General features: G+C 65.5%; 114 protein-coding genes and 3 pseudogenes (1 of these 117 cut by a window edge). 49 read left to right on the forward strand and 68 right to left on the reverse strand.

Annotated elements, in window-relative coordinates:
- The first annotated feature begins 29 nt into the window (after positions 1–29).
- Entirely contained in the window at positions 30–2315 is a 2286-nt protein-coding gene (gene clpA / locus ACT6SE_RS09910; protein ID WP_032961881.1) for an ATP-dependent Clp protease ATP-binding subunit ClpA, read from the forward strand.
- A 72-nt stretch (positions 2316–2387) separates the two neighbouring features.
- Here the strand turns inward: clpA and ACT6SE_RS09915 are convergent, their stop codons facing one another.
- Positions 2388–2762, reverse strand: coding sequence for a hypothetical protein (locus tag ACT6SE_RS09915; protein ID WP_141098667.1), 375 nt, complete (start codon positions 2760–2762; stop codon positions 2388–2390).
- Between ACT6SE_RS09915 and ACT6SE_RS09920 the strand changes: the two genes are divergently transcribed.
- Positions 2755–2916, forward strand: coding sequence for a hypothetical protein (locus tag ACT6SE_RS09920; protein WP_153643327.1), 162 nt, complete (start codon positions 2755–2757; stop codon positions 2914–2916). The genes ACT6SE_RS09915 and ACT6SE_RS09920 overlap by 8 nt on opposite strands.
- A gap of 55 nt (positions 2917–2971) precedes the next feature.
- Here the strand turns inward: ACT6SE_RS09920 and infA are convergent, their stop codons facing one another.
- Both infA and aat read right to left on the reverse strand, forming a co-directional pair.
- A complete protein-coding gene (gene infA / locus ACT6SE_RS09925) occupies positions 2972–3190 on the reverse strand; it encodes a translation initiation factor IF-1 (protein ID WP_005409596.1) in 219 nt (72 codons plus the stop codon).
- Positions 3191–3276: 86 nt separating this feature from the next.
- Entirely contained in the window at positions 3277–4017 is a 741-nt protein-coding gene (aat, locus tag ACT6SE_RS09930; protein WP_014647084.1) for a leucyl/phenylalanyl-tRNA--protein transferase, read from the reverse strand.
- Positions 4018–4215: 198 nt separating this feature from the next.
- Between aat and ACT6SE_RS09935 the strand changes: the two genes are divergently transcribed.
- Positions 4216–5475 (forward strand): hypothetical protein, encoded by a 1260-nt coding sequence (locus tag ACT6SE_RS09935; RefSeq protein WP_235319606.1) that lies wholly within the window; start codon positions 4216–4218, stop codon positions 5473–5475.
- Positions 5476–5496: 21 nt separating this feature from the next.
- Here the strand turns inward: ACT6SE_RS09935 and ACT6SE_RS09940 are convergent, their stop codons facing one another.
- Positions 5497–6621 carry a GNAT family N-acetyltransferase gene (locus ACT6SE_RS09940; protein WP_088375552.1) on the reverse strand — a complete coding sequence of 375 codons (1125 nt, stop codon included), beginning with the start codon at positions 6619–6621 and terminating at the stop codon, positions 5497–5499.
- Positions 6622–6812: 191 nt separating this feature from the next.
- Between ACT6SE_RS09940 and ACT6SE_RS09945 the strand changes: the two genes are divergently transcribed.
- Complete coding sequence (locus tag ACT6SE_RS09945; RefSeq protein WP_049420338.1) at positions 6813–8375, forward strand: N-acetylmuramoyl-L-alanine amidase family protein; 1563 nt, start codon at positions 6813–6815, stop codon at positions 8373–8375.
- 78 nt (positions 8376–8453) lie between these two features.
- On the opposite strand, the gene trxB is transcribed toward ACT6SE_RS09945, so the two are convergent.
- Positions 8454–9425 (reverse strand): thioredoxin-disulfide reductase, encoded by a 972-nt coding sequence (trxB, locus tag ACT6SE_RS09950; RefSeq protein ID WP_014647087.1) that lies wholly within the window; start codon positions 9423–9425, stop codon positions 8454–8456.
- A 233-nt stretch (positions 9426–9658) separates the two neighbouring features.
- On the opposite strand from trxB, the gene ACT6SE_RS09955 reads away from it, so the two are divergent.
- The 5 genes from ACT6SE_RS09955 to ACT6SE_RS09975 all read left to right on the forward strand — a co-directional run bounded on the left by ACT6SE_RS09955 (position 9659) and on the right by ACT6SE_RS09975 (position 17117).
- Positions 9659–12019 carry a DNA translocase FtsK gene (locus tag ACT6SE_RS09955; RefSeq protein ID WP_014647088.1) on the forward strand — a complete coding sequence of 787 codons (2361 nt, stop codon included), beginning with the start codon at positions 9659–9661 and terminating at the stop codon, positions 12017–12019.
- A 39-nt stretch (positions 12020–12058) separates the two neighbouring features.
- The gene (locus ACT6SE_RS09960) at positions 12059–14002 is read left to right on the forward strand and encodes a DUF3857 domain-containing protein (RefSeq protein WP_014647089.1); all 1944 of its coding nucleotides are present in this window, start codon (positions 12059–12061) and stop codon (positions 14000–14002) included.
- A gap of 111 nt (positions 14003–14113) precedes the next feature.
- Positions 14114–14752 (forward strand): outer membrane lipoprotein chaperone LolA, encoded by a 639-nt coding sequence (lolA, locus tag ACT6SE_RS09965; RefSeq protein WP_005413289.1) that lies wholly within the window; start codon positions 14114–14116, stop codon positions 14750–14752.
- 490 nt (positions 14753–15242) lie between these two features.
- Positions 15243–16520 (forward strand): replication-associated recombination protein A, encoded by a 1278-nt coding sequence (locus tag ACT6SE_RS09970; protein WP_014037159.1) that lies wholly within the window; start codon positions 15243–15245, stop codon positions 16518–16520.
- Between the two features lie 225 nt (positions 16521–16745).
- Positions 16746–17117, forward strand: a complete 372-nt coding sequence (locus ACT6SE_RS09975; RefSeq protein WP_014647091.1) for a DUF805 domain-containing protein — start codon at positions 16746–16748, stop codon at positions 17115–17117.
- Between the two features lie 74 nt (positions 17118–17191).
- Here ACT6SE_RS09975 and ACT6SE_RS09980 read toward each other — a convergent pair whose 3' ends face one another.
- Complete coding sequence (locus tag ACT6SE_RS09980) at positions 17192–17566, reverse strand: hypothetical protein (RefSeq protein ID WP_014647092.1); 375 nt, start codon at positions 17564–17566, stop codon at positions 17192–17194.
- 281 nt (positions 17567–17847) lie between these two features.
- Between ACT6SE_RS09980 and ACT6SE_RS09985 the strand changes: the two genes are divergently transcribed.
- The 9 genes from ACT6SE_RS09985 (at position 17848) to ACT6SE_RS10025 (ending at position 27968) form a co-directional block, all read left to right on the forward strand.
- The gene (locus ACT6SE_RS09985) at positions 17848–18876 is read left to right on the forward strand and encodes an alpha/beta hydrolase (protein ID WP_046430481.1); all 1029 of its coding nucleotides are present in this window, start codon (positions 17848–17850) and stop codon (positions 18874–18876) included.
- Positions 18877–18998: 122 nt separating this feature from the next.
- Positions 18999–20375, forward strand: coding sequence for a YncE family protein (locus tag ACT6SE_RS09990; RefSeq protein WP_046430484.1), 1377 nt, complete (start codon positions 18999–19001; stop codon positions 20373–20375).
- 51 nt (positions 20376–20426) lie between these two features.
- Positions 20427–21473: a heme/hemin ABC transporter substrate-binding protein gene (locus ACT6SE_RS09995; RefSeq protein WP_032961051.1), complete on the forward strand. Its 1047-nt coding sequence runs from the start codon at positions 20427–20429 to the stop codon at positions 21471–21473.
- Positions 21470–22513, forward strand: coding sequence for a FecCD family ABC transporter permease (locus tag ACT6SE_RS10000; protein WP_046430486.1), 1044 nt, complete (start codon positions 21470–21472; stop codon positions 22511–22513). The genes ACT6SE_RS09995 and ACT6SE_RS10000 overlap by 4 nt, the downstream gene beginning before the upstream one ends.
- Positions 22510–23271: a heme ABC transporter ATP-binding protein gene (locus ACT6SE_RS10005; RefSeq protein WP_046430487.1), complete on the forward strand. Its 762-nt coding sequence runs from the start codon at positions 22510–22512 to the stop codon at positions 23269–23271. Before ACT6SE_RS10000 ends, ACT6SE_RS10005 begins: the two co-directional genes overlap by 4 nt.
- A 63-nt stretch (positions 23272–23334) precedes the next feature.
- Positions 23335–24084 (forward strand): hypothetical protein, encoded by a 750-nt coding sequence (locus ACT6SE_RS10010; protein ID WP_046430489.1) that lies wholly within the window; start codon positions 23335–23337, stop codon positions 24082–24084.
- Positions 24085–24540: 456 nt separating this feature from the next.
- Positions 24541–26577 carry an elongation factor G gene (gene fusA, locus ACT6SE_RS10015; RefSeq protein WP_444811150.1) on the forward strand — a complete coding sequence of 679 codons (2037 nt, stop codon included), beginning with the start codon at positions 24541–24543 and terminating at the stop codon, positions 26575–26577.
- A gap of 252 nt (positions 26578–26829) precedes the next feature.
- Positions 26830–27102: a hypothetical protein gene (locus ACT6SE_RS10020; RefSeq protein ID WP_005409616.1), complete on the forward strand. Its 273-nt coding sequence runs from the start codon at positions 26830–26832 to the stop codon at positions 27100–27102.
- Positions 27103–27212: 110 nt separating this feature from the next.
- Positions 27213–27968, forward strand: coding sequence for a SapC family protein (locus tag ACT6SE_RS10025; RefSeq protein WP_032961063.1), 756 nt, complete (start codon positions 27213–27215; stop codon positions 27966–27968).
- Here the strand turns inward: ACT6SE_RS10025 and ACT6SE_RS10030 are convergent, their stop codons facing one another.
- From ACT6SE_RS10030 to ACT6SE_RS10085, 12 genes are all read right to left on the reverse strand, one after another.
- A complete protein-coding gene (locus ACT6SE_RS10030) occupies positions 27969–30296 on the reverse strand; it encodes an ATP-binding protein (protein WP_080342742.1) in 2328 nt (775 codons plus the stop codon). It abuts the gene before it with no gap.
- Entirely contained in the window at positions 30293–30919 is a 627-nt protein-coding gene (locus ACT6SE_RS10035) for a response regulator transcription factor (RefSeq protein WP_046430494.1), read from the reverse strand. Before ACT6SE_RS10035 ends, ACT6SE_RS10030 begins: the two co-directional genes overlap by 4 nt.
- 266 nt (positions 30920–31185) lie before the next feature.
- Complete coding sequence (locus ACT6SE_RS10040) at positions 31186–34659, reverse strand: DEAD/DEAH box helicase (protein ID WP_444811151.1); 3474 nt, start codon at positions 34657–34659, stop codon at positions 31186–31188.
- A 306-nt stretch (positions 34660–34965) separates the two neighbouring features.
- The gene (locus tag ACT6SE_RS10045; RefSeq protein ID WP_049420343.1) at positions 34966–35499 is read right to left on the reverse strand and encodes a lipocalin family protein; all 534 of its coding nucleotides are present in this window, start codon (positions 35497–35499) and stop codon (positions 34966–34968) included.
- 8 nt (positions 35500–35507) lie between these two features.
- A complete protein-coding gene (locus ACT6SE_RS10050; protein WP_046430502.1) occupies positions 35508–36581 on the reverse strand; it encodes an SAM-dependent methyltransferase in 1074 nt (357 codons plus the stop codon).
- Entirely contained in the window at positions 36578–37363 is a 786-nt protein-coding gene (locus tag ACT6SE_RS10055) for a DUF1295 domain-containing protein (protein WP_046430504.1), read from the reverse strand. Before ACT6SE_RS10055 ends, ACT6SE_RS10050 begins: the two co-directional genes overlap by 4 nt.
- Positions 37360–37905, reverse strand: coding sequence for a DUF2878 domain-containing protein (locus ACT6SE_RS10060; protein ID WP_046430505.1), 546 nt, complete (start codon positions 37903–37905; stop codon positions 37360–37362). The genes ACT6SE_RS10055 and ACT6SE_RS10060 overlap by 4 nt, the downstream gene beginning before the upstream one ends.
- A gap of 1 nt (position 37906) precedes the next feature.
- The gene (locus tag ACT6SE_RS10065; RefSeq protein ID WP_046430506.1) at positions 37907–39166 is read right to left on the reverse strand and encodes an SAM-dependent methyltransferase; all 1260 of its coding nucleotides are present in this window, start codon (positions 39164–39166) and stop codon (positions 37907–37909) included.
- Positions 39163–39930 (reverse strand): DUF1365 domain-containing protein, encoded by a 768-nt coding sequence (locus tag ACT6SE_RS10070; protein WP_046430507.1) that lies wholly within the window; start codon positions 39928–39930, stop codon positions 39163–39165. Before ACT6SE_RS10070 ends, ACT6SE_RS10065 begins: the two co-directional genes overlap by 4 nt.
- Entirely contained in the window at positions 39927–41204 is a 1278-nt protein-coding gene (locus tag ACT6SE_RS10075) for an NAD(P)/FAD-dependent oxidoreductase (RefSeq protein WP_069116850.1), read from the reverse strand. Before ACT6SE_RS10075 ends, ACT6SE_RS10070 begins: the two co-directional genes overlap by 4 nt.
- A 1-nt stretch (position 41205) precedes the next feature.
- Entirely contained in the window at positions 41206–42156 is a 951-nt protein-coding gene (locus tag ACT6SE_RS10080) for an acyl-CoA desaturase (RefSeq protein ID WP_046430510.1), read from the reverse strand.
- Positions 42157–42237: 81 nt separating this feature from the next.
- Positions 42238–43005, reverse strand: coding sequence for a hypothetical protein (locus ACT6SE_RS10085; protein WP_046430512.1), 768 nt, complete (start codon positions 43003–43005; stop codon positions 42238–42240).
- A 134-nt stretch (positions 43006–43139) separates the two neighbouring features.
- On the opposite strand from ACT6SE_RS10085, the gene ACT6SE_RS10090 reads away from it, so the two are divergent.
- From ACT6SE_RS10090 to ACT6SE_RS10100, 3 genes are read left to right on the forward strand one after another with little or no spacing between them, the layout of a single operon-like run.
- Positions 43140–43763 carry a sigma-70 family RNA polymerase sigma factor gene (locus ACT6SE_RS10090; RefSeq protein ID WP_014647131.1) on the forward strand — a complete coding sequence of 208 codons (624 nt, stop codon included), beginning with the start codon at positions 43140–43142 and terminating at the stop codon, positions 43761–43763.
- Positions 43760–44434 (forward strand): ChrR family anti-sigma-E factor, encoded by a 675-nt coding sequence (locus ACT6SE_RS10095; protein ID WP_046430513.1) that lies wholly within the window; start codon positions 43760–43762, stop codon positions 44432–44434. Before ACT6SE_RS10090 ends, ACT6SE_RS10095 begins: the two co-directional genes overlap by 4 nt.
- 13 nt (positions 44435–44447) lie before the next feature.
- On the forward strand, positions 44448–45140 hold the full coding sequence (locus ACT6SE_RS10100; RefSeq protein ID WP_046430514.1) for an oxidoreductase: 693 nt from the start codon (positions 44448–44450) through the stop codon (positions 45138–45140).
- A gap of 2 nt (positions 45141–45142) precedes the next feature.
- On the opposite strand, the pseudogene ACT6SE_RS10105 reads toward ACT6SE_RS10100, so the two are convergent.
- From ACT6SE_RS10105 to ACT6SE_RS10115, 3 genes and pseudogenes are all read right to left on the reverse strand, one after another.
- Positions 45143–47542: pseudogene (locus ACT6SE_RS10105) on the reverse strand (response regulator).
- On the reverse strand, positions 47535–48002 hold the full coding sequence (locus tag ACT6SE_RS10110) for a response regulator (RefSeq protein ID WP_046430516.1): 468 nt from the start codon (positions 48000–48002) through the stop codon (positions 47535–47537). Before ACT6SE_RS10110 ends, ACT6SE_RS10105 begins: the two are co-directional and overlap by 8 nt.
- On the reverse strand, positions 47999–50236 hold the full coding sequence (locus ACT6SE_RS10115) for an ATP-binding protein (protein WP_046430517.1): 2238 nt from the start codon (positions 50234–50236) through the stop codon (positions 47999–48001). The genes ACT6SE_RS10110 and ACT6SE_RS10115 overlap by 4 nt, the downstream gene beginning before the upstream one ends.
- 263 nt (positions 50237–50499) lie before the next feature.
- Between ACT6SE_RS10115 and ACT6SE_RS10120 the strand changes: the two genes are divergently transcribed.
- Positions 50500–50793, forward strand: a complete 294-nt coding sequence (locus ACT6SE_RS10120) for a hypothetical protein (RefSeq protein WP_014647137.1) — start codon at positions 50500–50502, stop codon at positions 50791–50793.
- A gap of 16 nt (positions 50794–50809) precedes the next feature.
- On the opposite strand, the gene ACT6SE_RS10125 is transcribed toward ACT6SE_RS10120, so the two are convergent.
- Positions 50810–51295: a TspO/MBR family protein gene (locus ACT6SE_RS10125; RefSeq protein ID WP_046430520.1), complete on the reverse strand. Its 486-nt coding sequence runs from the start codon at positions 51293–51295 to the stop codon at positions 50810–50812.
- Between the two features lie 71 nt (positions 51296–51366).
- Entirely contained in the window at positions 51367–53562 is a 2196-nt protein-coding gene (locus ACT6SE_RS10130) for a hypothetical protein (RefSeq protein ID WP_444811152.1), read from the reverse strand.
- A 133-nt stretch (positions 53563–53695) separates the two neighbouring features.
- Between ACT6SE_RS10130 and ACT6SE_RS10135 the strand changes: the two genes are divergently transcribed.
- Complete coding sequence (locus tag ACT6SE_RS10135) at positions 53696–54175, forward strand: GNAT family N-acetyltransferase (protein ID WP_046430525.1); 480 nt, start codon at positions 53696–53698, stop codon at positions 54173–54175.
- A 22-nt stretch (positions 54176–54197) separates the two neighbouring features.
- Here ACT6SE_RS10135 and ACT6SE_RS10140 read toward each other — a convergent pair whose 3' ends face one another.
- A complete protein-coding gene (locus tag ACT6SE_RS10140; protein WP_046430527.1) occupies positions 54198–55316 on the reverse strand; it encodes a sensor histidine kinase in 1119 nt (372 codons plus the stop codon).
- Positions 55317–55486: 170 nt separating this feature from the next.
- A complete protein-coding gene (locus ACT6SE_RS10145; protein ID WP_088375551.1) occupies positions 55487–55873 on the reverse strand; it encodes a DUF3693 domain-containing protein in 387 nt (128 codons plus the stop codon).
- 140 nt (positions 55874–56013) lie between these two features.
- Between ACT6SE_RS10145 and ACT6SE_RS10150 the strand changes: the two genes are divergently transcribed.
- The 9 genes from ACT6SE_RS10150 (at position 56014) to ACT6SE_RS10190 (ending at position 60788) form a co-directional block, all read left to right on the forward strand.
- On the forward strand, positions 56014–56241 hold the full coding sequence (locus ACT6SE_RS10150) for a hypothetical protein (RefSeq protein WP_088375550.1): 228 nt from the start codon (positions 56014–56016) through the stop codon (positions 56239–56241).
- Complete coding sequence (locus ACT6SE_RS10155) at positions 56238–56414, forward strand: hypothetical protein (RefSeq protein ID WP_164072163.1); 177 nt, start codon at positions 56238–56240, stop codon at positions 56412–56414. Before ACT6SE_RS10150 ends, ACT6SE_RS10155 begins: the two co-directional genes overlap by 4 nt.
- Positions 56404–57510 (forward strand): replication initiation factor domain-containing protein, encoded by a 1107-nt coding sequence (locus ACT6SE_RS10160; protein ID WP_164072162.1) that lies wholly within the window; start codon positions 56404–56406, stop codon positions 57508–57510. The genes ACT6SE_RS10155 and ACT6SE_RS10160 overlap by 11 nt, the downstream gene beginning before the upstream one ends.
- Before the next feature lie 4 nt (positions 57511–57514).
- Positions 57515–57814, forward strand: coding sequence for a single-stranded DNA-binding protein (locus tag ACT6SE_RS10165; protein ID WP_164072161.1), 300 nt, complete (start codon positions 57515–57517; stop codon positions 57812–57814).
- Positions 57815–57817: 3 nt separating this feature from the next.
- On the forward strand, positions 57818–58009 hold the full coding sequence (locus tag ACT6SE_RS10170) for a hypothetical protein (RefSeq protein ID WP_016044714.1): 192 nt from the start codon (positions 57818–57820) through the stop codon (positions 58007–58009).
- 16 nt (positions 58010–58025) lie between these two features.
- Complete coding sequence (locus ACT6SE_RS10175; protein WP_185752904.1) at positions 58026–58163, forward strand: major capsid protein; 138 nt, start codon at positions 58026–58028, stop codon at positions 58161–58163.
- A gap of 119 nt (positions 58164–58282) precedes the next feature.
- A complete protein-coding gene (locus tag ACT6SE_RS10180; RefSeq protein WP_279934097.1) occupies positions 58283–59293 on the forward strand; it encodes a virulence factor TspB C-terminal domain-related protein in 1011 nt (336 codons plus the stop codon).
- On the forward strand, positions 59293–59577 hold the full coding sequence (locus ACT6SE_RS10185; RefSeq protein WP_016044717.1) for a DUF2523 domain-containing protein: 285 nt from the start codon (positions 59293–59295) through the stop codon (positions 59575–59577). Before ACT6SE_RS10180 ends, ACT6SE_RS10185 begins: the two co-directional genes overlap by 1 nt.
- A complete protein-coding gene (locus ACT6SE_RS10190; protein WP_099562428.1) occupies positions 59574–60788 on the forward strand; it encodes a zonular occludens toxin domain-containing protein in 1215 nt (404 codons plus the stop codon). The genes ACT6SE_RS10185 and ACT6SE_RS10190 overlap by 4 nt, the downstream gene beginning before the upstream one ends.
- Before the next feature lie 123 nt (positions 60789–60911).
- On the opposite strand, the gene ACT6SE_RS10195 is transcribed toward ACT6SE_RS10190, so the two are convergent.
- Both ACT6SE_RS10195 and ACT6SE_RS10200 read right to left on the reverse strand, forming a co-directional pair.
- A complete protein-coding gene (locus ACT6SE_RS10195) occupies positions 60912–61286 on the reverse strand; it encodes a hypothetical protein (RefSeq protein WP_164072196.1) in 375 nt (124 codons plus the stop codon).
- Between the two features lie 67 nt (positions 61287–61353).
- Positions 61354–61761 (reverse strand): DUF3653 domain-containing protein, encoded by a 408-nt coding sequence (locus ACT6SE_RS10200; protein ID WP_318317897.1) that lies wholly within the window; start codon positions 61759–61761, stop codon positions 61354–61356.
- A gap of 146 nt (positions 61762–61907) precedes the next feature.
- Between ACT6SE_RS10200 and ACT6SE_RS10205 the strand changes: the two genes are divergently transcribed.
- Positions 61908–62288, forward strand: coding sequence for a DUF3653 domain-containing protein (locus ACT6SE_RS10205; RefSeq protein ID WP_046430529.1), 381 nt, complete (start codon positions 61908–61910; stop codon positions 62286–62288).
- A 69-nt stretch (positions 62289–62357) separates the two neighbouring features.
- Positions 62358–62810, forward strand: a complete 453-nt coding sequence (locus tag ACT6SE_RS10210) for a hypothetical protein (RefSeq protein ID WP_235319607.1) — start codon at positions 62358–62360, stop codon at positions 62808–62810.
- On the opposite strand, the gene ACT6SE_RS10215 is transcribed toward ACT6SE_RS10210, so the two are convergent.
- From ACT6SE_RS10215 to ACT6SE_RS10255, 9 genes and pseudogenes are all read right to left on the reverse strand, one after another.
- Positions 62807–63436 (reverse strand): TraX family protein, encoded by a 630-nt coding sequence (locus ACT6SE_RS10215; protein WP_046430530.1) that lies wholly within the window; start codon positions 63434–63436, stop codon positions 62807–62809. The genes ACT6SE_RS10210 and ACT6SE_RS10215 overlap by 4 nt on opposite strands.
- Entirely contained in the window at positions 63433–64629 is a 1197-nt protein-coding gene (locus ACT6SE_RS10220) for a zonular occludens toxin domain-containing protein (RefSeq protein WP_046430533.1), read from the reverse strand. The genes ACT6SE_RS10215 and ACT6SE_RS10220 overlap by 4 nt, the downstream gene beginning before the upstream one ends.
- The gene (locus ACT6SE_RS10225; RefSeq protein ID WP_046430535.1) at positions 64626–64943 is read right to left on the reverse strand and encodes a DUF2523 family protein; all 318 of its coding nucleotides are present in this window, start codon (positions 64941–64943) and stop codon (positions 64626–64628) included. The genes ACT6SE_RS10220 and ACT6SE_RS10225 overlap by 4 nt, the downstream gene beginning before the upstream one ends.
- Before the next feature lie 2 nt (positions 64944–64945).
- Complete coding sequence (locus ACT6SE_RS10230) at positions 64946–66295, reverse strand: virulence factor TspB C-terminal domain-related protein (protein WP_141098604.1); 1350 nt, start codon at positions 66293–66295, stop codon at positions 64946–64948.
- A 130-nt stretch (positions 66296–66425) separates the two neighbouring features.
- Entirely contained in the window at positions 66426–66665 is a 240-nt protein-coding gene (locus ACT6SE_RS10235) for a hypothetical protein (RefSeq protein WP_046430540.1), read from the reverse strand.
- Between the two features lie 240 nt (positions 66666–66905).
- Positions 66906–67202 (reverse strand): hypothetical protein, encoded by a 297-nt coding sequence (locus ACT6SE_RS10240; RefSeq protein WP_046430545.1) that lies wholly within the window; start codon positions 67200–67202, stop codon positions 66906–66908.
- A 77-nt stretch (positions 67203–67279) separates the two neighbouring features.
- Positions 67280–68024 (reverse strand): annotated as a pseudogene (locus tag ACT6SE_RS10245) (rolling circle replication-associated protein).
- Positions 68014–68196, reverse strand: coding sequence for a hypothetical protein (locus ACT6SE_RS10250; RefSeq protein ID WP_046430546.1), 183 nt, complete (start codon positions 68194–68196; stop codon positions 68014–68016). The pseudogene ACT6SE_RS10245 and the gene ACT6SE_RS10250 overlap by 11 nt, the downstream one beginning before the upstream one ends.
- On the reverse strand, positions 68193–68432 hold the full coding sequence (locus ACT6SE_RS10255; protein WP_046430549.1) for a hypothetical protein: 240 nt from the start codon (positions 68430–68432) through the stop codon (positions 68193–68195). The genes ACT6SE_RS10250 and ACT6SE_RS10255 overlap by 4 nt, the downstream gene beginning before the upstream one ends.
- A gap of 163 nt (positions 68433–68595) precedes the next feature.
- Between ACT6SE_RS10255 and ACT6SE_RS10260 the strand changes: the two genes are divergently transcribed.
- Positions 68596–68958, forward strand: coding sequence for a DUF3693 domain-containing protein (locus tag ACT6SE_RS10260; RefSeq protein ID WP_046430551.1), 363 nt, complete (start codon positions 68596–68598; stop codon positions 68956–68958).
- A gap of 407 nt (positions 68959–69365) precedes the next feature.
- On the opposite strand, the gene ACT6SE_RS10265 is transcribed toward ACT6SE_RS10260, so the two are convergent.
- Positions 69366–70507 (reverse strand): IS3-like element ISStma9 family transposase gene (locus ACT6SE_RS10265; protein ID WP_087944428.1). Its coding sequence is split into 2 segments (ribosomal slippage): positions 69366–70270 and positions 70270–70507, totalling 1143 coding nucleotides; the frame shifts between segments, so codons are not numbered across the junction.
- 382 nt (positions 70508–70889) lie between these two features.
- Positions 70890–72046 (reverse strand): IS3-like element ISStma5 family transposase gene (locus ACT6SE_RS10270; protein ID WP_087944427.1). Its coding sequence is split into 2 segments (ribosomal slippage): positions 70890–71806 and positions 71806–72046, totalling 1158 coding nucleotides; the frame shifts between segments, so codons are not numbered across the junction.
- An 11-nt stretch (positions 72047–72057) separates the two neighbouring features.
- On the opposite strand from ACT6SE_RS10270, the gene ACT6SE_RS10275 reads away from it, so the two are divergent.
- The 3 genes from ACT6SE_RS10275 (at position 72058) to ACT6SE_RS10285 (ending at position 74051) form a co-directional block, all read left to right on the forward strand.
- A complete protein-coding gene (locus tag ACT6SE_RS10275) occupies positions 72058–72768 on the forward strand; it encodes a tetratricopeptide repeat protein (RefSeq protein WP_444811153.1) in 711 nt (236 codons plus the stop codon).
- Positions 72769–73223: 455 nt separating this feature from the next.
- The gene (locus ACT6SE_RS10280) at positions 73224–73580 is read left to right on the forward strand and encodes a hypothetical protein (protein ID WP_049439759.1); all 357 of its coding nucleotides are present in this window, start codon (positions 73224–73226) and stop codon (positions 73578–73580) included.
- Positions 73581–74051, forward strand: a complete 471-nt coding sequence (locus tag ACT6SE_RS10285; RefSeq protein WP_046430640.1) for a hypothetical protein — start codon at positions 73581–73583, stop codon at positions 74049–74051.
- A 39-nt stretch (positions 74052–74090) separates the two neighbouring features.
- On the opposite strand, the gene ACT6SE_RS10290 is transcribed toward ACT6SE_RS10285, so the two are convergent.
- From ACT6SE_RS10290 to ACT6SE_RS10320, 7 genes are all read right to left on the reverse strand, one after another.
- On the reverse strand, positions 74091–74717 hold the full coding sequence (locus ACT6SE_RS10290) for a nucleotidyltransferase family protein (RefSeq protein WP_046430646.1): 627 nt from the start codon (positions 74715–74717) through the stop codon (positions 74091–74093).
- A complete protein-coding gene (locus ACT6SE_RS10295; protein ID WP_046430648.1) occupies positions 74693–75754 on the reverse strand; it encodes an XdhC family protein in 1062 nt (353 codons plus the stop codon). The genes ACT6SE_RS10290 and ACT6SE_RS10295 overlap by 25 nt, the downstream gene beginning before the upstream one ends.
- An 8-nt stretch (positions 75755–75762) precedes the next feature.
- Positions 75763–77967 carry an aldehyde oxidoreductase molybdenum-binding subunit PaoC gene (paoC, locus tag ACT6SE_RS10300; protein WP_046430650.1) on the reverse strand — a complete coding sequence of 735 codons (2205 nt, stop codon included), beginning with the start codon at positions 77965–77967 and terminating at the stop codon, positions 75763–75765.
- On the reverse strand, positions 77967–78917 hold the full coding sequence (locus ACT6SE_RS10305; RefSeq protein ID WP_046430652.1) for an FAD binding domain-containing protein: 951 nt from the start codon (positions 78915–78917) through the stop codon (positions 77967–77969). Before ACT6SE_RS10305 ends, paoC begins: the two co-directional genes overlap by 1 nt.
- A complete protein-coding gene (gene paoA / locus ACT6SE_RS10310; protein ID WP_046430654.1) occupies positions 78914–79561 on the reverse strand; it encodes an aldehyde dehydrogenase iron-sulfur subunit PaoA in 648 nt (215 codons plus the stop codon). Before paoA ends, ACT6SE_RS10305 begins: the two co-directional genes overlap by 4 nt.
- Before the next feature lie 475 nt (positions 79562–80036).
- Positions 80037–80459: a nuclear transport factor 2 family protein gene (locus ACT6SE_RS10315; protein WP_153643313.1), complete on the reverse strand. Its 423-nt coding sequence runs from the start codon at positions 80457–80459 to the stop codon at positions 80037–80039.
- Positions 80460–80575: 116 nt separating this feature from the next.
- Positions 80576–81145 carry a TetR/AcrR family transcriptional regulator gene (locus ACT6SE_RS10320; protein ID WP_046430658.1) on the reverse strand — a complete coding sequence of 190 codons (570 nt, stop codon included), beginning with the start codon at positions 81143–81145 and terminating at the stop codon, positions 80576–80578.
- 166 nt (positions 81146–81311) lie between these two features.
- Between ACT6SE_RS10320 and ACT6SE_RS10325 the strand changes: the two genes are divergently transcribed.
- Positions 81312–82265: an alpha/beta fold hydrolase gene (locus ACT6SE_RS10325; protein WP_046430660.1), complete on the forward strand. Its 954-nt coding sequence runs from the start codon at positions 81312–81314 to the stop codon at positions 82263–82265.
- 54 nt (positions 82266–82319) lie between these two features.
- Here the strand turns inward: ACT6SE_RS10325 and ACT6SE_RS10330 are convergent, their stop codons facing one another.
- Both ACT6SE_RS10330 and ACT6SE_RS10335 read right to left on the reverse strand, forming a co-directional pair.
- Entirely contained in the window at positions 82320–83516 is a 1197-nt protein-coding gene (locus tag ACT6SE_RS10330; RefSeq protein WP_046430662.1) for a GAF domain-containing sensor histidine kinase, read from the reverse strand.
- A 54-nt stretch (positions 83517–83570) separates the two neighbouring features.
- Positions 83571–84470, reverse strand: a complete 900-nt coding sequence (locus tag ACT6SE_RS10335) for a GlxA family transcriptional regulator (RefSeq protein WP_230548505.1) — start codon at positions 84468–84470, stop codon at positions 83571–83573.
- Positions 84471–84625: 155 nt separating this feature from the next.
- Here ACT6SE_RS10335 and ACT6SE_RS10340 point away from each other — a divergent pair, with 155 nt between their 5' ends.
- Positions 84626–85429, forward strand: coding sequence for an SDR family NAD(P)-dependent oxidoreductase (locus ACT6SE_RS10340; protein WP_046430666.1), 804 nt, complete (start codon positions 84626–84628; stop codon positions 85427–85429).
- 59 nt (positions 85430–85488) lie between these two features.
- On the opposite strand, the gene ACT6SE_RS10345 is transcribed toward ACT6SE_RS10340, so the two are convergent.
- On the reverse strand, positions 85489–88134 hold the full coding sequence (locus tag ACT6SE_RS10345; protein WP_046430667.1) for an excinuclease ABC subunit UvrA: 2646 nt from the start codon (positions 88132–88134) through the stop codon (positions 85489–85491).
- Between the two features lie 274 nt (positions 88135–88408).
- Here ACT6SE_RS10345 and ACT6SE_RS10350 point away from each other — a divergent pair, with 274 nt between their 5' ends.
- Together ACT6SE_RS10350 and ACT6SE_RS10355 are read left to right on the forward strand one after the other, a co-directional pair.
- On the forward strand, positions 88409–88663 hold the full coding sequence (locus ACT6SE_RS10350; protein WP_014647163.1) for a hypothetical protein: 255 nt from the start codon (positions 88409–88411) through the stop codon (positions 88661–88663).
- A complete protein-coding gene (locus ACT6SE_RS10355; protein ID WP_014647164.1) occupies positions 88660–89082 on the forward strand; it encodes a low affinity iron permease family protein in 423 nt (140 codons plus the stop codon). The genes ACT6SE_RS10350 and ACT6SE_RS10355 overlap by 4 nt, the downstream gene beginning before the upstream one ends.
- Before the next feature lie 21 nt (positions 89083–89103).
- On the opposite strand, the gene ACT6SE_RS10360 is transcribed toward ACT6SE_RS10355, so the two are convergent.
- Positions 89104–90597, reverse strand: coding sequence for an FAD-dependent oxidoreductase (locus ACT6SE_RS10360; RefSeq protein WP_046430668.1), 1494 nt, complete (start codon positions 90595–90597; stop codon positions 89104–89106).
- A gap of 225 nt (positions 90598–90822) precedes the next feature.
- Here ACT6SE_RS10360 and ACT6SE_RS10365 point away from each other — a divergent pair, with 225 nt between their 5' ends.
- The gene (locus tag ACT6SE_RS10365; protein WP_014647166.1) at positions 90823–91053 is read left to right on the forward strand and encodes a hypothetical protein; all 231 of its coding nucleotides are present in this window, start codon (positions 90823–90825) and stop codon (positions 91051–91053) included.
- Between the two features lie 9 nt (positions 91054–91062).
- Here the strand turns inward: ACT6SE_RS10365 and ACT6SE_RS10370 are convergent, their stop codons facing one another.
- The 3 genes and pseudogenes from ACT6SE_RS10370 to ACT6SE_RS10380 form a co-directional block, all read right to left on the reverse strand.
- Entirely contained in the window at positions 91063–91512 is a 450-nt protein-coding gene (locus ACT6SE_RS10370; RefSeq protein ID WP_014647167.1) for a BLUF domain-containing protein, read from the reverse strand.
- A gap of 138 nt (positions 91513–91650) precedes the next feature.
- Positions 91651–94199: pseudogene (gene ligD, locus ACT6SE_RS10375) on the reverse strand (DNA ligase D).
- Between the two features lie 13 nt (positions 94200–94212).
- On the reverse strand, positions 94213–94389 hold the full coding sequence (locus tag ACT6SE_RS10380; RefSeq protein ID WP_014647169.1) for a DUF3606 domain-containing protein: 177 nt from the start codon (positions 94387–94389) through the stop codon (positions 94213–94215).
- 247 nt (positions 94390–94636) lie between these two features.
- Between ACT6SE_RS10380 and ACT6SE_RS10385 the strand changes: the two genes are divergently transcribed.
- On the forward strand, positions 94637–95134 hold the full coding sequence (locus ACT6SE_RS10385) for a YciE/YciF ferroxidase family protein (protein ID WP_046430673.1): 498 nt from the start codon (positions 94637–94639) through the stop codon (positions 95132–95134).
- 39 nt (positions 95135–95173) lie between these two features.
- Here the strand turns inward: ACT6SE_RS10385 and ACT6SE_RS10390 are convergent, their stop codons facing one another.
- From ACT6SE_RS10390 to ACT6SE_RS10400, 3 genes are read right to left on the reverse strand one after another with little or no spacing between them, the layout of a single operon-like run.
- Positions 95174–95908 carry a DNA-formamidopyrimidine glycosylase family protein gene (locus ACT6SE_RS10390; protein WP_046430675.1) on the reverse strand — a complete coding sequence of 245 codons (735 nt, stop codon included), beginning with the start codon at positions 95906–95908 and terminating at the stop codon, positions 95174–95176.
- The gene (locus ACT6SE_RS10395; protein WP_046430677.1) at positions 95901–96668 is read right to left on the reverse strand and encodes a DUF72 domain-containing protein; all 768 of its coding nucleotides are present in this window, start codon (positions 96666–96668) and stop codon (positions 95901–95903) included. Before ACT6SE_RS10395 ends, ACT6SE_RS10390 begins: the two co-directional genes overlap by 8 nt.
- Positions 96665–97132 (reverse strand): BLUF domain-containing protein, encoded by a 468-nt coding sequence (locus tag ACT6SE_RS10400; RefSeq protein WP_046430679.1) that lies wholly within the window; start codon positions 97130–97132, stop codon positions 96665–96667. Before ACT6SE_RS10400 ends, ACT6SE_RS10395 begins: the two co-directional genes overlap by 4 nt.
- Positions 97133–97435: 303 nt before the next feature.
- On the opposite strand from ACT6SE_RS10400, the gene ACT6SE_RS10405 reads away from it, so the two are divergent.
- Positions 97436–97759 carry a KGG domain-containing protein gene (locus ACT6SE_RS10405; protein ID WP_046430680.1) on the forward strand — a complete coding sequence of 108 codons (324 nt, stop codon included), beginning with the start codon at positions 97436–97438 and terminating at the stop codon, positions 97757–97759.
- 100 nt (positions 97760–97859) lie between these two features.
- Here the strand turns inward: ACT6SE_RS10405 and ACT6SE_RS10410 are convergent, their stop codons facing one another.
- The 3 genes from ACT6SE_RS10410 to ACT6SE_RS10420 form a co-directional block, all read right to left on the reverse strand.
- Positions 97860–98768 carry a manganese catalase family protein gene (locus tag ACT6SE_RS10410; RefSeq protein ID WP_046430681.1) on the reverse strand — a complete coding sequence of 303 codons (909 nt, stop codon included), beginning with the start codon at positions 98766–98768 and terminating at the stop codon, positions 97860–97862.
- Between the two features lie 36 nt (positions 98769–98804).
- Positions 98805–99326: a ferritin-like domain-containing protein gene (locus ACT6SE_RS10415; RefSeq protein ID WP_046430683.1), complete on the reverse strand. Its 522-nt coding sequence runs from the start codon at positions 99324–99326 to the stop codon at positions 98805–98807.
- A 159-nt stretch (positions 99327–99485) separates the two neighbouring features.
- Positions 99486–99830 carry a hypothetical protein gene (locus ACT6SE_RS10420; RefSeq protein WP_100450505.1) on the reverse strand — a complete coding sequence of 115 codons (345 nt, stop codon included), beginning with the start codon at positions 99828–99830 and terminating at the stop codon, positions 99486–99488.
- A 207-nt stretch (positions 99831–100037) separates the two neighbouring features.
- Here ACT6SE_RS10420 and ACT6SE_RS10425 point away from each other — a divergent pair, with 207 nt between their 5' ends.
- The gene (locus ACT6SE_RS10425) at positions 100038–100430 is read left to right on the forward strand and encodes a response regulator (RefSeq protein ID WP_014647178.1); all 393 of its coding nucleotides are present in this window, start codon (positions 100038–100040) and stop codon (positions 100428–100430) included.
- Positions 100431–100446: 16 nt separating this feature from the next.
- On the opposite strand, the gene ACT6SE_RS10430 is transcribed toward ACT6SE_RS10425, so the two are convergent.
- The 8 genes from ACT6SE_RS10430 to ACT6SE_RS10465 form a co-directional block, all read right to left on the reverse strand.
- A complete protein-coding gene (locus tag ACT6SE_RS10430) occupies positions 100447–100845 on the reverse strand; it encodes a BLUF domain-containing protein (RefSeq protein ID WP_046430707.1) in 399 nt (132 codons plus the stop codon).
- A 135-nt stretch (positions 100846–100980) separates the two neighbouring features.
- Complete coding sequence (locus ACT6SE_RS10435) at positions 100981–101409, reverse strand: BLUF domain-containing protein (RefSeq protein ID WP_046430709.1); 429 nt, start codon at positions 101407–101409, stop codon at positions 100981–100983.
- 83 nt (positions 101410–101492) lie between these two features.
- Positions 101493–102218, reverse strand: a complete 726-nt coding sequence (locus tag ACT6SE_RS10440) for a glycosyltransferase (RefSeq protein WP_046430710.1) — start codon at positions 102216–102218, stop codon at positions 101493–101495.
- Entirely contained in the window at positions 102215–102802 is a 588-nt protein-coding gene (locus tag ACT6SE_RS10445; protein ID WP_046430711.1) for an SAM-dependent methyltransferase, read from the reverse strand. Before ACT6SE_RS10445 ends, ACT6SE_RS10440 begins: the two co-directional genes overlap by 4 nt.
- Entirely contained in the window at positions 102799–103557 is a 759-nt protein-coding gene (locus ACT6SE_RS10450; protein ID WP_014647183.1) for a PIG-L deacetylase family protein, read from the reverse strand. Before ACT6SE_RS10450 ends, ACT6SE_RS10445 begins: the two co-directional genes overlap by 4 nt.
- Positions 103545–104486, reverse strand: a complete 942-nt coding sequence (locus ACT6SE_RS10455; RefSeq protein WP_088375225.1) for an acyl-CoA dehydrogenase — start codon at positions 104484–104486, stop codon at positions 103545–103547. The genes ACT6SE_RS10450 and ACT6SE_RS10455 overlap by 13 nt, the downstream gene beginning before the upstream one ends.
- Before the next feature lie 102 nt (positions 104487–104588).
- The gene (locus ACT6SE_RS10460; RefSeq protein WP_046430713.1) at positions 104589–105092 is read right to left on the reverse strand and encodes a hypothetical protein; all 504 of its coding nucleotides are present in this window, start codon (positions 105090–105092) and stop codon (positions 104589–104591) included.
- A gap of 10 nt (positions 105093–105102) precedes the next feature.
- The gene (locus tag ACT6SE_RS10465) at positions 105103–106266 is read right to left on the reverse strand and encodes a zinc-dependent alcohol dehydrogenase (RefSeq protein WP_046430714.1); all 1164 of its coding nucleotides are present in this window, start codon (positions 106264–106266) and stop codon (positions 105103–105105) included.
- Between the two features lie 148 nt (positions 106267–106414).
- On the opposite strand from ACT6SE_RS10465, the gene ACT6SE_RS10470 reads away from it, so the two are divergent.
- The 3 genes from ACT6SE_RS10470 (at position 106415) to ACT6SE_RS10480 (ending at position 107915) form a co-directional block, all read left to right on the forward strand.
- The gene (locus ACT6SE_RS10470) at positions 106415–106603 is read left to right on the forward strand and encodes a hypothetical protein (RefSeq protein ID WP_046430715.1); all 189 of its coding nucleotides are present in this window, start codon (positions 106415–106417) and stop codon (positions 106601–106603) included.
- 100 nt (positions 106604–106703) lie between these two features.
- Positions 106704–107342, forward strand: a complete 639-nt coding sequence (locus tag ACT6SE_RS10475; protein WP_046430717.1) for a DUF6766 family protein — start codon at positions 106704–106706, stop codon at positions 107340–107342.
- A 3-nt stretch (positions 107343–107345) separates the two neighbouring features.
- The gene (locus tag ACT6SE_RS10480; RefSeq protein WP_046430718.1) at positions 107346–107915 is read left to right on the forward strand and encodes a cysteine hydrolase family protein; all 570 of its coding nucleotides are present in this window, start codon (positions 107346–107348) and stop codon (positions 107913–107915) included.
- A 7-nt stretch (positions 107916–107922) separates the two neighbouring features.
- On the opposite strand, the gene ACT6SE_RS10485 is transcribed toward ACT6SE_RS10480, so the two are convergent.
- Both ACT6SE_RS10485 and ACT6SE_RS10490 read right to left on the reverse strand, forming a co-directional pair.
- A complete protein-coding gene (locus ACT6SE_RS10485) occupies positions 107923–108156 on the reverse strand; it encodes a hypothetical protein (RefSeq protein ID WP_014647190.1) in 234 nt (77 codons plus the stop codon).
- A gap of 122 nt (positions 108157–108278) precedes the next feature.
- Positions 108279–108659, reverse strand: partial view of a Rap1a/Tai family immunity protein gene (locus ACT6SE_RS10490; protein ID WP_046430720.1) — the 3' portion only. It continues 30 nt past the right edge of the window; 381 of the gene's 411 nt are visible here — the last part of the coding sequence; its start codon lies beyond the right edge, outside the window; its stop codon occupies positions 108279–108281.

Below are 108659 nucleotides of genomic sequence, written 5' to 3' on the forward strand. Positions count from 1 at the left end.
ATTGTCCCCATCTGCCGCCGGAGTAATCCATGTTCAGCAAAGACCTCGAACACACCATCGGCCAGTGCTACAAGCGCGCCCGTGAGGCCCGGCATGAATTCATGACGGTCGAACACCTGCTGTTGGCACTGCTCGACAATCCGTCTGCCCAGGCCGTACTGAAGGCCTGTGGTGCCGACGCCGAACGCCTGCGCCAGGAGCTGGAGCAGGCCATCGAGGCTTCCGTGTCCCGCCTGGCCGAAGATGACGGCCGTGATACCCAGCCGACCCTGGGCTTCCAGCGCGTGCTGCAGCGGGCCGTGTACCACGTGCAGTCCTCGGGCAAGAAGGAGGTCACCGGCGCCAACGTGCTGGTCGCCATCTTCGGCGAAAAGGACTCCCATGCCGTCTATTACCTCAACCAGCAGGACGTGACCCGGCTGGACGTGGTCAATTACCTGTCCCACGGCATCGCCAAGCTGGGCGAGGAAGGAGAGCAGCCGTCCTCCTCCTCCGAGGGCGAAGGCCGCATCGAAGGCGGGGAGGGCGAGCCGAAGGGTGATGCCCTGACCGAGTTCGCCAGCAACCTCAACGAACAGGCGCGGTCCGGCCGCATCGATCCGCTGGTCGGCCGTGCCGACGAGATCGAGCGCACCATCCAGGTCCTGTGCCGCCGCCGCAAGAACAACCCGCTGTACGTGGGCGAGGCCGGCGTGGGCAAGACCGCGATTGCCGAGGGCCTGGCCCGCCGCATCGTCGAGGGCTCGGTGCCCGACGTGCTGGCCGACGCGGTGATCTACTCGCTCGACCTGGGCGCGCTGGTGGCCGGCACCAAGTACCGCGGCGACTTCGAGAAGCGCCTGAAGAGCGTGCTGACCGCACTGAAGAAGGTCCCCAATGCGGTGCTGTTCATCGACGAGATCCATACCATCATCGGTGCCGGTTCGGCCTCGGGTGGCACCATGGATGCGTCCAACCTGATCAAGCCGGCGCTGGCCTCCGGCGAGCTGCGCTGCATCGGCTCGACCACCTTCCAGGAGTACCGCGGCATCTTCGAGAAGGACCGGGCGCTGGCCCGCCGCTTCCAGAAGATCGACATCGTCGAGCCGACCGTGGGCGAGACCTACGAGATCCTGCAGGGCCTGAAGTCCAAGTACGAGCTGCACCACGGCGTGACCTATTCGGACGAAGCGCTGCAGGCGGCGGTGGATCTGTCGGTGAAGCACATCGGCGACCGCCTGCTGCCGGACAAGGCCATCGACGTGATCGACGAGGCCGGTGCCCGCCAGCGGCTGCTGCCGGAAGGCCAGCGCAAGGAGCTGATCGACGTCGAGGAAGTGGAGGCGATCGTGGCCAAGATGGCGCGCATCCCGACCAAGCAGGTCAGTGCCACCGACAAGGATGTGCTGCAGCACCTGGAGCGCAACCTGAAGATGGTGATCTTCGGCCAGGACCCGGCCATCGAGACGCTGTCCTCGGCGATCAAGCTGGCCCGCTCGGGCCTGGGCAATCCGGAAAAGCCGATCGGCAACTTCCTGTTCGCCGGCCCGACCGGTGTCGGCAAGACCGAGGTGACCAAGCAGCTGGCGCTGCAGCTGGGCATCGAGCTGGTCCGCTTCGACATGTCCGAGTACATGGAGCCGCATTCGATCAGCCGCCTGATCGGTGCCCCTCCGGGCTATGTCGGCTTCGACCAGGGCGGCCTGCTGACCGAAAAGATCGTCAAGACGCCGCACTGCGTGCTGCTGCTGGACGAAATCGAAAAGGCGCACCCGGACATCTTCAACATCCTGTTGCAGGTGATGGACCGCGGCGTGCTGACCGATACCAACGGGCGTGAGGCCAACTTCAAGAACGTGGTGCTGGTGATGACCACCAATGCCGGCGCGGCGCAGGCCTCGCGGCGCTCGATCGGCTTCACCAAGCAGGACCATGCCACCGACGCGATGGAGACCATCCGCCGCAGCTTCACCCCGGAATTCCGCAACCGACTCGATGCGGTGGTGCAGTTCCAGGCGTTGGGCTTCGAGCACATCCTGCGCGTGGTCGACAAGTTCCTGATCGAGCTGGAGATGCTGCTGCAGGACAAGCACGTCAGCCTGTCGGCCACGCCGACCGCGCGCGACTGGCTGGCCCACCACGGCTTCGACCCGCTGATGGGTGCGCGCCCGATGGCCCGCGTGATCCAGGACAAGATCAAGCGTCCTCTGGCCGACGAGCTGCTGTTCGGCAAACTGGTCAACGGCGGCAAGGTGAACATCGATGTCCGCGACGACGAGCTGGTCGTCGAGACCCAGGCCGAGCCGGAGCGCCTGCTGCCGGTCACCGTGGAGTGAGCTGACGCCGGGCCTGGCCCGGCGGACCTGAAATGACAAGGGCGGCTTCGGCCGCCCTTGTCATATGCGCCATCAACGGCCGCGCTGGCGGGCCTTCTTCTGGAAGGTGGCTTCGTCGATCGGTTCGATCTGCGCCACCCGGCAGTGGTCGGCATCGGTGCGCAGCTGGCTGCGGCCGGCGCTGCACAGCAGGCCCTGCTGGCCTTCGGTGATGAAGCTCAGTTTCCGCGAGTAGCCGGCAGTGGAGCAGTCGTTCTGGAAGTGCACGACATAGTGGTCCTGGCCATTGCGCAGCAGGATGTTCCGCGAAACGCCGGCGCGCACGATCTGCTGGTCGCTGCCCAGCTGGATGCAGTCACTGGCCGTGGAGGGGGGCTCGGCGGCGCGCACAGGCGATGCGCTGGCGGACGTGGCAACGGCGACGAGCAGGGCGGTCAGCGTGAGCATGTTCATGGCGGGGCAGGGGAATGGCGATCCGGACTGGATCGGGTCCCACGATGCCGCCACGGATGAAGATGCGAATCTGCCGCAAGCAGGGCTGACCGACGCCACGGTGCGTTCGGTCACGATGACCTCCGGCAGGGCCGGATTGCAGGCATGACAAAAGGCCAGCAACCAGGGCTGGCCTTGTCGAAGTGGCGCAACGCGCCGACCGCTTACTTCATGCGGTAGGTGATACGACCCTTGGTCAGGTCGTACGGGGTCATTTCAACCTTGACCCGGTCACCGGTGAGGATGCGGATGTAGTTCTTGCGCATGCGGCCGGAAATGTGGGCGATGATTTCGTGCCCATTTTCCAGGCGAACGCGGAAAGTGGTGTTCGGCAGCGTCTCGCTGACGGTGCCCTCGAACTCGATGGAATCGTCTTTCGACATGTAGTCCTGTGCGGTTCAGAAAACGGCCACGCTGGGCCTAAGGCGCAGTATTTTACGCGTGACCGGCCCAGCTTGCAAAGTTTGTGTTAACCCCCGGCCAAACGCTGTGCCGGCAGGCGTCCGACCGCCTGCGTCCACGGGCCTTCACGGCCGTCATGGCGCACCGCGTGGCGGACGTGCTGCAGGAACGCCGCGCGCGGCAGGTGCTCGGCGCCCATCCGCAGCAGGTGCGGATTCTCCACCTGGGCATCGATCAGCGCCCAGCCCCAGCCGTGAAGCGTGGATGCCAGCGCGGCCAGGGCGATCTTGGAGCCGCCGCTGGCGCCACTGAACATGCTCTCGCCGAAGAACATCGTCCCGATCGCCACCCCGTAGATGCCGCCGACCAGCGTCTGCCGGTCCCAGACCTCGAAGGAGTGGGCAAAGCCGAGGTCATGCAGCTGGCTGTAGGCCTCGACCATGTCGGGGCTGATCCAGGTGCCGTCCTGGCCGGGCCGCGGTGCCGCCGCACAGGCGCGCATCACCCGGCTGAAGGCGGTGTCGGCGGTGACCTCCCATGTGCTGCCGCGCAACTGGCGGCGGAAGCGGCTGGACAGATGCACGCCATCGGTACGGAACACCATGCGCGGGTCGGGCGACCACCACAGGATCGGCTCGCCCTCGCTGAACCATGGAAAGATGCCGCCCGCATACGCGTTGAGCAGGCGCGCCGGGTGCAGGTCGCCGCCCACGGCGAGCAGGCCGTCGGGCTGGCGCAGGGCGGTCTCGGCCGGCGGGAAGGGGGCGTCCGGCGCGTCGGCCAGGCGCCAGGGCAGCTGGCGGGTCATGCCGGCATTGTATTCGTCGCGGTGACGCGTGATGTCTGCCGCCATGACTGTCCACCGACGACCGGCCCCGCATGAGCGCGTGGCTCACCTGTCGGCTTCGCTTCTTTTTGGGATTTGTTGCATTCCCCTGAACGGTAGTGCCAGTCACCCTGTGGGCTCATCTTTCAAGCGCGGACTACCGTGAGAACTACTGACACCGTGCAAGAACTGCTTGAGATGGCCGGAATGTCGGCTGGCTCAGATAAAGCCATGGTTGCGATGCTGGATCTCTATGAGGGTGATCCTGCCGCCGTCTCGACACTGCTCATCTTGGCGATGAAGGCCCCTGTGCAGAGGAGCGGGATGCTTACGGCTGCGGCTGAGTTGCTGCCGGATGACAGTGTCGCAGAGGTGTGCCGATTTGCCTGGGGCGAGTTCAAGAGCGGTAGCCGCCATTGGCTGGCGGCCAGGATCGCGGCGCAGGCGGCCTATCGTCTCCCCAGATTGCTTCATGATGACTGGGATGCCGTCCTTCGCCTGTCGGCACACGAGCCAATAGAAGGCCCGTTCTGGCGGGAGCTGCCGATTGAGGTCGGTCGGAGATGGATTCAGGAGGCAAGAGGGCCGTCGTCGTCTGATGCTGGTTTGCCGGGATTACCCCTGGAGATGAGTGGGGTCGTGGAGTTCCAGGACGCCGCGCGTGACCTATCCGGTTCACGGGATGAGCCATGGGCGGCAGTTGGAAGGGAGGGATTGTCTGGTCTTGAGCTGGGCTCGGGACGCGCGCTGCATGGAGGGCGTGGTCTCCATCTGCGTTTCAGTGCGCAGCACCAGCGCTTGCAGCTGGCAGAATCCACAAGGGTCGAGCGCCGCCTCCAGCGGCTGCATCCCACCTGGAAGGACGGGAATGCGCAGGCAACGGGGCATATGGGCGGTCGCCTGGAAGGGCGATGTGGAATATGCAACTCCCCGTTGCAGCGCTTGCTGGAACTGGAGCTGGCGTTGATCGGTCCGTGCACCCTCTCGAAGGTGACGCTCGGCATATGTCTGGACTGCCCCGACAACGGAGAGTCTGGTTGGTGCCACGGAGATCCCGTGTATTTCCGCCACGATACACAGGGCCTTCCCAGCGCCCATGAATCGCAGGTATTCGATCCGCGGGCATGTCCGGAAACGTCAACCAACCTGATCGAGGCGGAGGTCGATCTGGTCGAGCTTCCGGGTCGGTTCTGGCAGCCGCCGAGCTATGTGGGTGGCTGGCAGAACTACAGCCGGGTGGGCGGACTGCCATCCTGGATCCAGAGCGGGCTCTATCTGTCCTGTCCCGATTGTTGCCGCACGATGTTCTTTGTCATGCAGCTTGATTCCCACATTCCATTGGACGATGGCTCCCTGATGCAGTGGATGAACGGAGGCATGCTCTACACGTTCTGGTGCGACCAGTGCAGGATCAGCGGGCACTACAGCCAGTACAGCTGAACCAGTCGAGCAAGCTCGGCACTACGACTCTACGCGGAACGGCCCATGCCCCTGCAGCTCCTGCTGGTAGCGCCGCACATCGCGCCGTTCCTGCCGGCACCAGTCCTGCAGCGCTTCTGCGAACTCCGCATCAGCCACCCAATGCCGGCTGCGCACCAGCGTCGGCAGGAAGCCCCGCGCGAGCTTGTGCTCGCCCTGTGCGCCCGGTTCGAAACGGGTCAGCCCTTCGCGCAGGCAGTATTCGATGCCCTGGTAGTAGCAGGCTTCGAAGTGCAGGCCGGGCAGGGTGGCGCCGCCCCAGTAGCGGCCGTACAGCGTGTCACCGCCGCGCAGGCAGAGCGCGCCGGCAATCGGCTGGCCTTCCCGCTCGGCCAGGAACAGCACCAGCCCGCGTCCCAATGAAATGGCCAGATGGCGCAGGAAGGGCTCGGTCAGCGCCGGGGCATTGCCGTATTCCAGGAAGGTCTGCAGGTAGAAGCGGTACATCGCCTGCAGGTCGGCGCGACTGGCCTCGTCGCCGTGCACCACGCGGAAGCTGATGCCCTGGCGGGTGACCTTGGCCCGTTCCTGGCGGATGTTCTTGCGGTGCTTGTGGTTCATCGCGCCGAGGAGCTGGTCGAATGTCGCCCAGTCACCCGGGTTCTGCCACTGGAACTGCACGTCCTCGCGCAGCAGCCAGTCATCGCCGAACAGCGCCTCGTCCGCTGCGGCGTGGAAGTTGATATGGGCCGATGACACGGCCAGTGCCGGCAGTGCATCGCGCAACGCCGACAGCAGCGTGGTGCGCTCTGAATCGTGACGGGCCAGCAGGCGCGGCCCGGTGACCGGCGAGTACGGCACCGCGCCCAGCCACTTCGGGTAGTAGTCGCGGCCATGGCGGGCATAGGCGTTGGCCCAGGCATGGTCAAACACGAATTCACCGTGGGAGTTGGTCTTCAGGTAGCCCGGAATTGCGCCGATCAGGCGCTCGCCCTCCCACAGCGTGAAGTGCCGGGGTTGCCAGCCCCAATCCTCGCGCAGGCAGCCGTGCTGTTCCAGGCCTGAGAGGAAGGCGTGGCTGACGAACGGATTCTGGCCGTCGTGCAGGGCATCCCAGTCGGTGGCGGGAATGGACTGCAGGGAGTCGAGGAAGCGGGCGGAGGGCATGGTTGGCAAGGATAGGCCAGGTGGATCACGAACGGTGCTGGCGGAGCTGGGTTGGTTTGTTCCGGTTGGGGGTGAGGAAAGTTTGAATTGTCCATCCGTGTGCGCTTGGTTGCGGAATGCCTGAATGCACAGGGGCAGAGTGAGCTGCGCCGCTGGAGCGGTGCATTCACTCTTTGCATGGAGTAGCCAAAATGAACCAGAAATTTCGCCTTGGATCCCTTTCTGTCCTGCTGTCTCTTCTGGGTGGCGGACTGTTGATAAGCCCCGCGCAGGCCGTTGACGCTCCTCCTGCGGTGGAGCAGGACACTGGGCTCGACATCCTCTTGACCCAGAAGGCGCGCGACATTCTGGAGCGCGTTCGTCTCGTGGATGGCCAGGCACGTAGTCGCCGGGTTGAGGTATCAGCAGATATCGCCAACGGTGTAGTGACCGTGGCGCTGGATCGTGACTTCGTTCCTGCCGATTACGGACCGTCGTTCGAGGATCAGCGAAGCGAGATCAGTTTTGGACTACTGCATTGGGCCGAGCAGGTGGCGCCGTTCAGTCGTGTCGTTTTTCTGTATGACGGGAAAGAGATCGAATACTACTTTCCTGAGATAAAGGCTGCGGACGATGCGGCGCGGAAAGCGGGGGATGCGCTGAGGCGGATGCGTGGAACGCCTGGGTCCGGGATGGCATTTGTCGCAGCCGGCCATGGGTATTTCTACAGCTACAAGGACAACCGGTGGGTGACCTCAAGGGATGAATGGAATGGGGTCTCCGAGGGGTTGTTGACTCCGTCGTACGCTGCGGAGCTGAAGGCGATGATCGAGCAAAGGAGCCAAATGCCTGTCGTCCGTCCGCGCGTTCAGATCACGGGAACGACTCATCCTCCGAGTGGTGAGGAGTGGTGGACCATAGCTGCGCGCTACGCGATTGCCGAGCAGTATCCGGCCGAGACAAAGATATGGAACACGTACGCAGGCAGTACGCTTTGGGATCGGGAGGAGCGTGAAGACATCAACAGTCGGCCGCTTCTCGCAAACCACCACGGAGCTGAGGTAGCGATTCATCTGCACAGCAATGGAGAACCCTCGGGGGCCGCGCGCGGTACTCGTGTGATCGTGCAACCTGGTAGGCCGATGGATGCTGCTCTTGCAGAGAGTGTCCTGTGCTCGATGAAGGAGCTGATTCACTCGCTACCTGAGTATGCGGCATTCACCGTGGCTCCCGCTCCGCACGCGCTGAACAAGGGGGAGAACCGAGAGGCGCACATGCCATCGATCATCGTAGAGACGGCGTTTCACACGAATCCGGATGATGCCAAGGCGCTGCAGGACCCCGTCTTCCGCTCGGCGTCGATGAAAGGGGTGGAGAAGGGCTATCGCCTGTGGGCAACAGGAAAGACGTGTGAGCCGCTGTCCGGGCAGCCGATCGCAGATGTCGACGTTCCATCCGGCGACTCGCGCGAGGTGGACGTGGCGTTTGCGGGCCATCCGCAATTCCCGATCAGCCTGATCACCCGCAATACGCTGTGCCCATCAGGGTGGAACTGCAGCGGACGGACGGTGGTCCTCGATTCGCCTGACCAGCCCAGCAGGATGCAACTCAGCTGCGGTCGCGACAGCGTGGGGACGCTCGGCTGGGAGACGCATGTGTTGGATGCGGATGGGGTCAAGTCGCAGCCCGTGCCTCACACCGTTCGTTGTGTTCCCGATGCGGCCGGCCCTGATCGAAATGGCTTGCCTGAGAATACGGCTGCCGCAGGGATGTAACGAGAAAGGCCGACGCTTTCGCGTCGGCCTTTCTCCTGAGTCGAGCATGGCTCGACTCTACAGAGCATAATCAGCGCTTCAGCTGGCCTTGCCCTGCGCGTCCAGATAGCGCTCGGCGTCCAGTGCGGCCATGCAGCCGAAGCCGGCCGAGGTGATCGCCTGGCGGTAGTGTTGATCGGCCACGTCGCCGGCGGCGAACACGCCTTCCACCGAGGTCTGGGTAGCGTTGCCGCCCAGGCCCGAACGGATTTCCAGGTAGCCGTTGTTCATCGCCAGCTGTCCGTCGAACAGGGTGGTGTTCGGGTGGTGGCCGATGGCCACGAAGAAGCCGTGGGCATCGATGTCGCGGGTGCCGCCGTCCAGGGTGGACTTCACGCGCACGCCGGTCACGCCGGCGTCGTTGCCCAGCACTTCCTCCACCTGGTGGTGCCAGACGGTCTCGATCTTGCCTTCGGCCACCTTCCTGAACAGCTTGTCCTGCATGATCTTCTCCGCCTTCAGGGTGTCGCGGCGGTGGACCAGGTAGACCTTGCGGGCGATGTTGGACAGGTACAGGGCCTCTTCCACGGCGGTGTTGCCGCCGCCGACCACGACCACGTCCTGGTCGCGGTAGAAGAAGCCGTCACAGGTGGCACAGGCGGACACGCCGCGGCCCTTGAACTCGTCTTCGGTCGGGATGCCCAGGTACTTGGCGGTGGCGCCGGTGGCGATGATCAGCGCGTCGCAGGTGTACTCGTGGCTGTCGCCGATCAGCTTGAACGGGCGCTGCGACAGGTCGGCGGTGTGGATGTGGTCGAAGATGACCTCGGTCTCGAAGCGCTCGGCGTGGGCCTGCATGCGCGCCATCAGGTCCGGGCCCATCAGGCCGTGGGCGTCACCCGGCCAGTTGTCCACCTCGGTGGTGGTCATCAGCTGGCCGCCCTGCTGCAGGCCAGTGATGACGACCGGCTTCAGGTTGGCACGGGCGGCGTAGACGGCGGCGGTCCAGCCGGCCGGTCCGGAACCGAGGATGACGAGGCGCTGGTGGCGGGAGGGCAGGCTGGTGCTCATGTAGACTCGCGAAAAGGTAGATGGGACAAGGCGCTGGCGATGTTTGCGCAGCATCCGTGGCTGGTCATAGAGTGGCGGCTGGGGCAGGGCGATTCAAGCCGATGAACAGAACGCCGTCATCCAGCGGTGGTTTCGGCTCTGTCCGGGCCCGGTCAGAAGTCGCATAACTGAAAACTGACGCCGTCTCATTTATTATCAATCACTAACAGCGCATTCCAAAGGTATGGTCTAAGGTGGCGAAGCAGGTCCCTGAACGCTCCAAGTCGGACGACAGCAAGGCGTCACGTCGCACGGCCGCGGCGGCGACGACCGACAATCCACGCCGCCAGCGCCTCTGGCGCGACCTGGGCCTGATCGCGATCGCGCCGGCCCTGCTCTATCTGGCGGCGAGTCTTTTCACCTATTCAGCGACGGATCCGGGCTGGTCGCATACCGGCAGCGTGGTCGCGCCGGTGCACAACCTCGGTGGTCGCGCGGGCGCCTGGATCGCCGACGTGCTGCTGCAGTTGTTCGGCTACATCGCCTTCCTGCTGCCGGTGGTGCTCGGTGCGCTGTCGTGGATTGCCATGTTCGGCCTCAAGCGCGAGAGCAAGGGCGAGAACGACCTGGACCCGGCGCTGCGCCTGGTCGGCCTGGTCGGTTTCCTGATTGCTGGCACCGGCTTCCTGCATGTACGCCTGTTCAGTGGCGATGTCTCCAGCGCCGGCGGCATTCTCGGCAAGCTGGTTGGCAATTCGCTCACGGTGGGCTTCGGTGCGCTGGGCGCGAACCTGTTCGTGCTGGTGCTGCTGCTGGCCTCGATCACCCTGGCCACCGGGCTGTCCTGGTTCACGGTGATGGAAAAGATCGGCCGTGGCGTGATGTCGCTGGCACCGTTGCTGGCGCGCAAGAAGGAAGAAGTCACCGAGTGGCAGCAGACCCGGGTGATGCGCGAGGAGCGCCAGGAAGTGCGCAAGGCCGATGCCGAGGTCCGCGCCAAGCGCGAGCCGGTGAAGATCGAGCCGCGACCGGAACCGGTGATCGAGAAGAGTGACCGGGCCAAGCGCGACACGCAGATCCCGATGTTCCGTGGCGTAAACGGCGACGGCTCGGACCTGCCGCCGTTGGCCCTGCTGGACGACCCCAAGCCGCAGCCGGTGGGCTACGACAAGGAAACCCTGGACGCGCTGTCACGGCAGATCGAGTTCAAGCTGAAGGATTTCCGCATCGACGCCCAGGTGGTCGGCGCCAACCCCGGGCCGGTCATCACCCGCTTCGAGATCGAGCCCGCGCCGGGCATCAAGGTCAGCCAGATCAGTTCGCTGGACAAGGACATCGCGCGCGGCCTGTCGGTGAAGTCGGTGCGCGTGGTCGACGTGATTCCGGGCAAGTCGGTGATCGGCCTGGAAATTCCCAACGTCACCCGCGAGATGATCTACCTGTCCGAGCTGTTGCGCTCGAAGGAATACGACAAGTCGGCCAGCGTGCTGACCCTGGCGCTGGGCAAGGACATTGCAGGGCGCTCGACCGTGGCCGATCTGGCGCGCATGCCGCACCTGCTGGTGGCCGGTACCACCGGTTCGGGCAAGTCGGTGGCGGTCAACGCGATGGTGCTGAGCCTGCTGTTCAAGGCCTCGCCGAAAGATCTGCGGATGCTGATGATCGACCCGAAGATGCTCGAGCTGAGCGTCTATCAGGGCATCCCGCACCTGCTGGCGCCGGTGGTCACCGACATGAAGGAGGCTGCCAACGGCCTGCGCTGGTGCGTGGCCGAGATGGAGCGCCGCTACAAGTTGATGAGCGCGGTGGGCGTGCGCAACCTGGCCGGCTTCAACAAGAAGGTGAAGGAAGCGCAGGATGCCGGCCAGCCGCTGATGGACCCGCTGTTCAAGCCGAACCCGGAGCTGGGCGAGGCGCCGCGTCCATTGGAGACGCTGCCGTTCATCGTCATCTTCATCGACGAATTCGCCGACATGATGATGATCGTCGGCAAGAAGGTGGAAGAGCTGATCGCGCGCCTGGCACAGAAGGCGCGTGCGGCCGGCATCCACCTGATCCTGGCCACGCAGCGCCCGTCGGTGGACGTGATCACCGGCCTGATCAAGGCCAACATCCCGACCCGTATCGCGTTCCAGGTCAGCTCCAAGATCGACTCGCGCACCATCCTCGACCAGTCCGGCGCGGAGACCCTGCTGGGCCACGGCGACATGCTGTACCTGCCGCCGGGCACCGCGCTGCCCGAGCGCGTGCATGGTGCGTTCGTGTCCGATGACGAAGTGCACCGCGTGGTCGAGCACCTCAAGGCGATGGGCCCGGCCGACTATATCGACGGGGTGCTGGACGAGGTGCAGACGATGGGCGACGGCGTGGTCGTCGGTGCCACCGGCCTGCCCGAGACCAGTGCGGCCGGCGACGAGTCCGACCCGCTGTATGACGAAGCGCTGCGGGTGGTCACCGAGACCCGCCGCGCCTCGATTTCCGGCGTGCAGCGCCGGCTGAAGATCGGCTACAACCGTGCAGCGCGACTGATCGAGGCCATGGAAGCGGCCGGCGTGGTCAGCCCGCCCGAGCACAACGGCGACCGCACGGTGCTGGCACCGCCGCCGCCGAAGTAAGGCCCGACGTATCCCCCACGACGTCCAAGGAACCGACGCATGCTTCACCCCGTACCAAGCGCGCTGGCGCTGGCGCTGGCAGCCTTCCTGGCTGCCGGCCCGGCACTGGCAGAAACCGCCACCTCCGCGCCCGCCACGGCGCCGCCTTCCACCAGCGGCGATACCGAAGCCAGCAATAATTTCAGCATTGTCCGTTACCGCGCCGACTACCAGGTGCGGCCGGATGCGGGCAATGTGCAGACCGAAACCTACGAAGTCCTGCTCAAGACCAAGGCTTCCGTCGAGCAGTTCAGCCAGGTGCGGCTGAGCTACAGCGAAAAGATGGAGACGCTGGAAGTGCTCGGTGCCTACACCATCACCGCCGATGGCCAGCGGCGCGACGTGCCGGCCGATCGCATCTACACCCAGGAGAGTTACTCCAGCGCCTCGGCGGCGATGTATGCCGACCGCAAGGTGCGGGTGATCGTGTTCCCGAACCTGGCCCCGGGCACGCGCCTGTACTACCAGGTGCGCCGCACCCAGGCCACGCCGTACTTCCCGGGCTATTTCGGCCTGTGGGAAACCTTCAACGTCTTCACCGAGTACGAAGACGCCGAGGTCACCCTGACTGCGCCGGCCAACCTGCCGATGTTCGTCGACAGCCGCGGCGTGCAGGGCAGCGATCGCCCGACGGTGAAGAACGGCCAGGCGCAGTGGCGCTGGCGCTACCAGCGGCGCGAGGCCATGCCGGCACAGAACTGGTCGGCGGCGGGCTGGGAGTTCGGCCCGAACATCATGGCCAGCACCTATCGTGACTGGTCGCAGATGGGACGCGCCTACCAGCTCAAGGCCGGCCCGGCGGCCGACGTGACCCCGGCGCTGCAGGCGCTGGCTGATGAGATCACCGCTGGCATCAGCGACCGGCGCGAGCAGGCCGACGCGCTGTACCGCTGGGTGGCGCAGAACATCCGCTATGTGGCGGTGTACCTGGGCAATGGCGGCCTGGAGCCGAACAGCGCGCAGAGCATCCTCGACAACCACTATGGTGACTGCAAGGACCATGTGACGATCCTCGAGGCATTGCTGGCAGCCAAGGGCATCGCCAGCTCGCCGGTGCTGATCGGTGCCGGCGGTGGCCCGACGCTGCCGAAGATTCCGGTGCTGGGCCGCTTCAACCACGCCATCACCTACATCCCCGAGTTCGATCTGTACCTTGATTCGACCACCGCGTGGGCCCGCTTCGGGCAGCTGCCGGAAGGCGACCTCGGCGCACCGGTGATGCGTACCCGCGACGCCTCGTTGGCGCGCACCCCGGCCAACACGCCAGAGCGCAACGCCACCTCGATGGAGGTGCGTTTCACCTTCGACGCCAACGGCAACCTGCGCGGCGAGACCATTCCGAAGCTTGGCGAGAACGCCGAGATCGGCATGCGCGCCCAGTTCTCCCAGCTCAACGCGCAGAATCGTGCGCGCGCCGAGGAGCAGATCATGGCCGCGTCCGGTTTCGACGGGCGAGGGCAGCTGCAGATCCAGGGCGTGCCGGTCGACCTGACCCGGCCGTTCGGCTATCGCATGGCCTTCCAGGCCGAGGACTACGCCGACTTCAGCGTGGCCGGCGGCATGGCCGTGCCGGATCCGCCGGGCGGCGAGTCGGTGCGTGGCCTGTACGCCACCGCTTCTGCGCCGGCCAACGAGACGCCGTTCTACTGCAATGCCAGCCTGCGCGAGGAAACCTATCGCCTGCAGTTCCCGGCCAATGCGCCGATCATCGCCATCCCGGCCAACCAGCGTTTCACCAACGCCGCTGGCGAGTACCGCGTGGACTGGAGCCGCGAGGGGCAGGACGTGATCGTGCGCCATCGCTTGCAGCAGAACGCGGTGCGTGGTCCGGAGGCGCTGTGCCAGCCGCAGGACTACACCGCGTTCCGCGCGTTGTATCGCGAAGTGCGGCGTGGCTTCCGTGGCCAGGTGCTGTACGGCAAGCTGCCGGGCTCGGGCGGCTGAATCGCCGATGGACGTTCAGGGCGGCATAATGTCGCCCTGATCGCCCATTCATCTTTCCCCGGGCACACTGGCAACCACCTTTCCTGGCGCCCGCGCCCACAGGATTCCCGCATGAACTTCCGCTTCCGTCGTTTCCTTGCCACCACCACCCTGGCCGTGGCCTGCGCCGCCGCCGGCAGCGCCTGGGCAGGCGCCCGCGATGACCTGAAGACCTTCACCAGTGGTCTGAAGGGCCTGGATGGCCAGTTCAGCCAGCAGGTGTTCGACAGCCGCGGCAAGGTGAAGGAATCGACCAGTGGCCGCGTGGCCCTGTCGGCGCCGCGCCTGTTCCGCTGGGAATACGTGCGCCCGCACGAGCAGTTGATCGTGGCCGACGGCAAGAAGGTCTGGATGTACGAACCGGACCTGGAGCAGGCCACCGTGCGTGAGCAGGGCAAGGAAGAGCAGAACAGCCCGCTGACCGCGCTGATCAACCCGGCACTGCTGGAACAGCAGTACGACGTCAGTGAAGAGGCTGCGCAGCGCGACGGCCTGCAGTGGCTGTCGCTGTCGCCGAAGCGCGAGACCGAAGCCAGCTTCCAGTACGCTGCGCTGGGCTTCAATGCCCAGGGCCTGGCCAAGATGGAAATCACCGATGCGGTTGGCCAGCGCACCGTGATCAGCTTCAGCGGCTGGAAGCGCAACCCGGGCTTTGCCGCCGGTACCTTCAGCTTCACCCCGCCAAAGGGCACCGACGTCATCGGTAATTGACCTGTGGGCGGAGGCGCTTTGGTGGGTGTCAACCTTGGTTGACACGCTTTTGATCTGCCGGCCAGCGGCCGGCACTACCGATCCTGTGGCCTGATCTGCCGGGCAGGGTTCGGTGCTGTCTGCTCTGGCGGGTGTCAACCGGCACCGTCATGGTGAGTGTCAACCTTGGTTGACACGCTCTTGATCTGCCGGCCAGCGGCCGGCACTACCACCCGTGCGGCCTGATCGCCGGCATGGCCCGGCGCTTTCTGCTCTGGTGGGTTTCAACCGGGACCGCCTTGGTGGGTGTCAACCGTTGGTTGGCACGCTTGGGATCTGCCGGCCAGCGGCCGGCACTACCAGACATCGCGTCCCGCCGCCGGGCACGGCCCGGCGCTACCGTTGGGCGGCGCGGTACAATGACCGGGTGGCAAGACATCGTTCAACTTCCTTCCCTGGTCCCGATCTGCTGAGCGTCGATCGGGAACACCTGCGCCCGCTGGCCGAGCGCATGCGTCCGCGCACTCTCGACGAAATGGTTGGGCAGAAGCGCCTGCTGGCGCCGGACAGCGCGCTGCGTCGCGCGGTCGAATCCGGTCGCGTGCATTCAATGATCCTGTGGGGGCCACCGGGCTGCGGCAAGACCACGCTGGCGCTGTTGCTGGCCGAATACTCCGACGCAGAATTCCGTGCCATCTCCGCCGTCCTCTCCGGCCTGCCGGAGGTGCGCCAGGTGTTGGCCGAGGCCGCGCAGCGTTTCGCCGAAGGCCGGCGCACCGTGCTGTTCGTGGATGAGGTGCATCGCTTCAACAAGGCGCAGCAGGATGCGTTCCTGCCGCATATCGAGCGCGGCACCATCCTGTTCGTCGGTGCCACCACCGAGAATCCGTCGTTCGAGTTGAATTCCGCATTGCTGTCGCGTTGCCGCGTGCATGTCCTGGAAGGCGTTTCGCCCACCGACATCGTCGAGGCGCTGGAACGTGCGCTGGGTGATCGCGAGCGCGGCCTGGGCGAAGAGGGTATCGAGGTCGCCCCCGAACTGCTTCTGGAAATCGCCACCGCTGCCGATGGTGATGTGCGCCGTGCGCTGACCCTGTTGGAGATCGCCGCGGAACTGGCGGGCGGGGAGGGGGGACGCATCACGCCGCAGACCCTGACCCAGGTGCTGGCCGATCGCACCCGTCGCTTCGACAAGGGCGGCGAGCAGTTCTACGACCAGATCTCGGCGCTGCACAAGTCGGTACGCAGCTCCAACCCGGATGCCGCGCTGTACTGGCTGACCCGCATGCTCGATGGTGGCTGCGACCCGTCCTACCTGGCGCGCCGGCTGACCCGCATGGCCATCGAGGATATCGGCCTGGCCGATCCGCGCGCGCAGAGCATGGCGCTGGAAGCCTGGGACATCTACGAGCGGCTGGGCAGCCCGGAAGGCGAGCTGGCATTCGCGCAGCTGGTGCTTTACCTGGCCAGCACTGCCAAGTCGAACGCCGGCTATGCGGCCTTCAATCAGGCCAAGGCCGACGTGCGCGAGAGCGGCACCGAAGAAGTGCCGCTGCACCTGCGTAATGCGCCGACCAAGCTGATGAAGGAGCTCGGCTACGGCGCCGAGTACCAGTACGACCATGACGCCGAGGGTGGCATCGCGCTGGACCAGACGGGTTTCCCGGATGCGATGGGCGAACGGGTGTACTACAACCCGGTGCCGCGTGGCCTGGAAATCAAGCTGAAGGAAAAGCTGGACCGGCTGCGTGCCGAGCGCGAAGCGGCGAGGGCGGCAAAGGGTCGCTGACCCGGTTTATGTAGCGTCGAGCCGCGCTCGACTCCGCTCTGGACCAGGCCAGCAGCGCCTGCGGCAACGGCAGCCGAGCATGGGCTCGGCTCTACAGGGCCAACGGCAGCCGAGCATGGGCTCGGCTCTACAGGGCCAATGGCAGCCGAGCATGGCTCGGCTCCACATTGTTCCCGGCGCCGGTCTTTGGCACACTGCGCGGCCACTTTTTCAAGGATTGATGCCGTGCAGGAAATGATTCTGCCGTTGAAGCGCTACGCCCAGTTCGAGGGGCGTGCCAACCGTCGTGAGTACTGGATGTTCCAGCTGTTCATGCTGATCGTCTCCGCCGTCCTGATGGTGCCGCTCGTTGCCGGGCTGGTGATGCAGTCCGACGTCCTGGGCATCGCGTCGATCATCCTGTTTGTCGTGTTCTGGCTGGCCACGTTCGTGCCGGTCATCGCCGTCACCGTGCGCCGCCTGCACGACTGCAACCAGTCGGGCTGGATGTACCTGCTGGCCTTCGTTCCGTTCGGCGGCCTGGTGATCTTCGTGTTCGCGCTGCTGCCGGGCACGCCGCAGGAAAATGCTTATGGTCCGGTGCCTTCGGGGCCGTGACATTCCGCGAGTCGGGCATGGCTCGACTCCACAAGAGGCAAAGAAAAGAAGCCGGCATTTCGCCGGCTTCGTCTTCACTTGATGGTGCAGTCGCCGAAGGACAGGTAGTCCGTGCCGGAACTGAACTGCAGCGTGCAGCTGGCGGTGAACGTCGCGCCTTCTTCCAGTGCGCCCAGCTTGGCCGCCTGCTGTTCGTCGTCGCTGGTCAGTCGGGCCAGGACATTGCCCTGGTCGTCGCCGGCCTCGATCAGCGGCTCTCCCGCCAGGTTGCTGGAAACGCTCAGGGCTACGGCGGTGAATGTCACCGTCTGGTTGAGTTGGTCCATGCCCAGTGACGAATTGCCGGCTTCTTCAAAGGCCTGGTAGAGCGTTGGCAGGTCCTGTGCGGCATGGGCGGCCAGCGGCGCAAGCAGGCCGAGGGAGAGGGCGATCAGGGTGGTGTGCTTCAAGGGAGTCTCACAATCATGGGATCCAATCCCATGCCGGTTGTGTGCAGATGAACGCGACCCGGATGGCGGCAAGTGCCCGCCATCCATGGCTGCGCTGGAAGCGGGGCGATCCAATGCCCCGATGGGCGGCAAAATAGGGGAATTGCTGCCCCTTGCGCAACCCGGGCATGCGCGCGCGTGATACACAGCGTGACGCTTGATCGATGTGATAATCATTCGCGTTTAAGGTAGACTGCGGTCCCTTGTGAACCGGCGGCCCTGGGCCGCTTCTGCCGCCGCTGATGAAGCACTTTGTTCCGCCTTCGCGCCGTGGTCCGCTGGCCCGCGGCCTGGCCGCCTTGATGATGGGTCTGCTCCTGGCCACCCCATATGCCCATGCACAGCAGCGCAACCCGCTGCAGAAGATCGGCCGCACCGTGCTCGACGAGCCGGCGGCCAGCTATCGCTTCGAGCATTTCGTGGTGGACAGCCCGGACCAGCAGCGCCGTTGGCGGGTGAACCTGGCGATCCCGGCCAAGGCCGGCAAGGTGTCCTCTCCGGTGCTGTACGCGCTGGACGGCAACGCCGTCGCGATGGTCCTGGATCAGCCGTTGCTGGCCGAGCTGGCCGCGCGCAAGGCGCCGCCGGTGCTGGTGCTGATCGGCTACGACAACGACCTGCGCATCGATTCCAAGGCGCGCACCCGCGACTACACCGCGTGGATCGACCGCGCCGACGATGAGAGCGGTACGACCCAGGCGGTCGGCGGTGGGGCTGCCGCGTTCCTGGATGTGATCGAGCGCCGCATCAAGCCGGAAGTGGAGCGTCGCGCACGCATCGACACGCAGCAGCAAGCGCTGTGGGGCCACTCACTGGGTGGATTGTTCGTGCTCAATGCGCTGTACACGCGTCCGGCCGCCTTCCAGTCCTATCTGGCCGCCAGCCCGTCGCTGTGGTGGAGCCAGGGTGCGGCGCTGGGGGATCCGGAACAACAGTTCGTGCAGAACGTGCACGGCCAACCGGCAAGGCTCTGGCTGATGCTGGGCGGTGCCGAGCGTGTCGGTGATCGCGGCAAGCGCGACATGAACAATCCGCGCGTGGTCGCGCACCTGCGCCGCATCGGTGGCGCCACCCCGGATGCGGCGATGCAGCTGTCCGAGCGCTTGGGCAAAGTGCCGGGCCTGAGCGTGCAGTACCGCGAGTTCCCCGGCCTTGGCCACGGCCCGATGCTGCCGGCGTCCTTCCATGCGGCGCTGCATGAGCTGTACGGCGTGACCGATCGCAGCGCCGGCGATGGCGCGCCCAATGGCGGTGACAACGCCGCCGAATGAATCCCTTCGCACGCGCTGCCGTGCGACCCCACTACCCAGGCGAGGCTGCCGACGTGCAGCGGCCCAGGCAACCGATGACCCCCGCGCCACGTGGCGCGGCCTACGTGTGCAAGGAGCCTGCCATGTCGTTCCGTCCGTCTCTCCGTCTTACCTCTCTCGCTGCCGGCCTGCTGCTGGCAGTGACCGCCACCGCGCAGCCGGTGTTCGACCAGCCGGCCAACGCCACCTTCAAGGGTGAGGTCGTCTCACGCGGTGAGAACGTGGTTCCCGGCAGCACCGCCGACGTGGTCGGCCGTGGTTTCGTGCCGGGCCAGAAGGTCAGCCTGCTGCGTGGCGACAGCGTGCTCAACGCACAGCCGGTGGTGGTCGATGCCGATGGCAACTTCAAGACCCAGCTGAGCATTCCGGCCGACGCGGTGCCGGGCACCCACCCGGTGGTGGTGCGCGCCAGCCAGCCGGCTGCGGCCACGGTGCTGAAGCTGCGCGTGTCGCCGCAGTTGCCGCTGTCCGGCCAGGCGCAGTTCGCCACCCGGTCCAGCAAGCTGGTGCCGGGCCTGTACCAGTCCGCCTACAGTGCCGCCAGCAACGCAGTGTTCGTGACCTCGGCGGTGGGTCGCCCGCCGGTGACCCAGTCGCAGCTGCTGAAGCTGGACCCCACGTCGCTGAAGGTGACCAGGGCGATCACCCCGGCGCAGGTGCCGGGCAGCACCAATGGTGCGGTGTACGCGGTCTACGGCGTGGGCGTGGATGACACCAACGGCAATGTCTGGGTGACCAACACCCGCCAGAACTCGATCGCGGTCTACCGGCAGAAGGACCTGTCGCTTGTCCACCAGTTCCCGGCCGACACTGTGCCGCACGCGCGCGACGTGGTGGTCGATGGCACCCGCGGCAAGGTGTTCGCCTCGGCAACGGGCGAGGACCACCTGTCGGTGTTCGACGCCAGGACCTTCAAGGAGCTGCCGGCAGTGACGCTGGAATCCGGCGTGGATGACGGCACGTTCACACCGATGAGCCTGGTGCTGGACGAGAAGGGCGGCAAGCTGTTCACCGTCAGCATCGGCACCCCGGAAGCGGCGGTGATCGATGTGGCCAGCGGCAAGGTCGAGAAGGTCATCGATCTGGGTAATTCGATCAGTGCCTCGGGCGTGGCCTTCGATGCGGCACGCAACCGCCTGTACGTCGCCTCGCAGGGCACCGACAACCTGCTGATCGTCGACGTGGCTGCTGGCAAGGTGCTGCATGACGTGCCGGTCGGCGCCGGTGCGCTGAACGTCGCCTTCGATGATGCCTCCGGCCTGGCCTATGTCAGCAACCGTGGCGCTGGCACGGTCACCGTGGTGAATGGTGACGGCAAGGTGGTCGCCAATCTTGATGGCGGCACGCTGCCGAACCACGTCCGCGCCGATGGCAAGGGCAACGTGTTCGCGGTGAACAAGTCGCGCGGCGCTGAGGACCCGAAGGGTGACCGCATCACCCGCATCACCCCGAAGCAGTAAGTCACACGGTGGGGCGGCGTGCGCGCCGCCCTGCCAGCAAGGAGAACGAGCATGAACATCGCGTCCCGTCTGCGCCTGTGTGCGCTTCCGTTGGCTGTTTCGCTGGTACTGGCCGCCTGTGGCGGCGCGTCGACACCGCCTGATGGCCAGAAGGCCGCCGAGCCGCCCGCCGCACCGGCCGCTGCCGAAACCGCGTTGCCGGCAGGCTGGCAGCGCGTGGCCGGTGCCGAGCTGCCGGCCGTGCATGACCAGAAGGCGATGCTGCCGGCCAAGGTGCATTCCGATGACGGCGCCGATATCGAGGTGACCGATACCAGCCGGATCATTGCCGGTGGCGACGACGTCATCGCGGTGATCGAAGCACTGGGGCTGGGCACGCAGGTATTCGCCGCGCCGACCAACACCACCACCCAGGCCGGCCTGGCCGCGCCGCACCAGTTCCTGTTCAACCGCACCACCGGCGTGGAGGGCGTGCTGAGCCTGCAGGGCTCGCTGTTCCTCGGCAACAGCCTGCGCCGCCACACCGAGCTGGCCAAAAAGCTGCGCGAAGTCGGTGAGCCGGCGGTGGTCATCGATGATCTGCAGCCGGCCCCGGACAAGGTGCGCAAGGTCGCCGCCGCACTAGGGCTGGCCGAAGCGGGGCAAACATTGGCCACGCAGGTGCAGCGCCAGCTCGACGAGGCTGCAGCGATTGGCAAGGGCCTGGGCCATGCGCCACGACTGATCCACGTATCGGCCACCGGCGCTGGCGGCTCGCCCACTGTTGCCGGTGCCGACAGCGCGTCAGCGCAGCTGATCGCGCTGGCCGGCGGCATCAACATCGGCACCGAGGCCGGGGTGAAGAACTACTCGCAGCTGAGCAACGAGGGGGTGGTCGCCGCGGCACCGGAGGTGATCCTGGTGACCGAGCATGACCTGCGGCTGTTCGGCGGTGCCGAAGGCCTGTGGAAGGCGTACCCGACGCTGAAGCAGACGCCGGCCGGGCAGGCCAATCGGGTCTGGGTGATGCCGGATGTGCAGCTGAAGTACACCAGCGTGGGTTCTGGTGCGGGCGCGCTGGCGCTGGCCAAGGCCCTGGCAGCCTTGCCGAAGGCATGAGTCCGGCGGATCGGCGCCGCCGTCGCGGGCGGACGATGTTGATGGTGGCGTTGCTGGCACTGCTGGGGGCAGTGCTGGCGTCGTTCGCCGTGGGTCCGTTGCGGTTGCCGCCGCTGGAGGTGATGCAGGCGCTTGCGGTGAAGCTGGGCCTGCTTGACCCAGGGGCAGTCAGCAGCCGTGACCTGGCCGTGGTCTGGCAGCTGCGCATTCCGCGCGCCCTGTTGGGCGCGATGGTCGGTGCGTCGCTGGCGATGGCCGGTGCCAGCCTGCAGGGCCTGTTTGGCAATCCGCTGGCCGACCCCGGCATCGTCGGTGTCAGCCAGGGTGCTGCGCTGGGTGCGGTGGCTGCCATTGTTCTCGGCGCTGCCGGTGCGGCCGGCTGGCTGGTGCCGGTGGCAGCCTTCGTCGGCGGCGCGCTGGCGATCGGCCTGACCTATGCGCTGGCCCGGCCCGGCAAAGGCAGTGGGAATGCCACGCTGCTGCTGGTCGGCATCGCGATGGCCGCGTTCTGCTCGGCGCTGATCGGTTTCCTTACTTACATCGCCAGCGAAAGCGAGCTGCAGTCGCTGGTGTTCTGGCAGATGGGCTCGCTGGCGCGCGCCAACTGGGCCGACGTGGCCGCGGTGGTGCCGCTGTTTGCGCTCGGCGTGTTTGCGCTGCAGCGACTGGCCACGCCGCTGGACATGCTGGCGCTGGGTGAGCGCCAGGCGCAGCACCTGGGGCTGGACGTGACCCGTACGCGGCGTCGCCTGGTCGCGTTCAGTGCGCTGCTGGTGGGCGCAGCGGTGGCGTTCGCGGGCTCGATCAGCTTCGTCGGCCTGGTGGTGCCGCACGTGGCGCGACTGCTGGTCGGCCCGGGTCATCGCTGGCTGCTGCCGTTGTCCGGGCTGCTCGGTGCGCTGCTGATCGTGGTGGCCGACACCGCCGCACGCACGCTCGATCCACCTGCGGAGATTCCGCTGGGCCTGTTCTCGGCCGCGCTGGGTGCGCCGTTCTTCCTGTGGCTGGTGCTGCAGCAGCGCCGCAAGGCGGCGCCATGAGCGTGCTGCTGAAACTGCACCAGGTGGTGGTGCGCCGCCAGCAGCGCGAGATCCTGCATGGCATCTCGCTGGCGTTCGAGCCGGGCACGGTGACCGCGCTGGTTGGCCCGAACGGCGCGGGCAAGTCTACGTTGCTGGCGGTGGCGGCCGGTGACCTGCGCGCCGATGCGGGGGAGGTGAGCCTGCTGGGCAAGCCGTTGGCCAGTTACAAGGCGGGGCCGCTGGCACGCGAGCGCGCGGTGATGCCGCAGGAACATGGCGTGCGCTTCGCCTTCAGCGTGGAAGAAGTGGTGGCGATGGGACGGTTGCCGCATTCGCCGGATCCGCGTGTGGACGATGCACGGGTGGAAGCTGCCATCGATGCCGCCGAACTGCAGGCGCTACGCCTGCGCGAAGTGCAGCAGCTGTCCGGTGGCGAGTCCGCCCGGACCACGTTCGCGCGCGTGCTGGCGCAGGACACGCCGCTGCTGTTGCTTGATGAACCGACCGCGGCGCTGGATCTGCGCCACCAGGAGCGTACGTTGCGCAGTGTGCGTGCCTGTGCCGAAGCCGGTGCGTGCGTGATCGTGGTGCTGCACGATCTGAACCTGGCCGCCGGCTATGCCGACCGCATCGTGCTGCTGGAGCAGGGCAGGGTGGCGGCCGATGGCACGCCGCTGCAGGTACTCACCGAAGACAACCTGCAGCGGGTCTATCAGCAGGATGTGGTGGTGCTGGAGCATCCGCGGCGCGGGGTGCCGTTGGTGGTGGTGACGTAGTCCGGATCTGCTGCCGTCGCCGCGTATCATGTCTGACCGGTATTCCCTCAATGGACTGATGCAATGATCTGTAGCATTTCGCGCGGCACGCTGCTGGCCGTGTTGGTTGGCTTCGCAGGCGCTGCGACTGCGGCTTCCACCTCTCCGGTTTCGCTGACCGATGCGGCGGAGAATGCCTCGCTGATCGAGATACGGCATTCCGCTGGCGCGGGTTCCCCTGTTGCGTCCATCCGGACGCAGTACTTCGCCAGCGAGGAAATGTCCGTGAGTTGGGATGACCAGCGGGTGCTGGTGCTTTGCAAGGAGGCGGCATACCTGCAGATTCCCCCTGCCAAGCTCAAGGCCGCCGCGTTGAGCACCGAGCAGCGGCAGATGATCGTCTACCAGGCGCTGATGTCCGGCCTGGGTGCTGTCGCGGGCGTGGTCGGGCCGGCGGGCGAGGTGGTGGCTGTGGCGGATGACGGAAGCGAGACCCGCAGCATTGGTGAAAGCCATTGGGCGTACGGTATCGAGCGCTACGACGTCACCACCCAGCGCATGCCGGGCGGCGCGCTGCGTGTGCATTCCCGCAAGACCGAGACCGTGAACACGACGCCCCCGGCGAGCCCGGACGACACGTTCAGCACCGAGGATGACCAGGCGGCACGCCTGTCCGAACTGGCGCCGGTGGGGAGCTGGACCGAGGTGCTGATCCATGGTGGCCCGCGGCTGCCGCACATTGACCCGGCGACGTCGCTGAAGGGGTGGATTCCGATGGGGGATGACCAGGCGGCGACCGTGGCCGAGGCGCGCACGCTGCACGGCTGCAAGTAAAGGCTGAGAGGTCAGAACCCTTTGCCCAGGGGAAAGAGATCTGACCCCGATCATTGTCGGCCTCATCGTTCCATTTATGTTTGCAATATTCACTTGCGCGCCAGATTGGCAGGTCTAGAATGCGCCCCATGAATCGGATGCCGCTCCTGAAGTTTTTCACCCTGACCCGCGCCAACGCGGAACGGGCGTGTCTGCCTGGAGCCCCACGAGGCCGTTGAAGCGGCCATCGCTGGACCTTCGACAGAGCGCCCCCCGGGGCGCTCTTTTTGTTTTTGTTTTTTTTTGTTAGTCGACTAACAGTCGACTCTACCCAGTCGACGCTACCCAGCCGACGCTACCCAGTACCGCAAAGGAGAACGTGCCATGCACCAGATCGCCGAGACTGAACGCTAGCCGCGCACCCTGTCGCCAACCGGGGGGCGCGGCCCCTGAAGTTGGCCTTGCAGGAATCTCTTTATGAACACCCAAGTCCTTTCCCGTCGTCGCAACCTTGGCATCATTGCCCACATCGACGCCGGCAAGACCACGCTGACCGAACGCCTGCTGTGGAAAAGCGGCGAGATCCACCGCGTCGGTGAAGTGCACGACGGCAACGCGACCACCGATTTCTCGGCGATCGAACGCGAACGCGGCATCACCATCGGCGCTGCCGCCGTGCAGGCGCAGTGGGCGCCGCGCGACCTGCCGCCGCATCGGCTGACCCTGATCGACACCCCTGGCCACATCGACTTCGCCATCGAGGTCGAGCGTTCATTGCGCGTGCTCGACGGCGCTGTGGCCGTGTTCTCGGCCGTGGATGGCGTGCAGCCGCAGTCCGAAACCGTGTGGCGCCAGGCGCGTCGCCACCGCGTGCCGTTGATCGCTTTCGTCAACAAGATGGACCGCGTCGGCGCTTCGTTCGAGCGCGTGCTGGAGCAGCTGCAGGACAAACTGCGGGCGCGGCCGTGGGCGCTGGGCGTGCCGTTGGGCAGCGAAAGTGGCTTCAACGGCTGGGTCGATCTGGTCGATGAGCGCGTGCTGCAGTGGCAGGATGGTGCCGCAACCACGGTGACCCCGTGGGACCAAGCGGCGCGGGCCCAGTGGCAAGCCCAACGCGATGCGCTGGTCGAGGCCGTGGCCGATCACGATGAGCAACTGGCCGATGCCTGGCTGGAAGGTCGCGTGATCGATGCCGGGCAGCTGCGCGCGGCGATCCGCCGGGCGACGCTGGCGGGTGCGGGCGTGCCCGTGCTGGCCGGTGCTGCGTTCAAGGACAAGGGTATCGAGACGCTGCTGGACGCCGTGGTCGATTACCTGCCGTCGCCGCTGGATCGCCCTGCCGTCAGCGCCGAAAGCGATGAGGGCGAGGTCGTGCTGCCGCCGGACCCGGACGGTCCGCTGGCCGGCCTGCTGTTCAAGATCACCCACCAGCAGCACGGCGCGTTGAGCTTCGTGCGGCTGTACTCGGGCACCTTGAAGGTGGGTGATGCGGTGTCCAGTTCGCAGCATCCGCAGGGGCGGCGTGTCAGTCGCCTGGTGCGGGTGCAGGCCGACCAGACCCACGACATCGAACAGGCCGTGGCCGGTGACATCGTTGCAGTGCTGGGCTGGAAGGATGCGGTCAGTGGTGAAACGCTGAGCGGTCGTGCGCAGCCGCTGCGCCTGGAGAACATCCAGGCACAGGCACCGGTGCTGGCGTGGCGGTTGGAGCCGGCGCGTGCGGCCGACCTGATCCGGATGGCACAGGGTTTGGCCAGCCTGGCCCAGGAAGATCCCTCGTTCCGCGTCGAAACCGATCGCGACACGGCGGAGACCCTGGTCTGGGGCATGGGCGAACTGCACCTGGAGGTGATGGTCGAGCGCCTGCGCAGCGAATGGAAGGTCGACGTAGGCGTAGGTGCGCCGCGCGTGGCCTACCAGGAGACGCCGATGCGTGCGATGACCGGCGTCGTCGGGCGGCTGGTCAAGCAGACCGGCGGCCAGGGCCAGTTCGCGCACGTGGTGCTGGATGTATCGCCGCGCGAGGACGACCAGGTCGTATTCAACGACCGCATCGTCGGTGGCGTGGTGCCGCGCAGCTTCATCGCGGCGGTGGAGAAAGGTGTGCGTGCTGCGCTGTCGGAAGGCCCCCAGGGCCATCCGGTGGTCGGCATCGAGGTCAGTCTTGTCGATGGCCAGACCCATGCCAAGGACTCCTCGGAGATGGCGTTCCATCGCGCAGGCGCCGAGGCGATCAAGGCGGCGCTGGCCGAAGGCGGCACGCAGCTGCTGGAGCCGGTGATGGCGGTGACGGTGCATTCGCCGTCAGCGTCGGTGGGTGATGTGGTCGGCGACCTCAACCGCCGCCATGGTCGCATTGCCCGCATCGACGATCAGGATGGTCGCGCCGAGGTCAGTGGCTTCGCACCACTGGCGCAGCTGGTGGGCTATACCACCTCGCTGCGTTCGCTCAGCCAGGGGCGGGCCAGCAGCGAGGCGCACCTGCATGGCTACGAGCCGGTGCGCGCTGCATGAAGAAGGTGAGGGGAGCCCGTTCGCGGGCTCCCTTTTTTGTGGGTTCGGGTTTCCGCATCCATGCATGGCGTGGATCTACCGGGTGATCGGGTCGCGAGCTCTGCACTAGATCCACGCCATGCGTGGCTGGGGCCCTCGCGATGCGTTTTTTTGCATTGCGATGCAACAAAACTGCAGAAAAAGCTGGATTAAAGTGATGCCTCACGATAAATTGCGCACCCCCCGTTGCTCGCCGCCGCCCGCACCCCTCTCATGCGTGATGACAAAGACCCCGGAACCCTGGAGCTGACCCTGCCGCGCAAGCGCGGTCGTCCGCCCAAGTTCGGGTATGCGATGAGCGATGCGCAGCGGGCCGCACGCTATCGTGCGCGCCGGGCAGGGCAGGCCAACCACGCCGATGTGCGCTCCTGCAGCGACATGGTGCTGCTGGACAAGATCCGTGCAGCGGTGAGCGCGCGCGACACCGAACTGGCCGGATTCCTGGTCCACGTGCTCTGGCAGCGCTACCCCCTGCAGCTGAAATAGTTCGCTGGCGGGGTGGCCGTTGTCATCGAGCTTGTTGATAATGCGGGATTCAGGTTGTTCCCGCTGGCGTGCCCGGGATGGCAGGCGCGCATGATCGAACGGTTCCCAAGATGACCACCACCAGCGACACCACCACCGAAGCGGCGCCGAGCGGCGCTCCCCTGTTCTATACCCGTCCGGTGCCGCTGCAGGCCGATGTGCACGCCGATCTGCGCATCCTGCCGGGCAAGCTCGAGTTCGCCGCCGGCAACAACGCCATTCCGCTGGTGCTGGGCGAGTTCTCGCTGGCGCTGCATCATTTCCCGATCCTGTTCGCCGGCCCCGGTGCGGTTCCGATGGCTGCCGTCGGCGTGTCCGACCAGAACCTGTTCATCAAGGACGGCCTGTGGGAAGACGAGGCCTATATTCCGGCCTACCTGCGCCGCCACCCCTTCATCTTCATCGACACCGGCGCGGAGAATGACTTCCTGCTGGGCATCGACGAAGAAAGCCCGCGCGTGGTCAAGGGCGGCGAGGAAGGCCAGCCGCTGTTCGTTGACGGCAAGGCCACCGAAATGGTGCAGCAGGCGCTGGAGTTCTGCGGCCAGTACACCCGCGAGCACGAACAGACCCTGGCCTTCTCCAAGGCCCTGACCGACAACGGCCTGCTGGTCGAGCGCAACGCCACCGTGCGTACCCCGGATGGCCGCGAGTTCAACCTCAATGGCTTCCTGGTGGTGGACGTCGAGAAGTTCGTTGCGCTGCCGGAAGCCACCGTGGTCGAGTGGCACCGCAGCGGCTGGCTGGCACTGATCCACCAGCACCTGATGTCGCTGGGTCGCTTCAATGACCTGACCCGTCGCCAGGTCGAGCGCCTGGCCGCCTGATCAAGGCATTGGCAGGGTTCCCGCTGGGCGGGAGCCCTGTCCGGCCTTCAGCACGTCCAGCAGGCGCCGCGCATCGGCCCAGTCCGGCGCGGCGTCATGCGCCAGGTCGACCAGCTCCGCCGCGATGGCCGCATGCTCGCATTGGCCCAGCATCTGCAGCGTGCCCTGCAATCGGTGCGCGTGATGGCCCAGTGCCGATGCATCCGCTCGATCAATAACCCGCTCCATGTTGCCGAGCTCATCGTGGATGTCGGCGATGTAGGCCGCGTCCATGTCAATCGTCTGCGCGGCTGCGCCCAGGCCCTCTGGTCGCGCAATGCCGAGCGCAGGCAGCAGCTGGGCGGCGCGCAGCGGCTTGGCCAGCACCGCGTCGAAGCCCGAGCGGTGGCAGCGTGCGCGATGACGCCGTCCGGTGCGGGCAGACAATGCGATCAGGCGAACGGTGCGCCCGGCAGACCCGCGTAGCTCGCGCGCCAGCACGTGACCATCGGCGCCAGGCAACCCAATGTCGATCAGAGCAACGGAGCGGGGCTGTCGTGCCTGTTCGGCCAGGGCACTGGCCGCATCTTTCACGGCGCACACCTCTGCGCCCCAGCGCCGCAGCTGTTCGGCGATCACGTGGCGATTGAGCTCGTGGTCCTCGACCAGCAGCAGGTGCAGTCCGGCCAGTGGCGTATCGCCCACGGGCATGTCCTGGGCATCCACGCCGGTGCCAGCCGGGCACACCGGCAGGCGCAGGATGAAGCGACTGCCACGGCCCAGCACGCTGTGCACGGTGAGGTCGCCGCCCATTGCGCGGGCCAGCTCGCGCGCGATGGAAAGCCCCAGCCCACTTCCGCCACGCCGCTGTCCGCTGCTGCCTTGCTGGAAAGGCTGGAACAGGGTGGCTACCTGCGCCGGCGCGATGCCGATGCCGCTGTCGATCACCTCCAGCAGCAGCGCCCGCGGACGCGCCGCCGGCATCAGTTGCAGGCGCAGCTCGATGCGGCCGGAATCGCTGAACTTCACTGCGTTCGCCAATAGATTGCTGGCAATCTGGCGTAGCGCATCGGCGTCCACCAGGATGTTCGACGGGGATGCGCCCTGGGCATCGAGATGCAGCTGCAGGCCTTTCCGCTGGGCCTGTGGCCGGATCGCCTCCAGAGCCTGCCGGCACAGCTGGGTTGCATCGCAGGGTTGCCCATGCGGCTTGAAAGCGCCGCTCGCAAGGCGCGAAAAATCCAGTGCGCGATTCAACAGGCTGCGCAGGGATTGGCTGGCGCTGCTGGCAGCGGCGAGCAGGTCACGCTCGCCCTTGGGCAATGTCGATTGCCCCAGCAGCTCGATCGAGGTCAGCACGGCCTGCGCCGAGTTGCGCATCTCGTGGCTGATCACGCCGATGGCATGCGCGCTGCTTCGGTCACCGCGCGCCCGCAGGTGGCGCATTGCGAGCCACAGCAGCGGCAGGGCAATCAGCAGTGGGGCCAGCAGCAACCATCCGCGCGGGGGCGACGCCTGCATCCAGTCCAGTGCATTCCCGGCCGCGGCAGGCAGGGTCTGGCCTGCCCACAAGTGGAGCAGGCCTGCGTGCTCTTCCAGAGTGATCTCCCGCAATGCCTGTTCGATGCGCCCAAGCAGTTGCTGGTCTTCCCGGCGAACCAGCAGGTAAAGGTCGGTGGAGAAGCCGCTATCGAACGGCTGCAGGCGCAGGCTGCCATTGAAATGGCGTCGAACCAGGGGGCGCAGCGTGGGCTCCAGGCCAATCGCCACGTCCGCCAGCCCGCTTTCGACTGCCGCCAGTGCTGCATGCCGGTCTGGCAGCTGCCGCAGCCGGACCTGCGGGTGATGCGCGTGCAGCCAGCTGGCGTAGGGTCCGCCTTCAACGACGGCGATGACCCGGCCGTCGAGTTCGCGCATCTCCCGTGGCAGCCACTCGCCGGCGCGTCCGGCCAACAGGGTGGCGCCGCCACGGAACGGGGTGGACGCGGCAAGGCCGGGGCAGGGCAGCGCCTGGTGCCTTGCGCCGCCAAACACCATGACCAGGTCAGCCTCGTGATGGCATACAGCGAGGATTGATGCGGCGGTTGTCGGGTAGGGGTGTTCCAGGAAACGGAATTGGGCGTGCCGCGCCACCAGGTTGGCATAGCCATGGGCGAGCGTTGGCGGTGATGACGGATCGGCCAGGGCCGCGGGCAGGGGGCGCAGGGAGGGAGTCGTGGCGACCCGTACAGTGCTGCCCGGCAGCCAGCGTGGCGAGCGGATATCTTCGGCCGAGGCAGCCGGCAGGAGAAGGAGCGCCAGCAGCCCCGTGGACAGGAAGCGGCGGCGCAACGGCGGCTGGCGCCTCACGGTGTCTCCAGTCGTTCGCGCAGTGCGTAGATTTCCACGTCGCTGCGCAATCCCAGCTTGCGCAGCACAGCCACCTTCTGCGTGCTGACAGTCTTGATGCTGCGGTGCCGCCGCAATGCGATCTCGGAGACCGTCAAGCCTTCCAACAGCAGGCCCAGCACTTCGCGCTCGTTGCGGCTGAGCTCGCCGCGGTCGCCGGCCAGCCTGACGTCCGGTGGAACCCGGGTCAGGCCCTGGGAAACACGTACGATGGCGTCGGACAATGCAGCAAGCGGTTCGGCCTTGCTGACGAATCCGTGGAGTCCGGCATCGATCAGGCTGTTGAGGTTGGTGGTGGGGCAGAGCGTGGCGAAGGCCAGCAATGGCGTGCGCGGGAATTCCCGGCGCAGCAGCGCAACCAGCTCAAGGCTACCCAGGTCGTCACGGGCAAGCGTGAGATCGATGATGGCCACATCCACTGGTGTGCGTTGCAGGCTGCAGAGCAGTTCGTTGCTGCAACCGTGGCTGGCGACGATGTCGAAGCGGAGATCGCCTGACAGGTGCAGGGCGGTGCCGCGACGGACGACTTCGTGATCGTCCAGGAGCGCCAGGCGAAGCCGACGCGGTGCAGGAAATCCATTCATGCGCGGGAGGTGGTCGGCGCCCATGGGCGTGGCCGCCATTCTGGCGCCGCTGTCGCGTCGAACATCGAATTCGTTGCGTTTTTACGACTATTCCTAAAGATCGATGGATGCAGTTGATCGGCCGGGGCTTACGCATTCGTGACCTAAATGGATGGGGTGCTGCAGGCGTCTCGTCGTGGCTGCCGGAACCATTAATGTGACGCGTCACGCTGGCGTGACCCTGCGCCCCTGACCTGACTGGTTGACGCCGTCAGGGTAGGGCAGGGCTATCGAGTCTGCACGCGGGGGATCGACATGCGACCCAGGAACTGCGCCAGGGTGATGCGGGGCAACTGTTTGGCATGGGCGTCTGAGAAGTGGCGCAGGCCGCCCCAGAGTGCGGTGTCTCCGATCAGGAAGCAGCGGTGCTGGGCACGGGTGACGGCGACGTTGAGCAGATTGGGCTTGCTGGAGGCCCAGTGCGCCGCGCCCACCGTGTCCGTGTCGCAGCCCAGGACCATCCAGACAATGCTTTCCTCCTTGCCCTGGAAGGTGTGCACGGTGCCGACGCGCTCCCTGCACCACGTGCGCAGTTCGGTGGTGCGTGGCGCCTGCGTGCCGGGTGGGGCATCCGGGCCAAGCCAGGCGTCCTGGCTCCGCAGTCGCTCGAGCAGGGCATTCTTGATGCGCTTGAAGGGCGAAATGATGTAGACCGGGGGAAGGCTTCCGGTGCTGTGGTAGAGCGCGGCCAACGCCTGCTGCACCAGGTCGATCTGGCACGGCACAACCTGCTTGTCGCTGGTGCGGCCGGGGGCGTGTACCCAGGCGCTGCTGCCGATGTCCAGGCTGTCGGCGGGTGGCCGCGCCGCACTGGGTTCCCAGGGGTTGGAGAAGATCATCTTCCCCTCGTAGGCAATCGTGTTGGCAATGGAGAACATCGGTTCGACGCAGCGACGATGCACGCGCAGCGGACTGCCGATCCAGAGCGGCGAGCCGCCGGACTCCATGCGGGCACCGAGCGGGTTGGCCTCGTCGGCCAGTACCTGTACGGAGGTCTTGTCGGGCGAGACGTTCACGCCTGCGGGCAGTGCGCTGGTTCGGCCCAGCGCCTGCAGCAGCTTGACCGGCACGGTGAACACCGGCTCGATCTGCAGCGGATCACCCACCACGACCGCGCGCCTGGAGCGCAGCAGTGCACCGACTGCCGCCTGCGGCACGGCCTGGCCAGCTTCATCGATGAACAGCCAGCCGATCGAGTCCGGCCCCAGATGTCGGAACTGGCGTGCGACCGAGGCGAACGTGCTGGAGACAACCGGCACGATCATGAACAGGCTCTGCCAGATGGCCAGCGCATCGCGTGGCTCCTGCAGCCGCTTGCCACTCAGCAGGTGGCACAGTGCAATGACGTTCTGGGCGAAGCCGCCGCCCTTCTGCACGACTTCGTGCAGCCAGGCCTGGTGAAGCTGCAGTGCCGCCACGAAGAGGTTGGCGCGCTGCTCGTTGAGCTGCTCGCTGTTCCAGACTCCCTTGATCTGCCAGTCCTGATCTTCCAGTTCGGCCGCGTCGGCGGGATGGGACGCGGTGCCGAATTCGGCTTTCAGTTGTTCGAGCTGTTGCGTCATTCCAGCCCATTGCTGCGCCCGTGCCTGCGCGGCGGCCGATGCCTCGGCCAGGGTGCTCGCGGTTCGGCCCAGGTGCTGTTGCGCCGTATCGCATTGCGTCCCGAGTTCGAGCCCGCGCTGGGTCCATCGGTGTTGATGATCTGCGTTCTGCACCATTGCGGCCGCATGGCTGTGCGCGCGCTGCCGGTCAAAGATGCGGGCCCACCAGCCAGGCTTCTCTTCCTTGAGCAGGATGCGTTGCGCCTTGAGCAGGGCGAGCTGTTCATCGGATCTGCTGCGCTGGCCCTCGAGTGCACGGCACTGCTGTGCAGCTTCCTCATGCGCGCGCTGTGCATCGCGAAGCTGAGAAGTCGTTTGCCGACAGAAGCTCTCCTCATTTTTGCCGCTGATTTCACGGCTGAGCGAGGCAAGCCGATCCAGCTTTTCGACCAGGCCATTGACGATCGCATCGGCCTTGCCGAACGCCTGCCTGGCCTGCTGGAAGCTCATGGCTGCTGGGTTGTCCCGCCACTCCCAGAGCGACTGGTGGCGGGCGCGGTCGTAGCCCTTCGGGGTTTTGCCATCTTTTGGGGCGCTCCTGCTGATGGCCCGCACAAGTGCCTCGCGGTTGGCCTTCCTGCCCAGCGCGCAGCTGATCAACCCCCAGGCATCGCTGTCTGCCGCCGGTCGTTCATAGGCGCCCCTGCCGTTCCATTCGAGCAGGTTGCGGGCCAGTGGCCGCAGGTAGTCGAAGGTCACGTCCCCTGTGCTGTTGCGCCAGCGCGACCCTCCGGGCTTGCCCAGTGACCGGCTCTTCGGCAGGTCACGCGAAATATTCTCCACGGCGGCATTGTTCGACGATGCGACCACCATCTCGAAGCCGGTCAGGTCGGCCTTCAGTGGCGAGACCCTGCACGGCTTCTCACCTTCGAAGTTCACTTCGCGGGCTGGGCCGAGCGCAGCGGCTGGCGTTGCGTATTGTGACAATGCACGTGCGCGCCGGACGATGTTCTCAGCGAAGACCTCACGCAACAGCGTGGTCTTCCCGGTTCCGGGCGGGCCATTGACCGAGAAGATGCCTGAATCGCGCACCTGCTCGAAGATGCTGTTCACAGCGAACTGCTGCATCAGGCTCATCGTGTGTGCAGGATCGCCGGGCCAGTGGCCCCGATTGATGTGGCGCGGGCGCAGCCGGTCGGCAATCAGCGCATGGCCTTCTGGGGTGTAAAGGTCTTCGCGTCGGCTTTCAGGCAATGGGCTCAGATAGGCGCGTAGCGGCGCACTGGCCTTGCCCTGGTCGAGTGCGCCGATGGCCCGCGCGATATCCTCGACGAAGAAACTGTTGAGGATGCTGATCTCCGCGTCCTCTTCGGGCTGGGCCTCGTCGTCCTCGGCGTCGTCCGCTTCCGCCGTTGGCTCGTTGTCCGGCCCTGGGGGTGTGGCTTTTGCTGCCCGTTCCGGCTTCGGCTTGTCTTCAACGCTTTTCGCCCGGATGACCAGCAGCGGAGCGGACGCGTCGCCCGCGGAAGGGTCATGACCCGACCAGTTGCACAGGATGTCGAGCAGGCGCAACAGGTCGTCGGGGCTGCAGGGCGTTGGGCCCTCACCCTGTCCGGCGGGGGTGGCAGCGGCGCTGCGGAACGTTGCTACGTCGCGCTTGAGTGCTTCAAGGCTTGCCTGGAAGGCGTCGAAGTCCAGGCCCTGCAAGCCACGCCTGGAGATCGTGCCCAGTGCCCACGGAACGGTCGATACCGAGATTTCACCCAGCTGCAGCACGCCCTCGGCGCTTGCCCGCAGGCTGGCCGCGCAGGTCAGGCCTTCCAGTTCGGCCCGTTCGTCCTGTTCCAGCGACTCGTCTCCGCTTGGCGTCTCAGCCAGTACCCGGTGGGTGATATCGGCCAGCTGGGCTTTGTCGAATATGCCGAGGTAGACATCGAATCCGCTCAGCCTGCGACCGAATGGCAGGGGTGGGGACCACAGATCCTTCGGGTCCAATCGCTCGAGCTGATCCCTGGACAGCTGCCGTACGCTCCAGTCCGCGTCCTTCGACTCAAGGACCTGGCCCTGCAGATCGTAGGGTATGAAGAACTCAACCCTGTGCCAGAAGCTGAGGATCGCGCGATGACTGGCCTGCAACGTGTTGCGTCGTTCTTCCTTCAACTGCCTGTTCCTTCCATTGTGAAATCGGCCACGACCGGAATGCACCCTTCGTCGGCCATTGTGGCCGGCGCGCACAGCCCTGCATTGGCCATTAGCGGCCGCCGCGGTCGAGTCTTGAGTGTTCGCGGCCCCGGCGCCAGCTACTGCAGGCAGGGCAGGGGCGGCGTCGCTGTACGCACGGGTCCGGCAGCGGCTGCGCGCGTGCCGGATGAACAATGCGGCAGCGGTGATGAATGCGACATCCGGCGCAAGCAGATGTCGACACGCCCTGCCGTCAGCAGGTGCTGCGTGGGGATGACCGATGGTTCAGCGCACCGACTGCGGCACGCGCCTCAGCTTTGCGGTGTCGTAACCCATGGCCGCGATGCGCTGCACGGCCTGCTGGTAGTCGCTCTCGGACACCTGTGGCGTGCGTGCCATGTACCACACGTAGTCGCGCTTGCTGCGCGCGACGATGGTCTGGCCGTAGTCATCGCGCAGCCAGGCAATCACATACTCGGCCTGGATCGGCCAGATGAACTGCATGCCCCAGAGGGCGCCGTTGCCGTCCTTCTCGACCCGTCCCACAGGGTGCATCGACTTCTGGGGGGCGTCGAAGCTGCCCTTGCGATAGGTGAAGGTGGTCTGGATGCGCCCGTCGGGCTTCAATGCGTAGCTCTCCACCGCGTCGAAAGCTTTGCGCTCCGGCCATGAGGGGATGTGGGCGATCACATACCAGTCGCCCATGAAGCGTGGCACGTCCACTGAGGGCGGGCGGGGCAGGGGACGGGTATCGGTGGAGCTGCAGCCGGAACCAAACAGGCTCAATGCCAGCAGGGGAAGCAGCGAGCGCATGCGCATGTCACACCTCAACGGGGGCGGAACAGGTAGTGGGCGACCAGCCACTGCTGGCCGTCGTCGTAGCCGAACAGCTCGGCGCATGCCATCCAGAACATGCGCCAGCGCTGCCACCAGATCTTCGCGGCGGCCTGGCCGTAGGTCGCGACCAGCACCGGCATCACCGCCTCGCGTGCTGCATCCTGGTTGGCCAGCCAGTGGTCGGCGGTGCGCTGGTAGTGGGTGCCGTCCAGCAACCAGCGCTGGTCAAGCCGCAGGTCGCGCTGGAAATGCAGCAGCGTGTCGGCCGCCGGCATCAGGCCACCAGTGAAGAAATGGCGGCCCATCCAGTTGTCGCCGCCCTCGGTCTCGAACGGGTACATCAGCGTGCGGTGGGCGAAGATGTGCACGAACAGCGCGCCGTCGGGCTTCAGCCACTGGCTGATGCGCGCCAGCAGGCGCTCGTAGTTGCGCACATGCTCGAACATTTCCACCGAGACGCAGCGGTCGAAGCGTGCGATTGGCAGTTCGAGCTGGTTGACGTCGCGGGTGATCACCTCGACGTTGTGCAGCCCCCGGGCCTGGCACTGCGCCATGATGTGCTGGCGCTGGCTGTGCGAATTGGACACGGCGGTGATCGCGGCGGCGGGATAGCGCTCGGCCATCCACAGGGTCAGCGAACCCCAGCCGCAGCCCAGTTCGAGGATCTGCTGGCCATCGGCCAGTCCGGCGCGCTGGCCGTACAGCTCCAGCATGGCGTCCTCCGCCTGGTCCAGCGTTTCGCGCCCGGTGGGGTAGTAGCAGCTGCTGTACTTCAGGCGCCTGCCCAGGCAGGCCTGGAAGAAGGCCGCCGGAACCTCATAGTGCTGGCGGTTGGCCGCGTCGGTATGCAGCGCGAGCGGGCTGTCGGCCAGCTCGGCGATGCGACGGCTGAAGCGTGCGGACTGTGCTTCGATACCGCCCAGCATTTCCTCGTGCAGGCGTTGCGCGCACAGGCGACGGATGCCGGCGCGCAGCGCGGCATCGGGAACCAGGCCGCGTTCGGCCCAGGCGATCAGCCCGGTTTCCGCGTCGTCGGCCGGGGTCAGTGACGGAATCGCGCTCATGCGGAATGCTCCTTGGAAGGACGAGGGAACCAGGGGAAGAACATCGGCGTGCTGCGCTGGTAGGCGCGGTAATCGTCGCCGCGGCTGCGCAGCGCCTGCTTTTCGGTGAACGGAATGCCGCTCAGGTAGCGCAGGAACACATACATCAGCAGCGGGCCGGACCACGCCAGCCACCACAGCGGCGAGCCGACCGCGAGCAGGACATAGCTGAACCAGTGCAGCCACTCGAAGAAGTAGTTGGGGTGGCGGGAGTAACGCCAGAGCCCGGCGCGGCAGGTGCGACCCTGGTTTGCCGGATTCGCGCGGAACCGGGCCAGCTGATGGTCGGCCAGGCTCTCGCCGCCGACGCTCAGCAGCCAGACGAGTGCGGCGGCCACGACCCACAACGTCATGCTGGTCTGTGGATTGGCAGCCACCGCGACGAAGGGCAGGGCGAACAGCACGACCAGCAGTGCCTGGGCCATGAAAAAGCCGAAGATCTTGGCTTGATGCCCTTGCCAGTACTCGCGCAGATAACGGTAGCGACCGTCTTCCTGTTCATGGCGGACCCGATGCCACAGGTGCAGTGCCAGTCGGCTGCCCCACAGGCCACCGAGCACGCCCAGTGCAATCCGTGGCGCCGCCGCACCATCGCCGAGCCAAGCCAGCAACAGGGCCGAAGCACCCACGCCCTTGGCCCAGAGCACATCGACCACGCCGATGTTGCGGTGGCGCCGCTGCCAGGCCCAGCCCCAGCTCATCACCAGCACGGCATACAGCAGTACCCACACCAGATTGATCATGACGGCGCTCCGGCCAAGGGCGGTGGAATGGTGCGGGAGCCGCGACGAGCGGCCATGCACAGCAGCGAAAGCGCGATGCTCCAGCCCACCCCCAGTACCAGCAGGCCCTGCCACAGCGGCGTAGTGAATCGAACCGCATCGAAACCGCGCGCTGCGGAGAGATAGGCCAGCGGGGCCAGCAGCAGGCCGAACGCGGCTGGCAGGGCAGGGTGGCGAAGCAGGAAGCGCATCGAAGTGGTCAGCGTCATCGCAAACGCGGCCCACAACGCCATGATCCAAAGGGGTGGCGTCCAGCCCAGCGGGGCCGCGGCGTAGCGCACGGTGCCGCTGGCGGCGGCACTGGCGTCGACCAGCCACGCGCAGGCCATCGCCAACAGCATCAGCCGAAGATCCAGCCGAGGTTGCGGCGAGGTCAGCAGCTGGCTGCCGATGTAGAGCGACGCTGCCAGCAGCGCCGGCCATTGCCAGCCGCGCCCGGCGCCGGCCACGGCGCACAGCCAGACCAGCTGGTTGCCAAGCAGATTGGCCCAGAACCGGCGCACCTCAGCCGCCTTGACCCGATGCGCCAGCGGGACGATGCCCGGGGCGCGCCAGCAGCAGATGCGAAACGCCGATCGAACGCTCCAGGAAGCCGCCCTCGCAATAGGCCAGGTAGAACTCCCACATCCGGCAGAAGCGCGTATCAAAGCCCTGTGCCTGCACGGCGGGCAGCTGGGCAAGGAAGCGTTGGCGCCAGGCGCGCAGGGTCAGTGCGTAGGAGTGACCGAAATCCCGCTGGGCGACCAGCTGCAGGTCACTGGATCGGGTCTTGGCCGCCATGATCGCGTTGATCGACGGAATGAAGCTGCCCGGAAACACATAGCGCTTGATGTAGTCGACGCTGCGCCGTGCCTGCTCGTAGCGGTGATCTTCGATGGTGATGGCCTGCAGCAGGGCGACACCATCGGGCTTGAGCAGGCGCTGCAGCGTTGCCATGTAGGTGTCCAGGTATTCGGCGCCGATGGCTTCGATCATCTCGATCGATACCAGCTTGTCGAACTGGCCCTGCAGGTCGCGGTAGTCCTGCATCAACAGCGTGACCTTGTCCTGCAGCCCGGCGACGCGGACGCGCTCTCTGGCCAGTGCATGCTGCTCGGCGGAGATCGTGGTTGTGGTGACGTGGCAGCCGTAGTGCTGCGCCGCGTGCAGCGCAAAACCACCCCAGCCGGTACCGATCTCCACCACGTGGTCGCCCGGCTTGAGCTGCAACTGCTGGCAGATGCGGTCCAGCTTGCGCCGCGAGGCGGATTCCAGCGACTCGCCCTCTTCGGCGAACAGGGCCGAGGAATACATCAGGTCCGGTGACAGGAACAGGGCGAAGAAGTCGTTGCCGAGGTCGTAGTGCGCGGCGATGTTGCGGCGGCTGCCTTCGCGGCTGTTGCGGCGCAGGCGGTTCCAGCCGCGCAGCAGCCAGCCTCCCACGCGCGCCGGGCCGTGTTCCATGCTGTCGAGCAGATCGCGGTTGCGCACGAGCAGCCGTATCAGGGCGACCAGGTCGTCACAGCGCCATTCGCCATGGATGTAGCTTTCGCCGGCGCCGACGCTGCCCTGGGCCGCCACCTTGCGATAGAACGCCGGGTCCTCGATGGTGACGGTGACATGCAGCTCACCGCGGGCATCGCCCAACCAGACTTCGCCCAGCGCGTCGCGCACGCACAGGCGGCCGTCGCGCATCGGGGCGAGCTGGGCCAGCAGGCGGCGGCGCAGGAAGGCATCCAATGCGCCGGGGCGCGGCAGCGCGACCGAAGGAATCATCGAATTCATCGCGGTTTCTCGGCAAGGGTAGGGTGGTCGTGTACGGGATTGCGTTTCAGCCACAGCCGCAACGCATGCCAGTGGATGGCGGCCACCACCTGGGTGGTCATCAGTGGATAGCAGGCCAGGACGCGGGCCAGCCCGCGGCCATCCAGGGGGTGTCGTTGCATGACCTGGGTGGCATCAAACTGGCGCGCGCCGTCGCGCCAGACCTGCATGTGCACGCGCAGGTCCTCATCAGGGCAGTTGAACCGCCAGTCGTAATGACAATCCATCGGCATGAAGGGCGAGACATGGAAGCGTTTGTCGAACCGCCAGCGCAGCGAGGTGCCTTCCTGCGTGGCCGTTGCGACCGGCAGCACGTAGGCGTGACGTTCCTTCCAGGGTGTGTTGGTGATCTCGGCGACGATGCAGTCCAGCGTGCTGCCATCGGCCCGGTAGCAGTAGTAGAAGCTGACCGGGTTGAACACGTGACCGGCGAAGCGCAGATGGGTGAGCAGGCGGACCGGGCCGGTGGGCCGGTAGCCCAGGGTTGATGCAGCGTGGTCGCGCACTGCATCGGCCAAGGGCCGCGCGGGATCGCCGAAGTAATCGCTGCGACGGAACTCGGCCAGATTGCGGCGATTGATCGACCACAGCCAGCGCCCGGCGAACACGCTGTCGAGTTCATCCAGGTCGAGCAGCAGCTGCGCGATCGGATAGCGGAACGCATGCGGGTGTGGCAGGTGCCTGCGGTGCGCCACCTGCCCGAAGTAGAGCGCACTGGCGCTCATGCGGCCACCTCGCCGGGAGCCGCCATGACGTGGTGCGGTTCACAGGTGCGCAGTGCATCGACCACGCGGCGGGCGCTGCGGATGCCGTCCTCATGGAAGCCCCAGCCCCAATAGGCGCCTGCGAACCAGGTGTGGCGGCGGCCCTGCAGCTCGGCCCAGCGCTGTTGCGCGCGCACTGCGGCATGGTCGTGCACCGGGTGCGCATAATGCAGGGTGCGCAGCACCTTGCCCGGGTCGATTGCCTCGCTGCGGTTGAGCGTGACCACCAGGGGCGTGCTGCCGGGCAGGCCCTGCAGCTGGTTCATGCAGTAACTGACCGTGCAGGGCGCGGCAGGGTCGCGGGGCACATGGGCATTCCATGCCGCCCACGCCTTGCGGTTGCGCGGCAGCAATGACGCGTCGGTGTGCAGCACCGCTTCGTTGGCCTGGTAGCGGATGGCGCCGAGCACGTCGCGTTCGATGGGGTCGGCGTCACGCAGCAGCGCCAGGGCCTGGTCGCTGTGGCAGGCCAGGATGACCTCATCGAAGCCTTCCACGCCGGCCGCGCTGTGCACACGAGCGCCCCACGGCATGCGCTCGACCGACTGTACCGGGCACTCCAGCCGCTCATGCACCCGCCAGCGGGCGCGCAGGGCATCGACATAGCGGGCCGATCCACCGCTCACCACCCGCCACGGTGCACGCCCGATCATCTGCAGCATCTGGTGGTTGGCCATGAACTGGGCCAGATAGCGCGCCGGAAAGTCCATCACCGTGGCCGTCGGGGACGACCACAGCGCGGAGGCCATCGGCAGCAGGTGCTCGTCGATGAAGGCATCGCCGTAGCGCTGGCTGCGCAGGTACTGCCCCAACGTTGGGCCCTCGTCTTCTGCCAGCAACAGGGGGGCATCGCGGTAGAACCGGCGCAGGTCGGCCAGCATGCCCCAGAACCGCGGCGACACCAGGTTGCGGCGCTGGCAGAACAGGCCATCCAGCGAGGTGGCGTTGTACTCCACGCCGCTGCGCTCGCTGTGCATCGAGAAGCTCATCGTGGTCGGCTGCGAGGCTACGCCCAGCTCGTCGAACAGTGCGGTCAGCAGCGGGTAGTGCTGGGGGTTGAACACGATGAAGCCGGTGTCCACCGCCATGCGGACGCCATCCACCTGCACGTCGTGGGTGTGGGTATGGCCGCCCAGATAGTCGTTGGCCTCGAACAGCGTGACGTCGTGTTCGCCGTCCAGCCACCAGGCGCTGGCCAGTCCTGCAATGCCCGAACCGATGATCGCGATGCGCATGTCAGTACCTCGCCTTGGCGAGCACCCATTCGGGAATCGGCTTGAGCCCTTTGACCAGCCCAAGCGCCGCCATCGCGCGCAGTCCATACCAGGTCAGGTCCACTTCCCACCAGCGGAAGCCCTGGCGGACGGTGCCCGGGAAGAAGTGGTGGTTGTTGTGCCAGCCTTCGCCGAAGGTGAGCAGCGCCAGCCAGAGATTGTTGCGGCTGTCATCGCGGGTCTCGAAGCGGCGGCGACCGAAGCGATGGGCCAGCGAATTGATGGTGACCGTGGCGTGGAACAGCACGATCGTGGAAATGAAGAAGCCCCACACCAGCAATTGCGAGCCGGAGGTATGCAAGCCTGGCGCCCAGCGCTCCAACCCGGCGCCCAGTGCATACAGCGCTGCGGCCAGCAGTACCGGCACAGCCGTATCGAAGCGGTCCAGCCAGCGCAGCTCCGGGTAGCGCGCCAGGTCGGGCACCCGCGACAGGTCGGTGGCAAAGGCCTCGCGGGTCAGGAACCAGCCCATGTGGCTGCGCCAGAAGCCGCCCTCACGGGGGGAGTGCGGGTCCAGCGGCTGGTCGGCGTGACGGTGGTGGTGGCGATGGTGGGCGGCCCACCACAGCGGCCCGCGCTGTACGCTGGAGGCGCCTATCACCGCGAACACGAACTGCACCGGCCGCGATGCCTGGAAGGTGCGATGCGAGAAGTAGCGGTGGTAGAACGCCGTGATGGCGAACATGCGCACCGCATAGAGTGCTGCAGCCACGATCACCGCTGTCCACGAGATGCCCACCCAGATCACCGCGATGCAGGCCAGGTGCATCAGCGCGAAGGGCACGGCGCGCACCCAGTCGATCCGCCCCGGCCGCTCGCCGGTGGCCTCTGCGGCGTTGCCGGTATCGAACCAGCGCTGCAGCGTGCGCAGCAGGCGCCAGCGTTGACGGGGGAGGGGCGCTACAGAGGCCATGGCGGATCTCGGCGGGTTTCGTGTCTTCCTCTACGCGGCAGAAGGCCCACTGGATGCGGAGCGCGGCAGGAAATTTAGATTTCACCTGGCCGTAACGGTGCAGCGATCTGTCAGCGGCTGCGCCCAGGCCTGCTGCCATTCGCTGGCGGGGCGACCAGCCGCTGCGGCGATGAAGCGCACCGTCACCTGTGGATAGGCACCGCGTTGATCGCGCAGGTTGCTGGTGCCACGGAACTCCAGCAGGCGCTGGTCAGCGCTGGCATATACCAGCGCAAGGCGTGGCGCGATGCCGCCGTACCAGGTGTCCAGGCTGACCTCGATCGACTGCGCATCGATCCCCTGCCAGCGCTGCGGGCCGGTGCGCCTTACCTGCACCGGGAAGTAGCGCTGCCGCGCTGGGACCAGGAAGGGCAGGGTCACACGCTCGCCGCGCATGAGCGCCTGCCAATGCAGGCGCACCGCCGCGTCGAACCCTGTGTCGATGACCGCGCCGGTCGGCAGGTCGAGCTCGCGCTGCACCGGTGGGCTGCCGGCATCCTCCTTCCACGCGATCGAGACCCTGCCGCTGGCGGCCTCGACGTCGGCCTTCTGGCCGCTGCGCCGGTCCTCCAGGGTATAGCCGCGCGCCTGTGGGTCCGCGCTGGCCGGCAGGTGCTTGCGGGCGAAAGGCCGCCCGTCCGCGCATTGGTACAGCACCCAGCGCTCGGCACCCTCGGCCGCATCGCGTCGCCAGTGCACCTCGCGGTAGAGCAGGTCGCCGCGCGACGACGTTGCTACCCCCTCGCTTCGCAGCCAGGGCGCGGCCAGCGCGATATGGGGCAGGCACAGCAGCAGCCAGGCGGTACGCATCGCGTTCATCCGGGAAAGGAGGGCTGAGGTCATACGGCGGGGATGGGCGGTTGGATGCGTCTGCAGCGGCTGCATCCAATCACGGCCCCTGCGCGTACAGAGGACAGACCTTCACCCGCCCGCCGCGAACGCCGATGTACCCTGACGCCGCCAGCAACCCCCTCAACTTCGATACCGCACGCATCGTGTCCAGTTCCCAGCAGCCGAGCAGCGAGCCGACGAACTGGGCCGGTGACATGGACGGCGTGGCACGGCTTCGTGACCGCGACTGTTTCATGCGGATCTACGACTACTTCATGCCGCGGCTATGCGTATACCTGCGGGGCCTGGGCGTGCCTGACGCGGTGGCCGAGGAACTGGCGCAGGAGAGCCTGCTGCGGCTATGGCTGCGCGCGGCCGACTTCGATCCCGCGCAGGGTGCGCTGAGCACGTGGCTGTATCGCATCGCCCGTAACCTGCACATTGACCGCATCCGCCGCGAGCGCAGCTGGATGCAGGTGCAGGCAGCCGTCGAGGACGCAGCAACCCTGGATGTGATCGAACGCAGCAGCGCCGAACAGTTTGCCGACCAGGCCCGGCTGCGCCAGCGCATCAACGAACTGCCCGCCGTGCAGGCGCGCTTGGTGCGCATGTCCTATTTCGAGGCCAAGAGCCACAGCGAGATCGCCGAGGCGATCGGCATGCCCTTGGGCACCGTCAAGTCGCATCTGCGGCGCGCGTTCCTGCAGCTGCAGGCCAAAGTGGGAGGTGCGCTGTGAACCCGCGCCACCACCTGCACGAATCGACGTTGATGAGCTATGCCGCAGGCGCGCTGCCCGCGCCACTGAGCGTGGTCGCTGGTACGCATCTGGAGCAGTGCCCGCACTGCCGCCAGCGCCTGCGCGAGGCCGAGGCGATCGGCTCGGTGCTGCTCGAGCAGACCCAGCCGCCCGCGCCTGATCCACGCCGCGAACAGCTGCGCGAGGCCATGCTGATGCAGCTGGCTGCGGAAATGCCGATTGCCATGGACCAGGCCGCGCGTCCCGTGCCGAAGGAGCGGCCCGAGGCCGACCCGGACCATCTGCCTGCCTCGCTGCACCCCTACTTCGGGGCATCGCTCAGTGGATTGCGTTGGCGCTGGATGGCACCCGGCGTGCACTGCATCCGTGCCGAGCAGATGCCTTCGCTGATCATGCTGAAGATCGCCCCGGGCAAATGCCTGCCCATGCACAGCCATGGCCGCAGCGAGCTGACCCAGATCCTGCGCGGTTCCTACAACGATGCGCTGGGGCTGTTCGCACCCGGCGACGTGGCGGACCTGGATGAAGACGTGGAGCATCAGCCGGTGACCGCGCCGGGGGTGCCGTGCATCTGCGTGTCGGCGCTGGATGCACCGCTGGTGTTCAGCGGGTGGCTGGCGCGCAAGATCCAGCGGTTCGTGAAACTCTAGTGCGGCCCTGGCCATGGCTCAGGCACGGACATTGGGGATTCTCCTGACCGGCGCTGCAGGCCTGGTGGGGCAGGGCGTTGCCCTGGCCTGCCAGCGTTCGCCGCAGGTTGCCGGCTTGACCGCGCTGGTGCGGCGCCCGGGCAGCCTGCGCGGACCCGGCAGCGAACGGGTGGTCCCGGACTTCCTGCACATCGACGCGCAGCGTGATGAACTGGCCGGGTACGACGCATGCTTCTACTGTGCCGGTGCGCCACCGGTTGGCACTGCCGAGGCCGAGTACCGGCGCGTGACCCTGGACACCACACTGGCAGTGGCCCGCGCCTGGGCTGCGGTGAATCCGCAGGGGTCCTTCCTGTATGTCTCCGGCGCAGGCGCGGACCCGCAAAGCCGGCTGATGCCGCTGCGGGTGAAGGGCGAGACCGAGCGGGCGTTGCAGGCGCTGCCGCTGCGCGCGGTGATGCTGCGTCCGGGCGGGGTCCGGCCGGTGCCGGGGACAGGTACCCGGCATGCCCTGTTGAAACCCCTGTACTGGGGCGGCGCACCGTTGATGAAACTGGCCGGTGCGCTCGCGCCCTCGCTGATGACCAGCAACCTGGCGCTGGGCATGGCCATGATCGCCCTGGCCGGAAGAGAAAACCCGCCGGCCACGATCGAGTGCGCGGATATCAACCGGATCGCGGCAGGCATGCGCGATGCGTCCGCCTGACCTCAGCGCGGCGCAGCCTCCAGCGCGGTGCGCACTGCCAGCGCAAGGTCACTGCGGGTAAATGGCTTTGGCAGCAGGGCGGCTGCACGCCCCTGCGCGCCAACCGCATCGTGGTCGCGTGGATAGCCTGACGTGAACAGGACCGCGATTGCCGGCCAGCGTTCACGTACCTCACGCACCAGCTCCCAGCCGGACATGCCCGGCATCACCACGTCCGAGAACAGCAGGTCGACCTTGGTGTCCGGCCGTTCCAGCAGCCGCAACGCCGAGGGGCCGTCGTGCGCTTCCAGCACGCGGTAGCCCAGCAGGCGCAGCGCATCGACTGTATGCGCACGGACATCGTCGTTGTCCTCGGCCACCAGCACGGTTTCCTCGCGTGGCGAGTAGCCGGCCAGGCCCGTCTACGGGACGCGAGCCTCGCAAGGCAGCGCCAGAGGCGAGCGCGGGAACATCATGGTGATGCTGGTACCGCCGCCTTCCACCGAATCGATCAGCACGTGGCCACCGGACTGCTTCACGAAGCCGTGCACCATCGACAGGCCGAGCCCGGTGCCGCGGCCGACCTGCTTGGTGGTGAAGAACGGCTCGAACACGCGCGCCAGGGTGGCCGCGTCCATGCCGTGGCCGTTGTCGCGCACCCGCAGCATCACATACTCGCCGGGGGAAGCATCCGGGAACAATGCGGCGTAGTCGTGGTCGAGGTGGCTGTTGTCGACTTCGATCACCAGGCGGCCGCCGTGCGGCATCGCGTCGCGCGCATTGACCGCCAGGTTCAGCACCGACGCTTCCAGTTGGCTGATGTCGATCTCCACGCACCAGATGTCCTCGGCGGTGCGGATGTCCAGTTGCACCAGTTCGCCCAGCGCCCGCCGCAGCATGTCCTGCATGTCCAGCAGGCACTCGTTGAGGTTGGCTGCCTGGCTGTGCAGCGGCTGGCGCCGGGCAAAGGCGAGCAGGCGCTGGGTGAGGCTGGCGGCACGGCCAACCCCCTTCAGGGCATTGTCCAGGGCACGGCTGGCCATCGCGCCGGCTTCGCCGGCCCGTTCGCTGAGCAGCATGGCGTGCTCGATGTTGCCCGAGATCACCGTCAGGATGTTGTTGAAATCATGCGCGATGCCGCCGGTGAGCTGGCCGACCGCCTCGATCTTCTGCGACTGGCGAAGCGCATGCTCGGCCTGCCGCCGCGCAGTAGTTTCCACCGCCTCCGATACCACGGCGGTGGCCACGCCGTCGGCGTCCAGCAGCGGGCGCAGCGAGACATCGAAGCTGCGCCGGCCGGTGGGCAGTTCCAGCTCGAGGGAATGCAGCGAGTTGCGACCCTGCGCCGCCGCGGCGACGGCCTGGTCAACCACCGCGCCGACGCCGTTGGTGTTGGCGAACCACAGGGATTCGCCGAAGCGCTGGCCGACAATGTCCTTCTTGTCCGCCAGCACGGCGGCCAATGAAGCGTCATTGGCATCGACCACGCGCCCGGACAGATCCAGCAGCACCTGATGCTGGAAGCTGGATTCAAAGATTGCCTGCAGCCGCCGTTTGCTGGCCCGCAGTTCGGCGGTGCGCGCCTGCACCTGCTGCTCCAGGGCCTGGTTGTCCTCACGCAGGGCCAGTTCGGCCTGCTTCAACACCGATACGTCGCTGCCCATGCAGATGTAGCCGGCCACGCTGCCATCGGCGGCATGCTCCGGCACGCAGTCCATCTGCACGAATCGTGACTGGCCGCTGCGATGCACGAGCTCGACCTGGAAGCTGGTGCGCTCGCCCTGCAGCACGCGTTCCAGGCTGGGGAGGGCACGTTCGAAGGCGCTGATGCCGCTGACATCGCGGGCAAGGCGTCCCAGCAATTCGGCCTGGCTCACGCCATGCCAATCCAGGAACGCCTTGTTCGCGAAGCGGTAGCGGTGGTCCTTGTCGAGCCGGGCGATCAGCGCCGGAACGGCGTCGGTCACCTGCTGCAGCTGCGCCTGGCTCTCGTTGAGCGCAGCCTGCGCCTGCACCAGCTGGTTGCGCTCGTGGGCTTCCTGCCGCGCGCGACGGATGGCATCCGGCAAGCGCTGCAGGCGCTGCTTCACCACATAGTCGCGTGCGCCGCGGGTCAAGGCCTGCACGGCCAGCTCTTCGGTCAGGGTGCCGGAGACGAAGATGAAAGGCGTGTGCGGGATGCGCTCGCGCGCCAGCGCAAGGGCGGCATCGCCATCGAATCCGGGCAGTACATGGTCGGCCAGGATGATGTCGAAGGGGCGATTGTCGATCGCCTCGATGAACGCATTGCGGGTCCACAGCCGCTCGGCCTCGAAGTCGAGGCCTGCGCGCTGCAGCTGTGCGCTGATCAGCTCCGCGTCAAGCGCGCTGTCCTCCAGCATGAGGATGCGCAGGCGCTCACTGCGGCGCGATCCATCACGCATGGTGCTGCCCCGAACCGTTGGGCCGGTGCGGCGGTGGCTGGTTGGTGATGCCCCAGAACATGCCCAGCCCCTGGATGGCATCGAAGAATTCCTTGAAATCGACCGGCTTGACCACGAATGCATTGACGCCCAGTTCGTAGCTCCGCACCAGATCCTGTTCCTCGCGCGAGGAGGTCAGCATCACGATCGGGGTGCTGCTCAGCTGCGCGTCGCCACGGACCTGTTCGAGCACTTCCAGGCCATTGACCTTGGGCAGCTTCAGGTCCAGCAGCACCACGACCGGGCCGCCGTGCATGGCGCCGGCGAACTTGCCTTCGCAGCGCAGGTACTCCAGCGCCTCGGCGCCATCGCGCACGTGGATGACGTCGTTCAGCAGCTGGCAGCGTGACAACGCGGCCATCGTCAGCTCGGCGTCTTTGGGGCTGTCCTCGACCAGGAGGATCGGCCGCAGGTCCCTCATGGGTGATCTCCTGTGGAACGGGGTAGGGTGAAATGGATCGTGGCGCCCTTGCCGGGTTCGCCCTCGGCCCAGGTGCGGCCGCCGTGGCGGCCGATGATGCGGCGCACATTGGCCAGGCCGATGCCGGTGCCTTCGAATTCCTCGACGTGATGCAGGCGCTGGAACACGCCGAACAGCTTGTCCACGTAGCGCATGTCGAAGCCGCAGCCGTTGTCGCGCACGAAGAAATGATCTTCGTCGTCGTTGCGTTCGTGGCCGACCTCGATAACCGCCTGCTCGCGCTCGCGGGTGAACTTGATCGCGTTGCCCAGCAGGTTCTGCCAGACCAGGCGCAGCATGGTCGGATCGGCCTCGACTTCCGGCAGCGGCGCCAGCGTCCACTGCACCTCGCGGCCGGCATAGTCCAGGGCCAACGTCCTGCGTACGTCCTCGGCCAGCGCAGCCATGTCCAGCCGCACCCGGCCCACCGTCGAGCGGCCCATCTGCGAGAAGCTGAGCAGGTCATCCACCAACGTGCCGGCAGATTTCGCCGATTCCACGATGGTGTCGAGGAAGCGACGTTCGGTGTCGTTGAGGCGCTCGCCCGCAGAGCTGCCCAGCAGCTCCGAGTAGCCGACGATGTGGCGGAAGGGAGCGCGCAGGTCGTGGCTGACCGAATAGGAGAACGCTTCCAGTTCCTTGTTGCTGCGCACCAGCTGTTCGTTCAGCTCCGCCATTTCCTCGGCCTTGCGCAGCACGATGTCGACAATGGCGGTGCGCATTTCGTGCGCGGCATCGCAGTCGGCATCACTCCACGGCAGGCTGCGCTGCTGCACGGTCTCCTTCCACGCCTCGAACGAGTTGCGCGGCGACAGGGCCACGCCGGGTGCATCGGTCTTGCGCGGGTCGCCCCCCCAGCGCACGGTGCGCACGACCTCCGGCCGGAACCACATCAGGTAGCTGTGATGGAGCTGCGAGATCGACACCGCCAGCAGGCCACTGGCCACGTCGGTCAGGTGCGCGGCAGGCGACCAGTCGGCGGCGAGATGATCGGCGCAGTACATTTCCTGCCCGGCGTGCTGGTTGGCCAGCCAGTCGGCCAGGGCCAGCACCTCGCTGGGGGGCGGGCACTGCCCCACGCGCATGCAGTCCCCCTTGTGCACGATGGCCGCGCCGGCCGCGCCGGTCAGGGACAGCAGGCTGGCCTCATCGTGGCGCAGCGCCGCCATGAACTCTTCGTCCCCGGCCATGCGTGCCAGCAGCTTGACCAGCACCGAGCGACGGGCCACGCGTTCCTCGATCGCGCGCGCGCGCTCCTTCAGCGCGATCTGCAGCGACAGGATCTGGCCCATGAACTCACAGGCCGTACGCACGTGGTACGGCAGGCGGCGCGGCTGCACCGCGTGGCAGGACACCAGGCCCCACAGCCGCCCTTCGTGCACCAGCGACACGGACATTGATGCCCCGGTGCCCATGTTGCGCATGTACTGCAGGTGCACGGGCGAGACGCTGCGCAGCACGGCCAGGCTCAGGTCGGTGGGCGGCGCGTCGCGATGCGCTTCCGCGCGCAGCAGCGGCGCAGGGGTGTAATCGCTGTCCGCAATCAGGCGCACCCGGTTGCGGCGGTACAGCTCACGCGCCTGGGCGGGGATGTCCGATTCGGGGAAGCGCAGGTCCAGATAGGATGGCAGCAGGCCGTTGCCGTCCTCGGCCACCACCGTGCCATTCCAGCCTGCATCGAACTGGTAGACCAGGGTGCGGTCGAAGCCGGTGAGGCGTCGCACATGCGCGGCGGCCAGCCTGCACAGGTCTTCCACCGTCGTGGCGGTCTCGATGCCGGACATCAGCTCGCGGATCGCCGGGTACAGCTCTTCCAGCGAACCGGGCTGGCCCGGAACCGGCGCCTCCAGTTCAACCAGAAGGTCGGTTGCAGACCGGTGCACGAGCAGCTGGTGGCGGCCATGGCCATCCAGATGCACCGCGCCCACGTGTGCGCTGCTGCCAACCGTGGCCTGCTGCAACACCGCCTGGAACGGCGCCAGCACGCCACCCATCACCTCGGCGACGTGTTGCATCAACGGCTCGCCGAACTGCTGCAGCAGGGCGGGGTGGCTGATGGCGCGCTCACGCACCTGCAGCGAGTGCGGTTCCACCACCAGAAGCACACCGTACGGCTGGATCGCGCCGGGGGTATGGATCGGTTCGCGCGCGCAACGCGACAGGGCAGCGTCGTGCGTGGGCTCAGCAGAAGGCATCAAGGGCGGGACTCATGATTCGTGAAGGGCAGGAACGACCCAGCGGTGTATCCGGTAACCATGGATGGTGAAGCAAAAGAGCGTATCCGCCTACCTCCCTGTGCATGTGGCGTGTCCTCCATCTGAAACTGAATTCTTCATACAAGCAGCGATGCGCATGCGGCAGGCGTCTCTGCCGGCTTCGCGGCCAGTGCATCTGCGCTGCACGCCGGCTCGACAGCGGCTGCCCTAGGGTGGCTCGACTTCCGTCGGATACCACGCCCGTGAACCTGCAGACCCTGCCTTCTACGCCGTACCGCATGCTGGCTGACAGTTGCCAGTTCGAACTGCTGGATGTGGATGCACTGCAGGACCCCGCCAGTGGCCGGTTGCTGCACCTGTATTCGCTGGTGGCCCGTTGCCTGTCCTGTGAGACGGTGTTCAAGGCCGAAGAAGGACAAGGGCTGGTCAGCCATTCGTCGGCGCGTGTGGTGCGTTGCCCCACCGGCTGCGGGCAGCAGGCGTTCAAGCCGGCGCTGCTGAGGAACTGGCGCCCACAGGTCGTGGCCCAGGCGTAAGCGATGCGGCGCGCTATCACAGCAGCCCGGGGTTGGCACGCCAGACTGCGAAGTTGAGCGCCGAGGCGAAGCAAATCCAGGCCAGATAGGGCAGCAGCAGTACGGCTGCCATCGTGCAGACGCGCACGAACGCGAGCATCGTCGCGCACACCAGCGCCACCAGCACCAGGATGTCGGCGAAGGCGAGGGCGCCCAGCTTCCAGCCGAAGAACAGCCAGCTCCACAGTGCATTGATGGCCAGCTGCACCAGATAGAGCCACAGCGCAGGCCGCGCGCCGCGCCAGCCGCGCTCCCGCCAGACCAGCCACGCCGCAATCGCCATCATGGCGTACAGCAGGGTCCAGGCCGGGCCAAACACACCGGCAGGCGGCGCCCATGCAGGCAGGACGAGGGTGGCATAGAAGCTGGCGGCGGACGTCGAGGCCCACGCGCCCAGTGCGGCGGCGGCGAAGGTGATCGCCACCCATCCCAGAAGGCCATAGGCCTGTGTGCGCTTGTTCATTGCGTGCAACTCGTCAATTGGGGCGTCGGTGTATACGCACCGGGGCCGCCAATGGATGCAGACGGTTGCCTTCAGTGCGACGAGCCTGCAGCACCCGTGCCCTGGCCCGCTGGCAGCAGCGAAGGTTGCTGGTCAAACCACTCGCGTGCCTTGGCCAGATGCCATTGGCGCTGGTCGCCGTCCAGCTCGATGCCCGCACCCAGCAGCCCCCACCGTAGATAGAGATCACCGCGCTTGCGCTGTTCCAGCAGATCCAGCCGCGCGCGTACCGACAGGCGGTCGTTCTCGGCCTGCAGGCCATCGATGACCAGATGGCCAGGGCGCCAGCGCAGCGTCGCCTGCGCCTGTACCTGTCCGGAATCCAGCAGGGACAAGGTCCAGCGTGGGTAGTCGGTGCGCTCTGCGAACAGCGCCAGCAACGGTCGCGCATCGCTGAGATCGAGGTCCGTGGTGGCATCCACCTGGAACGGCGACTGCGCATCGATGCGCCCACGCCTGAAGGCCGCGCGGCCTTTCCATGCCGTCGAGCCCTGCGTGCCCGCCACCTGCACGTTGCGCAGCACGACCGTGGTGCCGGACAGATCGAAATGACGCTGGTTGAAGTCTCCCCGGCGCAGTGTTGCGTTCACGTCGATATCGCCGCCCATGTCCAGCCCTGCCACCTTTGCACTGGCGTTGCGCCCCAACAGCCGGGCCGTGCCATGGCCGACGCGCCCGTCGGTATCGAGGGTCGCATCACCACTCACGGTGCCGGTGCCACGGAGCAGTCGCACCTGGGGCGAACCCAGGTAGCGGTTGTAGGCGGTCAGATCAGGGATGGTGGCTTCACTGAAGCGCAGCTGCGCGCGGACGCCTTTGCGCAGTTCCTGCAGGCGGCCATCGCCGGTCAGGTCCAGGGCCAGATCCCGGCCGTCGAACAGGCGTACGTGCTTGGCATCGCTTGGCCGCGCGGTGAAGCGGGGCAACCGGACGGCCAGCCGCGCCTGGCTGGGCGTGCCGGCCTTCAGTTCGCCGTGGGCACTGGCCGTGCCTGCCAAGCGCACACCCGCCACCTCGGCCACGGCTTCGGCCGCAGGAATGTCCACGGTGCTGCCTTCGGTCCGCTCGCCGTTGCGAAGGCGCAGGTCCGCCTTCAGCGTGCCGCCGCCATCCAGCTGCAGCCACGGCTTGCGCACGAACAGGGCAGGGATCCAGTTGAGCGAGGTGAACGTCCATTCGCCGCGCACTGTGCCAGAGCTGCGTTCCAGCAGCTGTGCGGGCTGTTGGAAGGGAATGTCCCGGCCACTGATATGCAGATCGGCATCCACCTCGCTGCCTGAACCGGACTTTGGCGGCAAGCGGGCCTGCAGGCGCAGGTCCTTGGCCACATTGAGTTGCAGCGCCAGCATGCCGCGATCGGGGGCGCCGTCGCCCAGGTAGAGCGGCACCTGCCACAGCGCGTGGTCGCCGGGCTGCAGTTGGCCATCGATCAGGTGGAGTGCGGCCTGCAGCCGTCCGGGCACTGGTGCGCTGGAGATCTTCGGCGTTGTGGCATTGGTGTCCATGCGCAGGCCCTGGCTGCGGGCATCGACCTCGAGCTGGGCATGCAGCAGCTTCAACTTGGCCAGGCCGGGCGCCTGGTCCCGATAATGGCGCGGATAGCTGAAGCGCGCGGTGAGATCCATGTCGCCCAACAGCTGCACGCCGTCAAAACTGGTGTCCGCATCGCTGAATGCAACCTCGGATTCGAACAGTTCCGACGGCCCGCCGCGCAGCTGCTTGAGGAAGCCCACCGTGCCCTGGCCCTGGCCGATGATCAGCAGCTTGCCGAAACGTGCGCTGCGGATACTATCGCTGTGGATGGCGTCGAAGCGCAGGGTCCAGCCCCGGTCGCTGCGCGGCGGTGGCGGGATGGCCTCTTCCACGCGGCTGATCTCGGCCGAAACCCCGGTGGCCTGCAGCCGGGGCACCCGCACCTCGCGCTGGAACAGGGGCAGCACCGCCAAGCGAGCGCTGGCGCGGTCGGCGTGCAGCACGTAGACCGTGTGGTTCACATGGCCGCGCATGTGCACGTTCCAGGCGATGACATGGCCTGGCAGCACGGTAATGGCCGGCCCAGTGGTCATCACGAACTTGTGCGGCTTGCGGTTGGTGACCTGGTCAAACAGCGGTGTGTTGAGGAAGATGTTGCCGGCCAGCAGGTACAGCAGGTAGATGCCCAGCAGGACGCAGGCAGGAACACGCCACCGTCGAAGCCGGTGCGGGATGTGCGCGGAAACAGGGGGCATCTACTGCTCTGAAGGCCGGAATATCTGCAACTATTGCCGAGCCGATGGCGGTGGCGCGTGAAGCAGCTACGGAGCAGGCGTTGGATTCTGGTAGTGTCCGGCCTGGTCACCACCACAGATCTGCAGGAGTCGCATGGATATCCGGCCCGCCCGTGCAGGCGATTTCGACGTGATGTGGGGCATGTTCAAGCAAGCCATTGCGACGCAGGATGCACTGCCCTTTGCTGGCTCTTTCGCCGTCGAGACGTTTCGCGCGCATTGGTTCCAGGCCCAGGCACCTCATGTAGCTGTGCTGGAGGGCCGGGTTGTGGGCATGTACAAGATGGGCCCGAATTTCCCTGACCTTGGGGCGCATGTGGCCAGCGCCACGTATGTGGTCGACGCCGCGACACAGGGGCGGGGCGTGGGCCGAGCCCTGGTGGAACACAGCCTGGAGCGGGCGAGGGCGGAAGGGTTCCTGGCCATGCAGTTCAATTACGTGGTCAGCACCAACGGCCCGGCGGTGGCGCTGTACCGGAAGCTGGGGTTTGCGGTGGTTGGAACGCTGCCAGAGGCCTTCCGGCATGGCAGGCGCGGGTTGGTCGATGTCTTCGTAATGCACAGGTTCCTGTAGTGCCGTCGCCAGGTCGGCCGCATCAATCAGCATTCTTCGGGAGTGTGATGACGAATGAGGTGCGGCCATCACGCCATCGTCCATGGACAGTGCCGCGGTGCGCGTGGCAGATTTCCCGCACCAGGAACAGGCCGAGACCAAGGCTCGCGTGTTCTCCCTGTGACGCGTTGTGCGAGCCTCGGCGCAAGGGATCGAACAGGCTGTTGAACGCTTCGTCCGACAGTTCGGCCCCCGTGTTGCTCACCGTGATCAGGATCTGGTCGGCGAGGCCCTCAAGGCTGATCCGCACATCGGTGCCGTGTTCGCCGTACTTTGCGGCGTTGGTCGTGAGGTTGTGAACCGCCTCGCGCAACGAAGAGGCATCGAAGCAACCGCGGGCATCGCCTTCAACCTCATACGTGATAGGGACGTGGGGCAGGGCAGCGCGAAGCAATTCGACTTCCTCGCCAAGCGATTGGGCAAGATCGCAGTCCACCGGATGAATGGCCATCCCATCGCCCAGCTTGCTGCGGCTGTAAGCCAGCAGGTCGTCCAGCAGCTTGTTCATGCGCATGCTGCCGTTGATGATCCGCTCGGCCTGCTTGGCCAAAGCTGGGTCCTGCAGCCCACTGGCCAGGGTGTCTGCCGAGAAGATGATCGCTGCCAAGGGGCCTCGGAGATCATGCCCGAGCGCCGCGAGGAAGATCTGCCGCCAGGATTCGACCTCGGCAGAGAACTGAGCAAGGGATTCGGCCACCGCCTGGTCGATGGCCTCATTGAAACGAAGGATGTCATCGATCGATGAAGTGACCAGCCGCTGGTCGGATGCCCATCGCCGAAGTACCGAAGCCCGAAGCGCTCGATACTCAGCCACCATCTGGTTGAGGCCAAAGCCGGCGATGGCGCGGGTTCGGCCATGATAGGACGCGGCGGACTCGGGGCCGGGTTTCAACGGTGCAAGCCCGTGGGACTTTGCGAGCTGCTGGGAGTCTGTCTGCGGCGATCTGAGATCGTCTATGACCGCCTGAAGAATCTGGGGAAGATGATTCCGAAGTTGCTTTGCGCTGAACTCGACGGTATCGGGTGCCTGCGTTTCGGCGAATGCCACCGCGTCGTCGAGGATTTCTCGCGCATTCCGTTCGATAAAATCAGCCAGGCGCATCGCCAAACCCGTCCTTAAGTGGTGCGCCGAGCCTACACGAGGGCGTTTGGATACGGGGTGAGAAGGGCTCGGCCTGTGGGGCGCGGTTCTGCCGGTGTTGGGGCGGCCATTTGAAGGGGGAGCCTGCAGCGCGGGTTGGGCCCGGGCGGCGGTCGCCCGGGCCAGTCTGGCTAGAACATAATATACATACCGCCGTTCTCGGCACCGCTAACCGCCTGAATTTGGGCGGTTTTTTCGTTTGCGAGGCCCGGCATCGACAGCGCTACCAGCGCGACGACCGCAGCCGCCGCGCTCATTCTGTCCAGCATGAGGCGCCAGAGGGCACGTTCCGTTGCGGAGGTAGCGCGCTCGGCATGGATCATCGCAATCCACGTTGGCCCATCCAGCTTCGCCAGCGCGCAAATCTGCGCAATTCGCTCATCGGCCAGCGGCGTGTCGCCCTTCCGCCAGCGGGACACCAGTGACCGGGTAACGGTCAGCCTTTCAGCCAAAGCCATATCGGACGCGAGATTCAAGCGAATTTTCACGTTGTCAAGTAGTTCGTTGACGGCGGTCATGGCGGCTCCAGTTGATCGATCAGTTGACACGTGTTTCCCGATCAGTTTACATGCCCCACGTTGAGTGATCACTCAACACCCGCCACCGGCACCCCAAGGCCGTTGGCGGGTTCTCTTGGGGCTTGGGGCAGGGGATAGGGATGACCAACCCGCTCATTACCTTCGTGCTGCTAGTGGCCATCGTGGCCGTGTCGATTGGCGGCGCTCGCATCGTTTCGTGGCTGCTCGACAGGCGTGACTACACCGCCTCGCAGCGGTCCCGCGAAGCCCTGGTGATTGCACTCGCACAGGCTGAGATTGCCGCCACCAAGCGCGGTGACCTGCTCGCTGCCGCTGAGCTGGCCGATGCACAGGAGCGAGTCGCATGAGCATTCATTCCTTTGCCGCCGAGCTCGCGGAGGCCGATATGGGCCTCTTCGCATGTGCGGTACTGATTGTCGTCTGCCTCGGCGGCGCGATGGCTTCAATTGTGATTGAGCAGGCATGGCTTGGGATCCGTCGCCTGTGCAAGGTCTGGAAGGACCGCGCCAATGGTCGGTGATCGCGCGGTGCTGGCCGGGTCGGGACTCCCCTCGTCTAACAGGGGAGTCAGTGAATTCAGGAACCCCGAGGGAACCCTGACGGTCGGCATTGACTGGTTCTCCGCTTCCATCGATCTGCGCGCAGCGCTGGACGAGGTTGCGTTCCGTGATGGCGACAGTTTCGAAGAGGTCCGCCAGTGGATCGAGTTCTCCCCGGACAATGCCCGCATTGCGGCCTTGCAGGTGTTCTGCTGGTTCTTCGCCGGTCTGGGTCTTGAACTGGATGAAACGGCCGGCGGCGGCCGCTTCTACACGTGGCGAATCAAGATCATCGACGCGGCCAAGAAGTTCGTCGGGATGATCGAACTGGGTGGCGAAGAGTGCCGCCGCGCAGATGGTACGTATACCGCCCGCATCGAGCTAACCGGTGATGGATGCAAGGCGATTAGCGCAGCGCGCTGCGGCCATGCGCAGCGGTGGCTGGAGCTTCGAGCGAAGCTCGAAAGCTGCGCCGGGAGGATCACCCGTGTCGATGTGTGCGCCGATGACCTGGTGGGCGATTACCCGTTGCGCATGGCACAGAAGTGGTACGCCAATGGCGACTTCGACAACCGTGGTCAGCGCCCCAAGGCGCAGCTGGTGGACGACTACGACAGCGGCGACGGCAAGACGTTCTATGTGGGCGGCAAGAAGTCGGAGAAGCAACTGCGCGTCTACGAGAAGGGCAGGGAACAAGGCGACAAGAGTTCGCCGTGGGTGCGCTATGAGGCGCAGTTCCGCAACTCCAATCGCAAGGAACTGCCGCTCGACATTCTGCGTGATCCGGCCTCCTACCTGCTCGGGGCTTATCCGGTCCTGTCCTTTCTGCGCTGTGTTGCTACGCGCATCGAAATCACGAAAGCCGCCGTTGAGGCGACGTGGAAGAGCGTCCGTCGCCACATCCGCCGCCAGTACGGCGCGGCCCTCAATTTCATCGCCAAGAACTGCCCAGACGATCAGGCATTGCGGGCGGTAATCGAATCCTGCACTTCGCCATCGCTGCCGAAGTGGGTCACAGGTGACACAGCAGCGCATTGGCCCGAAATCGCGGCCGTACAGCAAACCTCAAAGGGGTAACGAAATGATCAAGGTCACCGTACTGGATTCGCAGATCAACGAGCGTGGCGGCAGCTTCACCAACGACCGCAACGAGAACGTTGAATTCACCACCCGCAAGCAGCGCGCCAAGCTGGAGGCGGACGGTTTCGCCTATCCGTTCGACGTGCGCCTGGACAAGGGTCAGCCGGGCTATCAGGCGGGCGAGTACGAGCTCGACGTCCCGGCCATGTTGCAGGTCAACAAGGGCGTTGCAACCCTGAGCAAGTTCACCGTGCTGCGCCCGCTGCAGAAGGCTGCGCCACGCCCGGCAGCGCAGGCCTGAGTCATGGCGCGGTACGTCTACGAATGCCTGCAATTCAACCAGCAGACCGGCACCTGTGAGCAGGCTGCATTCGTGCCGCGCACCGATATTCCCGCGCTTACCACTGCCGAAGTGTCGGGGATTCTGTCCATGGTTGCGGTGTGTTTCGCCGTGGCATGGGCATACAAGCAAATAGGCAGAACCATCCGTAACTAGTGAAAGGGGAAACATCATGGAACTCGACGCAACCGCCGCATTGACCGTTCTGGCCTCACTGGCCGCTGTCCTGGGCACCATCGGCGCCGCCAAGCTGGCACCGGCCGCAATTTCGGTCGGCTTCAAGTGGATCAAGGGCGCGATCTTCGGTTGATCGCAGTAGCACCGGGGCCGGGCAATCCGGCCCCTTTCTATGGGGGATTGGTGATGCTCGGTCTATTCGTTCTCTGCGTCGGCAGTGCGGCGCTCTACATTGCGTTCGGGGATTGATGCATGCGTCTGTTGCTCATCGCTGTGCTGATCCTTGGCGGATTGTGGCTTCCCGCTGAGGTCCGCGCCGCAGCGGATTGCCCCATTAATGGCACTTGCGATCAGGGCAAGGCGTACGCCATGTGTGCTGCAGCAGTTCAGCGGACGATGGACTACTTCAACTCTCGTACGAGCCAGTGGGGAAAGCCGGTCGTTCGACAAAGCTGCCCAAGCGTTAACGGTTCTTTTGGTGAGAAGTACTTCACTTGCGCCGTGCAGGAAGGTCCCAACGGCGGCGTCGTACGCTGCATGAATGCAGCTGGCGACGCGAATACTCAGCAGTTCTATTGGAAGGATGCTTGTTCCGCACGGCCGGAAGAGCTTGGTTGGGAGGGTGGCTCGACGGCGGCTTCGGTGAATGCGTGCCACAACGGTTGCATGTATTCCAGTTCTCTCGATCCGGCTGGTGTCGCCGGTTTTAGCTACCTGCCTACGGGCGGCACTTGCACGGAATCTGACGCTCCAGCGCCCACGCCTGCCGGTGACGGCGGTGGTGACGATGGTGGAGGCGGTGGGAGTGAAACCGGCGGCGGTGATGGTGACGGGGACGGGGGCGGGGGCGACGGTGGTGGTGATGGCGATGGGGGAGGGGATGGCGGTTCCGGTGGTGGTGATGGCGATGGCGATGGTGATGGAGATGGCGACGGGGATGGCGATGGAGATGGCGACGGGGATGGCGATGGCGATGGCGGTGAGAACCCTAGCCTTCCCGAAAATCCCACATATCCCGGCGACGTTCCGATGCCGTACATGGATCCGCCCATTCCAAGCAGCTACCTGGGGCAATGGTCTAGTGGCCTTGGTGGCGGTTCCTGTCCCGCTGCGAAGGTCATCACTGTTGGCGTTGGACCTGTCTCCACGACCGTCAGTTTTGAATTCGAACCGCTCTGCGATTTCGCGCTGATGATCAAGGGCTTGGTCATCGCCTGCGCCGGGATCGTAGCTGCATATATCGTTGCAGGAGTGCGCAAATAATGCCGTGGTTAGCAGCCTTCCTCGTCCAGCTTCTGGGCAACTCTCTCGCCCGCGTCCTCACTGGCGCTGGCCTCGGTCTCGTAACAGGTGCAGCCCTGTTGCCGCTTGTGAAGGGTGCATTGAATCTCATCACCCAGAAGTGGTCAGGCATCGCAGCCGATCTCGCCAATGTGATGCTTATGGCCGGGGCAGGGGAGGCCATCACCATGATCGGCTCTGCCATCGTGACCAAGGTGGTCATCGATGCAGGCAAGGTCGCCGTACAGAAGGCAGCTTCCAAATGATGTATCTAATCTCCGGGCAACCCGGCAACGGCAAGACCTTGCGCGCAATGTCGATGGCGCTTGAGTTCTACGAGCAGAACCAGCAGCAGGTAAAGGAAGGCAAGGCGCAGCCGCGCCGATTCTTCACCAACATCGCGGGCGCCACAGTAGAGGAGGGCGCAGGCGCTTTCCCGTGGATGGAAAAGTTGCCCGATCACAACGACTGGACACAGCTTCCGGACGGCTCTTTTGTGATCTATGACGAAGCGCATTCCGATGGCAACACACAGGGGCTGGAGCGTTACGGCAAGCTGTTCCCGTCCACCGGAAAGCCGGGTGAATCCGATGATCCTCGCATCCGTGCCATGTCCACGCATCGGCATCGCGGTTTCGATCTTGTGTTCGTCACGCAATGGCCGAACAAGATTCACCACCAGGTGCGCACGCTCATTGGCTCGCACACGCACATGAATCGTTCGTTCGGCATGCAGCGGGCAGGCGTCCTCACTTGGTCGCGCGTCCAAAGTGATCCGTACGATGAGAAGGTGCGCGACAAGGCCGAAGAAGAAATCTGGGCTTACCCCAAGGCGTTGTATACCCGTTACCGCAGTGCGACGCTGCACACGGCGAGCCACAAGTTCAAGGTACCTAAGAAGGTTTGGCAGGCGCTTTCCGTCACTATCGCGCTAGTCCTTGGTGTCTGGCTGATCTATGCGTTCATCATCAAGCCGCCGTCGGCACCAAAGAAGGTGGATCAGGGGGCCGGTGCTTTGCCGGCGGCTGGAGCCCTGGCGCCCTTGGGCGCGGGCGGGCCGGCGGCACGGCCCCTCAACCGTGAGGAGTACATCGAACGTCACAAGCCGCGGATTGAGTTTCAGCCGTGGTCGGCACCCGCCTTCGATGATCGCAGCGTTCAATCGCAGCCTGAGCTCTATTGCATGGCATCCGGCACAACCGAGCAGGACACTACATGTACGTGCGTAACGGAGCAGGGCACCAAAGCCAAGATCTCGATCCCGGTGTGTGTAGCGATCGCGCGCGATGGCCCGGCCTATAACCCCTATCGGGCGCCCCGGCAGGAGGCTGATCCTCGTCGGGATGATCCGCACCGGGGCGTCGCTCAGTCTGAACCATCCAGCACGCGCGAACCGTCTCCGCACGCGCTCGTTGAGGTTGGTAAGCGCCCTATGGGCACGTTCCCCGAATCGCCGCCTTATCCGGCCAGCTTCTGACAATGCGTCTCCGGCCGGCCTATACTCTTCGTATGAACTGGCGTCTAGACATTCACTACTGGGTTGCCCGATGGATGGATCGGGCGTTCGCGCGTCAGCAGGCGCGCCAGAAGAACTAAGCCGTCACGGACAGGTCTCGCCGGGGACGTTTTCCCAGCCTCCAGGTATCCGGCGGAACAGAACGCCTCCAATGCAGCGGATTTCGCCGCGCTGTTGCTGCTCGCGGCGCTCCGCCTGTTCGCGGTACATGCGAATCTGGGCAATCTTCGCTTCCTTGGCAGGGTTTGGCTCTGTCTTCGGCGCTGGGATCGCGGCCGTCGTCTCTGGTTGCGCTGGCGGCGCGTTGAAGCGTGCATTCCATGCATTCCCGGTTTTCAGGTGCAGCCAGATCCCGGCACCGGCCATTCCGAGCAGTAGTACCGCCCACAAGCCCATCCATGGGAATTCCCAGCGCGGCTTCGGCAGTTCGGGTAGGTAATCCGGTCGTTTGCGTTCCATACGGCCCCCAAGGCGTCCTGCGCGCATTCTATCCGGGGTGTAGGGGCAGCGCCCCTACGGATGCGCCTCACACGCGCTGGCGGCGTGTCGGCCCCGGTACCGGCAGGACTGCCACAGGTGGCTCGGCGTCGGGACCAGCCATCACCCCGGATAACCGCTTTTCGGTGCGTCGCCGGACAGCATCTCGGAGATCTACAATTTCGGCAGCCTTGTACGCCAAGGGTTTCCGGCGATCTCGAGCTCGAATCTTCGAGCTCGAAGCATCCTCCATCAACCTTCGCCATTCCTGCGCCTGCGCAGCAGTGAGCGACAGCCAGGCCAGATCTTCGGGCAGCAACTCGCGGCCTTCGGGTGTGACCAGTCGGCCAGCCTTAAACGAAAAACCGGCCCAAGGGCCGGTTAGGTTCCGATCACGCACAATCAGGCTCCATGCCGCAACAGGGTCAGGGGGCGAGGCAAGAGCCGTGCCAGCCACCCCCTCAGGAGTTTGAACATAATATACATTATGCGAAATGCTGTATCGGCCTTGGCACGATTCGTCGGATCAGCGTGGCAATGGCTGAGCCTCTGGCTCGGCTCTTGCCTGCGCCCTCAATCCCCGGCCAAGGATGAGATCGCGGCATGATTGAGTTCGACCCGCACCACCGTATCGACTTGACCGGCCCTTGGGCCGGTTTTTCTTTCCTTGGTGATCGCCTGATCACGCCCGAAGGCCGCGAGCTGGAACCGCAGGATCTGGCCTGGCTGTCGCTCACCGCCTGCCAAGCGCAGGAATGGCGACGGATGATGGAAGCTGCACGCTCGGCGCCGTCGATCGACAGTTCCAAGCGTGGTGGCAATCTTCCTGCAGTAACGTGGGATCGTCCTGCCACTGTCGTCAATCTGCGGGACGTGGTGAGCCGGCGCAAACAGCGGTCGGCGGTGGCGATGGCTGGCCCTGACGCCGAGCCACCTGCAGGTGTCCTGCCGGTACCGGGGCCGAAACGCCGCCAGCGCGTGTGAGGCGCTTCCGTAGGGGCGCTGCCCCTACACCCCGGCTAGAATGCTCGCAGGACGCCTTGGGGAAGCCACATGGACCGCGAACGACACGAACCGACCTTCAGTGCGCCGGATCTGAAAGAGATGCGATTCAGGACCGATCGCAACCGGCCAGCCCGACAAAGCGAACCGACCTCGCCTTGGCTCTACATCGGCGTCAGTGCAGCGCTACTGGTAGTCATCGCAATAGGCCTCATTGAATGGAACGCCCGGCGGCAAGCAGCTGCTATGACCCGCGAACTGATGCGACCAGCGACACCTGAAGAACAGGCGGCGCTGGATCGCCAAACAGCCGAATGGGAGCAAAAATTGCGGGCTGAAACCGCCGCAGAGTTGGCCCAGGTGCGGCGCACGATTCAACTTGATCGGGCCTTGCCCCGAGTCGAGCGGCGACCGCTCGAGGCCGGTGAACGCTGCATTGATGGACGCCGATTCAAACGAATGGACGGCGGCGGCTGGCGCGACCTCCCGAACGCGCCCTGCTAAACAGCGACTGCAATGGCAAGAACCACCAGAAGTACCAGGTGGCCCACGTAGTAGACGTAGAATGCCCGGCCGGACCTTGGAATAGCCCACTCCACACGCGCAAGGCGCAATGCCGGCAGCGCCAGTAGTGCCCAGGCATTGCCGTTGTAAGCGCACACCAGGGCCATGCAAGCCCACACCAGCCAAGGGCGGCCACCCTGCCCTCGATACCAATGCCAGGCAGCTAGAACGAGCCACACGCCAGGCCAGGCGTAATCCAGGGCGACGGGAGCGACGATTGCCAGTAGGGCGGCCAATGCCCACTGACGGCGCTCCAAAGCCCATATGCAGCCAGCCGCGGCGGCAAAGGTAAGCAGCACGTTGAGTGGTAGCACCTGGCCGAATGCCACCGTAGCCGCGGGAGTGGCGACCAGACCCCAAGCCGCCAGGCGCCGTGCTGACTTCCCAGCATCGGCGCCGTCCTGAGCCAGGTTGTAGGCCATGACCAGGGCAAACACGGGGAACGCGACCCGGCCAAGCTCGGACACCACCGGCACGTAGCCAAGCCCGAATACCGTCAACACGTGATCGCCGGTCATCAGCACCAGGGCAAGCCACTTTAACAACTCACGTCCGCCGCTGGTCATAGCTTGTTGGGTCCGGGTGGAGTGGTCATGTAGGTAGTAGTCGGATGCGCCTTGGACTCAGGGAAGCTGCCCATGGCCCGCTCCACATGCTCGAGGGCAACACCACCACCCTGCCCTCTATTCGCAATGTCACCGCGAGCGCGCTCGATCTGGGAAGGGCCATCGACGTAACGATCATTGCGTTCGTCACGGAACGGCTCGTATTGCCCGTGACGTGCAATCAGTCGGCACGTCGGTTCATCGGCCAGCTGATACCTGGTTCCCTGTTCGGTGACGCATGTGCAACTTGGGTCATCAATGTCGCCCTGGGCATTGGGCCCACCCAGAGACGACATGCAGAACAATCGCGGAGCCTCGCTGGGAAGGTTGATAGCGCTGTCGTAGGCCGGTGCACTCCACGGCTCGGATGGGATACGCGGCATGAATTGATCGACGTACTCCCGAATCGTTTTCGTGCCTCTCGCTCCGCCTGCACCGCCCGCCGTCGCTGACGCTCCGTCAGGCGGTGCATGCGCGCTCTGTGCACTCGGCGCTGGGGGCGTAGCCGTGCCACCTCCTAACCGCTCGCCCATGTTGCCGAAGGTGTAGTACATCAGCCCGAGGCCACCCACCACCGCAATTGGCAGCGCGATGTAGTACCAGGGAATCTTGCGCTCAGTGGTGTCCAGCTCGGTGGACTTGTAAAGCCCCATCGGGCGTTTGGGAAGCGCTTTACGCTTCACCACCAGCGGCGTTGCCTTCTCGGCCTGCGCCTCAAACCGATCGAACTCACGCAGGTGAACGAACTTCGTGCCAAAGCGACGGCGCACGTGGACATGCCGCTCAATGAGGTCGTGCACAAACTGATCGCACTGCTTATCGGGCGACTGGCTGATGAAAATAAAGTCCAAGCCACGATGACGATGTTTCGCAAGCTGTTCGACGTGATGCGGCACCTTCGAGCCTGGCGGTCGCTTCGGCAGCATGTTGTGCTCGTACGCCTCATCGACCAGGGCGACTGCACCATCAGGGAGAAAGTTCGGCCAGTCGCGGAACTGCTCTGGCGTCATCTCCAACACACCCGCCTTGGCATAGTCGAACTCGCGGATATTGCAGGCATACACCGCCCTGCCCTGATCCTTGAACTCCAATAGCCGGTCAATGCCGTGCAGCGTCTTTCCGTGACCAGGTTGGCCGGTATACCAATAGATCATGACCCGGACCCCAGCTGATCGGCCACTGCCTTCGGCACGATGAACACCTTCCAGGTAAGCCGAACCGTCAAGGCCGAAAGAATCATCGACATGGCAGTGCCGACGCCCAAATAGCCGAGAAGCTCTTGCGCCGGCCCACTGATGCCGCCGATGTACTGCAGCACGAACGCCTTGAGATTCGGCAACACCGCATTGAACGTCACTGTGGTAAGGCCGAACGTCGCAAGGATGCGGGCGAAAATCCCCGCTGCCGCATCCTTCAGCGTGCCGACCAGCAACACAACCGCCTTAAGAATCCATGTCCAAACCATCATGATCAGAACCCCCAACCCATCAGGATTTTCAATGCAACGAAAGCGGCAAATATCTGAATGAGCCCGCGCAGAATCGCCGCCGCTTGGCAGAAGTAAGGGAAGTCAGTGCCACTGATCGTCTGGCCCATCAGCTTGAACGTTGGCGGCGTGGGGCACGATCCACCGCCGAACATGTTGCTCGTATCGAGCAATCCGGTTGATACCCCGATACCCCATTTCTTGGCGCCCTGGACATCGGTTGCACTATCGCCAATCGGAGCAGGATCGCCGCTACCTTCCAGCACATCCGCCACGCCATTGCCATTGGCATCGGCGTTGTTTCCGGGCGTCTCCGTCTTCCCCGCAGCGAGCTTCTCCAACGCGCAGGCTGATCGCCACTGCATCAGCAGCCCGGCGTACTCCATCGCGTTGCATTTCTCGCCAGTGCAGGTAGGCATGCCTGCCTGAGAACACTGACCGCCGCTGATGTTGTTGTTGCGCCGCGTGTTGCAATCAATGCGCCACTGAATTCGCGCCTGGCCGCACATGATCGGCGATCCGCTACACGACGGAGGCGACGAACACGTATCACCACCTGAAAATGAATCCTTATCGTCTGGCCCGGTCGGATCAGGATCGCCATCGTTGTCCTTATCGCGCTTACACGTGCCGTCAGGCCCGCGCACCTCACCAGTTGCGCACGAACCATCGCCAGGAATGCACTGACCTGAAGGACTGCGGATCATGCCGGACGGGCATTCTTCGTCCTTCTTCTTGCAGGAGCCCGCCACCAACGCCATGCCATCAGGGCACGCCTTGTCATCGGTACACGCATTACCAGTCTTCACCTTGCCCTCAGGGCACTCAGGCTCAACGGGTTGGCATACGCCGAGCATCCCGTTCCACACCATGTTCTTGCCCTGAGCATCGCAATCAGGCTTCTTGTCGCAGACCTTACCGTTTGGAGTGTAAGTCGTGGTGTCATCGCCGTTATCACGGAAGACCGACTCACAGCCATTCATGCACCTTACGGAGCCAGATGGAGGGAAAAATGATGTTGTCTTGCCGCCACGTTCCGAACAGCCCTTGCTGAAATAGAACGTCTGCAGGCCGTCACGATATCCGGCGCAACCGGTAGAACCGAATGCCCCGACATAGCTCATCCCGCTCCCCTTCCACACGCAGGGAACATAGGGGCTACTCGAAACGGAGTTCGCGTAGGCATTTGCTTCAGCGAAAGCCTGGCCTTCATCGCACTCAGATGGATACGAGGTGCACTGATAGGTGGCAGCGGACACGCCTCCGCTATAGAACATGCCGACGCCGATCAGCACTAGTGTCGCAAGCAGTACAACGTAGCGATACGCGGCCATCACATTCCCTCGAATGCAAGCCAGCACGCGCCGCAAACAGCAACGATGATGAAGTACCCCATGACCCTTCTCCCAATAAAAAGGGGGCGAACGTTACCGCGCGCCCCCTGCTCCGCCCAGGACACCCGCGTTAGCGAGCCTTCTTGACGTAGCCCCACAGGATGATCGCGCCCAGGATCACCGCTGCAGCGGCAACCACCAGCATCACATCGGCCTTACCACCCGACAGCTCGCCCGCGATCGCGGCGCCCGGTGAACCCGAACCACCCGATGCCAGGGCGGCACCGGATGCCATCAGGGTGGCGATACCGGCACTGACCTTGGCCGGGACGGAAGCGCCGGAGCGGCGCAGGTTGTTCTTCAGTTCCATGATTTTCCTCGTCATTTCAGTAGACCCCTAGCCGCGCCGCGCGGAATACGAGGCGCGCTTTCAACCCGATTGCCCAAACGCCAACAATGGCCGCCGCGACAAGGGTTCCATCAGCCACATCAAGGGGTGGAAGAATGGGCTGGTGGTACGGCATCCAGACCGGCACCGAACACGTCCCGTCCTGCTGCACGTTCTCCGCAGCACAACCGACAACGTAGAGAGGTGCCGGGCCAGACATGATCAGGCCGCCTTGGTGGCGGGCTGCGGCTTAGCACCTGCCGGATCGACCAGCGTCATACGGCGAGCCAGTTCCACGCCGAAGCGGCCCGGAACAAGATCGGTGGTGACATCCCACTCCTTCACCGCACCAACCGGATAGCCCTTGTCCAGGCCATCCACTTCGACTTCAATCTGGATGCGCATGGCTTCGGTTTCGAGCGTTGCGCGCTGGCTGTAAACAGGCTTCTGCATGCCGGTCTTGGTGGTGACAGTGCGGGTTTCGACATTGCTGTTAATCGTGATCTTCGGAGCGTTCATCGGTCTGTTCCTTTTGGCTTCGTGTGAGATTGGTCGTTTCGAGGTCGGCAAATTTCGGGCGGTACTGTGGGGTCAAGCTAAGTCCCCCCTACCCCCCCGCAGGGAGACGTGGTAGGCCGCTTGTTACCCCGTTGCGCGATGCTTGCATCAGTCCGCCCGGTGACCAGGTATCGCCCTGGCCGGTCGGATCGCGTGTTGCTGTCGCCTGCGATCAAGGCGTCTTGCTCTGGGCGGCGCGTGTAGTCGATGGGCGGCGGGTTCCATGCCCCGAAATTCCGCGAGAAATCGACCACACCGCCTTTCGTGACGTACTTGCTTACGTAGCCAGTGATATCCGCCTGGCTGCGGGGCGCTTCGATGCGATTGCGACCGAACTCCCGGTACCACCATTCGTGCCACTCGTAGCGGCTGGCGAGGCGGTTGAGGTCATCGGTAGGTGCAGCTGCAACGGCGTGGAAGTGCAAGCGGCCATCACGGTGGAACTCCTGTCCTCGCGCCCACTGAATGCCGCCGTGCCAGCGCGAAGCCCACTTGGGACCGTAGATACTGCGATTGAGGCAGCTGACGAAGTAGCGGAACGCTTTATCAGCCGCTTCCTCGTGCATTCCGCCCGTGCGGCTGGTCTTGCTGAGCTTGAACGTGAGCGTCCAGAACTGTTGCCAGGGAACGCGCTGGAGTAGCTCGGCGTATCCCTGCGCTTGGTAATCAACGTGCCGCAGCTGGTGCAGCAATTCAGCGTCGCATCCGATGCTCGGAGCGTCTGTAGGCTGCCCCCCGCACAGGTAGCACGGACTGTTGGGGTAGTGACTCGTCATGACTCATCGCCCTTCCGCCGCTGCAACCAATGCCGAAGCGCGAGCCAGACATGCTCAATCAAGATCGAAACCAGCGCGCCCAGGAGCAAAACGATCATGAAGATGGCGGCGGCTAGTAAGCCCGTGTCATCGCGCATCACATCAAAGAACTCAACAAAGCTCGGCGGCACCGTGTTCATGCGGCCCGCTCCTGTTCGTCGGCGAGCTCGGCGGCCGCCAGCAGATTGCCGCGCTTGCTCGCTTCGATTTCCAGTCGGCGCAGGTCGGCGACCGACTGTGCGACGTGCTGGCTTTCGCGTGCAGTGCGTCCAGCGGAGTACACGCGCCGATCAACACACCAGAAAACGAATTTGACTAACCCCAGCGAGACGGCTGCGATGCAACCCAGCAGCACGACTGAAACGAGTGCGTCCATGTGCCCTACCCCTCCCCAAGCCCCAAGGGGCCCCCGGGCAGCCTTGGGGTGCTGACCGGGGGTATCGGCTACAGGCGTAGTCGATGGGGCGCACCATAACCGGCTACACCCGTAGCCGTCAACACCTGTAGTCTTCGCCCGTAGTCAACGGGTGGAGACGGTCATGGATTGGGTAGAGTTTTTCGAGAAAACGCGGCAGGCAGCAGGCGTTGAGAGCTTTGCAAAGCTCGCTCCGAAGCTCGGTATTTCCGATGGCGCCATTTCTCACTACCGCACAGGAAAGCGCGTGCCCCAGGTGTGGGTCGTTGCAGAGTGCCTGAAGATTCAGGGCCATCCGCAGCCGGAAAAAGCGGCAATTCAGATCATGAAATCAGAGGCGCAAACGTCGCCGGAGCGGCACTTCTGGAAGCGGCTAGCGGCCACCGCCATGGCGCTGATGCTGGCAGTAGGCTTCGCCCTACCGCATGAGGTGCAGGCAATGCCGCAACCAGGTAATGCCTTGCACGATATACATTATGCGAAATGATGTATCGGGCTGTGGCGGCGTTCGTGTCCTCGGCGTGGAAATGGTGTCAGTTTTCTTGGTTCTTGTCCTTTTGCTTAGGTGACGAAGCAGATAAATCTGTTACCAAGCGCCAAGTAAAAGTGTTACGCGTTCGAACACAGCGCCTTTGGAACACTAAGGATTCTTTCGAAAGAACTTCAAATGCAGCCATCGCGCCCGCACTTGCACTCCGAAGCGTCAGGTACCATGGCATAGACGCTAAGGCTCAACTTCCGAGACTCCCTCAATGAACGACACTGATCGAGAGATCATGCTGGTTGCCATGGTAATCGTCGGATTTGCGGTCTCATTTGTCTGTTGGGCTGCCTGGCTAGCTCGCAGAACGCGACTTGCGCGGAGTGAATCGCCCAGGGTTTTCTAGACAGTCGTCAGCCGTTTAGTGCGTACTGCTTCTCGAACTCTACCGGGGACAGCCCGTCGTTGGAACTGTGCCGCCGTTTTGGGTTGTAGAACATCTCGATGTACTGGAAGACGTCGGCCCGTGCCTCGTCGTGATTGCTGTAGATCCTCCGCTTAATACGCTCCCGCTTCAGTAGCTGGAAGAAGCTCTCCATCGCTGCGTTGTCATGGCAGTTTCCTCGTCGACTCATGCTGCACACGATGTCGTGCTCGCGCAGGAAGCTCTGCCAGTCTTCGCTGGTGAACTGGGTTCCCTGGTCGGAGTGAAGCAGAAGCCCGGGGCTTGGCTTGCGCCGCCACACTGCAGCCAATAGCGCCTGCAAAACCAGGTCCGTATGTTGAGTTGGTCGGGTTGCCCATCCAACGACCTGACGCGAAAACAGATCAAGCACTACCGCCAAGTACAGGAAGCCGTCGTACGTGCGGATGTAGGTGATGTCCGTGACCCACGCGCGATTTGGCTCACTGACTTTGAAGCCGCGAGCCAGAACGTTCTTGGCGACTGATCCAACAGGGCCGCTCAATGGGCGTGGTCGCCGACCGTAGCCGACCATTGCCCGCAGCCCCTCGCTCTTCATCAAGCGTGCCACGCGATGACGACTACACGTCTCGCCAAGCTCGCGCAGATCTGTGGTCACTTTGCGGTGGCCATACACAGAGCCGCTTTCCAGCCAGCTGTGCTTGATTAGGCCGAGCAACCGCTGATCGTCCTTGTCGCGAGCGCTTGCCGGCTCTTTTAGCCAGGCGTAGTAGCCACTGCGATGGACGCCAAGCATCCGACACATCGCCGCGAGGCCGAACTCATCTGCGTGTTGCTTCATGAAGGCGTACTTTGCTCTTACCCCTTTGCAAAGTACGCGGCGGCTTTTTTTAGGATGTCTCGCTCTTCAGTGACCCTGCGTAGCTCAGCCTTGAGGCGGCGCACTTCCGCGTTCTGGTCCTGCTCGACACGCCGGCCAACATCGCCTTTGCCTTGTTGCCGCTTCCAGCCGTAAAGACTATGGATCGACACGCCCAGTCGCTCGGCAACCTCCGCTACCGGACGGCCGTACTCAACGATCTGTCGGACCGCCTCGATCTTGAACTCATCGGTGTACCGCTTCGTGCTCATAACCACCTCCGCCTAAGCCATAGTTTATGGCTGCGAGGTGTCTACGGAACCCTGGGCGATTCAAGAAGCCACGTTTCTGCTCAGGCTGCTCAGGTACAGAGAGATCGGGTACAGCAGACTTCCCTACCCTCGATAAACATCCCTTATCGCTACTGCACTGATTTGGCGGGCAAAAAGGGTTTTCGCGCGAGCTCCAGCCTGCTCACGTCAGCCACAGGCACAAGAATTGCAGCCTTCTGCTCCGGCGCCCAAAACACATAGCTGTCCCCCAAGCGCCCCACCAAACCCAGGCTACCTTGCACCCTCTCATCAATAGTCACATTGACCGTGTGCTTGCTGCTGCCAGAAGTAATCGCCTTGGCGCGTTCGAAGCCAAGGGGTTCTACCCCGAAATCACGGACGGTTGTAAAAGGGCTGAGAACTTCTGGTCTTGCCTGGCGACCCTTCGTCGCATCCTCGGGTTGTGGAACCGCTCGATGTATTCGAACACATCCGCCCTCGCGGCATCGAGCGTTGGGTAGGTCATGCGGTAGACCCGCTCGCGCTTGAGCAGGCCGAAGAAGCCTTCGCACGCGGCGTTGTCACCGCAGTGGCCCACCGCGCTCATCGAGCACACCAAGCCGTTGGCCGCCAGGTAACGCTGGTAGTCGCCGCTTCGGAACTGGCTGCCACGGTCGGAGTGCAGGATCAGTGGATGGCTGCCTTGGCGCTGCCAGACCGCCATCTGCACGGCCCTGATCACCATCTGACGATCCTGACGATGATGCATTGACCACCCCACCACCCGCTGGTCAAACAGGTCCAGCACGATGCACAGATACAGCTTGCCTTGCCGGGTCTTGAGCTCGGTGATGTCGGTGACCCACCTGGTCTCCGGCTCCAACGCGGTGAAGTCCCGCTCCAGCAGGTTGCGCACACCCGGCGGCGTCAGCGCCGGCTTGCCGCGCTGGCCTCGCCGCTTCGGTCGCGGCCAACCCTGCAGGCCATCGGTCGCCATCAGACGCGCCACCCGGTTCAGGCTCGCCGTCTCGCCTTCCTCGGCAAGGTCTTCATGCATCCGGCCGGCGCCCAATGTGCCCCGGCTGTCCTCATGCAACTCACGGATCCGGCCGAGCAAGCGCTGGTTGTCGCGCTCCCGGGCACTGGGCAAGCGCTTACTCCAGTCGTAGTAACCGCTGGCCGAGACCCGCAGGCAACGACACATCAGTCGCACTGGAAACTCATCGCGGCAACGTTCGATCACCTGATACCTCAGGATGATCCCTTGGCAAAGAACGTCGCCGCTTCTCGCAAAAAATCCCGCTCCTTCTTCACCCGGGCCAGCTCGCGCTTGAGCCGCGCCAGTTCCTCGTCCCGGGGCGTCCCGGTGCCACCGAAGGCCACCTGGCCCCGGCTCTGGGCCTCCCGCTTCCAGCGGGTCAGCAATGCATCCCGGATCCCCAGCTCCCGGGCCACCTGGGCACAGCTGACGCCCGGCTGGCTGGCCTGCTCAACCGCACCGCGCTTGAACTCGGTGCTGAACTTCCTTCGCTTCGACATGAACACTCCTCATGGCCTTGATCGGCCTTCTCGTAAGTGTCCGTGAAAACGGGGGTGAACCCCTCTTCTCCTTCCCACTGCTAGGCAGCATCGTCTACTTCCTGGCGATCTACTTCCCGGAAGCCCGCAACTCGCGCGGCGCGCGGCAGGCAATCCGCTCTGCCAAGCAGCTCATGGACCCGGGCCAGGACCTGCGCAACGCGCGTGCCGAACTGGCGCGTACGCCCACCGTGCAGAATCGGGTTCGCCTGGGCATGACACTGCTGGATGCTGGCCAGGCGGAGGAAGCCAGAACCCTGCTTGAGCAGGCAGCCAGCTCCCCGCTGGGCGACGATCCCTACATTCTGACCGGCCTGGCGCGTGCCCGCCTCGATTCCGGGCAGCCCGCGCGTGCGGCGGAGACGCTGGACGGCCTGTTCGCCCGCCATCCGGATGTGCGCCGCAAGCCGGAACAGACCCTGCTTTACGCGCAGGCACTGGCGGCTGCCCAAGCGCCCGGCATCCGCGCCGCGTTCGAGCGAGCCGTGGAATGCGGAAACGATGCCGCCGCCCGCTGCCTGTACGCCGAGTGGTTGATGGCACAGCCGCAGCCCGACGACCGTGAGCAGGCCCGCAGCCTGTTCGCCAGCATCATCGATGATGCCCAGCTCTGGTCGCGTCACGCACGCAGCCACAATGCCGCATGGCTGGAGCGGACCAAGGTCGCGTTGAAGGGCTACTGACGCCCGACAACCTTTGGCAATCCTGTCGCAACTGCCTCGCTCACAACCTCGCCGGACGGATGCCGACACTCGTCAGGCGTGCACCGCCGACATCGATAACAGCCTTGCGGCGCAAGGCTCCAGGCCCGTTGCGCCATATGCAACGATTCTGAAAATGTTGAAAGTGATGACGGCATCGGCCTTACTGCATTGGCATCGCGCACAGCCGGGCGTATTCCTCTCCGTGCCACCGAAAACAGGTGGCCGGGATTCGAAACCCCGGTAGTTCGCTGAAGTAAACGCTTGCCAGCCGGCATCACCCTGTGTGGTGCCGGCTGGCAATCCGTCGGCCGGCTATGGCGGGCGGTGCGTGGAGGCCTTGTGCCTGCCGGTTTAGCGAACACCGGGTTTCGAACCTCGCACCGTCCGCCACCTTTATCGGTGGCGGCTTCTGCATGCACGCAAGGAGCCCAGCCATGACCCAGCCCCACTCCCCTGCCCCGCACCCGATTCGCGACACGCCTGCGAATGGCCCTGCGCTGGACCCGAACACCCTCATCGCCCTGCTGCACAGTATCGGCTCGGGCGCCGCCTCCGATGGCCAGCCGTGGCCGGAACGCCATCAGATGCCCGGCCGACGCATCGCCCTGGCAGATACCGATTGCTCTCTGGCGGGCCTTCGGGTGGTGCTGGAGATCCTGCTGGCCGCGCAGCGCGCCCGCGAGAACGGCGAGCTGGAGCAGTATGTTGGCCCTCGCGTCATGGAGGGCCTGATCATGGCTGGCATCGGCCTTACCGCACACGCCAGTACGCGCCTGCATCCGGAGGGGTGAGTGGCGTGGTGCCGCTGGGCGGCCAACGCGCTCTGTCTTGTGGTGGTGGTTGCGGCACAGGCGCAGTGGCCGGCGACGCCGGCGCCCTCGCCTGTCGCGTTCCAAAACATCAACGACGATCGACTCTCACAACTGCGCCGCCAGGCGATGCAGTTCGTGGACTCTCGGCCACGACAGGGCTTCCAGTTCGTAGAGCGGCGCCGAGATGCCGAGTTCCAGGTTCATTGCCGGGGCATACCCGCGCTGTGGCTGGAGGGGCGCTCGCACCATCTGCTGTTGCAGGTCTCACTGGACGCGGAGCAGCGGGCGCCCGCCGTTGTGCAGCTTGGTACGTTGCTTCAATGGCAGCTGGAGCCGGTGGGCTATCTGGAGCAGGTGCTGGCTGACGTGCCGGAACCTGTTCTGTTGGATCGGGTGCTGCAGATGTTCGGGGGCGAGGTGCCTGAGGGCGCGCGATGTGGCCCACACTAGTCACCTGCGCGACAGGCATTGGCCCAGTGATCATGCGGGTCACCTCCCGGCATCGATCCAGCCCGCATCGCGCGCACGCGCAAGATCTTCTGGCGTATCAATATCCAGGCCCAGTTCCGGTGCCTGCAGGACATGCACCGTATCGACAGGAAGTTGCCGCAGGCGCGCTCCGAAGCCCCGGTCACCGGCTGCACCGACAGCGGTGAACCAGGCGCGCGGCACGACTGCGGGAACGCCAAGCGCATTTCCGTGGCGGGTGCCCGCGCACGTTGACGCTGCGGCGCGGGCACCGGAAAGCAGCGCCTGCAGATGGGAGCGCTCGATTGCGGGCTGGTCGCATGCCACGATCATCACCGCGGTCACCGTGGGCAGCAGGTGTGCGCCGGCAACCTGCAGACTGCTCGCCAGGCCACGCTCCCAGTGGTGGTTGGTTACCGGAGTGGCATCCAGCCCGGCAACGCTGGATGTCACGGCCTGTGCGTTCGCGCCCACCACGACCAGTACCTGCGCTGGCGCAACCTCCCCCGCCAATCGCACCACGCGGTGTACCAGGGTCTCGCCCTGCCGGGTGAGAAGCTGCTTGGGCTGGCCAAGTCGGGTGCTCCCGCCGGCAGCAAGCACGACGACCGCATGCGCGTCAGTCACCTGCCGTGCGCGCTTCGCCATTGCTGCAGCTGTGCGGCGATGCTGAGCGAAATCGCCTCCGGCCCTCGGCCGCCGATGTTCAGGCCGACCGGTGATCGAAGTCTCGGGGAAAGCCGGTGGCGCTGATCCGGTGTCAGCAGCTTGAACAGGTCCTCGCGCCTTCGCCGCGGACCCAGCAGTCCAATGAACGCGACGTTGGTATCAGCCAGGGCCACCAGCGTCTCCCGGTCCAGTTCGAAATCGTGATGCATCACCAGTGCCGCGTCGCACCGGTCGCCATGAAGGGCCTCGGCCGGGCTGGTCTGAAGATGCGCATCCGCGCACTGCCCGGCTGAGGCCCAGCGCGCTCGCCGTTCGGCCACGCTGACCCGCCACCCCAGGCCGCGCAGCAGCGGAACCAGGAAGGGCGTTTCGGGACCGCCCCCCAACACCAGGGCCCGCGGAAGCCGGGGCAACGGCAAACGCCACGCACCCTCGCCAAAGGGCTGCGTACCCTCCATCGGATGCAGCTGCCACGCCTGCTCGCGATGGCCCGCACGGAAAACGACCTGCCCCGACGTGCGAAGGTCGCGCTGGAGTGACACGCCCTCGCGCAGCCAAGCCTCAATGACGTCGTCGAGGCCGGCCATGGCACGCAACGGCAGCAGCGCAATCCGAAGCCGGCCGCGGCAGCCGAGCGCGGACCCGCTCAACAGGTCGTCGTCACTGCGGGTGTCGATCTCGATCCAGTCGACCCGCCCTGCCGCGCTCACCTGCTCCGCGCGTCGCGCGAGCTCGGGCTCCAGGCATCCGCCGCTCAGCCAGCCGACCTGGCCGCCGTTGCAGAACAGCACCATGTCGCCGGCACCGGCGTAGGTGGAGCCATCGGTTTCCAGCACCAGCGCGAGCACGGCGTGCTCCCCCGCACGCACGCGCGTCAAGGCCGTCTCGAGCACGCCGCGCGGGCTGCCTTCGGCGAGGAAGCCCGGCGCTGCGGACAGGTCCTCGGCAAGATCGCCGGGCTCCCCTCCGCCTGCGGCGGAGACCTCCAGAGTGGGCGAGGCTACGGGTCGGTCCATGCGCAACGTCAGCCTATGTCGGGCAAGCCGGGCAACAGCTTGTCCAGGGTGATGGGATAGCTGCGCACGCGCACGCCGGTTGCGTTGTAGATCGCATTGGCGATCGCGGCGCCAACCCCGCAGATGCCCAGTTCACCCACACCCTTGGCCTTCATCGGCGAGATCACCGGATCCAGCGTGTCGAGGAAGACCACTTCCTGGTACGGAATGTCGGCGTGCACGGGAACCTCGTAGCCGGCCAGGTCGTGGTTGATGAACAAACCAAGCCGTTTGTCGACCACCAGCTCCTCCATCAGGGTCGCGCCCGCACCCATCACCATCCCGCCGATGACCTGGCTGCGTGCGGAGAGCGGATTGAGGATCCGGCCGCCATCGCATACGGCAAGCATGCGGCGAATGCGCGTTTCTCCAGTGTAGGCATGCACGGCGACCTCGCAGAAATGTCCTGCATAGGTGCCGACGTCGTAGCCTTGTTTGAAGTCGCCGAAGGCAATGCCGTCCTCCGCCGACAGGGTTCCCGCCTCCGCCAGCGTGATGGTCCGCCCATCCGCCTGGATGCGGCCATTGGCGAAGTCTGCGGTGTCGCCGTCGAAGCCGAGTTTCTCGCCCACCTTGCGGCGCAGGCTGACGCACGCCGCGTACACGCCCGCGGTGGAGCTTGCCGCGCCCCACTGGCCGCCGGAACCGGCGGAGGCGGGATGACGGGAGTCGCCGAGGGTGACCTGGACCTGGTCCAGCGGCACGCCCATGGTCTCGGCTGCCGTCTGCGCGATGATCGTGTAGGAGCCGGTGCCGATGTCGGTCATGTCGGTCTCGACAATCACCCCGCCCTGGCCGTCAAGCCGGACCCGCGCCGCCGACTTCATTGTCGGTGCGCCGCGATAGCCCGCGGACACGCCCATGCCGACCAGCCAGTGCCCTTCCCTGACCTGCGCCGGCCTGGGGTTGCGCTTGTTCCAGTTGAAGCGCTCCGCGCCTTCGCGCAGGCAGCGCACCAGGTTGCGGTCGGAGAACTTCTTGGACGGATCGCCGGGCACGACCTCGGGCTCGTTGAGGATGCGGAACGCGATCGGATCGAGGCCCAGCTTCTCGGCCATTTCGTCCATCGCCACTTCCAGCGCCATGTGGCCCGGTGCTTCGCCCGGTGCGCGCATCGCATTGCCTTCGGGCATGTCGAGCGTGGCGATGTAGTTGGCCACCAGGCGGTTGGCGCCTGCATAGAGCTTGGGCGTCTGCAGGGTGCCGTTTTCGCCATCCTCGCCGTTGATGTTGCCCGACCAGTTCTCATGGGCGATGGCGGAGATCCGGCCATCCTTTCCGCAGCCGATCCGCACGCGCTGGAGGGTGGCGTGCCGGTGCGTGGTGTTGTTGGGCATCAACGGGCGTTGCAGCGCGATCTTCACCGGTCGCCCGACCTGCTTGGCCGCCAATGCGGCCAGCACCGCGTCGGCACGGATGAACAGCTTGCCGCCGAAGCCGCCGCCGATATAGGGCGAGTCCACGCGCACCTTGGCAGGGTCGATGCCGAGGATCGCCGCCATGCCCTGCCTGGCCCAGTCGATCATCTGGTTCGCCGTCCACAGCGTGAGCGTGTCACCCTCCCAGGCGGCGATGGTGGCGTGCGGCTCCATCATCGAATGACTTTCGTCGGAGGTGTGATAGGTCTCGTCGAGCTTGACCGCGGCGCTCGCGTAGGCGGTGTCGAAATCGCCCAGCGCCTGCCGGTCGGGCTTGCCGTCACGCCCCTTTGCCAGCGGCGCGGTCGGTGCCAGGGCCGGGAAATCGAAGCGGCCCTTGCTGCGCTCGTAGCGGGTGCGGATCAGCGCCGCGGCGGCGCGGGCCTGCTCGAAGGTCTCTGCCACCACGCAGGCGATGGCCTGGTGGTAGTGGGCCACTTCGGGTCCGCCGAACAACGGCGCGTTGTTCCAGTTCGATTTGCCGACCGGCTTGGTTTCCGGTGCGGTGATGACCGCCAGTACGCCGGGCGCGGCACGTGCGCGGGAGGCATCCATCGAAATGATGCGCCCCTTGCCGATGCCCGCACCGACGATGTAGCCGTAGGCCTGGTTCGGCGCCACGTCGTGGCGCTCGTACGCATAGGGGGCGGTGCCGGTGGTCTTGCGTGGACCGTCGATGCGCGGCGTCGACTTGCCGACGACCTTGGCCTTGTCGAACAGGTTGTCGCCGGCGGGGGCGTTGAATTCAAGGGGCATCAGCGCTCTCCTTCCGCCAGCACGGCTGCGAGGGTGCGCTCGGCGAGAGCGATCTTGAACGCATTCTCCCGCGTCGGACGGGCACCGGCGAACACCTGCCGGGCCGCGGCCTTTACGCCGTCGCGCAGCAGTGGTTCGGCTGCCTCGACGCGCCACGGCTTCGGCGCAACCCCACCGAAGGCGAACCGCGCCGAGCCGTCTCGTTGCACGACCGCGGCGACCGACACCAGTGCGAACGCATAGGACGCGCGGTCACGTACCTTGTGGTACACGTGCCGACCGCCCAGGGGCTTCGGCAGCGTGACGTGGGTGATCAGCTCACCGCGCTGCAGCACGTTGTCCTGCTGCGGCCTGTCGCCGGGGGAACGATGGAAATCGGCAATCGGGATGCTGCGCGTACTGCCGTCACCGCTGACGGTCTGGATCGAGGCGTCCAGCACCCGCAGGGCCACCGCCATGTCGCCCGGATAGGTCGCGATGCAGCTGTCCGATGTGCCGATCACGCCCATCTGCCGGGAGAACCCCTCGAGTGCGCCGCAGCCCGACCCGGGCAGGCGCTTGTTGCAGGGCAGATGGGGATCGTAGAAATACGGACAGCGCGTGCGCTGCAGCAGGTTGCCGCCGGTAGTGGCTTTGTTGCGCAGCTGCCCGGAGGCGCCTGCCACGATCGCGCGGGTCAGCACCGCGTAGTCGCGGCGCACGCGCTCATGCGAGGCCAGCGCGGTATTGGTGACCAGCGTGCCGATGCGCAGGCCACCCTCGTCGGTGGGTTCGATCCTGTCCAGGCCGATGTCCTGCACATCGACCAGGTGCGCTGGCGTCTCGACCTCCAGCTTCATCAGGTCGAGCAGGTTGGTCCCTCCGGCCAGGAACTTCGCGCCCTCGATACCGGCGACGGCCTTGGCGGCCTCGGCCGGGGATCTCGCGCGTTCGTAACTGAAGGCCCTCATGCGCGCCTCCCTGCAGGGGTCACGCCTGCAACCTCTTCCATCGCCTCGGCAATATTGGAATAGGCTCCGCAGCGGCAGAGGTTGCCGCTCATGCGTTCGCGCATCTCCATGTTGGTGGCCCGGGGCCGTGCGCTGACGTCTGCCTGCACATGACTGGGGACACCCCGCTTGATCTCGTCCAGTACCGCCACCGCCGAGCAGATCTGCCCCGGCGTGCAGTACCCGCACTGGTAGCCGTCATGCTTGATGAAGGCGGCCTGCAGCGGATGCAGGTCATCGGGGGTTCCGAGGCCTTCGATGGTGGTGATGGCATCGCCCTGGTGCTGCACCGCCAGGCTGAGGCAGGCATTGATGCGCTCACCGTTGACCAGCACGGTACAGGCACCGCATTGACCGTGGTCGCAGCCCTTCTTGGTCCCGGTCAGCTTCAGATGTTCGCGCAGGGCATCAAGCAGCGTAGTCCGCGTGTCGAGCTCAAGCTCCCGCCGCTTGCCGTTGACGGTCAACGCCACCGTGCTGATGACCGGCGGCCTGGGCGGCGGGGGCGTCGCCAGTTCGGCGGCGAGCGATGACGCCCCCGGTGCGGCGGACATTGCCACGGTCGTGACGCCGCCGGCGATCACCTGGCGACGCGTCAACTTCATTCCTTCATCACAACTTGGCACAGTGACCTCCTGGCGTTCGGGAAAATCCCGTGGCTGGATGGACGCGCTCACACTACCCAAGGGGCACTATGCCCATCTGCGGGGTACAGGCCTGTGAAGTCGGCGACATGTACGGCTGGCAACCAGCCTGAGTGCCCAGAACAACATGATGTGGTAAGCCCGAAGAAATCGACTGCATCTAGCCATTTCAAAGACACCCGGACTCATTCCCAGCCTGGAGGCCAACTACGGCGAGCTTGACTGAGTCGCCACGCTCGCTTCCCTCGTAGGCAGATGGCTTCTCTCTTCCTATCGTTTGCTGGCACATCACCAAGACGCCATGCGAGCCGCTTGCTCAAGTTGGGAATCCGCAACCTTCACTCTTCAGCGCGGCACTCTTGAGCCATGCGTATGCCATCACTGTATGGCTCACAGTTCGTACCCGAGCGCGCTTCTCCTGGCGCCTCAGGGGCGATCACATGCCCAGATCAGACAACCCCGGGTGATCATCCGGGCGACGCCCCAACGGCCAATGGAACTTGCGGTCGCTTTCCTTGATCGGCAGGTCGTTGATGCACGAGAAGCGGCGCTGCATCAGGCCATCCTCTCCGAATTCCCAGTTTTCGTTGCCATAGGAACGGAACCAGTTGCCGGAGTCGTCGTGCCATTCGTACGCGTAGCGGACCGCAATGCGGTTTTCGGTAAAGGCCCAGAGCTCCTTGATCAGGCGGTACTCGAGTTCCTTGTTCCATTTGCGTGCCAGGAACTGCCGGGCTTCCTCCCGGCCATTGGTGAATTCGGCACGGTTACGCCACTGGGTGTCGAGCGAATAGGCAAGCGACACCTTGTCGGCATCGCGGGAATTCCAGCCATCCTCGGCAAGGCGCACCTTCTGCATGGCCGATTCAAGGGTGAACGGAGGAAGTGGCGGACGGGGTTGTTCTGCGGACACGGGGAGACCTCCAATCGAAATGGATATACGGGTTGCTTCAAAGGATCTGGCGTACCCAGGCGCTAACGCTTGGCCTGTTCCAACAACAGCTTCGCGACATCCTTCGCGGTGTCTGCGGCGCTGTAATCACCCATCACACGCGACAGGGTGATGGCGCCTTCCATCAGGATCAGCAGCTGACGGGCCAGGTCCGCCGGCTGCTCCACATCCAGTTGTTCGGTAAGTTCCCGCGTGTAATCGAGCAGCTTCTGCTTGTGATTCCGCGCGATTTCCCGGATCGGATCGGCAGGGTCGCCGACCTCCCCTGCGGTATTGATGAAGGCGCAACCGCGATAGCCCTCGGACTGGAACCAGTTCTTGAGCACGGTGAACATGCCGAGGATGCGTGCTTCCGGGCTGTCCGCCTTCTCGCACTCATGCCGGAACCAGGCGAGCCAGCGCACGTCGCGCGCCTTCAATGCAGCGGCGGCCACGTCGTCCTTGTTCTCGAAGTGGCGGTAGATGCTCTTGCGCGCCACGCCCGAGGTCTTCACCAGCAGATCCATGCCGGTGGCGTGGATCCCGTTCTGGTAGATCAGCGCCTCGGCCGTGGCCAGGATCTTCTGTTGGGTGTCGGTGGTGAGCTTGCTCATGGCTGCAAAGTAGAACGAACGTTCTACTCTGTCAACAGGCGATCGAGCGATTGGTGTGCGCACGTCCATGCAAGACGATCTATCAAGAAATCAGGACACTTCATCACCCGGACGCCTGATTCCAGGCGCAAAGTACGTCTCACCACCCACCCATGAGAGTTTCCGCATGAACACCTTCGCCCGTACCCTGGCCGTTGCCGCCCTCGCCCTCTCGGTCCAGGCCGGCCTGTCCGCGCAGGCCGCCGAACCAGCCAAGCCGGCTCCGGTCACCGCCATCGCGCGCACTGCCAGCTACATCACCACCGCCGACGGCGTACAGCTGTACTACAAGGACTGGGGCCCGAAGGACGGCCCGGTCGTGACCTTCAGCCATGGCTGGCCGTTGAATTCGGACAGCTGGGAGTCGCAGATGATCTTCCTGGCCAACCATGGCTACCGCGTCATCGCGCACGACCGTCGCGGCCACGGGCGCTCCAGCCAGCCGTGGGACGGCAACGACATGGATCACTACGCCGATGACCTGGCCACGGTCATCAACACACTGGACCTGCACGATGTGACCCTGGTGGGCTTCTCCACCGGTGGTGGCGAAGTGGCGCGCTACATCGGCCGGCATGGCACCGGCCGGGTCAAGAAGGCCGTGCTGATCAGCTCGGTGCCGCCGTTCATGCTGAAGACCGCCGACAACCCCAACGGCCTGCCGATCGAAGTGTTCGATGGCATCCGCAAGGCGCAGATGGATAACCGCGCGCAGCTGTATCGGGACATTCCGTCGGGCCCGTTCTATGGCTTCAACCGCCCCGGTGCGAAGGTGTCGCAGGGGCTGATCGATGCGTGGTGGGCGCAGGGCATGCAGGGCGGCCATAAGAACACCTACGATTCGATCGCCGCGTTCTCGGCCACCGATTTCCGCGCCGACCTGAAGAAGTTCGATGTCCCCACCCTGGTGATCCACGGTGACGACGACCAGATCGTGCCGATCGATATCTCTGGCCGCCAGTCAGCGAAACTGATCAAGGGCGCCAGGCTGATTGTCTACCCGGGTGCGCCGCATGGCCTGACTGACACCCACAAGGACAAGCTCAACCAGGACCTGCTGACGTACCTGCAGGAAAAGTGAGTGGCCAGGGCTCCGGCGCGGTGCCGGAGCCCTTCTGTTGCCTGGCGCCCACCTTCATGGACGCGCCGCGGTCGGCATCTGGAATGTGAACACGGTGCCGTCGCTCTCACTCGACTGCACGTCCAGTGTTCCGCCGTGGGACTTGGCAATTTCCGATGCAATGTAGATGCCCAGGCCAAGCCCTGGCCTGGGCAGCTCGCCCTGCTCACGCGAAAACGGGCTGAAAATCGTCCCCAGCCGCTCAGGCGCAATGCAGCCGGCGTTATGCACATCCAGCGTGAGGCGATGGGATGCGGCCTGAACCCTCAGCGTGACTGGGGCGGAACGCTCGCCGTGCTGGGCTGCGTTGGTCAGCAGGTTGGCCAGCAGCTGCGACAGCCTGCCGGTGTCGCAGACCACGCCACCTTCGATCCGCATCTGGACGTTGATGTCCTGCCGACCGGTAGCGATCGCCACTTCTTCTGCAACCTGTTCAAGCTCCGCCTGCAAGGTGTGGCTTTCCTGGAGCGAGACCGGAATGCCTCCTCCCAGCCGCCCCCTGGCGAAATCAAGCACATCACCGATGAGGCCATCCATCCGGGTGACGCCGGCGGCGATGTGCGCGAGCATCCGCTGCTGGCGCTCGGATGTTGCCTCAAGTTCCAGTGAATCGGCGGCCACGCTGATGGCCTGCAGCGGGCTGCGGAGGTCATGGCCCAGCACCGCGATGAACTGATCGCGCAGATCGGAAACACGCTGTGCCGTTGAAAGGGCTGTCTCTGCCTCCAGCAGCTGATCCTCTTTGTCGAGGTAGTTGCCAACGAGGTCGGCAAGCAGCTCCATGGATCGTTGGACATGCGCCTCATCAAAGTTGCCCGGCGACGAATCAATGGCACACAGGGTGCCGAAGAAACTTCCATCCGGCCGATGGATCGGCACGGAGGCGTAACTCTCCAGCCCATAGATCCTGGGCGTATGGTGTTTGGAATACAGCGGATGTGCACTGGCGTGCGCGAACACCACCGAGGTCGATGACTGCCTGATCTCGTCACAGAGGGTGGTTTCGAGGACCAGCTGCCCGCCCGGAACGAGCCCGAACCCCAGGGTGTCCAGGGTGGCGCAGGCGGTCCACGTGGTTTCTGTCACCCGGGCAATCGCGGTGAATCTTGAGCCTGTGATATGGGCGACGGTTTCAAGGATGCGCGGCACTGCTTCAATACGACCGATCTCAGCGATGTCATTCAGCAGGTGGGGATCGGTCAGTGTGTGCATGTAGTGGCAGTCGGGCGCAGTGGTGCATCATCCCATGAATCCAGCCATGAACACTCAGTCCGCCCCGCCCCGTGCGTTGCGCCGCAGCGATTGCGGCGGCTGGCCGAAGGCGCGCAGGAAGGCACGTCGCATGCGTTCGGTATCACCGAAGCCCGTTTCAGTCGCCACTTCATCCATCGTGTAGCGGCTCTGCTCGATCAACACGCGAGCGGCCTCCACCCGCAGGCTCTCCACTGCCTTGGCGGGGGATTGCCCGGTTTCCTCGCGGAACGCGCGACTGAACTGGCGGGTGCTCAGATGCGCGGCCTGCGCCAGTTCTTCAACCGACAAGGTGGCGCGCAGATTGCGGCGTGCAAAGGTCAGCGCGTTCTGGATGCGATCAGACCGGGCATCCAGCTCGAGCAGCACCGAATGCTGGGACTGCCCGCCTCCGCGCCGATGGTAGATCACCAGCTTCCGGGCCACCGCCCTGCACAGATCCGCACCGAAGTCCTGCTCGATCATGCCAAGCGCCAGGTCCAGCCCCGCGCTCATGCCGGCGGAGGTCCAGATCGGGCCATCGGTGATGAAGATGCGGTCTTCCTCCACCTGCGCGGCGGGAAAGCGCTGCCTGAGCGCACGTGCGTGGAACCAGTGCGTGGTGGCGCGGCGCCCGTCCAGCAACCCCGCTTCGCCGAGAAGGAACGCGCCGGTGCACACAGACGCGGTCCTGCGCGTGCGGGCGGCCGCGTGACGGATCGGATCGATCAGCGCGCCGCTGGACGGGGCTGGCTCCAGCAGGCCGGCCACGATCATGGTATCCAGCGGCTGCTGCGCAAGCGGCGCTGTCTGCATGGCCATGCCAAGCGAGCTGGGCACCAGCCCGCCCTGTTCGGACAGCATGTGCAGATCGTAAAGGCGCGCGCCTTCGGTGGCATTGGCCAGTTCGAAGGCGGACGCCGCGGCGATCGCCATGGTCTGGAATCCGGCGGGCAGGACAAATCCAACACTGGGCATGACGGTTTTTCAGGGGTGTCCGTAAACGAGGTATATACGACATTTACGCCACGTACAAGCCGGCCTAGATTTCCCCTGACCCCGGCGACGTTCGCCGGTTCGGACTGACCTCTGTGAACGACCCTACCCATCACGGCACCGCACTCATCACTGGCGCATCGTCTGGCATCGGGGCGATCTATGCTGATCGCCTGGTCCACGCCGGCCATGACCTGATCCTGGTCGCGCGACGCGCCGACCGCCTGCGCCAACTGGCCGAAGCGCTGGCCCGCAGCACCGGCCGCACGGTGGACATCGTCGCCGCGGACCTGACCACCTCCGACGGGCGTGCCGAAGTTGAAAAGGTCATTCAAGGCCGAGCGGATATCCAGGTGCTGGTCAACAATGCCGGTATCGGCGCTACGGCGCCCCTGCTGCAGTCGGACATCGGCGAGATGGAGCGCCTGATCACGCTCAACGTGAACGCCGCGATGCGCCTGGCCTATGCTGCAGCGCCGGTGTTTGTGGCCCGTGGCCGGGGCACGATCATCAACATCGCCTCCATCGTCGCGCTGGCACCGGAGCTGCTCAACGGGGTCTACGCGGGAAGCAAGGCGTTCGTGCTGGCGTTCTCGCAGTCGCTCCACCATGAGCTGGCCGACAAGGGCGTGCGTGTCCAGGTCGTCCTGCCGGGCGCCACCGCAACCGACTTCTGGCACCTTTCCGGCCTGCCGGTGGAGCACCTGCCACAGGGCATCGTGATGAGCGCCGAAGACATGGTGGACGCGTCCCTGGCCGGGCTGGCGCAGGGTGAACTTGTGACCATTCCCGCGCTTCCGGACATCGCTGAGTGGGACGCCTTCGAGCAGGCACGCAAGGCAATGGCACCGGGCCTTTCGCGTGCGAAGCCGGCGCCGCGCTATGTGAGCGGCGCCTGATCGGCGAACGGCTTGCAGATGCCCGGCGTGGTGGAGTGCGATAGCCGGGGATGACGTCGCTACAGCGCCAGTTCCCTGGCAAGGAACGGCGCCGTCCTGCTGCCCTTGGCGCGGGCCACCTGGCGTGGCGTACCCTTCGCCACGATGGTTCCACCTGCGCCGCCTGCGCCCGGGCCGACGTCAATCACCCAGTCGGCCTGTGCGACAGAACGCATGTCGTGCTCGATCATCACCACGGTGTTTCCCGCGTCCACCAGCCGCTGCAACTGCACCAGCAGCCTGTCTGCGTCCAACGCATGCAGGCCGGTGGTGGGTTCGTCCAGTACATAGAGCGTGCGGCCGCGTTGGCTGCGCTGCAGCTCGGTCGCCAGCTTGATGCGTTGCGCCTCGCCCCCTGAAAGCTCCGTGGCCGGCTGGCCGAGCCTGAGATAGCCCAGGCCGATCTCCTGCAGCAGCTGCAGCGGCCGCGCGATGGCTTCCTCACCGGCGAAAAATGCCTGTGCCTGGTCGACCGTCATCTGCAGGACCTCGGCAATGTTGCGGCCGTTCCACAACACCTTCAGCGTGGCCTCGTTGTAGCGGGCGCCATGGCAGGCGGGGCATGGCGCATAGACACTGGGCATGAACAGCAGTTCGACGCTTACGAAACCCTCGCCTTCGCAGGTCTCGCACCGGCCCTTGGCCACGTTGAACGAGAAGCGACCTGCATCGAAGCGGCGGCGTCGCGCGTCGGGGGCCGCGGCGAACAGCTTGCGGACGTGATCGAACAGGCCGGTATAGGTGGCCAGGTTGGAGCGTGGCGTGCGGCCGATCGGTTTCTGGTCCACCTGCACCACGCGCTGGATGGCATCCACGGCTCCGGCAAGCTGGCCCCGCGTCGCTTCGATCACGGTTGGCCCGTCCTCGGGCGTACTGTCGGCGCTGTCGTCCACGGGCTCGTGCCCCAGGTGCAGCAGCATCAGCTCGGGCAGCGCCTGCGCCATCAGGCTGGACTTGCCCGATCCGGAAATGCCGGTCACTGCGGTCAGCACTCCCAGCGGCAGCTGCGCGTCCACGCCCTGCAGGTTGTGGCGGTGGATGCCCTTCAGCTCCAGCCAGCGGTCGGCGCTGCGTTGCCGGCTGGCAGGCGCAGGCACCTGGTCGAACAGGTACCGCGCGGTGCGCGAGTCCTCGATGCGGCGCAGGCCGTCGGGCTCGCCACTGTAGAGAACGCGCCCGCCGTGCTCGCCCGCTTGCGGTCCCACGTCCACCAGCCACTGTGCACGTCGCATCAGCTCCAGATCGTGTTCAACGACGAACACCGAGTTGCCGCCATCGCGCAGCCGGTCCAGCGCGTCGTACAGCGCCTGGCTGTCGGCCGGATGCAGGCCGGCCGAGGGCTCATCGAGCACGTACAGCACACCAAACAGCAACGAGCTGAGCTGTGTGGCCAGCCGCAGGCGCTGCAGTTCGCCGGCCGACAGCGTGGGCGTGGCGCGATCCAGCGAGAGATACCCCAGGCCCAGCTCGCGCAGCTGCCGTACCCGCGCCATGACCCCACCCGCCAGTCGCTGCGCGGCCAGGCGCTTCTCCTCCGACAGGGCCGAGGTCAGCCGCACATCGGGCGCGCCTTCGTGGGTCGCGTGGCCACTTGCTGCGCGCTTGGCGCGATCGCGGGGCGTCGCACTCCTGCGGGTGCGTGCGCCGTGGCTGTGTGCACTGAAGTCGCCCTGCGCGATGGGCTCGAGCAGCCCGGCCAGTTGATCCAGCGGCAGCCGCATGAATTCACCGATGTCCACACCGGCAAAGGTGACCGAAAGCGCTTCGGGCTTCAGTCGCTTGCCCTGGCAGGCGGGGCACAGCTTGCCTTCCATGTAGCGCGAGACACGCTTGCGCATCAGCGCGCTCTGGGTGTTGGCGAAGGTGTGCAGCACGTAGCGACGGGCGCCGGTGTAGGTTCCCATGTAACTGGGCTCCAGCTTGCGCTTGAGTGCGGCACGCGTCTCGGCAGGCGTGAAGCCGGCATAGACGGGCACGGTCGGCGTGTCCTCGGTGAACAGGATCCACTCCCGGTCCTTCTTCGGCAGCTTCTTCCACGGCACGTCGATGTCGTAGCCCAGGGTGACCAGGATGTCGCGCAGGTTCTGGCCATGCCAGGCCGGCGGCCAGGAGGCGATGGCGCGCTCGCGGATGCTCAGCGACGGGTCCGGCACCATCAGCGCTTCGGTCACTTCGTAGACGTGGCCCAACCCATGGCAGGTGCTGCAGGCCCCCTGCGGTGTATTGGGCGAGAAGTCCTCGGCGTACAGCATGGGCTGGTGGGCCGGGTACGCGCCTGCACGCGAATACATCATGCGTACCAGGCTGGACAGTGTGGTCACGCTGCCCACCGATGAACGTGCGTTGCTGGCACCGCGCTGCTGCTGCAGGGCCACCGCCGGCGGCAGGCCGTCGATGGCATCCACGTCGGGCACGCCCGCCTGGTCGATCAGGCGGCGCGCATACGGTGCGACGGATTCAAAGTAGCGCCGCTGGGCCTCGGCGAAGACCGTGCCGAACGCCAGCGAGGATTTGCCCGAACCCGATACCCCGGAGAACACCACCAGCGCATTGCGCGGAATGGAGACGTCGACGTTCTTCAGGTTGTGCTCGCGTGCGCCGCGGACCTCGATGCAGCCGCTGGCTGCGGCAGCGCATGACGACTCGCCAAAGGGGGTGTTGGACATCTTCGCGATCCTGCTGCCAATGAGTGGAATACATGCATGCGCACACGGGCGGCTATTGTCGCTGCTGCAGGGTGAATGGAGTGAGGGGATGTTGATTGCGTGCAGCGTCGGAACACCAGGTGGCCGACGCCAACCGCGCTATACGGCTGATTGTTAACCTGCATTGGCTGAAGGCTTGACGCCACGTTGCCGCACCCTTGATGCAGCCGCTCACAGTGCGGCTCCTATGCTGGGCCCGCCACTACGGCAGTGGGACCCAACCTGGAGATTCACCATGCAACGCGATCAGAAAGACCTGCCCCACCCGGACCCGGAAGCACAGCGCACCGATCCGGTCAGCCCGCTTCAGGCCAAGCTGCATAACCATCGCAATCATGAAGAGGCGTTGCAGGAGACGTTCCCGGCCAGTGACCCGATCTCGCCCTTCGTCGCAGCCCCGACGCCCGACGAGCAGGCCGCGCGCCTGGGTGAGCGGGTCAAACTGCCAGACCGCGAAACGGATGAGGAGGCCGGCGGAGGTGAGCAGTGATCCGGCGCGGCTTTGCACGCGTCGCGGCGGCCACGGCGCGGTTGTCCGGCAGTCTTGGGGCATTCGTCGCGGCACTGGGGGTGATCATCGCCTGGGCCGCCAGCGGGCCGGCCTTCCACTTCAATGACACCTGGCAGCTGGTGGTCAACACGGGCACCACCATCGTGACGTTCCTGATGGTATTCCTGATCCAGCATACCCAGAACGCTGACACCGCTGCGCTGCACATCAAGCTGGATGAGCTGATCCGGGTCAGCAAGGACGCCAACCAAGAGCTGCTGAACCTGGAATCGATGGAGCCGGCCCATCTTGAAGAGATACGCCAGCGCTACGAGGCACTGGCGAAGACCGCGGCGGACATCAAGTCCAAGAAGGAGCGCTGCATGCCCTGCGAAGCGGATGCAACCGCCGAAGCCTGAGGTCACCTTTGCGGCGGCAGCCTACAGCGATGCCGGTGTGAGGCCCTGCCTGGCGGGGCCCTCCAGCAGGGCCCCGGTGGCGGAAAAGCGGCTGCCGTGGCACGGGCAGTCCCATGTGCGTTCATGGCCATTCCATTGGACGACGCACTTGAGGTGCGGGCACAGCGCCGACATTGCGTGCAGCTGGCCATCATCATCGCGGTAGATCGCGGTGCGCTCTCCGTCCACGTCCAGCAGCGCACCGCACCCGCGGCCCAGCTCGCTGGGAGCGCGCGACGACGCGGTTCCAAGGCGATCGCCCACCATGTGCCGCGCAACCGTGGCGTTGGTGCGGGCCCAGCCTGCAGCCGAGCGCAGCGGGGTAAAGCGCATGGGGCTGAGCAGCTGCTCGATCTCGCTGGTCGTTCCCGTGACTCCCTCCGTGATCGCGCGCGCGGCCACGCCCGCCCAGGTCAATCCGTCCGGCCCATAGCCGGTAGCGACCCATACATTGTCGTGCGCGCTGCTGCCGATGTAGGGCAGCTGATCCGCGGCCCGGAACTGCTGCGCGGACCAGCACAGCGGCTCGCCCTGCACGCTGAAGTTGCGACGCGCGTCGGCGACCAGATGCTGGGCCGGATCCATCGCCGGGGTTTCGCCAGTGCGATGTGTCTCCCCGACCAGCACCAGCCAGTCGCGGCCATCAGCGCCATGCACCCCGCGCAGCGAGCGGTGCCGGTCGGCGATCCAGTGAATGCCTGCCGCTGGCGGATTGGCCACCGGTACCGCTACGCCGTATTCGCGGTACACCTCCATCTCGGCCTGCACCAGGTTGAATCCTGCTGGCGAGTGGGTGGCCAGCACAAAGTGCCTGGCATGGATGCGGGCACCAGGGGCCGTCGCCACTCCGGCTGAAGCCTCGATGCGGGTGATCCGGGTCCAGTCGTGGATGCGCACGCGGCCCACCAGATGACGGGCCAGTTCCCTGCAGAACGCCGCCGGATGCAACTGCGCCTGGTCGGGAACGCGGAAAGCGTGGGCCAAGGTGAACGGCAGCCCGGATTGGCGGTGCTCGCAATGCAGGCCAACGCGTTGGTAGGCCTGCAGCTCGCGTTCGAACTGCGCCGTGGCCTCGCGCGAACGCTCCTGCACGCCGTACTGCATGGCCACGCGCTCGAAGCCACAGTGCAGATCGTAGCGGTGAACCAATGTTTCGATGGAACGCACCGCGTGTTGCCGCCACTGCACGACACGACGTGCCGTGTCACCGCCCCAACGCGCGATCAGGTCTGCCAGCCGGGACACGGGAGCGTAAAGATTGCCGGTTGACATCACCGTGTTGCGTCCGCCGATGGGGCCGGCATCCACCACTACCACATCCAGGCCGCTGTCGGCCAAGCGGGCGGCGGTCAACAGGCCCGTCATGCCTGCACCGACCACGAGCACGTCCGCGCGCGTGGTCCCGGCGAGCGGGCGGAAGCCGTGCGGATCGGAATCAGCTGACCATAAGCTGGCGCGCGGGGACGGGTCGGCCATGAAAAGGATCCTTGCAGGTTCATCGGAGAGCCTTCCCTGATACGCCCTGCCGGGTGAAACGACGGTGGCGTGTCCGTGCAGGAAATGCTCACGTGCGTGGCACTGCCGCGGTGAGGATCAAGACGGGGTGAGTGCCGCATGGACACGATGCCAGCGTCGCCTGCGCGAACCGCGACCCTCTGCTTGCAGCGTGATTGCTAACGTGGCTGCATGGAGGGCCAGGCAGTGAGCACGCACCTGGAAATCGACCTGATGATCGCGCAACTGGAGGAAATGCTGCCCACCTGGGCGGCGTTCTATCCCGAGCCGCAGTTCATCCGCATGCTCGCCGAGGCGCTGGACTACATCGCTGCCAGTGCTGACCCGGATGCCCGCCTGTACTGCGTGATGCGCACCGGGCACCTCGATTCGTGCAGCGGCGAGATCCCCTGGGCGGCGCGCTATGGGGGCCGCTAGGCCGATCAATCACGCCGCGACGGCATAGGGTTCCACCAACCTGGCCAGGACGTCCATCGCCGTCTCGGTTGGCGCATCGTCACCGGTCCGCTGGGCGAACCCTGACCAGTCCGCGCGCGCAAGACTCTTCAACTGCTCGGGTTGCGTCGGCAGCCAGCGCATCGGCCAGAACGGGAGACGCCGGTTGCCTACCCTGCCGCGCTGCAGTTCGATCAGTCCCGTGTGGCTTGTAGCACCGAGTACCCGCGAGTACGCCACGCTTAAGCCATCTTCGGGCCCCTCCATGTACTGCAGGAACCGGGCGCCATCGAACAGCAGTACGCCGGTAACGCCGGCATTCCGGTTGAAGCGCGCGGCATCATCGACCAGGTCGTCCAGCTTCCCGCTGCGCAGGCCCAACGGGTCACCCGCAACGGCCGGGCCCGCCTCACTTATGTATGCGACTGCCCTGATCGGCATTGGCTGCTCCTGTAGCGAATCCCCCCAGATTCCGTATCGCAAGCATAGGCCAACCGCGCCGACGATATGTTCCGGCCCTGTGTATTCTGCGAATCAGTTGGGTTCGGGCTGACGGACGGTACGCAGCACGGGCCTGGCCTACGGGTCTGCCCGGGCCCATCGGGCGAGATTCTGCTTCACTTCCGCGATGCCGGCCCAAGGGTCCTTGCGGCGACGTCTGAGCTTTGCGGGTACGTCCTTGATCGTGAAGGCGTCGGCGCGCTTGAGTTTCGCCAGATCACCCCAGGCGATCGGCAGTGCCACCGGCGCGCCCGGCCGGGCGCGCAACGAATAGGACGCGACCGCCGTTGCACCGCGCCCATTGCGCAGATAGTCGACGAAGATCCGCTTGTTGCGCAGGCTCTTGGTGGCGGTTGCCAGGAACCGCTGCGGTTCGGACTGTGCCAATGCATCGGCGAAACCCTTCGCAAAACGCTTGGTCAGGTCCCAATCGCACCCTGGGTTGAGCGGCACGACCACGTGCAGGCCCTTGCCGCCGGAGACTCGCAGGAACGATTCCAGTTCCAGCTGCGCCAGCAGTTTCCGGATGTCGGTTGCCGCTTTCTTGACTTCGGCAAAGGGCACATCCGGTCCGGGATCCAGATCGAACACCACCCGGTCGGCACTGTCGGGCGCCTCGGCGTGGCTGCCCCAAGGGTGGAACTCCAACGCGTTGAACTGCACCAGTTCCAGCAGGCTGGCTGCGTCCCGCACCACCAGGTAATGGGCGTTGATGCCGCTTTCCTGCTTCAGCCTTACCGAATCGACCAGCGCCAGCCCGGCCGTATGGTGTTTCTGGAAGAAGCAGGGCTTTGCGGTGCCACTGGGGCAGCGGATGATCGACAGCGGACGATCCACCACCTCGGGCAGGAGGTGCGCCATCACTGCTGCGTAGTAATCCCACACGTCCTGCTTGGTGTAGCCGTCGCCGGGAAACAGGATCTTGCCTGGGGACGACAGCACGGGGGCGCGCGATCCGTTGCCGGCGCCCTTTCCACCCGGCGCCCACGCCGCGCGGGCGCTTGCGACCGCGCAGCGGCCGGGGCCGCTCCGGCGCGATCGGAATCGGCGAGGTCGGCGATATCCTTGTCCGCCCGCACCGCCTTCAGCGACGCCTGGCGCAACAGTTGCTGCCCACCGATTCCGCGGTAGAAGACCTCCACCACGAAACGCGGTTCGAACCAGGTCGCGGCGCGCAGATCGGTGTCCTGCGTGGGCACGTACGCGGTTGGCTTGCGGCCGCCGCCGCCCTTGATGCGCTTGCTGATGTCGCCAATCAGTTCATCCGAGAACCCGGACCCGACGCGCCCTGCGTAGAGCCAGCCATGCGTTGCGTCTGGCCGGGCCAGCAGCAGCGAACCAAAGCCGGTGCGGCTGCCTTTGGGTGCGGTGTAGCCCACCACCGCGAACTCGTCGCTGGCCAGCTGCTTCGTCTTGCGCCAGTCCTCGCTGCGGCCGCTGTGGTAGCTGCGATCGGCGCGCTTGGAAATGATGCCCTCGAAGTGCCGCTCACCGGCCAGACGATAGGCCTGGTCGCCATCCCCCTGTACATGCGAACTGAATGCCAATGGGCTGCCCTGCCCCTCCAGCACCGATTGCAGCAGGGTCTTGCGCTCAAGCAGGGGCGCATCGGCCACATCCACGCCATCAAGATGCAGCAGATCGAACAGCGCATACGTCAGGACGCCTTGCTTCTCGCCGGAAAGCGTGGCCTGCAGCAGGTTGAAGTCTTCCTTGGTGCCGGCGCCGGCGATCAGCTCGCCGTCCAGTGCCGCCGACCTCAGGCCCAGGGCCGCGATCGCATCACGTATTTCGGGAAGTTTGGCGGTCCATTCCAGCGCGTTCCGTGACCACAGCTGCACGTTGCCCTCAGCCACCGTAGCAAGGATGCGGTACCCGTCCCATTTGATCTCATGCACCCACTGCCCGCCCTGGGGCGGCGCTTCGCCCAGCTTGGCCAACTGCGGCTCAAACGGCCCGGACGGCGCTGCCGCCCTTTTCGCCTTGCTGAGCGCCAGGGCCTTCTTCGCCCAGTTCTTTCGCCGGGCGCGTCTGGCAGGTACCGCCGTCAGCCGCTTCTTCCCGGCCTTGCCGGCGCCGGCTCGCTTCAGATCCTCCGGTGGCGCTTCAGCGACGTCCCCTAGCAGATCGTCTGCCTCGATATCGCTGGCAAATTCGTCGTCGTCCTTGAACAGCAGCCACTGTGGCTGGCGCGCGGGCTTTCCCGACCGGACCAGATGCCAGCCGCCTTTCAACTTGGTACCGAACAGCTCGAAGCGCAGATGGCCCTTGGCGAGCTGGGCTTCCGGATCGCCCTGCGTGGCCCATACACCGTGGTCAAACTGGGCGACATGGCCGCCGCCGTACTGACCCTTGGGAATATCACCCTCGAACGCCGCGTAGTCCACCGGGTGGTCTTCCACTTCCACCGCCATGCGCTTGACCTTCGGGTCGTAACTGGGGCCTTTGGGCACCGCCCAGCTCTTCAGCGCATCGCCAACCTGCAGGCGGAAGTCATAGTGCCTGCGGCTGGCATGATGCAGCTGCACCACGAAAATGGCGCGCTGGCCTTTCGGCAGCGCCTTGCCCGGCTCGGGCTCCTTGGTCTGGTCAAAACGACGCTTGCGGCGATACTCGACCAGGGACATGGCCAGCTCCGCGCTATTTGCCCAGGTGCTTCCGGACAGCAACCGCCGTGGGCCCGACTGCCGCGACGGCCGCGCGAAGTTCGTCGGCGGACACGCCCAGCGTCGTGGTCCAGTACCGCAGTTCGTAATCCTCATTGACGTTGATGCGGTCCCGGTCCGGGCTGCCGGCGTTGTTCTTGTCATCGCTCATGGGAGTCTCCAGCGTGATCGGGGGTGAACTGACCGTACCGGCCATTCCATGGGCACGGAGCGATGCCACTGTGAAGCCATGGCGAAGGCCGCCGGCACGGCGTCCTGCCGATGCGCGAAAGACGCTGCTTCGTGAAGGCAGCGCGCAGGGTCCGCGTGGGAATTCACATGCCGCCTTCACTCCTTCCCCGCCTGATCGCAACCGGACGGGACCTACTCTGGGCACTCCATTCACAGCGGAGCCCAGCATGGCTATCAAGACGGCGGAAGATCTGTTCATCCACGAGCTCTCGGACATCTACAGCGCCGAGAAGCAGCTGACCAAGGCGCTTCCGCGCCTGGCCCGTGCGGCCGAGAATCCGGATCTGGCCGCAGCGTTCGAAACGCACCTGGAAGAAACCCAGGGGCAGATCGAACGCATCGACCAGGTGGTCGAGGTGCTCGGCATCCGCCTGAAGCGCATCAAGTGCGCGGCGATGGAAGGCCTGGTCGAGGAAGGCAAGGAGGTGATCGACAGCATCGACAAGGGGCCGGTGCGCGACGCTGCCCTGATCGGTGGCGCGCAGAAGGTCGAGCATTATGAAATTGCCTCCTACGGCACCATCGCCGCGCTGGCCAGGCAGCTGGGCTACAAGGACGCCCTGCCGTTGCTGCTGGAGACGCTGGAGGAAGAAAAGGCGACCGATGAGAAGCTGACCCTGCTGGCCAAGGGCGGCGGCAATGCCAAGGCCACGCAGGCCGCCTGAGTCGAATCGCATGCCGCTCGGCCGCCATGGAAGGCGGCCTCAGGGTGGGTAGAGCACCTGATCCTTTTGGCAGAAGAACGTGCGTCGCCGCGTCGTACCCATGTACAGCTTGCTGACCGGGCCACCGCAGAGCGGACACACCTTGCGCGTATGCACCTGCCAGTGCTTCTTCAATTCGAAGCGCCGTTTCCATTCCAGGAAGTCGAAGCTGTAGGCACTGGCCTGGTTGATCAGGGCGGTGAGCTTGCGCGGTGGCAGGTCGCCCAGTCGCGTGGCTGGATGCACGCGGATGCGGAACAGCACCTCGTTCTTGATGATGTTGCCGACGCCGGCGAAGATCGTCTGGTCCAGAAGCGCATCACAGACCAGGGTGTCCGGCAGTGCCTTCAGCTTGCGCCGGGCCAGTTTTGGATCCCAGGCGTCGTTCATCACGTCCGCCCGCCAGTCGTAGACGTCGTCCAACGGCTGGTCGATCAGCCGGACGGAACACGCATAGAAATTCAGTTCCCCGTTTTCGAATGCCAGCGACACCCGTGCAGGAACTGGCTTCCGTTCGTCGATGCGCCAGCTGCCGAACATCATCAGATGGATGCGCAGCGTGTGGTGGCTGAACTCCAGCAGGAAGTGCTTGCCCCAGCTGCGAACCGCCTTGACCCTGCGTCCCTGCAGCGGTGACAGGTCGATGCGGCTGTTGCCGGAGACGCCGCGCACGACGTGACCCTTGAAGCGGCTGGCGGCTTCGCGCAGCAGGACAATGGACGGGCCCTCAGGCATGCGCGTTCTCCTGCAGCAGTGCCTGCAGGTGCAGGGCGTTGCCGGTCGCGTGGCCCAGCGCGGTGTTGTCCAGTACGCACCAGGCGCGGCGCTGCGCAGCGGCTTCACGCTGCAGGTGCTGGGCCAGCCCCGCCAGCGCCTGTTCGCTGTAGGGGCTGCGATAGATCTGCGGCTGCCCGTGCCAGCGCCAGTAGCTCCACGTGCGGTCACCGCCCGGGACAGCTGCTGCCGGTACCCGGGCCGGGTCAGCCGCGACCCGTGCGATGCCATGGTCGCTCAGCAGCGTATCGACGTCCGCAGTGAACCAACTGGGATGGCGCGGTTCGCAGGCGACATCAACCGAGGTGCGTGCGCGCAGTCCGTGCAGGAATGCCTTTACGGTTGCCGGCTCATACGCCAGGCTGGGCGGCAGCTGGAGCAGCAGCGGCCCCAGCCTGTCCCCCAGCGCGATCACGCCATCAAGGAACAGCGCCAGCGGCTGCATCGCATCGCGCAGCCGGCGTTCATGGCTGATCACGCGCGGCAGTTTCACCGCGAAGCGGAAACCCGCGGGCACGCTCGCCGCCCATCGGGCGTAGGTCGCCGCCTGGTGGGGGCGGTAGAACGAGGAATTGATCTCGACCATCGGCAGGCGGGTGGCATAGCGCTGCAGTACGCTGTCGCCTGCGCCGAACGCCGCCTGCGCCGCGCGCGACAGCGACCAGCCTGCGCAGCCGATCCGTACATGTCCTGGCGTGCCCGGGGCGGCGCCTGCGCTCATCGTGCTACCGGTCCGTCCGGCTCCAGCAACCGGCCATCGCCGGCGCCTGGCGGCGCCTGCGCCACCGATTGCAGTCGATCAAGCGCACTGGTGCCAGGAGCGAGCGCGGAGGCGCTGCGCACGAAGCCGGTCCAGTCAGAGATCGCGATCTTTCCCAGCGCCAGCTCATCCACGCGCACGCTGTGCATGCGCCAGTGCGGGAACTGCCGCCGCCCCACCCTGCCCCGGTTGAGTTCGACCAGACCGTTGTGGCTGTCGGCCGCCAGGATGCGGGTGTACGCCGCGCTGACACCGGACTCCGGGCCTTCGAGATATTGCAGGAAGCGCGTGCCGTCGAACAGGAGGACGCCGGTCACATCAACCGACTCGTTGAACAGCATCGCGTCCGCGACAAGCTGCTGCAGCCGTTCTGCAGTCAGGTTTCGGGTGGCTTCACTTACATATGCAATGGCACGAAGAGGCATGACAGCACCGGGTTGTTGCAGATGGCTCTACCTTAGCGGTGCGGATCAAACGCGCGGTGACACCGGCGTGGAGGCGGCGTTGAACCTGTACGTGCCAACGCCGCGCTGCGTTGACACCCGGCTCGAGCACCACGACCGGCATGCCGTGTCTTCCGCCGATGGATTTGCTTTCGTGGAGAATGCATGAGGAAGCGCGTGCCTGCGCATGACATCACGTTGGCGGTGGTGCCACCGCCGTCTAGCGGCGGATCTGGAAGATGGTCGCTGCCGCCAATCGGGCGGCTCACTCCAAGGAGACTCTCCATGGCCAACCAGAACCAGAACCAGGGCAGCAGCAACCGCGGCTTCGCTTCGATGGACGAAGACAAGCAGCGCGAGATCGCCGCCAAGGGCGGCCGCGCCGCGCATGAGTCGGGCAACGCCCATGAATTCAGCTCTGAAGAAGCGCGCGAAGCCGGTCGCAAGGGCGGCGAAGCGGTGAGCCAGGATCGCCAGCACATGGCCGACATCGGCCGCGAAGGCGGCCAGAACAGCCATGGCGGCGGCAACCAGGGTGGCAACCAGGGCGGTCGGCAGCAACAGCAGGAACGTGGCGGCAACAACAACCGCGGTGGCCAGCAGCGTTGATCGAGACTGACCGGTTGCACCCCATGTGGGCGGACAGCGTGTCCGCCCACTTTTTTTCACGCGAAACGTGGGGCGGAGGCCCGCCCCGGCCTGTCCCGCGTCAAGGCTCCCGTGGCGGCAGGTCGAGCGCACCGGCGCCCGGCCCGGCGCCCAGTTCGGCACCGGTTGTCGGCCGTGCTTCGGGATCGGAAAGCGTTCGCAGGGTCATGGCCTGCACCGCCGCCTGCTCGCGTGGGTCCAGGCCCACCGTGGCGCTGCCGTCACCGCCGTCCACAGCGGCCTGGGCCTCGCGGTCGCTGACCCGCTCCCACAGCTCGCCGCTGTTCCAGCTGCCCAGCAGGTCATCGGCGCCGTCGCCCTGCGACATGTCCATGTACAGGTCGGTAAAGGCGGGGTCACCCGGCTGCTTGCCCGGCGGGAAGTTGGGCTGGATGCTGTGCAATGCCTTTTCGAAGGACTTCTGGTGGGCGATTTCGCGCGTCATCAGGAAGCGCAGTGCGTCCTTGATGCCTGGATCATCGGTCACCGTGATCAGTCGTTCGTAGACCAGCTTGGCGCGGGCTTCGGCGGCGATGTTCGAGCGCAGGTCGGCGGTGGGCTCCCCGATCGAATCAACGTAGGCCGCCGTCCACGGCACCCCGCTGGAATTGACCAGCGCCGGGCCGCCCCCATACAGGATCTGTTCGGTATGGCTGGTGCTGTTCTGGCCCAGCAGGCGCATGTCCTCGGCTTCGGCAAGACCCTCGGACTGGATGGCCTTCGGGCCGCGGTTGAGCATGGCGATGATGGTGCCGATGATCTCCAGGTGGCTGATCTCTTCGGTGGCAATGTCCATCAGCAGGTCCTTGCGGCCCGGATCGCATTCACCGAGTCCCTGGGTGAAGTAACGCATTGCAGCCGCCAGTTCGCCTTGGGGACCGCCAAACTGTTCCAGCATGAGGCTGGCAAGCTGCGGGTTGGATTCGCGCACGCGCACGGTGTACATCAGCTTCCTGTGGTGGAAGAACATGGGACTGTCTCCTGTATATGGCAGGCGGGATCGGGATCAACGCTTGGCTTGGGCGCCAGGCGTTTCGTCACGGTTGAGGAAGGCGCCGACCAGGCTGTCCTGATGCTCTTCCAGCCAGCGCGCCATGGCGATCTCTTCCTGCAGGATCTGGCCGCACACGGCCGCGATATCCGGCGCGGCGGCTCGCTCGGCCGCGATCACCAGTGCCCGGTAGGTGGCGATCTCGGTGTTCTCGAAGCCAAAGGAGATGCCGATGCTCTTGACGACCTCGTCCTCCATCAGGGTGTTGCCGGCAGCGTGGATCGCTGCGGTCATGCTCGCGAACAGCCCCTTGGCGGTGGGCACGCTTCCGCCGAGCGCTTCAATGCACTCGCGCAGGGAGGCGGCCTGCTGCTGCGTCTCCAGTACGTGCTGGCCGATGCGTGCGGCAAGATGGGGATAGTTCTGGATGCGCGAAGCCATGGCCTTCATCATGGTCTCCGCCTCCTGCTCCATGGCGTAGGCATCCTGCAGCCATTTCAGCAGGCGCTCGCTGCGGACGGTGTTCTGGTCTGCCATCATGGTCTCCGGTAGTGGGGCGACATGCCTCCGGAGACCATGGTGGCGAGGCAGCAATCACTGCCCCGTCGGCCGGCGTGAGCCGGCGGGCGTGCGCGCTGCACCTGGCGCTGATGCGGTCATAACATCCGCTGTTGCGTGGCAACGCCTGCCGCGAACTCAGGCGGGCATCGCGCCGGACACTACAGCGCTGCCGGCGTCGCGACGGGGGCTTGCTGCGGGTGCGCGCGCGCCTGCGGACGCCTTCAACGCCTGGATCACCCGGTGCTGCGCACGGTGCGCGCCCCCTTCCACGCCCACGACGTAGACAAAGCGGCCATCGAACTTGGCCTGGGCACCCTCCAGCACGTCATCCTCCTGCAGGGCGCGCTTGAGCGACTTCATCCATGCCCGTTCGGGGGTGCGATCCAGCTCCACGACGATCGCAGCGCCGCCGCAATCCAGGGACATGCACTCCACGCGCAATGCGCAGGGGGCGGTGGGGTCGGTGGCGGATCGAGGCATGGTCATGGCTCCAGTGCTGGGGGACGGCGGCAGTATCCATGGCCGCCGCCAACGCGCCGTCAAAAAAGGCGCACCGCCTTCCACGCCGCATCGACGGCATGGAGCACCTGCGCGGGGCGGCTTCGCGCTGGGCTGACACGGCCCACGCGCGCCGTTGATGCAATACAGCACACACTGCAGTTCCCAAGGCAACACAGGCATGCGCGCATGCAATCGGAAATGGACCAGCGCAGGTGCAACCTGCTGCTGGTTGAAGACCAGCTCGACCTGGCTGCACTGATGGAACAGGCGCTGGAAGACGGCGGCGGCCGGGTGACCCACGCCTACAGCGTGTTCGATGCGCTGGGGCTGCTGGATACGCAACGTTTCGATGGCGCGGTTCTGGATGTGGAGCTCCGCGATGGCGTGGTGTTCCCGGTGGCCGATCGACTGGCGGAACTCGGCATTCCCTACCTGTTCGTCTCTGCGGTCTATGACCAGCTGGTGCCGCTGCGCCACCGCCGCGCAACCTTTGTGGCCAAGCCGTTCCACATCGACCAGTTGCAGGAAGCCGTCCAGCAGGTCGTGGGAGACGCCTGCGCGCCCCCTGCCACGCATTGAGCGGCAGACGCTGGGATTACGCCAGGTGTGGGGCTACCACCTGCCCCAGCTGGCGCAGCGCACCACCGCGGGAGAGCCCGCTCCAGTTGCCACGAGCGACGCTGCGGATGTCGGCAGGGTCGGTCCAGAGCAGCCGCATCGACCAATAGGGAAAGAACCGGCCGGACACCCTGCCCCGGCCCAGCTCAAGCAGTTCGCAATGGCTGCGGGCACCGAGGATGCGGCTGTACACCACGTTGATGCTGTCTTCCGGTCCCTCGATGTACTGGAGGAAGCGGTGCCCATCGTAAAGAAGCACACCCGTCACGCCTGCTTCGAAGTTGAAGCGGGCAGCGGCCCTGGCGAGGTCGTCCACATGGTCCATGGAAAGCCCCGGTATCGCCTCACTTGCGTAAGCGATTGCGCGGAGGGGCACGTTGATTCCTTCTGACGCAGGAAGTGTCCTGCCCTTCCATGATGCTGCCCTTGCCGTAGAGCCAAATGAGGCGGTTCACAACCTGCCTCGCTCCATCCTCTCCCCTGCGGCACACTGCAGTAACAGGTATCCGGCTCAGGCGGCCTTTGCGTAGGGCTCGACAATCAGCAGCAGCTTGTCCATCGCCGTGGCATCGGCCTGTCCGGTCGCTGCCCGCTGGATGAAGCTGGTCCAGTCGGCACGGGCGATCTCGCGCAGCTCATCTGCAGTGACGGACAGGCAACGCATGGGCCAGAACGGCAGCCGCCGCTGGCCGACACGACCCCGCGCAAGTTCGATCAGGTGGATGTGACTGCTGGCGACGGCGACACGGGAGAAGGCCACATCCAGTCCATCGGCAGGGCCCTCCATGTACTGCAGGAAGCGTTCGCCGTCGAACAGCAGCACCCCGGTCACCCCTGCGCCCCGATTGAAGCGCGCGGCATCGTCCATCAGCGCTTTCAGAAGTTCCGGCGAGAATCCACTGACGGCCTCGCTGACGTAGGCGATGGCTCGATTCGGCATGGTGCCACTCCTGCTCTCCCAGCGCTTCACTCTAGGACGGGCATCGTGGCGAAACCGTAAACGCCAGCCGGGAAGACATCACATCATGCCCAATTCAGCGTGGTTTCCGAGGCGCTTCCAGGTACCGCCATCCGCCGATCTGCCGCCGTGGCGGGGCGCGCACCCTCCATTCCGGCCAGGTAGGCCGAGAACCCTCCGGTCGCGCGTCCCACCAGGCGGGCACTGGTCATGACGATGGGAGCGCCAGCCCACCTTACGTCAGCGCCGAGGCGTTGCAGCCTCCTCACCAGTGCAACATCCTCTCCACAGCGCAGGGGAGCAAATCCCCCTGCCGCCAGATAGGCCTGGGCGGAGACGCCGAAATTGGCACCGTGGATGCGCCCATGATCGTCGCCCCACTGCTGCCGTTTCTGGAACGCGCGTCGCAGGCGCTTCTCCGTCCTGGAGGTGGTTGCTATGTCCACCAGTCCGCAGAAGGCGTCGCACCGGCCCTCAAGCTGGGCAACCAGCCATTCGGGAGGTACCTCGCTGTCGGCATCGGTGCTCGCCAGCCATCTCGCACCGCGTCCGAGCAGCTCAGCGGCGGCCGCTGCCCTGGCAACGCCGACGCAGCGTGCTTCCAGGCGCACCGTATCGACCCGCTGCTGCTGGCAGATGGACGCGGTGGCATCCGAGCAGCTGTCCAGTGCAACCACCACCTGCACTGCTTCGCCGTGCAGCCCGGGATGCAGGGCTGCCCTTCGGATCGATTGCAGGCAGCGCTCCACGCTGGCTGCCTCGTCATGGGCCGGAACCAGGATGCCGATCATCGCAGGCCCTCGTTGCGGGCCAGCGATAGTGCGCTGCGCGTCCAGCCCTGCAGCACGAAGTCCGCATCACGATAGTGGAAGGCTTCGTGCAGGCCTTGGCCAAGGCACCGATGCACGACGTCGGTGCGACTTGCGCGCCCATGGAACGAAGGCAACCAATGGCAGGCGACCAGCAGTCCGTCGTCGCGAAGGGCCGAATCGATGCCGGCGCGCAGCTCGTGCAGCGCTGCTGCACCCAGGTAGTAGCCCATTTCCCCGCAGACGATCAGGTCGAAGCGGCCCGGCGGCCATTGCTCGGGATGGCTGGCGCAATGGACCTGCACATGCGGCAGGTGGGCCAGATTGCGGCGGGCCCGGAACGCTGCGCGTGGGCTGATGTCGGTGGCCAGCAGGCGCTCGCAGCGGGCGGCCAAGGCCTCGGTCAGCACGCCGTTGGAGCATCCCAGCTCCCAGCCCCGAGTGAACTGGCGCTGGCTCAGGCTGGCCAGCAGCAGCGCACGCTTGCGTTCTTCATACCACCGGCTGCGATAGCCGAAGGGATCCTCCTGCTCATGCAGTTCATCGAAGTACGGTTGCGCGCTCATGCCAGGAATACCTCGTAGTTCCGGAAGAATCGGGTCAGTACATGTGCGGGCAGCACCGGCGGGCTGTTCAGTTCCGGCACCTCGCCGGTCTGGGTCCGGAAGTGCGCGATGGCGTTTCGTTTTGCGGCAGCCACTGCTGAAATGTCGATCAGCCTGGGAACCTCCCACGCCATATGTGCGCAGGCGGGGTCAAGCCAGTGCCAGCCCCACACCGGGTACTCCAGGCGTCGGCAGCCCACTGCCCGCACCGCCCTGCAGGCAGCACGCCCTGCGGCTTCATGATCGGGATGCCCATCAAAGCGCCAGGGTGCCAGGACCAGGTCGCTCGGCTGGAGGTGCTGCTGCAGCCAGTCTTCCAGGCCCTGTTCGTGCGCACTGACCGCGCCGTCGGCGATGCCGAGATGAAACGCGGATCCAGGCCGGATACCGAGTTCGCCCAGCGCTGCGGCAAGCTCGGCGCGTCGCGCCGAGCGCAGGCGTTCTGGCGTCCACCAGTGCTCGTCCGGATAGCACGCTTCGCCATCGGTCACGGCGACGACGCGTACCTCCATGCCCTGCTCCGCAGCGTGACGGAGCAGTCCACCACAGCCGAGGATCTCGTCGTCTGGATGGGGTGCGACCACCACGACGCGATCATGGCCGGCGCACAGGGCATTGGCCGATGTTGCCGGCCGCTGCCACAGCCAATCGCAGCGCAGCCATGCCTGCTCCTGCGTTCCTTCCCCCTGCAGGGGTGTCCTGGCTACAGCGCCCATGTCGCCTCCTGGCTCGCCCGCTGGCCGCCCAGCCATTCCCAATCGCGATCTGCGTGGTTCTGCCGAAGGAACACGGTCAGGTCCGCGCAGCGACGGGCGTGGGCATCCTCCAGGCACATCGGCGCCGGGCCCAATGCGCGCCCCGCCAGATCCAGGACACGCGTCGCCGCGCGCTCGACCACGCAGCGCAGGCGCACGACCTCTTCGCGATGCGCCAATTCCGGCGCGGCGTCGATGCGTGCCGCCACTTCGCGAAGCAGCGCCGCCGCCGGGCCCAAGGCGAGGTCCACTTCACCCAGTAATCGCGCGCGATTCCCCTCGCTGCAGGCTGGCCGCATGCGCTCGGCCAAGGCGGCCGCCGCGCCGAACCAGACTGCCGCGATGCCCGCACCGCCGTGCCAGAAACCCGGTCGCTGCAGGTACTCATCGCGCGTTCCCAGAAGCGCCATCGGTGCGCCGTCGAACCGCACCGTGGTGGACGGAACGCCGGCCATGCCAACGGCCGGCCAGGGCTCATCTGCAAGCGTGCGCCAGTGTTTCGCCGCGACCTGGCACAGCCACACGCCCTGCGCGTTGCGGACGGTTACCAATGCCGCATCCACCCACGCGCTGCCGGAACACCAGGGCTTGTCACCATGGAGCTGGCCGTGGGCATCGAAGCGGAGGGTGTTGGCTGGACCTTCCGCGGCCCAGACCGCCAGTAGCTGGCCTTCAGCCAGGGCGGGCGCGTTCAGTTCGGCGATGATCGCTTGGGCGTCGTAGTGCGCCTCAAGCACTTTGGCCAGGCACAGGTCTTCCGCCCCCCATGCCGCCAGCGCCTGCCACCGCCGCAGCGTGCGGCCGCTTCCGGGCAATGGCAGGTCGGGCCGCTGGACCACTAACTCGCGAGCGCGGCCCTCCAGCGGGGATGGCGACGTCACATGCTGCATGAAGGAGCCTGAAATGGAGAGACATGTCGAACGTAGGCGGCAAGCGGTCACATCGCTGTCTGGGAGGCGTAGCCGGCGCATGAATTCTCTGCGCGATGATCCTCACGCGCTCGCTTGCCTGCGCTGCCGTCGTGCGCGCAGGCACTGCAGCAGCTCCCACAACCATGGCAGCACGACCACGCCCAGCGCCGGCAGCAGGACCAGCCACCAGACGCCCGGTGCTGCAGGCTTCACTTCGAGCGACCACCGGGGGTGGACCTGCCAGCCCACCCAGCCCAGCAGGACCCACGGCGCGGCATCGAGCACGCTGTGCACATGCTGCTCTGCCGGGCTGATGCGTCGTCTGCCGTCCGCGCTGACGGTGTCGAAGTAGCCGGCGATTGCGTGCGCGAGGACCAGAAGTGCCAGAAACGTGACGAGCGACAGCGTGTTTTCCAGCAGGAGCCATGCGAGCACTCCGCTGCCGATCAGCAGCAACTGCACCCCATGCAACAGGCTTTCGCGCATCGCGGAGGTGTGTGGAAGGTCGGTCCGCCGGTGAAAATGGAAGTCCAGCCAGCCGGCAGCCAGCCACAGTGCGTAGACACCGGCGCCAATCGCGCTCATGGCAGCATGCTCAGGGTGTCAGCACGATCTTGCGGCAGTCGTCATCCTTGGCATCGAATATCGCGTAGCCCTGCGCAGCGTCGGCCAGCCGCATCCGGTGCGAGATGATGTCACCCGGATCCAGCTTTCCTTCCATGATTGCGTCGAGAAGTTCCGGCATCAGTCCCTGCACATGGGTCTGGCCCATCTTGAATGTCAGTCCTTTGTCGAACGCATCACCCAGCAGAAAACCATGGATGAAGCCGGCATAGACGCCTGGAATGCTGACCACGCCGCCACGGCGCGTTGCCGCGATGCATTGCCGTATCGCCACGCCACTGCTGCCTTCCAGCTTTACAGCGGTCAACGCTGACTCCAGCGCACTGCCCTCGGCCTCGAAGCCTACGGCCTCGATGCAGGCGTCTACGCCCCGCCCACTGGTCTGGGCAAGGATGTAATCGGCCGGGTCTTCTATCTCCTTGAAGTCGATGGGGGTCACGCCGTAAGCACGGCGTGCATAGTCCAGGCGGTAACGAAGGTGGTCGACCATGAAGATGGTCTCTGCTCCCAGCAGCCGGCAACAGGCCGCGCTCATCAACCCAACCGGACCGGCGCCGAAGATGGCCACCGTCGAGCCGGGCTTCACACCCGCGTTCAGCGCGGCCTGATAGCCGGTCGGGAGAATGTCAGACAGGAACAGCACCTGCTCATCGGCCACGCCTTCCGGAATGCGCAACGGGCCCACGTTGGCCTTCGGCACGCGTACGAATTCGGCTTGGCCACCGGCTACGCCGCCATACAGATGGCTGTATCCGAACAAAGCAGCTGGAGGCAGCAGCCCTTTCTGGTTCAGCGCCGCGCCCTTGCCAGCATTGGTGGTCTCGCATGCGGCATATTCGGCCAGCCTGCAGTGGAAACACTCGCCACAGGCGATCACGAAGGGAATCACCACGCGATCGCCCGGCTTCACCTGGGTCACGCCGCTGCCGACCTCTTCCACCACGCCCATGAATTCGTGGCCCAGTACATCGCCATCGTGCAGATCAGGAATCTTGCCGCGGTAGAGGTGCAGGTCTGAACCGCAGATGGCGGTGGCGGTCACCCGCAGTATCAGATCGTCATCCGCCGCCAGTACCGGGTCGGGCACAGTCTCGACGCGCACATCCCTGCGGCCGTGATAGGTCAATGCCTGCATCGTGCTGCTCCAGGAGCTCGGGCCTTCAGCATCGCAAGGCCGCCATCCGGCTGCAGTGACATCCCGGTGTGCGCGGCGTTCATTCTGCAGCGTCGTGGCGTTAACCCGGCGCGGCGCAGGCTTCACTCTCTCGCCGCAGGAGCTGCCCATGAACGACAAACTGCCCTTCAATCCAACGACGGATGTGGACGATCAGTCAAAGGCGAACACGCCGGACAAACGGCGCAATGATCGAGCCAGATGGAAGGAGCACGACATGCCCGACGACGGCGATGGCCCCAAGGCGGTACCGGAGGACTACGAGCGCCCTGATCCCGATCCGACGGGGAAGCGTTGAGTCCGCCTCACATTCCGGATGCGCAGCAATCACGAGGCATGGCCCTTTGCCCACGCAAGCTTCATGGACGATCTTTGGAACAGCCTGAACGAGGTCTTGCATGTGGAAACGCAACGGTCTCTCACTGGTGCTGCTTGCGCTCACGTTGGCGTTCATTGTGGGGCAGGCAGTTGCGGGGCATCACGTGCACAACCAGGAACTGGTCGAGCACGGACGCATGCCGATCGATTTCTCGCACTACCTGGCTACCGGGCACTTCGTCAGCGCTACGTTCGAGAACTGGGAGAGCGAATTCCTGCAGATGGGGATGTACGTTCTGCTGACGGTCAGCCTGCGCCAGCGCGGTTCGGCCGAATCGCGGCCGCTGGACCCCGCGCAGGAACAGAATCGCATCGAACCCGGCCGCACGCCCTGGCCGGTCAGGCGCGGTGGCCTGTGGAAGGTTCTTTACGGTCATTCGCTGGCGATTGCGTTCGGGCTGTTGTTCCTGTTCAGCTTTACGCTGCATGCATTGGGAAGCTGGCGCGCCGAGGAGGCCGAACAGCAGTTGAAGGGATTGCCGCCACCAGGCTTTGTGGAGCACCTCGCCAGCAGCACATTCTGGTTCGAATCCATGCAGAACTGGCAAAGCGAGTTCCTGGCCGTGCTGTCTCTGGTGGTGCTGACGATCTTCCTGCGCCAGAAAGATTCGCCGCAGTCCAAGCCGGTCGAGGCGCCGCATACCCAGACAGGAGATTGAACCATGGCAGATGATCCGTCGACGGCCTTGCTGATCATCGACATGTTCAGCCGTTTCGATTTCCCGGGCGCGCAGGAGCTGGCGCCCGCGGCAGAGCGGGCGGCCCGGCAGATCCGGCGCCTGAGGGATCACTTCGACGAACGCGGGTGGCCGGTCATCTACGCCAATGACAATTTCTCGGATTGGAAGCGCGATTTCCGCCAGCAGGTGGAACAGTGCCGGCGCGACGGCGGTCCGGCGGGACGAATTGCCAGCCTTCTCTCGCCCTTGCCCGGTCATTACTTCGTGCTCAAGCCCAAGCACTCGGCGTTCCTGGCCAGTCCCTTGCCGATTCTGCTGGCCAAATTGGGCGTGCGCCGCCTGTGCCTGAGTGGCATGACGGGCGATTCGTGCGTTCTGGCCACCGCGCTGGATGCCAACGCCAGAGAGTTCGACGTCGTGCTGGCATCGGAGGTCGTGGCGGGGCTGCCATCCCGGAAGCGGCGCGCACTGGCGCTGCTGGCTGATTCGGGTGCAGCCCGGATCGCGCGGCTTTCTTCGCTTGTCTCTGGGCAGGAAGCAGGAGGGCGCTGAAGGCAGCTCAGGCCCGGTCGGCTATACCCTGTACGCCGGCATGACCGGCGCAATGTGCACAGCAGAAGATCTGGCCATTTCCTTCAACGCCATGCCCAATGACGGCGCATTTGCAGTGTGCGCAGCGGGGTGCGAATGCGTGGATCGCGCACTCGAACGAATCGAACGTGCCGCTGCGCCCGCCCTGCTGCAGGGTAAAGCTCTTGTCGTAGTTGTTGCCGCAGACATCACAGGTAGCCATGGGGCACCTCGTGCTGTGGAAGGAACATGCAGTGTGGCGAGCGCGAATGTCGGTGGCCGTGAATGCACCGTGTCGCGAGGGTGTAGGACGTCCGCATCGTCGCCAAGCGGGCGCGGCGTGCTTCATTGGTCATTGCCGGGCTCGGCACTGTTGCCACGTGGTGTGCCGCGACCACAGGGAAACGCCGTGCGCAGCCCTTCGACAACCAGTGGCGACGCATCCTGCTGCAATCGCTCGCGGGGCAGTTGCCGGAGATGGGAAGACACATGGTCGACCAGTTCATGCGGAAGGATCTGGCGCTGCCCGCACCACTGTCCGCGGCTGGCATCGGCGACGCCCAGGATATAGCCGCTGGCGCGAGCGCTGGACAGGCTCCGGCACTGTTCACCGTCGCAGAACCCGTCATCGCCTTTCCCCTGCAGGAGGGTGATGAGTTCCGTGCCGCTGACAAGCCAGGTCCGTGCCGGCTGCGTTGTTCCGGCCAAAGCGGACCCAGCCAGCGC

The sequence above is a fragment of the Stenotrophomonas sp. LC732 genome, assembly GCF_052446685.1.
GTDB lineage: Bacteria > Pseudomonadota > Gammaproteobacteria > Xanthomonadales > Xanthomonadaceae > Stenotrophomonas > Stenotrophomonas muris.

Excerpts from the sequence above, each read along its gene's own strand:
- clpA (WP_032961881.1), top strand. The coding sequence starts at position 30 with ATGTTCAGCAAAGACCTCGAACACACCATCGGCCAGTGCTACAAGCGC.
- ACT6SE_RS09915 (WP_141098667.1), bottom strand. The coding sequence starts at position 2,762 with ATGCTCACGCTGACCGCCCTGCTCGTCGCCGTTGCCACGTCCGCCAGC.
- infA (WP_005409596.1), bottom strand. The coding sequence starts at position 3,190 with ATGTCGAAAGACGATTCCATCGAGTTCGAGGGCACCGTCAGCGAGACG.
- aat (WP_014647084.1), bottom strand. The coding sequence starts at position 4,017 with ATGACCCGCCAGCTGCCCTGGCGCCTGGCCGACGCGCCGGACGCCCCC.
- ACT6SE_RS09940 (WP_088375552.1), bottom strand. The coding sequence starts at position 6,621 with ATGCCCTCCGCCCGCTTCCTCGACTCCCTGCAGTCCATTCCCGCCACC.
- ACT6SE_RS09945 (WP_049420338.1), top strand. The coding sequence starts at position 6,813 with ATGAACCAGAAATTTCGCCTTGGATCCCTTTCTGTCCTGCTGTCTCTT.
- trxB (WP_014647087.1), bottom strand. The coding sequence starts at position 9,425 with ATGAGCACCAGCCTGCCCTCCCGCCACCAGCGCCTCGTCATCCTCGGT.
- ACT6SE_RS09960 (WP_014647089.1), top strand. The coding sequence starts at position 12,059 with ATGCTTCACCCCGTACCAAGCGCGCTGGCGCTGGCGCTGGCAGCCTTC.
- lolA (WP_005413289.1), top strand. The coding sequence starts at position 14,114 with ATGAACTTCCGCTTCCGTCGTTTCCTTGCCACCACCACCCTGGCCGTG.
- ACT6SE_RS09970 (WP_014037159.1), top strand. The coding sequence starts at position 15,243 with ATGCGTCCGCGCACTCTCGACGAAATGGTTGGGCAGAAGCGCCTGCTG.
- ACT6SE_RS09985 (WP_046430481.1), top strand. The coding sequence starts at position 17,848 with ATGAAGCACTTTGTTCCGCCTTCGCGCCGTGGTCCGCTGGCCCGCGGC.
- ACT6SE_RS09990 (WP_046430484.1), top strand. The coding sequence starts at position 18,999 with ATGTCGTTCCGTCCGTCTCTCCGTCTTACCTCTCTCGCTGCCGGCCTG.
- ACT6SE_RS09995 (WP_032961051.1), top strand. The coding sequence starts at position 20,427 with ATGAACATCGCGTCCCGTCTGCGCCTGTGTGCGCTTCCGTTGGCTGTT.
- ACT6SE_RS10000 (WP_046430486.1), top strand. The coding sequence starts at position 21,470 with ATGAGTCCGGCGGATCGGCGCCGCCGTCGCGGGCGGACGATGTTGATG.
- ACT6SE_RS10005 (WP_046430487.1), top strand. The coding sequence starts at position 22,510 with ATGAGCGTGCTGCTGAAACTGCACCAGGTGGTGGTGCGCCGCCAGCAG.
- ACT6SE_RS10010 (WP_046430489.1), top strand. The coding sequence starts at position 23,335 with ATGATCTGTAGCATTTCGCGCGGCACGCTGCTGGCCGTGTTGGTTGGC.
- fusA (WP_444811150.1), top strand. The coding sequence starts at position 24,541 with ATGAACACCCAAGTCCTTTCCCGTCGTCGCAACCTTGGCATCATTGCC.
- ACT6SE_RS10020 (WP_005409616.1), top strand. The coding sequence starts at position 26,830 with ATGCGTGATGACAAAGACCCCGGAACCCTGGAGCTGACCCTGCCGCGC.
- ACT6SE_RS10025 (WP_032961063.1), top strand. The coding sequence starts at position 27,213 with ATGACCACCACCAGCGACACCACCACCGAAGCGGCGCCGAGCGGCGCT.
- ACT6SE_RS10035 (WP_046430494.1), bottom strand. The coding sequence starts at position 30,919 with ATGAATGGATTTCCTGCACCGCGTCGGCTTCGCCTGGCGCTCCTGGAC.
- ACT6SE_RS10045 (WP_049420343.1), bottom strand. The coding sequence starts at position 35,499 with ATGCGCATGCGCTCGCTGCTTCCCCTGCTGGCATTGAGCCTGTTTGGT.
- ACT6SE_RS10050 (WP_046430502.1), bottom strand. The coding sequence starts at position 36,581 with ATGAGCGCGATTCCGTCACTGACCCCGGCCGACGACGCGGAAACCGGG.
- ACT6SE_RS10055 (WP_046430504.1), bottom strand. The coding sequence starts at position 37,363 with ATGATCAATCTGGTGTGGGTACTGCTGTATGCCGTGCTGGTGATGAGC.
- ACT6SE_RS10065 (WP_046430506.1), bottom strand. The coding sequence starts at position 39,166 with ATGAATTCGATGATTCCTTCGGTCGCGCTGCCGCGCCCCGGCGCATTG.
- ACT6SE_RS10070 (WP_046430507.1), bottom strand. The coding sequence starts at position 39,930 with ATGAGCGCCAGTGCGCTCTACTTCGGGCAGGTGGCGCACCGCAGGCAC.
- ACT6SE_RS10075 (WP_069116850.1), bottom strand. The coding sequence starts at position 41,204 with ATGCGCATCGCGATCATCGGTTCGGGCATTGCAGGACTGGCCAGCGCC.
- ACT6SE_RS10080 (WP_046430510.1), bottom strand. The coding sequence starts at position 42,156 with ATGGCCTCTGTAGCGCCCCTCCCCCGTCAACGCTGGCGCCTGCTGCGC.
- ACT6SE_RS10085 (WP_046430512.1), bottom strand. The coding sequence starts at position 43,005 with ATGCGTACCGCCTGGCTGCTGCTGTGCCTGCCCCATATCGCGCTGGCC.
- ACT6SE_RS10090 (WP_014647131.1), top strand. The coding sequence starts at position 43,140 with ATGTACCCTGACGCCGCCAGCAACCCCCTCAACTTCGATACCGCACGC.
- ACT6SE_RS10100 (WP_046430514.1), top strand. The coding sequence starts at position 44,448 with ATGGCTCAGGCACGGACATTGGGGATTCTCCTGACCGGCGCTGCAGGC.
- ACT6SE_RS10110 (WP_046430516.1), bottom strand. The coding sequence starts at position 48,002 with ATGAGGGACCTGCGGCCGATCCTCCTGGTCGAGGACAGCCCCAAAGAC.
- ACT6SE_RS10115 (WP_046430517.1), bottom strand. The coding sequence starts at position 50,236 with ATGCCTTCTGCTGAGCCCACGCACGACGCTGCCCTGTCGCGTTGCGCG.
- ACT6SE_RS10125 (WP_046430520.1), bottom strand. The coding sequence starts at position 51,295 with ATGAACAAGCGCACACAGGCCTATGGCCTTCTGGGATGGGTGGCGATC.
- ACT6SE_RS10130 (WP_444811152.1), bottom strand. The coding sequence starts at position 53,562 with ATGCCCCCTGTTTCCGCGCACATCCCGCACCGGCTTCGACGGTGGCGT.
- ACT6SE_RS10135 (WP_046430525.1), top strand. The coding sequence starts at position 53,696 with ATGGATATCCGGCCCGCCCGTGCAGGCGATTTCGACGTGATGTGGGGC.
- ACT6SE_RS10140 (WP_046430527.1), bottom strand. The coding sequence starts at position 55,316 with ATGCGCCTGGCTGATTTTATCGAACGGAATGCGCGAGAAATCCTCGAC.
- ACT6SE_RS10145 (WP_088375551.1), bottom strand. The coding sequence starts at position 55,873 with ATGACCGCCGTCAACGAACTACTTGACAACGTGAAAATTCGCTTGAAT.
- ACT6SE_RS10150 (WP_088375550.1), top strand. The coding sequence starts at position 56,014 with ATGACCAACCCGCTCATTACCTTCGTGCTGCTAGTGGCCATCGTGGCC.
- ACT6SE_RS10155 (WP_164072163.1), top strand. The coding sequence starts at position 56,238 with ATGAGCATTCATTCCTTTGCCGCCGAGCTCGCGGAGGCCGATATGGGC.
- ACT6SE_RS10160 (WP_164072162.1), top strand. The coding sequence starts at position 56,404 with ATGGTCGGTGATCGCGCGGTGCTGGCCGGGTCGGGACTCCCCTCGTCT.
- ACT6SE_RS10165 (WP_164072161.1), top strand. The coding sequence starts at position 57,515 with ATGATCAAGGTCACCGTACTGGATTCGCAGATCAACGAGCGTGGCGGC.
- ACT6SE_RS10170 (WP_016044714.1), top strand. The coding sequence starts at position 57,818 with ATGGCGCGGTACGTCTACGAATGCCTGCAATTCAACCAGCAGACCGGC.
- ACT6SE_RS10175 (WP_185752904.1), top strand. The coding sequence starts at position 58,026 with ATGGAACTCGACGCAACCGCCGCATTGACCGTTCTGGCCTCACTGGCC.
- ACT6SE_RS10180 (WP_279934097.1), top strand. The coding sequence starts at position 58,283 with ATGCGTCTGTTGCTCATCGCTGTGCTGATCCTTGGCGGATTGTGGCTT.
- ACT6SE_RS10185 (WP_016044717.1), top strand. The coding sequence starts at position 59,293 with ATGCCGTGGTTAGCAGCCTTCCTCGTCCAGCTTCTGGGCAACTCTCTC.
- ACT6SE_RS10190 (WP_099562428.1), top strand. The coding sequence starts at position 59,574 with ATGATGTATCTAATCTCCGGGCAACCCGGCAACGGCAAGACCTTGCGC.
- ACT6SE_RS10195 (WP_164072196.1), bottom strand. The coding sequence starts at position 61,286 with ATGGAACGCAAACGACCGGATTACCTACCCGAACTGCCGAAGCCGCGC.
- ACT6SE_RS10205 (WP_046430529.1), top strand. The coding sequence starts at position 61,908 with ATGATTGAGTTCGACCCGCACCACCGTATCGACTTGACCGGCCCTTGG.
- ACT6SE_RS10210 (WP_235319607.1), top strand. The coding sequence starts at position 62,358 with ATGGACCGCGAACGACACGAACCGACCTTCAGTGCGCCGGATCTGAAA.
- ACT6SE_RS10215 (WP_046430530.1), bottom strand. The coding sequence starts at position 63,436 with ATGACCAGCGGCGGACGTGAGTTGTTAAAGTGGCTTGCCCTGGTGCTG.
- ACT6SE_RS10220 (WP_046430533.1), bottom strand. The coding sequence starts at position 64,629 with ATGATCTATTGGTATACCGGCCAACCTGGTCACGGAAAGACGCTGCAC.
- ACT6SE_RS10225 (WP_046430535.1), bottom strand. The coding sequence starts at position 64,943 with ATGATGGTTTGGACATGGATTCTTAAGGCGGTTGTGTTGCTGGTCGGC.
- ACT6SE_RS10230 (WP_141098604.1), bottom strand. The coding sequence starts at position 66,295 with ATGGCCGCGTATCGCTACGTTGTACTGCTTGCGACACTAGTGCTGATC.
- ACT6SE_RS10235 (WP_046430540.1), bottom strand. The coding sequence starts at position 66,665 with ATGGAACTGAAGAACAACCTGCGCCGCTCCGGCGCTTCCGTCCCGGCC.
- ACT6SE_RS10240 (WP_046430545.1), bottom strand. The coding sequence starts at position 67,202 with ATGAACGCTCCGAAGATCACGATTAACAGCAATGTCGAAACCCGCACT.
- ACT6SE_RS10250 (WP_046430546.1), bottom strand. The coding sequence starts at position 68,196 with ATGAACACGGTGCCGCCGAGCTTTGTTGAGTTCTTTGATGTGATGCGC.
- ACT6SE_RS10255 (WP_046430549.1), bottom strand. The coding sequence starts at position 68,432 with ATGGACGCACTCGTTTCAGTCGTGCTGCTGGGTTGCATCGCAGCCGTC.
- ACT6SE_RS10260 (WP_046430551.1), top strand. The coding sequence starts at position 68,596 with ATGGATTGGGTAGAGTTTTTCGAGAAAACGCGGCAGGCAGCAGGCGTT.
- ACT6SE_RS10275 (WP_444811153.1), top strand. The coding sequence starts at position 72,058 with ATGGCCTTGATCGGCCTTCTCGTAAGTGTCCGTGAAAACGGGGGTGAA.
- ACT6SE_RS10280 (WP_049439759.1), top strand. The coding sequence starts at position 73,224 with ATGACCCAGCCCCACTCCCCTGCCCCGCACCCGATTCGCGACACGCCT.
- ACT6SE_RS10290 (WP_046430646.1), bottom strand. The coding sequence starts at position 74,717 with ATGGCGAAGCGCGCACGGCAGGTGACTGACGCGCATGCGGTCGTCGTG.
- ACT6SE_RS10295 (WP_046430648.1), bottom strand. The coding sequence starts at position 75,754 with ATGGACCGACCCGTAGCCTCGCCCACTCTGGAGGTCTCCGCCGCAGGC.
- paoC (WP_046430650.1), bottom strand. The coding sequence starts at position 77,967 with ATGCCCCTTGAATTCAACGCCCCCGCCGGCGACAACCTGTTCGACAAG.
- ACT6SE_RS10305 (WP_046430652.1), bottom strand. The coding sequence starts at position 78,917 with ATGAGGGCCTTCAGTTACGAACGCGCGAGATCCCCGGCCGAGGCCGCC.
- paoA (WP_046430654.1), bottom strand. The coding sequence starts at position 79,561 with ATGAAGTTGACGCGTCGCCAGGTGATCGCCGGCGGCGTCACGACCGTG.
- ACT6SE_RS10315 (WP_153643313.1), bottom strand. The coding sequence starts at position 80,459 with ATGCAGAAGGTGCGCCTTGCCGAGGATGGCTGGAATTCCCGCGATGCC.
- ACT6SE_RS10320 (WP_046430658.1), bottom strand. The coding sequence starts at position 81,145 with ATGAGCAAGCTCACCACCGACACCCAACAGAAGATCCTGGCCACGGCC.
- ACT6SE_RS10325 (WP_046430660.1), top strand. The coding sequence starts at position 81,312 with ATGAACACCTTCGCCCGTACCCTGGCCGTTGCCGCCCTCGCCCTCTCG.
- ACT6SE_RS10330 (WP_046430662.1), bottom strand. The coding sequence starts at position 83,516 with ATGCACACACTGACCGATCCCCACCTGCTGAATGACATCGCTGAGATC.
- ACT6SE_RS10335 (WP_230548505.1), bottom strand. The coding sequence starts at position 84,470 with ATGGCGATCGCCGCGGCGTCCGCCTTCGAACTGGCCAATGCCACCGAA.
- ACT6SE_RS10345 (WP_046430667.1), bottom strand. The coding sequence starts at position 88,134 with ATGTCCAACACCCCCTTTGGCGAGTCGTCATGCGCTGCCGCAGCCAGC.
- ACT6SE_RS10350 (WP_014647163.1), top strand. The coding sequence starts at position 88,409 with ATGCAACGCGATCAGAAAGACCTGCCCCACCCGGACCCGGAAGCACAG.
- ACT6SE_RS10360 (WP_046430668.1), bottom strand. The coding sequence starts at position 90,597 with ATGGCCGACCCGTCCCCGCGCGCCAGCTTATGGTCAGCTGATTCCGAT.
- ACT6SE_RS10370 (WP_014647167.1), bottom strand. The coding sequence starts at position 91,512 with ATGCCGATCAGGGCAGTCGCATACATAAGTGAGGCGGGCCCGGCCGTT.
- ACT6SE_RS10380 (WP_014647169.1), bottom strand. The coding sequence starts at position 94,389 with ATGAGCGATGACAAGAACAACGCCGGCAGCCCGGACCGGGACCGCATC.
- ACT6SE_RS10385 (WP_046430673.1), top strand. The coding sequence starts at position 94,637 with ATGGCTATCAAGACGGCGGAAGATCTGTTCATCCACGAGCTCTCGGAC.
- ACT6SE_RS10390 (WP_046430675.1), bottom strand. The coding sequence starts at position 95,908 with ATGCCTGAGGGCCCGTCCATTGTCCTGCTGCGCGAAGCCGCCAGCCGC.
- ACT6SE_RS10395 (WP_046430677.1), bottom strand. The coding sequence starts at position 96,668 with ATGAGCGCAGGCGCCGCCCCGGGCACGCCAGGACATGTACGGATCGGC.
- ACT6SE_RS10400 (WP_046430679.1), bottom strand. The coding sequence starts at position 97,132 with ATGCCTCTTCGTGCCATTGCATATGTAAGTGAAGCCACCCGAAACCTG.
- ACT6SE_RS10405 (WP_046430680.1), top strand. The coding sequence starts at position 97,436 with ATGGCCAACCAGAACCAGAACCAGGGCAGCAGCAACCGCGGCTTCGCT.
- ACT6SE_RS10410 (WP_046430681.1), bottom strand. The coding sequence starts at position 98,768 with ATGTTCTTCCACCACAGGAAGCTGATGTACACCGTGCGCGTGCGCGAA.
- ACT6SE_RS10415 (WP_046430683.1), bottom strand. The coding sequence starts at position 99,326 with ATGGCAGACCAGAACACCGTCCGCAGCGAGCGCCTGCTGAAATGGCTG.
- ACT6SE_RS10420 (WP_100450505.1), bottom strand. The coding sequence starts at position 99,830 with ATGCCTCGATCCGCCACCGACCCCACCGCCCCCTGCGCATTGCGCGTG.
- ACT6SE_RS10425 (WP_014647178.1), top strand. The coding sequence starts at position 100,038 with ATGCAATCGGAAATGGACCAGCGCAGGTGCAACCTGCTGCTGGTTGAA.
- ACT6SE_RS10435 (WP_046430709.1), bottom strand. The coding sequence starts at position 101,409 with ATGCCGAATCGAGCCATCGCCTACGTCAGCGAGGCCGTCAGTGGATTC.
- ACT6SE_RS10440 (WP_046430710.1), bottom strand. The coding sequence starts at position 102,218 with ATGATCGGCATCCTGGTTCCGGCCCATGACGAGGCAGCCAGCGTGGAG.
- ACT6SE_RS10445 (WP_046430711.1), bottom strand. The coding sequence starts at position 102,802 with ATGAGCGCGCAACCGTACTTCGATGAACTGCATGAGCAGGAGGATCCC.
- ACT6SE_RS10450 (WP_014647183.1), bottom strand. The coding sequence starts at position 103,557 with ATGGGCGCTGTAGCCAGGACACCCCTGCAGGGGGAAGGAACGCAGGAG.
- ACT6SE_RS10455 (WP_088375225.1), bottom strand. The coding sequence starts at position 104,486 with ATGCAGCATGTGACGTCGCCATCCCCGCTGGAGGGCCGCGCTCGCGAG.
- ACT6SE_RS10460 (WP_046430713.1), bottom strand. The coding sequence starts at position 105,092 with ATGAGCGCGATTGGCGCCGGTGTCTACGCACTGTGGCTGGCTGCCGGC.
- ACT6SE_RS10465 (WP_046430714.1), bottom strand. The coding sequence starts at position 106,266 with ATGCAGGCATTGACCTATCACGGCCGCAGGGATGTGCGCGTCGAGACT.
- ACT6SE_RS10470 (WP_046430715.1), top strand. The coding sequence starts at position 106,415 with ATGAACGACAAACTGCCCTTCAATCCAACGACGGATGTGGACGATCAG.
- ACT6SE_RS10475 (WP_046430717.1), top strand. The coding sequence starts at position 106,704 with ATGTGGAAACGCAACGGTCTCTCACTGGTGCTGCTTGCGCTCACGTTG.
- ACT6SE_RS10480 (WP_046430718.1), top strand. The coding sequence starts at position 107,346 with ATGGCAGATGATCCGTCGACGGCCTTGCTGATCATCGACATGTTCAGC.
- ACT6SE_RS10485 (WP_014647190.1), bottom strand. The coding sequence starts at position 108,156 with ATGGCTACCTGTGATGTCTGCGGCAACAACTACGACAAGAGCTTTACC.